Raw genomic sequence first — 115,343 nt, 5'->3', positions numbered from 1 at the left:
GCAATTCAATGCCGTAAAAATCATGATTTCCTCGCCTGAACGGATTCGAGAATGGTCCTACGGGGAGGTCAAAAAGCCGGAGACGATCAACTACAGAACGTTTAAACCAGAACGGGACGGGCTTTTCTGCGCCAGAATTTTTGGACCGATAAAGGACTACGAGTGTAATTGCGGCAAGTACAAGCGGATGAAGCATCGCGGCGTCGTATGTGAAAAGTGCGGAGTCGAAGTCATCCAATCCAAGGTCAGACGTGAACGAATGGGGCATATCGAGCTGGCCGCCCCTGTGGCGCATATTTGGTTTCTTAGAAGCTTACCCAGCAAAATCGGCAATCTTTTGGATCTCACCTTGAGAGAGCTGGAGAAGGTGCTCTATTTCGATTCGTATATCGTTCTCGATCCCGGGGAAACGCCCCTCAATCGAGGCGAACTGCTGACAGAGGAAAAATACCGCCAGACAGTTCAGGAATACGGCAGCGGGTTCATCGCGGGCATCGGCGCCGAGGCCATCAAGCAGCTGCTCATGAACCTCGACCTGGAAACGCTCGCCATGGAGCTTCGCGAAGATATGAGCAAGACCAATTCCATGGCCAAGCGAAAAAAGCTCGCCAAGCGCCTGAAGATCATCGATGCATTCCGGGAATCTGAAAACCGTCCGGAATGGATGATCATGGACGTGGTCCCCGTTTTACCGCCGGACCTGCGCCCTCTCGTCCCTTTGGATGGCGGCCGGTTTGCGACCAGTGACCTGAATGACCTCTACCGCAGAGTGATCAACCGGAACAATCGTCTCAAACGTCTCCAAGAGCTCAACGCGCCGGACATCATCATACGCAATGAAAAGCGCATGCTTCAGGAAGCGGTGGACGTTCTTTTCGACAATGGCCGCAGAGGCAAAACCATAACGGGCGCAAGCAAACGCCCCCTCAAATCTCTGAGTGATATGCTCAAGGGAAAACAGGGTCGCTTCCGTCAAAATCTTTTGGGTAAGCGTGTGGATTACTCCGGCCGTACTGTTATCGTCGTCGGACCCAACCTTCGGCTGCATCAGTGCGGTCTGCCCAAGAAGATGGCGTTGGAGCTCTTCAAGCCCTTCATCTACAACAAGCTGGAGGAGAAGGGCTACGTCACGACCATCAAGGCCGCCAAGAAAATGGTGGAAAGGGAAACACCGGAGGTGTGGGACACTTTGGACGAAGTCGTTCGCGAGTTCCCCATCATGCTCAACCGGGCCCCCACCCTCCACCGGCTCGGTATTCAGGCGTTTGAGCCCATCCTCATCGAGGGAAAGGCCATCCAGCTCCATCCGCTGGTCTGCACGGCATTCAACGCCGACTTCGACGGCGATCAAATGGCCGTCCATGTTCCTCTTTCCATCGAGGCGCAGGCGGAAGCGCGCATCTTGATGATGTCCACCAACAATATCCTCAGCCCGGCACATGGGGACCCTATCATTGTGCCTTCCCAGGATATTGTGCTCGGTATCTATTACATGACGCGCGAAAAGCCCTTTGCCAAAGGCGAAAATCGTATTTTTTCCAGCCGGGAAGAAGTGCGCTGCGCTTTCGACGCCGGAGAAGCCGACCTCCACGCGAGGGTTCATGTCCGCATAGGCAAGGAACGTGTGCAGACGACGGTAGGGCGCGTTATTCTCTCCGAAATACTGCCGGAGGGGATTCCCTTTTCCGCTGTCAACCGAGTCATGAACAAGAAGGTTCTCGCTCAGCTCATCGATATGTGCTATCGCACGGCGGGAGTCAAGGCCACGGTGATTCTGGCCGACCGGCTCAAGGACCTGGGGTATGCCTTTGCAACGCGCTCCGGCATATCCATTTCCATCAAGGATATGACCATTCCCGGTCGCAAATCCGAGATTCTGGACCAGGCCTTTGAACTGGTGAAAGAGATCGACCGGCAGTACAACGAAGGCCTTATCACCGAGGGTGAAAAATACAACAAGGCGGTCGATATCTGGGCAAAGGCCACGGAAGATGTTGCGGCCGAAATGATGAAGGAAATCGCCACCGAAGACGTCAAAGACACCGAGGGAAAGACAAAGCAGATCGAGGCCTTCAATTCCATCTACATGATGGCGGACTCGGGCGCTCGAGGAAGTAAGGACCAGATGAGGCAGCTGGCCGGAATGCGAGGTCTCATGGCCAAGCCTTCCGGTGAAATCATAGAAACCCCGATCACGGCCAATTTCCGGGAAGGCCTTACGGTGCTTCAATACTTCATTTCGACCCACGGAGCACGGAAGGGTCTCGCGGATACGGCCCTTAAGACGGCGAACTCGGGATACCTCACCCGCCGACTGGTGGATGTATCCCAGGATGTCATCGTGTCCGAACACGACTGCGGAACCATGGACGGCATCGAAGTGGAAGCGCTCCTGGAAGCGGGAGAGGTCATACAACGCCTTGGCGACCGTATTCTCGGCAGGGTGACGCAGGAAGATGTCGTCGACCCGGTTACGGGGGAGGTTTTGGTCGAGGCCGGCGTGGAAATCGACGAACGCAAAGTGCAGATCATCGAAGACGCCGGGGTGGAAAAGGTTCCCATCCGCTCAGCCCTTACCTGCAGAAGTGAACGCGGCATCTGCGCCATGTGCTACGGACGTGATCTCGCCCAGGGCAAACTTGCACAGATCGGCGAAGCAGTGGGCATCATTGCCGCTCAATCTATCGGCGAACCGGGAACGCAGCTCACCATGCGCACCTTCCACATCGGTGGGACGGCGAGCAAAAGCATTGAACGGACTTCCATCACCAATCGCTACCCCGGAACGGTTCGGTTTCTGAACCTCAATACCGTTCGCAACCGTGAAGGGGACCTCGTCGCCATGAACCGCAACGGTGAAATCGTCATTATGAGTGAGTCCGGTCGTGAGCGTGAACGCTACGTCATTAATTACGGCGCAAAGCTCAAGGTACAGGACGGCCAGACGACGGAAAGCGGCAGTCTTCTGGCCGAATGGGACCCGTTCACCACTCCCATTTTGACGGACGTTGCCGGAACGGTGAAGTTTGGCGACATTGTCGAAGGCCAGACCATGCAGGAAAAGCTCGACCCGGTTACCGGCAAATCGAGCAAAGTCGTTGTGGAATACAGGGATACGGACGTAAGACCCCGTATCTCCATCAAAGACGAGAAGGGCAAGACAGCCCGTGTGGGCGAAGGCGGGTATGCCCGTTATTTCATGCCACTCGGAGCCATTCTCATGGTCAACGAAGGCGATGAGATTTTCCCTGGAGACGTACTCGCTCGTATTCCACGGGAGACGACCAAGACCAAGGACATCACCGGTGGTCTTCCGCGCGTAGCGGAACTCTTCGAAGTACGAAAACCGAAAGAGAATGCGGTCATCACAGAAATCGACGGTGTCATCAGTTTCGGAAAAGACACCAAAGGCAAGCGGAAGGTCACCGTCACTCCGGACGTGGGCGATCCGAGAGATTACCTGATTCCCAAAGGGAAACACATCAGCGTCCACGAGGGCGATTATGTGCGGGCGGGTGAACCTCTCATGGACGGATCTCCCAATCCGCACGATATTCTGAGTGTTCTCGGTGAAAAGGAAGTTGCAAAATACCTGGTGGATGAAGTGCAGCAGGTATACCGACTTCAGGGTGTAAAGATCAACGACAAGCACATTGAAGTCATCGTCCGCCAGATGTTGAAACGGGTTCGCATTACGGATCGCGGTGATTCCGAATTCCTCGAAGGCGAACATGTCGAAAAGCAGCTCTTTGAGGAAGTCAACAGTGCACTCATTGCCGAGGAGAAACGTCCCGCAGCGGCCGAACCTCTTCTCCTGGGAATCACCAAGGCATCTTTAAGCACTCAAAGTTTCATTTCCGCGGCATCGTTTCAGGAAACGACCAAGGTATTGACGGATGCCGCAACGGCCGGCAAGGTGGACTATCTGCTCGGGCTCAAAGAAAATGTCATCATGGGACGCCTCATTCCGGCCGGCACGGGAATGAGAGCCTACCGCGAAGTGCGCAAGTAGTGCCTGCCCCAAGTTCCCGGACATTTTGCATGCATTCGGATCCGGGTGAGATTGCACTGTGAGAACATCCACCCCTGCCGCGAAACGAGTGAATCGTCGGCGGTTGGGGCGTAAAGGAATCTCATTTATGAAGATTGTCATGCAGGAATAGATGATCAGCCCACAAAAGGGCTTGACATAGAAGGTCCCCATTTTGTAAATAGAGGAGATTTGGAAGCCAAGAGTCTTGGCCTTTTACAAGAGATTTCCGAACAAAGCGGAGTAAAAGAGAAATGCCCACTATCAACCAGTTGGTGCGAAAAGGCAGAGAAGAGATCAAGAAGAAGTCCACTACACCGGCTCTTCAGAACTGTCCCCAGAAGCGTGGAGTATGTGTACGCGTTTACACCACTACTCCCAAAAAGCCGAATTCGGCATTGCGAAAAATCGCCCGTGTTCGATTGACAAACGGCATCGAGGTAACCTCATACATCCCCGGCATCGGGCATAATTTGCAGGAACACTCCGTTGTACTGATTCGAGGGGGTCGTGTGAAGGACTTGCCCGGTGTGCGTTATCATATTATTCGTGGCACCCTGGATGCTCTCGGAGTGGCGAATCGAAAGCAGGGACGTTCCAAGTACGGCGCCAAGAAACCAAAATAGTGAAGCATAGGTTATCTTTGGGGGCCATGACTCGTACACACCCGTCATGGCCTCTCTTTTCTCCTGATTAATTAGACGGTCGAGGAAGCGGATGCCAAGAAGAAGAGAAGTTCCAAAACGTTATGTCTTGCCGGACCCAAAATACAATAGCAAGCTGGCGGCAAAGTTTATCAACAATGTGATGCTCAAGGGCAAGAAGAGTGTTGCTGAAAACATTTTCTATGGAGCGCTCGATCTGATCGAGCAAAGGTCCAAGCAGGATCCTCTGGAGCTGTTCAACAAAGCCCTGGACAATGTCCGGCCCATTATCGAGGTCAAGTCCAGACGTGTGGGTGGCGCCACATACCAGGTTCCCGTGGAAGTGCGTCATGAAAGAAGAGACGCTTTGGCCATGCGCTGGATCATCAACTACGCCAATCAGCGCTCGGAAAAGACGATGGTCCAAAGGCTTGCCGGTGAATTGCAGGACGCAGCACAGGGTCGGGGTGGATCGGTCAAAAAACGGGAAGACACGCATCGCATGGCAGAAGCGAACAAGGCCTTTGCTCACTATAGGTGGTAACCTACCTGAAATCGGATCTGGCCACCTGCAGGAACGGTTCATTGCGAGTTCAGCGAAGCGGAAAGATATACTGGCTTCTTAGCTGTGCTCCGCACAATGACCTTGTGTGCAAGCACGAATAACGCAAGAGGCAACTGGGAAAGGTCAGCACCATATACAACTGGTTGAAATGCTGGATCTACGAAGCACGGTTTTGACAATATCGGCAAGGAGGAAGTACGATGGCGAAGAAGAAGTTTGAGCGGACCAAGCCGCACGTGAATGTGGGGACGATTGGACACATCGACCATGGCAAAACGACCTTGACGGCTGCGATCACCAAGCAGTTGGCCAAGCGCGGCAAGGCGGATTTCGTTCCGTTCGATCAGATCGACAAGGCGCCCGAGGAACGTGAACGCGGTATCACCATCGCTACCGCGCACGTGGAATATGAAACGGACAAACGGCACTACGCCCATGTGGACTGCCCGGGCCACGCGGACTATATCAAGAACATGATCACCGGAGCCGCTCAAATGGACGGCGCCATTCTCGTCGTGGCGGCAGATGACGGTCCCATGCCTCAGACACGGGAGCACATCTTGCTTTCCCGTCAGGTCGGCGTTCCCTACATCGTCGTCTTCCTGAACAAGGTGGATATGGTGGACGATCCCGAACTGATCGAACTCGTGGAACTCGAGCTCCGTGAACTCCTGAGCAAGTACGGGTTCCCGGGCGACGATATTCCCATCATCCCGGGTTCGGCCCTGAAGGCCCTGGAAGCCGAAAGCCCAGACGATCCCAATGCAAAGTGCATCTTCGACCTCATGGATGCCATCGACGCCTACATCCCCGACCCGGTGCGCGACGTGGACAAGCCTTTCCTCATGCCCATCGAAGACGTCTTCTCCATCAGCGGCCGCGGCACCGTTGTGACCGGCCGTGTGGAACGCGGGGTCATCAAGGTGGGTGAGGAAGTGGAAATCGTAGGATTCAAACCCACTTTCAAAACGGTGTGCACCGGCGTGGAAATGTTCCGCAAGACCCTCGACATGGGTCAGGCGGGTGACAATATCGGTGTGCTCATGCGCGGCACCAAGCGCGACGAAGTGGAGCGCGGCCAGGTAGTGGCCAAGCCCGGCAGCATCACGCCACACACCAAATTCAAAGCCGAGGTCTACGTACTCAAAAAGGAAGAAGGTGGGCGCCATACCCCCTTCTTCCCAGGCTACCGGCCTCAGTTCTATTTTCGCACCACTGACGTGACCGGCATCATGACCCTTCCCGAAGGCGTTGAAATGGTTATGCCCGGTGACAACATCAGCACGGAAGTCGCACTGATCACTCCCGTTGCCCTCGAAAAGGAACTCCGTTTCGCCATTCGCGAAGGCGGACGTACTGTGGGCGCTGGCGTCATCACTGAAATCATCGAGTAATTGTCCAACGTGGCATATCGGCCGGGGCGTCACTGAGCGCTCCGGTCGCTCAATTTACATAGGAACGACAAATTATGATGACGAATCAAAGAATTCGCATCCGCTTGAAGGCATACGATCACAAGTTACTTGACCAGTCAACGAATGAAATCGTCATGACGGCCAAGAAGACTGGCGCGCGGGTGGCGGGACCCATTCCCCTTCCAACGAAGATTCACAAGTACACGGTCCTGCGATCTCCACACGTGGACAAAAAGTCGCGTGAGCAATTCGAAATTCGCGTCCATAAACGACTCATCGACATCTTGGAACCGACACAGCAGACCGTAGATTCGCTCATGAAACTGGATCTTTCTGCGGGAGTCGACGTAGAGATCAAGCTCTAGTACTTCAAGCGGGCGGTTATACCGAAAGAGAGCAGGCCACCATGATCAAAGCTATAATTGGACGCAAATTGGAAATGACCCAGGTTTTCACCGAGGACGGCACGAACGTTCCCGTTACTCTGGTGCAGGTCGGTCCCTGCACCATCTCCCAGATCAAGACGGTGGAGAGGGACGGCTACTCAGCGCTGCAAATTGCGTTCGAAACCTGTAAACCCAAAAATATCAACAAGCCCTTGAAGGGACACCTTGATAAGGTCGGCAAAGGCTATTTCAAGGTCCTTCGTGAAGTCCGCATGGACGATGTGAGCCAATACGAATTGGGTCAAGACGTTACCGTTGAGAATTTTCAGATCGGTGAACGTATTGACGTGATCGGCACCAGCAAGGGCAAAGGTTATGCCGGGACCATCAAGCGCTGGGGTTTTCAAAGGGGTCCAGACGGCCATGGTTCCAAGAATGTTAGGGAGCCCGGTTCAACGGGTAACGCCACTTTCCCCGGTCGAGTCATCAAGGGGAAAAAGATGCCCGGCCAAAAGGGCAACAAGCGCGTTACCACCATGGGCCTTAAGATCATAGACGTACGCCCTGAAGACAATTTGCTTTTGGTTAAAGGGGCAATTCCGGGCGCCAGAAATGGAATCGTATTTATCCGGAAAACCAACCGGGTCTGATGCAACGACCACGTAAGGGACCCGGGAGAATTTGAGGATCACCATGCCAACTGTGGATGTTTACAATACCAATCGTGATGTAGTAGGACAGCTTGAGCTGGATGACACCGTTTTTGGCGTCACGGTGAAGCCCCATGTCATGCATGAGGTGGTGCTTTATCAACTTGCAAAGCGTCGCGCGGGAACAGCAAAAGTCAAAGGACGCAGTGAAGTGGCAGGGGGCGGCAAAAAGCCCTGGCGCCAGAAAGGCACCGGACGGGCGCGGGCGGGGACCAGCCGATCCCCGGTTTGGCGCGGCGGTGGAACCATTCACGGACCTCAACCGCGTTCCTATGACATGAAGGTTCCCAAAAAGGTGCGTAAGCTCGCCGTCAAGATGGCCCTTTCACAGAAGCTCATCGATCAGGAACTGACGGTACTCGACCAGCTCCAGCTGGAGCGTATCAAAACCAAGGATTTTGCTGCCATCCTCGACCGCTTCCAGCTTCGCAAGACGCTCGTGGTGATCGCTCAACCGGACGATACCGTTGAAAGATCAGCACGCAATATTCCCAATGTCAAGGTTTTGCGATCTGAAGGGTTGAATGTTTACGACTTGCTCAATTACCACAACGTTCTCCTTACCCAGGAAACAGTTGGGAGAATAGAGGAGTCCTTAGGATCATGAACCATAAATCATATCAGATTCTCAAACGGCCTCTGGTCACTGAGAAGAGTACCATTGAGAAAGAGGATCGCAACAAGCTTTATTTCGAAGTCGATCGCCGCGCCAATAAGATCGAAATCAAGGAAGCCGTTGAACAGATCTTCAAGGTGAATGTGCTGGATGTCACCACCATCACTATGAAAGGCAAAAAGAAGCGTGTAGGTCGCTTCTTCACCAAACGTCCTGACTGGAAGAAGGCCCTGGTCACCATCAAGGCTGGCCAACGCGTTGAATTCTTCGAAGGCGTCTAAGTTAGAGAGGGTTATCCATGGGCATTAGAAAAGTGAATCCGACCTCCCCTGGCCGTCGGTTTCAGACACATGCCACGTTTGATGAAATCACTTGCACCCAACCGGAAAAGAGCCTGTTGCAGCCCCTCAAGAAAAGTGGCGGCCGCAACAATACGGGTCGGGTTACGGCATGGCATCGGGGTGGTGGGCACAAGCGTCAATATCGAATCATCGACTTCAAACGGAACAAAGAAAATATTCCCGCTAAAGTCGCTAGCATAGAGTACGATCCCAACCGGTCCGCCAATATTGCGCTCCTTCACTATGCAGATGGTGAGAAACGCTATATTCTGGCACCCGTTGGGCTGACTGTGGGCGACACCGTACTTGCAGGTCCCGAAGCCGATATCAAGCCCGGCAACTGCTTGCGCCTTGCAAATATTCCGCTCGGCACTATCTTGCACAATATCGAGCTCAGACCCGGCAAGGGCGGACAGCTTGCACGTTCTGCAGGTTCCAGTACGCAGCTCATTGCCAAGGAGGGCAAGAACGCAATTTTGCGCCTCCCCTCCAGTGAGATGCGCATGGTGCCCCTGGAATGCAAAGCCTCGATCGGTCAGGTGGGGAACATCGACCATGAGAACCTCTCTCTTGGCAAAGCCGGTCGGAAGCGTTGGCAGGGCAAGAGGCCCCATGTCCGCGGCGTCGCCATGAACCCGGTGGACCATCCCATGGGTGGCGGTGAGGGAAGAAGCTCCGGTGGTCGACATCCCTGTACCCCTTGGGGTATTCCCACAAAGGGCTACCGTACAAGGAAATCCAAACACAGCGACAAACTCATTGTACATCGCCGTAAGTAGTCGGCAGTGGCTGATGGCTCATAGCTCATAGCTGATGGCTCACAAAAGGATACAACGAAGAGCACTTCGTAAACCGAACGCTATGACCCCTAAGCCGAAAAATCTGAACCATGCGCTATGAGCCATGAGCTTCTAAGGAGTAAAAGATGCCTCGCTCTTTAAAAAAGGGACCATTTGTTGATGGTCATTTGTTCGACAAAGTTTCTAAGGCCAAGGATACGGGTGATCGTAAGGTCATCAAGACTTGGTCGAGGAGATCCACCATCCTACCCGAGTTTGTCGGCATCACCCTTGCCGTCCACAACGGCAAGAAATTTATTCCTGTTTTCATTTCAGAAAATATGGTGGGTCACAAACTTGGAGAATTCGCTCCTACCAGGACCTTCTACGGCCATGCTGGTGACAAGAAGTCTAAAGTGAAAGGGAAGAAGTAATGGAAGTGAGAGCCGTTAGCAAATACCTGCGCATTTCTCCCCACAAAGCGCGCCTGGTGGCAAACTTGGTGCGCGGCAAAAAAGTGGGGGAAGCCTTGACGATTCTCAAGTACACGCCGAAAAAGAGTGGCCGTCTTATCAATAAGACTTTACGATCTGCAGTCGCCAATGCTGAAAACACTCAGACCATGGACATCGACAACCTTTTTGTGAAGAGCATTTATATTGATGAGGGGCCGCGTTTGAAGCGTTTCAGGCCTCGGGCCATGGGGCGTGCAACCAGGATCCTCAAAGGCAGCAGCCACATTACCGTGGTTTTGTCTGAAAAATAGGGTCGTTTGTCTGCACCAGTATCCGTTGCAGCATGAGAAATCTTAAACATACCAATAGATCAGGTGACTGGGCGCTTCCTTTTTTGCCGAATCGGGCTCAGGGAAGGTGCCTGCCGTAAGGTGCGGAGGTGAAGTTTGGGACAAAAGGTACATCCGACGGGATTTCGTCTGGGCGTTATTAAGACTTGGGATTCGAAATGGTTTGCGACCAAAGACTATGCCAAGCTAGTTTACGAAGATCGTAAGATCCGTGATTATATCAAGGGGCGTCTCTTCCACGCCGGCATCGCTAAGGTGGAAATCGAACGCGCAGCCAATAAGGTAAAGATCCGTATTTTTACGGCGCGCCCCGGCATCGTCATCGGGAAGAAAGGCTCCGAGATTGAAGCACTTCGCAAAGATCTCGAGAAAAAATTCAAAAGAGAGATCCTCATCGACATCCAGGAGGTCCGTCGGCCGGAACTGGACAGCACGCTGGTGGGGGAAAACATCGCTCTTCAACTTGTTCGCCGCGTCGCTTTTCGCCGGGCAATGAAGCGTGCAGTGACATCCGCTCTCAAGTTTGGAGCCAAGGGTGTCCGGGTTGCATCCTCCGGGAGGCTGGGTGGCGCCGAAATGGCTCGACGTGAATGGTACCGCGAAGGCAGGGTGCCTCTTCATACTCTCAGGGCAGATATCGACTATGGCACCGCCCTCGCCAAGACGACCTATGGCATTATTGGAGTCAAAGTTTGGATTTTTAAGGGCGAGGTTCTCCCCTGATCACGCCTCCCTAGGCGGGATAGCTCATAGCTCATAGCTTGTAGTTCATGAGGAATAGGCGTGAGCTACTCAGGAAGAAACCGGCGTCAGCGACTATCAGCCATGAGCCATGAGCTATCGGCCATGCGCTCTTTAGCTACAGCGTCCGAACGGTGAAGAACAGGAGTAATTCTGATGTTAGCACCTAAAAGAGTTAAATTTCGTAAACAACAAAAAGGCCGCATGAAAGGCACCGCCTTTCGCGGAAGCGATATCAGCTTCGGCGATTTTGGCCTCAAGGCGCTCGGCTGTGGTTATCTCACTTCGCGACAGATTGAGGCCGCACGTATCGCCATTACGCGCCACGTCAAGCGCGGTGGGAAAGTCTGGATTCGCATTTTTCCGGACAAACCCTTTACGAAGAAGCCTGCGGAAACACGTATGGGTAAAGGAAAAGGATCTCCGGAAGGTTGGGTGGCCGTTATCAAGCCGGGCCGCATCCTTTACGAAATCAAGGGAGTTCCTGAATCTGTCGCCCGGGAAGCTCTGAGCCTGGCGTCTCACAAGCTTCCTATTCCTCTGCGTTTCGTATCAAGACAGGATATCCTATGAAAGCCAGTTCTTTACGTGATATGACAAAAGACGAACTTCTTCAGAAGCTCGCCGAGCTTCGCGAAGCTCTTTTCAATCTTAAATTTCAGCATGTCACCGGACAGCTGGAAAACACCGCTCAACTCCCCAAGACACGAAGGAATATTGCTCAGATCCTGACGGTCTTGCGTGAGATGGAACATAAAACTGCGGCATGAGGGTACGACTTATGGAAGAGCAGAAGTCAGCGAGAAAGACACGCGTCGGCGTGGTGACAAGCAATAAAATGGACAAAACTGTTGTGGTATCAGTTGCCCGTCTTGTGCATCACCAAAAGTATCGTAAATTTATTCGCCGCCAAAACAAGTTCAAAGCCCATGATGCACTCAATGCATGTCAGATAGGCGATCGTGTTCTCATCGAGGAGAGCCGCCCGCTCAGCAAGGACAAGCGATGGGTGGTCGTCAAGGTCTTGGAAAAAGCGGCCATATAGCCCTGCGTTGCATCTTTGACCCCTATGAAAGCGGGGTTGTTCTGGACAGCAATGCAAAAACGGAGTAAACCATGATTCAGACGGAAACTCAGCTCAACGCCGCGGATAATTCCGGCGCTAAACGCCTTTACTGCATTAAGGTACTCGGCGGCACCCGGAAACGCTACGCTACAGTCGGCGACATTATCGTGGTTTCTGTGCAGGAAGCCATCCCCAATGCCAAGGTTAAGAAAGGCGATGTGCTCAAAGCGGTAGTCGTTCGCACCAAAAAAGAGGTGCGTCGCCCTGATGGCTCCTACATCAAGTTCGACGATAATTCCGCTGTTCTCATCAACCCAGCCAAGGAACCCATTGGAACACGCATCTTTGGACCCGTGGCTAGGGAATTGCGCGCCAAACAGTTCATGAAGATTATCTCGCTGGCTCCCGAAGTGCTTTAGTGAGTATAAGGAAACTGGACCCATGGAAGTTCAGAAAAAATTTCGTATAAAGAAAAACGATACGGTTATGGTGATTGCCGGCAAGGACAAGGGAAAAAGCGGGAAGGTTCTGCGGCTTATTCCCAAGAAGAACCGGGCAATTGTGGAAAAATTGAACATGGTCAAACGCCACATGCGCCCGGGTGCTCACAGCCGGCAAGGGGGAATTCTTGAAAGAGAAGCCCCTATTGAGATTTCTAACCTCATGTTGATTTGTTCCAAATGTACCGACCCGACCCGAGTGGGCTATAAAATTCTCGATGACAACCGGAAAGTTCGCTATTGCAAGAAGTGCAACGAAGTCATCGACTAGGGACGTCCATTACAAGGGCTACGGAGTGGAGGCAGTTCATGTCAAGAATGCTGGAAAAGTATCAGAGCGAGATTGCGCCCAAGCTTCAGGAGCAGTTTCGCTACAAGAGCCCAATGCAGATCCCCAAAATGACCAAGATCATACTCAATATGGGGCTGGGCGAGGCCATTCAGAACATAAAGATTCTGGATTCAGCCACACAGGAACTCTCGCAGATAGCGGGCCAGAAACCTGTCATTACCCGCGCACGGCAAAGCATCGCTGCCTTTAAACTGCGAAAAGGGATGCCTATCGGCTGTATGGTCACCTTGCGCGGTGACCGTATGTACGAATTTTTCGACAAGCTGGTCAATGTCGCGCTTCCTCGCGTTCGTGACTTCCGCGGAATTTCTCCCAAGGCGCTCGATGGACGGGGCAATTATACCCTCGGCATCAAAGAGCACATTATTTTCCCGGAAATCGACTATGACAAAATCGATAAAATCAAGGGCATGAACATCACCATCGTAACAACGGCTCAGACGGACGAAGAGGCGCGCACTCTTCTGGATCTGATGGGCATGCCGTTCAAGCGCTAACGGAAGACAAGGAGGCAACATTGGCTAAAAAGTCTCTGATTGCAAAGTCAAAACGCACCCCTAAGTTCAAGGTCAGGGCCTATAATCGCTGCCCCATTTGCGGGCGTCCGAGAGCATTCATTCGCCAGTTTGGAATCTGTCGGATCTGCTTTCGCACGATGTCCCTCAAGGGCGAGCTTCCTGGCGTAGTTAAATCCAGCTGGTAGGCCGGGAAATCTAAAGGAGCGAGTTTTATGGTCGTATCGGATACTATCGCCGATTTTTTAAATCGCATCAAAAATGGACAGAAAGCGCGGTTCGATAAGGTGGACATTCCTGCATCCCGCATGAAAGCCAGCCTTGCTCGTATCCTCAAGGACGAGGGTTACATCAAAAATTTTAAGCTCATTCGCGACGATTTGCAGGGCATTCTTCGAATCCAGCTCAAGTACGGTGAAACGCGTGAAGGGGTCATCACCGGTGTAAAACGCATCAGCAGGCCTGGACGCCGCGTCTATGTGGGGCATGGGGAAATTCCGAAGGTAATGAACGGGATGGGTATCAACATCCTCTCTACCTCCAAGGGCGTCATGACGGACCGGCAGGCCCGCAAAGAGCACATCGGTGGAGAACTGCTTTGCTCCGTTTGGTAGCAAGTTTCACCCTGCCCGCTTCTAAACGAAAGCGCATTGTAGGACAGTCAGTTGTATAAGGAGCACACTCATGTCACGTGTGGGAAAGTTGCCCATCAACATACCTAAGGGGGTCAGTGCCACCCTTGAGGGGCTCGTCTTGACGGTTAAGGGTCCCAAAGGCACTTTGGCCCGCCAGTTACCTGAAACCTTGGATGTAAAAATCGACACTGCGACGATTCAGATCCAGCGCAGGGATGATACCATCCAGTCCAGGTCGCTTCATGGCCTTGCCAGGGCATTGGTAAACAACATGGTTCTTGGAGTCAGCGAAGGCTTCAAGCGGTCTTTGGAGATCCAGGGGACGGGTTATCGGGCCGAAGCCCAAAAAGGTGTTTTGAACCTCAGCCTTGGCTTCTCTCACCCCGTACAGTTTCCACTCCCCGATGGAATTCAGGCTGCTGTAGAACGCCAGAACATTATCCACCTGGAGGGAATCGACAGGGAACTCCTTGGGCAAACCGCTGCTCGCATCAAGGCCCTTCGTCCTGTCGAACCTTATAAAGGCAAGGGTGTTCGCAATGTTGGCGAACATATCCATCGCAAGGCCGGCAAAACGGGTTCCAAGAAGTAAGGAATATGGGGAGAAGCACAGAGATGGCAAAGAAGACAAATCCTAGTGAGGTAGCACGCCTCAAACGTAAAAAGCGTATACGCAAAAATATCACTGGAACGCAGGAACGGCCCAGGTTATCGATTTTCCGCAGCGACAAACACATTTATGCCCAGATTATTGACGACATTCAAGGGGTTACGTTAGTTGCAGCCTCCACTCTATCGCCGGAATATAAAGGGATGGAATCGCCCGAAGGCAAGGTCGGAGCGGCAAAGCGTGTAGGTGAGATGATTGCGCGCAAGGCTCAAGAAAAGGGCATTTCCAAGGTAGTTTTCGACCGTAACGGGTTCATTTATCACGGCCGCGTTCAAGCCCTCGCTGATGCCGCTCGGCAGGCCGGCTTAGACTTTTAATAAATCCAGATCATATACAAATGGAGGCAAACAAATTGATAGCTGCGGAATCGAGCCAACTGCAATTGATTGATAAGGTGGTCCACATCAGCCGGGTGGCTAAGGTCGTCAAGGGTGGACGCCGGTTTTCTTTTAGCGCCATTGTGGTGGTTGGAGATGGCAATGGGCGGGTCGGCTTCAGCCTGGGCAAAGCCAACGAAGTTCCCGAAGCCATTCGAAAGGGCATGGAATCAGCCAAGAGAGGCATGTTCGACGTCCCTTTGGTAGAAGGTGGAACCATTCCTCATGAGGTTCTTGGATGTTTCGGCGCTGCGTCTGTTGTCCTGAAGCCGGCATCCCCCGGTACGGGTGTCATTGCAGGAGGCGCAGTCCGCGCCATCATGGAAGCGGCAGGTATTCACAACATTCTAACCAAGTGCATTGGCTCCCGGAATCCACACAACGTGGTCAAGGCGACCCTTGAAGGTTTGAAGTGTCTTCGAAGCCTTGAGACAGTAGCCAAGGTTCGTGGTATAGATGCACAGGAAATAAAAGCCTAGAGATATTTCCCGCTGTCTCGGGATCGCTGTTTTGATGGTTTGCCCCCTGTCCCCAATGAAACAGGGAGGCCGATCTTATGCGATCCATGGACAAGGGTTATCAGAGGAACGAGATATGGCAAAACCCATCCAAGTCAAACTGGTTCGAAGCCCGATAGGCCGGCCGGAAAAACACCGAAAAATTTTGCAGGCTTTAGGCCTCACCCGCCTCAACAAGACCGTGGAGCTTTACAGCACTCCCACTATAGTCGGCGCCATTCGCAAGGTGATTCACCTCGTCGAGGTCAGTGAGCGATAAGCCTTTTCCTTACTTTTGTCATTACACAACAGGTGTTCACATGAGACTTGAAGATTTGGCTCCTGCTCCGGGAGCGAAAAAAAGCAGAAAGCGTGTGGGCCGTGGGTCGGGTTCCGGCCTTGGCAAGACAGCGGCTCGCGGATCCAAGGGACAGAACGCACGATCCGGCGGAGGGACACCTCCTTGGTTTGAAGGTGGCCAGATGCCGCTCCAGCGTCGCATTCCCAAACGCGGATTCAAAAACCCTTTTAGAAAGCAGTTTGCCGTTGTGAATGTCGGCGATCTCCAGATTTTCGAAAGCGGAAGCGAAATCGGAGTCCAGCAATTCCTCGAAACCGGTCTCGTTAGAAGATTCTTTGAAGGCGTAAAGCTTCTTGCTGATGGCGATGTGTCGTCTCCTTTCACTGTACATGTTCACAAGGCCAGTGCATCCGCCATTCAAAAGATCGAAGCCGCGGGTGGTCGAGTAGAACTGATCCCTCCTCCCGAAAAAAAGGATTAAAGGGTGATTACAGGTTTTCAGAATATTGGTCGAATTCCTGAGCTTAAACGCCGGATTGGAATGACCCTTCTCCTTCTTGCGGTTTACCGCATCGGCGCCCACATTCCCACTCCGGGCATCAACAACGAGGCATTGGCTGCTTTTTTCCGCGCCGCTCAGGGGACCCTGCTCGGTCTCTTCGATATGTTTTCCGGTGGCGCTCTTAGCCAGCTTTCTGTGTTCGCTCTCGGGATCATGCCCTATATCAGCGCTTCTATCATCCTTCAGCTCCTTACGGTGGTGATTCCCCAACTGGAGCGTCTCAGCAAGGAGGGTGAATCGGGTCGCAAGAAAATCACGCAATACACCCGTTATGGGACGGTCGTCCTCAGTATCATCCAGGGCTTTGGCATAGCCTTTGGCCTGGAAGGTATGACGGGACCGGGGGGAGAGATGGTTGTTCTTTTTCCCGGCTGGGGCTTCAGAGTAACGACCGTCATCACTCTTACCGCCGGTACGGCCTTTATCATGTGGCTCGGAGAGCAGATCACCGAACACGGGATAGGCAACGGTATTTCATTGATCATTTATGCTGGAATCGTGGCCGGCCTTCCCAACGCTCTGATCAATACGATGCGCCTCACCAGGACGGGTGAAATGAGCATTTTCTTTGTGCTGTTGCTCCTTGTGCTCATGGTTGGCGTGGTGGGCACCATTATTTTCATGGAGCGCGGCCAGAGGCGTATCCCTGTTCAATACGCCAAGCGGGTTGTGGGAAGACGCGTTTATGGAGGGCAAAACACCCATATTCCCCTCAAGATCAATACCGCGGGGGTCATACCCCCCATCTTCGCATCGTCCATCATCATGTTTCCTGCGACGGTAGCCAATTTTATTCAGATCTCCTGGGTAAAGTCCGTCGCGCAGTCTCTGACTCCCGGGCATTGGCTCTATACCGTCATGTATGTTGCGTTCATCATTTTTTTCTGCTTCTTTTACACAGCTATTGTGTTCAATCCTGTCGATGTCGCGGACAACATGAAGAAGTATGGCGGCTTCATTCCAGGAATCCGGCCCGGAAGACCGACGGCAGATTACATCGATAAGGTCCTCAGCAGAATAACCCTTGGCGGAGCTGTCTATGTCTCTGCCGTTTGCGTTCTGCCGACCATTCTCATCCGCAAATTCAGCGTACCCTTCTACTTCGGCGGGACCGCCCTTCTCATCGTTATCGGTGTTGCTATGGATACATTGGGACAGATCGAAGCCCATATGCTCTCCAGACACTACGAGGGATTTCTCAAGCAGGGGCGCGTTCGTGGCCGCAGGTAGTTCGTGAAAGTAAAGGGGTATCACTATCACTCGGTTTTCATTTGGTTTGTAGTAGTCGTCAGTGAGCTTGGTGAAAGTTGATTATCAGTTCAACACAAGGGAGGAGAGAGAAAATGAACATTATTTTGTTAGGACCGCCGGGAGCCGGAAAGGGAACTCAAGCCGCACGTCTTATCGCAAAATACGGGATCCCTCAGATTTCCACTGGAGACATGCTGCGGGCTGCACTGAAAGAGGGTACGCCTTTGGGTCTTGAAGCAAAAACATATATGGACAAGGGCGCTCTGGTTCCCGACAGCGTCGTCATTGGGCTTGTCAAGGAACGCATTCAGAAGCCTGATTGCGCCAAAGGATACATGCTGGACGGTTTCCCCCGCAATGTCAGCCAGGCCGAAGCTCTGGATTCCATGCTTGCAGAGCTTTCCCAGAAGATCGATCATGTCGTTTGTGTAGAGGTTCCCAGTTCGGAACTGCTCGGTCGCTTGACGGGTCGCCGCACATGCCGTGCCTGTGGAGCGGGCTTTCACATTCGGTTCGATCCTCCAAAGAAAGAAGGCGTTTGCGATAAATGTGGTGGTGAGCTGTATCAAAGGGACGACGACAACGAGGCCACCGTTTCTTCTCGCTTGAAAGTATACGACGATCAAACCAAGCCTCTCATTGATTATTACGAAAAGCAAGGCAAGTTGCGCCGTGTCGACGGAGTAGGCAGCATGTCTGAAATTTTTGAACGCATTACGGCCATTTTGGGCTAGAGGATCTCTGCTGTTGATTACCCTTCGTTCTCAAAGGGAAATAGAAAAAATCCGCAAAGCCTGTTGTATTGTCGCCGAGGTTTTGCAGCACATCAAGGAGCACATCCAGCCTGGAGTTACCACGCTTGAGCTGAATGTGCTCAGTGAAGAACTCGCCAAGAAGCGGAAAGCCAAACCAGCCTTCAAGGGATACCAGGGGTACCCTTACTCCTTGTGTACATCCATAAACGAAGAGGTGGTCCACGGGATGCCCTCCAAGCACCGGCATCTCCACGAGGGCGATATCATCAGTATCGATTTCGGGGTGGTTATCGACGGCTACTACGGAGACTCCGCCATTACTGTAGCCGTTGGTAAAATCAGCGAGGATGCTGAGCAGCTGTGCAAGGTCACCGAACAATCCCTTTACGAGGGCATTCGCCAGGTCGTGGTGGGAAATCATCTTTCGGACATTTCGCATGCCATCCAGTCATATGTCGAGTCCCGTGGATATTCGGTAGTGAGGGAGTTCGTAGGCCATGGTATCGGTCAGCACCTCCATGAGAGTCCGCAGATCCCTAATTACGGTCCTCCCGGCCGCGGGGTTAAACTTAGGGCTGGAATGGTTTTCGCCATAGAACCCATGATAAATCTTGGCGGTCCCGAAGTAGAGATATTGAAAGACCAATGGACAGCAGTCACCGTTGATCGGAAAATATCCGCACACTTCGAGCATACGGTAGCTGTTACGGACAATGGTCCGGATATTTTAACGCGCCTTTAAAAATTTTGTTTACAATATTATTTTCTGGCGCTATAATTCTAAATTTTCAAACACTCAAAAGCGCATTGCAAGGAGATGAAAAAAGGCATGGCTAAAGAGGATTCCATAGAAGTGGAAGGTACGGTTGTAGAAACCCTTCCAAATGCCATGTTTCGCGTGGAGTTGCCGAACGGTCATCGGATTCTGGCTCATATATCCGGCAAGATGCGTATGCATTTTATCCGCATACTTCCAGGAGACAAGGTAACGGTAGAACTCTCTCCCTATGACCTGAACCGGGGCCGCATCACCTACCGATCGAAGTCCTAGCGCCTCTTTGCCAGTGTCTTGTAGAAGGGAGAAGATGGCATGAAAGTACGAGCGTCAGTCAAGCGTATTTGCCGCAAATGTAAGATCATACGCCGACATGGAGCAGTACGCGTTATTTGTGAAAACCCCAGGCATAAGCAACGACAAGGGTAATGGGAGGAACGGGCATTGGCACGAATTGCAGGCATTGACCTACCCAAGAACAAGCGAATCGAGATTGCCTTGACTTACATTTATGGTATCGGGCGGTCCACTTCTCAAAAGATTCTCGACCAGGCGAACATTTCTTGGGATACGAAAAGCGATGATTTGGATGACAACCAGATCAACACGATCCGGCAGATCATAGATTCCCAGTACAAGGTCGAAGGTGATCTTCGTACAGAGGTTTCCATGAACATCAAGCGCTTGATGGACCTTGGTTGCTATCGCGGTCTGAGGCATCGGCGCGGTCTTCCCGTTCATGGTCAGCGGACTCATACGAATGCACGTACCCGCAAGGGACCACGCCGATCCGTCATGGGCAAGCGCAAGAAATAATTCGGAGGAACTATGGCAAGGGAGAAAGGCGTCTCGCGCAAGAAAAAAGAGCGCAAGAACATACAAAATGGTGTCGCTCACATCCGTTCGACCTTCAACAACACGATTGTCACGATTACGGACATGAGCGGCAATGCAATTTCCTGGTCCAGTGCCGGGAGTCAGGGCTTCAAGGGATCTCGTAAGAGCACCCCTTTTGCCGCTCAGGTTGCAGCGGAAATTGCGGGTAAAAAGGCTATGGAGCATGGCCTTCAAAACCTGGAGGTCTATGTAAAGGGACCCGGGTCGGGTCGTGAAGCTGCGCTTCGCGCACTTCAAGCCTCTGGCTTCAACATCACAGTCATCAAAGATGTGACTCCCATTCCCCACAACGGCTGCCGTCCTCCCAAGCGACGCCGAGTCTGATGGAGTCCATCGGTTGTTACACTTTAGATAGGTTTATTAAAAACGAGAAGAGGAGGATTTAACCTTGGCTCGCTATACGGGTTCAGTCTGCCGGCTTTGCCGCCGAGAAACCATGAAGCTCTACTTGAAAGGCGACCGTTGTTATTCTGACAAATGCGCCGTGGAGCGCCGCAACTACCCCCCCGGACAACACGGGCAAAGCCGTGGCAAGTTTTCCGACTATGGCTTGCAGTTGCGCGAAAAGCAGAAGATCAAGCGCATGTACGGGCTTGTCGAGAAACAATTCAAAACCTACTTCAAACATGCAGACCGGCAAAAAGGTGTGACAGGAACCAACTTCCTCATCCTTCTCGAACGGCGCCTGGACAACGCGGTTTACCGATTCGGCTTTGCAGATTCTCGGTCACAAGCGCGTCAGGTTGTCCGACACAACCATGTACTGGTGAACGGAAAGAAGGTCAATGTTCCCTCTTACCTTCTTCGTCCGGGGGATACCGTAACCATTGCTGAAGGCAGTCGTCAAATTTCAATCATCAATGACGCTCTCGAGGCACTCCCTCGCCGTGGCCTTCCTTCCTGGCTGGAACTTGACAAAGCGAAGTATGAGGGGATTTTCAAGACCATTCCAACCAGAGAAGAGATGAATTTGCCGGTACAAGAACAGCTTGTGGTTGAATTCTATTCGAAATAGCGTGAGGAATTCCTCACGGCCATCCCTACCGGATATAGAGTTCTGTCAAACGGCCGACTCCATATCCGGTTTTTCCCTTTCCCTCACGGAAAGTTGGAAAGCCCCCTTGGCGACATCTCTTGATGAGGAAACATTATGCAAAGGAACTGGCGCGAACTGATCAAACCCAAGCGCTTGGAAATTGAAACAAACGAGCACCCTGATGTTTACGGGAAGTTCGTTTGTGAGCCTTTAGAACGGGGCTTCGGAATCACGCTGGGTAATGCCCTTAGAAGAGTGCTTTTATCCTCCCTACAAGGTTCGGCCATTACCAGCGTCAAAATTGACGGTGTTCTTCACGAATTTTCCACTATTCCCGGCGTACTGGAAGATGTCACTGATGTTATCTTGAATCTCAAGGAGGTGAGATTCAAGATGATGACAGAGGGTCCAGTCGTGCTCATTTTGGAAAAGGATGGCGAAGGAGAGGTAACATCTAAAGACATCCAAGGCACCGCGCAGGTTGAAGTGTTAAACCCTGATCAACATGTGTGCACTCTTGCCAAAGATGCCAAGCTGCGCATGGAGCTTACTGTCAAACAAGGTAAAGGTTATATGCCCGCAGATCGGAATGCGGACGAGAACCAGCCTATTGGCACGATTCCCATTGATGCTATTTTTTCTCCCATGCGCAAGGTGAGCTATACGGTAACGCAGGCTCGTGTAGGCCAGATTACCGACTACGACAAGTTGACCATGGAGATCTGGACGGATGGCAGCATCAAACCGGAGGATGCCCTCGCCTTCGCTGCGAAAATCCTCAAAGATCAGCTGACGATTTTCATCAATTTTGAAGAAGAAGTTGAGACGCATGAGGAAGAAATCCGTATTGAACCAGCGTTCAACGATAATCTTTTTCGCAGTGTGGATGAACTGGAGCTTTCCGTTCGATCGGCCAACTGTCTGAAAAATGCTGATATTCGATATATCGGGGAACTTGTTCAAAAGTCAGAAGCGGAAATGTTGAAAACGAAGAATTTCGGTCGTAAGTCTCTAAACGAAATCAAGGAAATCCTGAGCGAGATGGGGCTTTCCTTGGGTGTAAAACTCGAAAATTTCCCCAGTCGGGAGGAAATTGAAGAGCGAAGAAAGGAACAGGAATAGCCATGCGCCACGGAGTTTCTGGTAGAAAATTAAATCGTGTGACAAGTCACCGATTGGCCATGTTCCGAAACATGGTGACTTCCCTGCTGCGGCACGAGAGAATCTATACCACGGTACCCAAAGCCAAAGAGTTGCGGAGATGGACGGACTGGATGATCACCCTTGGCAAGCGGGGCGATCTTCACTCAAAACGTCAGGCGTTGTCGTTCATCCAGGAAAAGAGCACCGTGTATAAGCTCTTTGAGGATCTTGCGCCTCGATACCAAAGTCGCCCTGGAGGTTATACTCGTATCATTAAGGTAGGATTTCGCCGAGGCGATGCATCACCAATGTGCATCATCGAACTCGTCACGGATTCCGGTCGGCCTCCCAAGAAATCTAAAATCACAGAGGGACCTCAACAGAAAACGGTTCCTTCGGCAGAGCCCGCCGCAGCGGCATCCGAACCGGCAGGCCAATCGGCAAGCCAGGCAGAATAAGAACGGTCCTGAAAAAAAATAACCCGCCAATGCGGGTTATTTTTTTTCACTTCCGTCGGAAAGGCCATGCATATCCTACAATAAGCCGTCTTCCTCTTTTTGACAGTAGAAGCAACATTCCCTGCATGTAAAGCCGCTCCACATTGCCTTGGCGGCCTTGTCCAAACACGCATCGTAGTTTTGACAGGCGAAATTGCGAACGCCCTTCCCTTCCTTGCACATCACAGGCCCTAGCGACAACTTACCGATCTTCTCAGCTTGTCCCGCCTGCCCGCGATATACCTTTTCCTTTGCCATATTCTTTGTCTCCTGATGAAAACCTTGACCTTACAAATACCCGTTCCCTATTCGACTTTTCATGGACCGGCATCACCCCAAGTCAAACAATTCTTCATGTAGTCTCGCCTTATCACCCCGGAAACATCCGAACCAGAATACCAGGCTCATTTCATGATGAACGCAATTTCCCCTTTGCCCCAGCCTAACTTTCACAAAAGCTTTCACCATTGCACAAAACCGGCAGGGGAAACCCCTCCCAATATATGGAAACTCCAGGACAACAAAAAATCAACATCCTTTCCCCTGGGAAACAAAATCGGTTGGTTGCTTCAAAGTGTTAAGGCATTTTTGAGGAAATAATATTTTAGGTAATACTAAACACGTAAATCACGAAAATCAAATTTTGCATCGGAAAACCCTCAACAAGTCTTCAAGAAATCCAGCATGAACATCAGATCTTCTCCACCAATCGAGCCACATCGCTGCGAGCATCAAGCATCCGAAAGGCATCCCTCCGGGCCAAAAGTACTTTATTCATTACTTCTCACCATAGGGTGAACATTTTTTTAATTTTAACTTTAAGATTCATCGTTTCAAGCCACTTTTCAGTCTATATGCATTCTGTTATATTTTTAAAGTTTGTTTGTCCTTTGGAAATGCGAGGATCCAATAAAATCAGACCATCACAGTCCGCAGATTTTCTGCAGATTAAAAAAATTTTTTTATCTTGGGTAGGCAGGATTTTTATTTTGTCTATCCGCGGATCAATCTGGCCTGATTTCTGCCACACCAAGGGGAATCTACCCTTGATGTGTCGTCTTTATCTGCATTCTTGCCGGATCTTTTCCATTTCCTCAAATAAACGATCAAAAAGAAAATGAAATTTTATTTGAGGTAGAGCGGTTTACATAAATTTTAAAGTGTTCTGTTTTTCCGACTTTTTCTTTTCGGCCTGAGGTCCCTTTCCCCCATGGATCCCTCTGGGCAACATGATTTTTTCAATCTTCACAGAATGGACTCGATCTCATTGAATTTACCCATAATCCATCAAGGTGAATCTTTTGCGGCACTCGTCAGCCTGGGCTGTGCGAAAAATCTAGTCGACAGCGAAATCATGCTCCCGCAAATTTTGGCTCTTGGATATCGACTGGCAACAGATCCTGCCAAAGCCTCCCTTATCGTCGTCAATACGTGCGGGTTTCTCGAAAGTGCGGTGGAAGAGGCAATAGAAACCATTCTCGATTTATCGAGCCTCAAGACCACCGGCATGTGCACTCAGCTTGTCGTGGCAGGCTGCATGGTTCAGCGCTACGGCAAGAAGCTGCTGGATCTATTACCCGAAGTTGACATATTTCTGGGTACTTCCCACTACGGAAAGCTCAAAGAAATTCTCCTTGCGTCTCGCAATGGAAATCCCAGGAAGCTATGGATTTCTACACCACGCTGGTTGCACTCGTCACAAACGCCTCGCCTTCGTTCGACACTTCCTTTTTCGGCGTATGTCAAGATTGCCGATGGATGCAGCAATCACTGCACGTATTGCATGATCCCACATCTCCGTGGTCCTTACCGAAGCCGTAGTATTCAGGACATCGTCCGGGAAGCGACAATTCTTGTCTCCGAAGGAGTCAAGGAAATCAACCTCATTGCACAGGACACCACCGCTTTTGGCATGGACAGACAAAATGAAGGGGAACTCATCCCCCTTTTAGAACAGTTGGACGACATTCCGCATTTGGAATGGATTCGCATTCTCTATGTCTATCCCGATCGTGTCACGCCTCTCCTGCTTCAAACAATGGCACAATCCCGAAAAGTAGTGCCCTATCTCGACATCCCGCTTCAGCATTCTGTCCCGAGCATCTTGAATGCCATGAGGCGTAAAGGTTCCTTCGTCAATCCGGAGAAATTGATCGACCTCATCCGGAAGCACATTCCCGCAATGGTTCTTAGAACTTCTTTTATCGTCGGTTTTCCAGGGGAAACAGATCAGGATTTCCTCGATTTACTTGGATTTGTAGAAAGAATGAAGTTCCAGCACGTGGGCGTATTCGCCTTCTCTCCTGAAATTGGAACGCGTGCTGCCAAAATGGCCCATCAGGTACCGTTGGAAAAGAAGGAGCAGAGACGTCACACTTTGCTTGAAATGCAGAGAGAAATTTCACGACAGTGTCTTCAAAAGTACATCGGGCAAACCCTTCGAGTTCTCATTGAAGGCTTTCATCCGGAAACGGAACTCCTCCTTACAGGGCGTCTCGCTGTCCAGGCCCCGGAGGTTGACGGCAGCGTGATAATCACGGCGGGCGAGGCGCAAAGGGGAGACATTGTCCAAGCTGAGGTCACTTCTGCCCACGATTATGACCTGGAGGCTGAAATTGTGACATCCAGTTGAAAGAAGTGGGCATGGGAAGGGCATCCGCCCCGTCAAGGATTCAACCTCCTAAAACATTTTGACATATGGAGAAATATTCGTTATTAAATGACCTTTCTATGAGGATCATTGCTCATTTTAGAGGCATTCCGGACCGGTCATAACAGACACGATATTGAAAACGTTTATACTCTGAACGGATGAAACTGAGACACTTGGGAACGCGAGCATTTTGGCCGCCTTCTGTGGACGAGATACCCCGCGCTCCCGGAGGAATCCATGAAATAAAGTCTGATTTCAACCTTTCACAGTATAATCCATGGATCAAGCAGGCACATAAATAGTGGACTCTTTTGTTCTGCCCAGTTTCATCTCACCCAATTCAGAAGATATCAAACGGCGGATTTATGCTCGGATTCGTTCCGACCTCCACCGCATTGAGGCGGAGATCGACCGCAATATCAATTCGAGCATCCCACTGATATCCGTTGTGGCCCGCCATATTATGGGAAGCGGGGGCAAACGACTGAGACCCTTGCTGATGATCCTCTCCTCCCGTCTCTGCGGGTATACGGGAGATCGTGATGTTTCGCTTTCCGTAGTTTTCGAATTCATACACGCAGCATCCTTACTACACGACGATGTTGTGGATCACGCCGAATTTCGCCGCAATCAACCGGCAGCCAATACCATTTGGGGAAATCCGGGTGTAGTGCTGGTGGGCGATTTCCTCTATTCAAAATCCTTCCTGATGACCGTAGGATACAACAATATTCGCATATTGGAAGTGCTCTCCTCGGCTACGACAAAAATGGCCGAAGGGGAAGTTCTCCAGATGGTTCATTCCGACAACCTGGAAGTGGATGAAGAGGAATACCTGGAAGTCATTACGCGTAAAACGGCAGTCCTTATCAGCGCAGCATGCCAGGTAGGGGCCATCTTTGGCGGTGCATCCCCCGAAGAGGAAGAAGCTTTAAGGGCCTATGGCCATCATCTGGGAATAGCCTTCCAGCTCGTCGATGATACACTGGACTATACGGGAGACGTCAAGGAGTTGGGCAAACCCGTAGGAAATGATATTCGGGAGGGAAAGGCTACTTTACCGCTCATTTATACGATCAAAAAAGCCAAGCCGTCTGTTAAAAAACGCCTCGGCGAAATCTTCTGTGCGGAGGAAATTCTCCCGGAAAACTTTCTGGAAGTCCGGGAAATGGTGATGCGTTCCGGAGGCATAGAGTATACGCTTCATTCCGCCATTGAGCATGTACAAAAGGCCAAGGAGAGTTTAGACATTTTTCCTGCACATCCCACGAAAGAAACCCTTGTGGAAATAGCGGATTATGTGTTGTGCCGGAGAGTCTGAAATTCGGTGGCAGGCACAAAGAGAACGTTCATGTAAATTCTGGAACGGCTCAGCTATTTGTATGGCTTTCGAAGCAAGCGATAGCGCTCCGACACATATTCTTTGATGAAAGATCAGCTCAAGCATGCCGGATTACAGGAAAATCCGTTTTTTTCAATTCCTCTGCCCGCCATGACAAAGAACCCCCTCGCGGACGCCACATGAAATAAAGTAATCCACATCGGACAGAAAGCAGCAGAAGAGAATCTCCCCTCTCCTTGTTTCATGATTCTATTCGTGTTAAGTAAATGCACCCTTAGATCGGAATGGCCTAAAACGTTGTCCGCCTTTTGTTGGAAGAGTGTGACACATGGAAAAGGCAGCAGATAGCTTTATGGAAACCCGTTATTATCCCTTGTTCGTTTCCCTGGATGAGCGTCTGTGCCTGGTTGTGGGTGGTGGATCTGTGGGGGAGAGAAAAATCAGAACACTTCTCCGTTTTGGAGCAAAGGTTCTATTGGTGTCCACGGAATGCACTCCCTGGCTTAAAGCTCAGCATGAAGGAGGGAACATCCATCTGCTGGGGGATGTTTATGATAAAAATCTTCTCCACGGTGTGGATCTGGTTTTTGCCGCGACAAGCGACAAGGCACTGAACGAGAGAATTGCCAATGATGCCCACAGCCTCAGAGTCTGGTGCAATATGGCCACCGACCCTGAAAAGGGTTCCTTTATAGTACCCTCTGTTTTTGAACAGGGCCCGCTCACCATCGCCATCAGTACGGGGGGGCTAAGCCCTGCCGTAGCGCGGCAGATAAGAGAAAAGCTCGAGGATCAATTTGGCCGGGAGTGGGCCATAATGTTAAGCTTCATGGGCTTATTGAGAAAAGCCATCCAGTCCAAGGGACTGAAAAGTGATCAGAACCAGCTGATTTTCAGAGAAATGGCCCGGTTGCCGCTCATAGGATGGATACAAAACAATCAAAGGGATCAGGCCTTCCAGGCGATTTATGATATCTGTGGATCCTGGATCGGTTGGGATGAATTGACTCAACTTTGGAATGAAGCATGGAATCCGTATTCCTCATCATCGCTACCCTCTCTTACTGCATCGGAACCATCGGATATTTGATCTATCTTCTGCGAGATTGGAATCCGATCCACCGGGCATCCTGGGGGATTCTCCTGGTAGGAGCGCTCTTCCACGCCACTGCCATTCTGGTCCGTTCCATAGAAATACGACAACTGGCTGTAACATCAAGCCAGGAAGCTCTTTCCTTCTTCGCATGGATGCTTGTGGTCACTTATCTCGTCGTCCAGACGCGTTTGCAATTGCGCATCCTAGGTTCATTCGTGGCGCCGCTCGCTGTACTCTTTATGTTCATATCCAGCATTCTACCGGCGCACATCATTCCCCGAGGGGGAATTTTCCAGAGTGGATGGGTCATTTTTCATGTGACGACCCTGTTTTTCGCCAATGCCCTTTTTGCTCTCGCTTTCAGCGCCGGCATCATGTATCTCCTGCAGGAGCGGCAGATCAAGCGCAAGAGTTTCGGGTTTCTCTATGGCCGTCTGCCTTCACTTGAACGATTGGATAAGATCAACTATTATTGTTTGATCGTGGGCTTTCCACTAATGACCGCAGGTCTCATCACCGGCTTCGCTTACGCCAGTGTCGACTCTGTATGGCGATCCCCTTGGAACTGGGACCCTAAAGAGATTTTTGCCCTGATCACCTGGGTGATATATGCCATCTCTTTGCATGAGCGACTCACAGTGGGTTGGCGCGGACGCAAAGCCGCCTGGATGGCTATCTTTGGATTTCTGGCGGTTCTCATAACGTTTCTGGGGGTCAACCTGTTCATGAAGGGTCATCATACGACTTTTATCAGGTAAGATTTGCAATGTGTCATATCATCCTTTTGGGCATGAATCATAAAACAGCGCCAGTGGCAGTGCGGGAACAGCTTGCGGTTGCGTGCAAGCAACAGGTCAACCCTCTTCATCTTTTGCCGCATCTTGATCATGTCGATGAATTGCTTTTTCTTTCCACTTGTAACCGGGTGGAATTTTTATTCACCTGTTCAGATATCAATGGAGCGGTTCAGGAAGTAACCGCACTACTCAAAACACACCTGGGAAATCCCTCTACAGCCAAACTGGATTCCTATTTCTACATCTATCAGAATCTGGAAGCGGTGACACATCTTTTCAGAGTGGCCTCAAGTCTTGACTCCATGGTCGTGGGTGAACCTCAGATTCTTGGCCAGCTCAAAGCGGCTTATCGTGAAGCGACCGAGTGCCGGACCGTGAAAGTCATTCTCAATCGCCTTCTCCACAAGACTTTTTCAGTGGCCAAGAGGGTACGGTCCCAAACCTGCATAGGTTCCTGCGCCGTCTCCATCAGTTATGCAGCGGTGGAGTTGGCTCGGAAAATTTTCGGCGAACTGAAAGACAAAAGGGTTCTGCTGATAGGGGCCGGCGAAATGGCCGAGTTGGCGGCAGAACACCTCCTGGCCCAGGGAGTCCGCCATATGGTGGTAGCCAACCGCACCCTGGAAAGGGCTGTGGAACTGGCCCAACGCTTCAAGGCGGATACAATACGCTTTGACCATATCTACGATACACTCAAGGACATGGACATCGTGCTGACTTCCACCGGTTCCCCGGAACCCATCCTGAAGCATCAGGACGTCAAATCCAGAATGCGCCAGCGCCGGAACCGACCGCTTTTTTTCATTGATATTGCCGTTCCGCGGGATGTGGAACCCAAGGTGAATGAAATCGACAACGTCTATCTTTACGACATTGACGATCTTCAGGGAGTCATAGAGCTCAACCGAGAGGAGCGTAGGAAAGAGGCGGAGCGCGCAGAACACATCATTGCAGAGGAAACTTTGAAGTTTCAGGAATGGCTGGGAACGCTGGATGTGGTTCCGACCATCGTTGCACTGCGGGAAAAAGCCGAAATGATTCGTGTGAACGAACTCCAAAAGACATTCTCGCATCTGCCCGGCCTCAGCGAGAAGGATCAACTGGCCATCGAGATGCTGACTCAGTCCATAGTAAAGAAGCTGCTCCACGATCCGATCCTGTTTTTGAAGAAAAAAAGTGAAAGAAAGAGCAGACAGACATGCGTGGATTTTGCTCAACAAGTATTCAATTTGTCGGACCGGATGAATGAAGATGATATCGATTCATGTGCATTGACTCAAGGGGCCGCAAATGTTAAGAATGAAACCAACATCTTGAAAAGTATCAAAAAATAGATGGGGTTACATCATGGCTGAAATCATTGAATTTGGAAGAAGGGCTCAGGATTTAAAGTCGGTGAAGGACACAAGCCTTCGCCAACGAAAGATCGAGGCATTGAGAAAGATCTTTCAGTGCACCCGCTGCATGATGAAATGTGCCAAGTGCGGGGCTCAGATCGAGTCGGATTGGCAAGATCCCCAGAAATACGCCACACCCTATCCCTTTTGCAGAAATTGCCATGAGGAATACGAGGAATACAAAGAACGCGCCAGCGGTAGAGGGGGGGCTCCCAGGTACTACTGGCACAATGAAGCGTGGATGGAAGTATGGGGAAGCTGGCTGGAACATCAACAATGGCTGGACCAATACAGGCAATCCAAGGAATTCCTGCAACTCCTGGAGGAGGCAGATGAGCTATTGAAACAATAGCGGACAATCTTTTTCAACAAGGAGCATCTTTTATGATCGGTGGAATCGGCATGCCCGAATTGATAATTATCCTGGTGATCGTACTCATCATTTTCGGAGCAGGAAAATTGCCTGAAATCGGAGCGGGACTCGGAAAAGGCATTCGCAATTTCAAGAAGGCCACGACCGACACCGTAGAAGAATCGAACGAAAAAACGGAAAAAATTGAGGAGAACAAATAGGCTACGGATTCGGCTCGACATTGTTTTTGACTTCAATGCCCAAACCGGATGGGCATTCCCCTCTTTAAAGGGGCTACCTTCAGAAAAGGTCAGCCCCTTTTTATCTTTTTGCCTCTCGGTTCCATTTCTATCCGTCACCCACTGGGGCTATTGCTCTATCCGGGGTGTTCCCCAGCGTATTCCTCTCCACGGAGCAAGACTATTCATCCCTCCTACAAGCATTTCTCAACACGCAATACCGGCCATCAAAAAGGAATGTCTTCTTCCTGCACCCCTGCCGGCGGGGGGAGTTCTTCGCTGGAACTGCGATTGGAGAAGGAGGCCTCACCGCCGCTCTTGCCATAGTCCGGGCGGCCCTGGGCCTGGTAGTTCGCTTCATCCGCTCCGCCGCCCAGGAACTGGATTTCCCGCGCAACGATTTCCGTAGTATAACGCTTCACCCCCTGGGCATCCTCCCATTGTTGTGTGCGAAGGTTTCCTTCAACAAATACCTGCCTTCCTTTGCCAAGATAATTGCCGCATATTTCCGCAAGCTTCCCGAAAGCGACGACCCGATGCCATTCGGTTCGCTCCTTGGTTTCAGAGGAGGGATCATAATCATTTGTGGCAACATTGAACTTCGCTATGGCTGTTCCATTCGCACTATAACGAATGTCGGGATCGGCTCCCAACCTACCTATCAGGATAACTTTATTGACAGTGCCTTTTGCCATGTTTTTTTCCTTTACACATTGATCTATAATTTCAAATCTAGAAATGATTTTTACTAGTTATACACGTATAGCACATCGTGAGAATACGGGACAAGTCCTAAATCCGGCCAGGAAACGCCACCTCCCCGCCATCGGCCCCACAAAGAAGACATGGGTTGGGCAAATCCTTCTCCTGACCCACTGCAGTTCCAGGGGATTTCTCTCCGTCGGGCAACACTTCGTGCCCACTCTACAGCAGAAGTCTCGTTGCAGCAGTTGAGAATAACCGGAAGGCCAAAATGCCCAGTTGACTCAATATTGGAAACGGTTTACATTTCTACGGGAAACTTGAATTACAACTAATTGTTTTTTATAATCATTTCATTTCATATTCTGTTTTTGACAGGGTCTGTGAGTCAAAACACTTTTCTATGCACAGCTTCATACCAATAAGTGTCCATCACACACCGGATTTGTGGATTGGGTTTCGCGGCGCTTTCCACGGCTTTCAATGTTGTTTCCTTATTCCAGTGACTGCTGTGCATGAAGTAATCAAAAAAGGAAGATCATGAAGGCGCTTCGTTCACTCTTTTTCTATTTCACGGTTGTCTGGTCGACCATTCTTTTCGGACTGGCGGCTATTTTACTCTTCTATATCACGCGGAAAAACGAATGGCCCCATCTTTGCGGCAGACTCTGGGGCAAGGTCAATCTCTGGTCTGCCGGAGTGACGGTTCAAGTGAAGGGGTTGGAAAACATAGGGCATGAAAATCCTTACATCTATGCGGCCAATCACCAGAGCTGGTTTGATATTTTCGCCATTTTGGGAAAGCTTCCCGTTCAATTCCGTTGGCTGGCCAAAGAGGAACTTTTCAAGATCCCCGTACTTGGAACGGCAATGCTTGCCAACGGCTATATTCCCATTGACCGAAGTGACCGCAGGAAAGCCTTTGCAAGTTTAAACCAGGCGGCAGAGAAAGTCCGGAACGGAACCTCCATAGTCATTTTTCCCGAAGGGACTAGAAGCCTTGACGGGAAGCTGCAGGATTTCAGGATGGGGGGCTTTGTTCTTGCGCTCAAGTCACAACAACCCATTGTCCCCATCAGCATCAGCGGTTCTTATCGTGTTCTTCCCAAGAAGGGTGGATGGAAAGTGAATCCCGGCACCATTCAATTGACCATTGGGAAACCGATTCCCACTGCAGGACTCATGTCACAGGACAGAGAAAACCTGGTGAATACCGTGAGGCAAGCCATTCGCGAAAACCTGACCGAAAGCGAAGGGGGGATACTTCCCGACAGCAAATAGAACCGACATTGTTTCATGTGATCTATCAACGTAAAAGGATTCATATAGCAATCATGCCGAATAGTTCAAATACACAACCGTTTCTCAAAGTCATTCCACTGGGAGGACTCGGAGAGATCGGACTCAACATGATGGTGATGGAATACGATGAAACCTTGATTCTCATCGATTCCGGCCTGATGTTCCCCGAAGACGACATGTTGGGCATCGATATCGTGATACCGGATTTTTCATACATTCAAAAAAACAGGGATCGTGTACGGGCTCTCATCGTCACCCACGGGCACGAAGATCATATCGGGGCCATTCCTTTCCTCTTGAGAGAATTTCAAATTCCCATCTACGGCACACCTCTTTCTCTCGCCCTCATTCGGGAAAAGCTAAAGGAACATGGCTTGCTGGAGCGATCAGAGCTCAACCAGGTTCTTCCACGGGAACAAATTTCCATTGGACCTTTTCAAATAGAATTCCTGCAGGTATGCCATAGTATTCCCGACGGCGTCGGTTTGGCCATTCGGACTCCCGTTGGAATACTGATTCATTCCGGAGACTTTAAAATCGACAATACTCCCATCGATGGTCGAAGATTCGATATGGCCCGCTTCGGCGCTTACGGCGAAGAAGGGGTGCTTGCTCTTTTTTCTGACTCCACCAATGTGGAACGCCCCGGTTACACTCTGTCTGAAAGGGACGTCGGCAATACATTGCGAGAGATCTTCCAGGAATGTGCAGGGCGCATCATCGTTGCGGTTTTTGCCAGCAATTTGAACCGAATCCAACAGGTGATACGGCTTGCCCGAGAGTTCAACCGCAAGGTGCTTTTGAACGGGAGATCCATGGCAGTCAACGTCCGTATCGCAAGGGAACTCGGCTACCTGAACTTTCCTCCGGAGGAAGAGATCACGCTTCAGGAACTTGCGCGACTGCCCGACTCCGAGGTCCTGATGCTCACCACGGGCAGCCAGGGAGAGCCCATGAGCGCCCTCACACGCATGGCTTTTGACGATCATAAAAAACTCAAGGTGCAGCGGGGAGATACGATCATTCTTTCTTCCAAGTTCATTCCGGGGAATGAACGCACCATACAAAATATCATCAACCATCTCTACCGTCATGGCGCCGAGGTCATTCACGAACAGGTCCGGGATATTCACGTGTCGGGACACGCTTACAGACAAGAATTGAAAACAATGATCAGCCTGGTCAAACCTCGATTCTTTATCCCGGTTCACGGGGAATACAGGCATTTGGTGAAGCATCGGCAACTAGCCATCGATATGGGAATTCCAGAAGAAAATTGCCTTCTGGCGGAAGATGGAAGCACGATCCTCTGCGGCCCGGACCAAATCAGTATCGGAGAACGAGTTCCAACCGGTAGAGTACTCGTGGACGGCAAGGGAGTCGGTGATGTCGAGGGAGTTGTGTTGCGCGACCGCCGTCATCTTTCGGAAGACGGCCTTGTCATTGTTTCATTGGTCATCGATAAGGAGACCAGTGAAATCCTCAGCGGGCCGGATATCCTGAGCAAGGGATTCATTCAGGAAGAAACCCATTCAGAAATTCTCGACAGCGCAAAATGTGTCATTCTCGAAGTCCTCGATAACCTGCTCGAAAAGGATTACGAAGTGGACACCTCAGTGCTTCAAGCCGAAATCCACAGGGAACTGAAACGTTTTTTCAACCGGGTTCTGTATCGTCGCCCCGTGATTTATGCGATTGTTGTGGACATTTAATGCGACATTGCCACATTAACCATGGAGATACAGAGGACACAGAGAAAGACCTTCAAATGAAATCTCTGTGTTCTCCGTGTCTCCGTAGTTCGGATAAGATCCGGCAATGTCGAGTTAATTGAGATTTGGTCATAATTCATTCGAAGCGCATTCAAGGCCAAACATGCAAAGTGGAGACGATGGAAGGTAGAAGATGCTATGATTGTATCAAAAGATGAGCGTCTGGTGGAAAAACGAAAACCTTATCTTTGATGGAATCACGCTGGACATCTGTCCGGGAGGGCTTTTCATCGTCACGGGTCATCTGCTCCCTCTCAAATCCATCATCGATATTCTGTTTTGTCTGGCGAAAGGTGCCCCTTGTTTTTGTCAGGGTGAAGTGATCTGGGTGAATCGGGGCCAGATCACCCACTATCCACCAGGCTTTGGCGTTCAATTCCTCAAAATCGAGCCGGATATTCTGGAGCAGCTTATCGTCCTCTGCAGTGATTGGGAAGGCGAAGAGAGAGCCGGCCTATACAACTGGTGACTCTCCTTCCTGCGACACGCATTCAACACAGGGCATTTCCTATTTTCAATTCTGCAGATCGATCATGATCCTGTCAGAATCCACTTCCTTGATTCTCATTTCCACGAACAACCTCAACTTTTTCAAATCTTTTGCCAATTCCGGAGTAGAAAGGTCTTCACAGCGGTCCACAAGCCCCGATGCCCGCGCATAAATGTTTTTGTCGACATAGAGTCTTCCGCCATTCTTGGGCATTGCTTTGAGAGCGGGTAAAGCATCCAGGACCACGTCCATGGCATCCCATACCAGTTGCGGATTGTCCTGGATGATACGGGTGAATTCAGAGCTGTGCCGCTTATAAAGTTCATCCAGGAAACTCCTGGTCGGTTCAGAGACTTGAATGTCACCGAGAAGATTTCCTGGCAGCAATCCCTGCCCTTCATCCTCATCGCCGCTCATCCATTGAATCCGACCCATTCGCCCCTTCACGTCCTCTGCCGCAACCGCCACCGATTTCAATGGGATCGTCATGCAAAGATTCAAAATTATCAATGGAACAATCAAATTCGACATCATGAGGCGCCAATCTCTTTTGATCTTCATATCTTATCCTTCCATCCGCGAACATTTCCAAACCAACGCAACAAAGTTTAAAGGCAGCCAATGGGCCACAACCCCCGTGAATCCTTCTCCCTTATTTTCTTCCCTTAACAAAATGATTTTGCTATTTTTCCACTATTCTGTCGGGTAAGGAAAAGCCGAGCCCACCGATCAGGATATCGGTTCTCATACGAGGAGAAGACAAATTGGTTGTTGGCGTGACTCGCAAACGATTCTGGATTGCCGCAATTTTCGGGTTGTTCATCCTGAGCTACACCATAAAACAAGCCAATCTTGAAAAGCTTTTGCAAAATATTGGTGATATCAATATCCTCTGGGGAATCGCGGTGATACTGGCCAGTGCGGCCAGTTATATTTGCATCGCCGCAGTGCTCGAACGGCTTCTAAAGGGAACCGGTCATACACTGTCTTTCTCCTCGACTTTCAAGATTTCCCTTCTTTCCAGCACACTGAATTATGTCATGGCCATCGGTGGGCTGAGCGGTGTAGCTGCAAAAGTCTACCTCCTTGCCAGAGAAAAAATCCCTCCCAGCAATACTCTTTCCATTTCCATGGTGCACGGCTTTCTCACCAACACAGTTGCCGTCATTTTCATCTATTTGGGTTTCTTTTTTCTGTACAGCGAATACAAAATGAATACCCGTGAAATGGAGCTCGGAATATTCATTCTCATGATCGCATTCGTTCTCACTTGGGTGACTGTCCAGTCGATTGTTCACGAAAACTTCCGCAAACGTCTATGGCAGATCCTCATGCGCATCGGCCTTTTCCTATCTCATAAGCTGCACCATCCCCACTGGTTTCACCAGGAAAGGGCCGAGGCGTTTTTCGAAAATTTCAACGAAAGTATGAACCTGCTCGTAAGAAATGTCAGAAAGCTTTTGTCACCGGCAGCTTTTGCCCTGCTGGATTGGTTGTCTATGTTCTTGTGCTTGAAATTCGCATTCCTTACAGTCCATTATCCCATTGAAAACAGTACACTCCTGGTCGGCTTTTCAGTGGGGATCTTTTCCACGATCTTTTCTCTCACTCCCGCATCCATAGGCCTCATGGAAGGATCCATGGCGGGGTCGTTCTACTTGCTGGGTCTTGACTACGATCGCGCCTTGCTGGCGACATTGATCTATCGTTTTGGGTACTTTTTTCTCCCCATGTTGGGGAGTCTTTTTTTTTACAAACGTTTTTTTCCGCCCACAGTTGCAGATTCGATTCCTCAAAACGAAAAAAATGCACCCCCTTGACTTGCACCACATGGATTCGAGGTGCAGCCTCCCTCCCCGGCAATGCCAAGTCAGCTCGTTTTCTCGAAGATCCTCACCGGTAGGAACGTATCTGGAATCCCATGGCAAAAGGCCATAACAAGATGGGGCGCCAAAATGTCTTGATTTGGAGAAAATCTCCCTCGTAGAAGATATCCTTCAGGACGATATCGGGGTTATTCTGCCATTTCAACAGGGGGGGATCAACTGCGTGAGAGCGTGCAAAGAGAGGCAGCGAAATATTCCTGGGAAGAAGTTCACCTTTCCAGGTGAAACGATATTCCTCCACAACGGGTTCCTTGTGAACATAATCCACGTAGCAAATCTGAAACCGGCTCCACGGCATGATGATTCTCTCGAAAACGATAGTTCCCTGAGGCCAGGCTTCAAAACGCACAAAAGGCAAAGGCAAAATCAGCAGAAAAACAATAGAAAGAGTCACCCAACGGTCCCAATTTCTGGCTTTTTTCTCCAGCATTGCCACAGCAATATCCTGTGTTGCATACGGTGTATCCGGGTTCAATGAAAGCTCCCTTTTCAGAAAATCCTGGCGACATTCTTCCAATTCCAAAGCGGGTATAAGAATAGATGCGTTTCTCTTTCTCATTTCCAGGAACAGCATCTACACAATATAAAATACCAGCAGCATAGAGTGGAAACAACCCGCATTTTCTTCCGAGATCGATGCAAGTCCTCCGATAGGGTGCAATCCAAAGGGATTGGAAGAAGCAACCTACGTGCTAAGGGGCAATACGGTTCAGTGCGTAGGTTGCGTTGAATGAAATGAAACGCAATAAATAATAATGACATGTCGCGTTTCGAAACTCAACGCGACCTACGTGCTGGGATGCATATTGGGACTCCCAATTCCAACATGTAGCTTGAATCCAATCACTTTGGATAGCACCCTCTTCGATATGGCACATTGACCGAAAAGGCTCTTGACGATAAAATGCTTTTTTTCGAGAGCCTACACGAAATCATTTTACATTGTCGCAATAAAACAAGGAGAAAAGATGTCGATCTCCCATGATCCATTGGCCAGTGAAGCGGTATCCTGGTTACAAAAAGAAATTCAATCGACCATCAAATGCCGGCTTGACCAAAAAGGAGAAAAAAACTACTGGAGAGAAGCGCTGGTAGGTATAGCCAACGCGGATGATCCCCTTTTCCTCAAACTTCGTGAAGTCGTGGGACCGGAACATTCCATACCTCAGGATCTACTTCCTGAAGCTCGATCCGTCATTGTGTTTTTCTTGCCCTTCCAAAAAACTCTGGGGCGGGAAAACGATCAGTCCACACCCTTTGCAGCCCGCTCGTGGGCTGAATCCTACGTAACGACCAACCGACTCATCCAGGACATCAGCATGTATTTGAAATCCTTCCTGGAAAAAGAGGGGCATGAGACGGTCATTACGCCCGCGACTCATAACTTCGATACGGAGAAACTCATCAGTGGCTGGTCCCACAAACACATCGGCTATATTGCAGGCTTAGGGACCTTCGGATACCACAACCTGCTCATCACATCATCGGGATGCTGCGGGCGATTGGGAAGCTTGGTCACGAGCATGTCCCTCCCCTCAACAAAACGTCCCGACCGGGAATGGTGCCTCGTGAAGGCAGGCCGCAACTGTTTTGCCTGTGTCGCAAAGTGTAAATACGACGCCCTGCATAAGACTCATTATGATCGGCACGCATGTTACGAGCAGTGCCTGCGAAATGATGCCCACTACGATGATCTTCCCCTGGTGGATGTTTGCGGCAAGTGTGCCTGTGAGGTACCCTGCAGTTATCAAATTCCCACCAGGCTTTCCTGAAGACAAGCAGTTTCCAAGGGGTAGTACGGCCATGGGAAATCAACTCGATCCACCGGACTTGTAAACGCGAATCAAGACACCATCCGGCAGGCTTTTTTCGACAATCGCTTCTCCATCGTTCCTGGCGATTACCCTCTCGAACTTGCCCTTTTGTTCCAAAGTACAAAGGATCTGAAAGCTTTCCCCCGGCCTTAGAAATCTCAGACGTAAACTTACGTCCTGAAATCCGGATCAGCAGTCCGACCGATAATCCGTCCAAGGTTTTTTCTCACTTTCTTTTCCAGAAGACACATCCTCGCTCGTCATTGAACTACCTCCTTTTTCATGCTGTATAAACTTTTTAGCTCTTTAAAACTATTACAAATATTCCTCACCACTTTTGCAGGAACTGCACAGCAGTTCTCATTTCGACATGATGCCGTCACTTCCGACATTCTCCTCAATCCCCCTTTTCTATCAAAGGGAGACTTTACCCAGGCAAATTATCCCTTGAGGGAGCATGGGAGGTATTCACTTTTCAAAATGAGAACCGCTGGGAACCACAAAAGAGCACTTGCTAGAGATTTTCTTCTTCGATTATATTACGCGCTGGTTTATAAAAATAAATATGGAGGATATGTGTCCGGATCTCAAATTGAAAAATGGGTTATCAGATTAGTGTTCATCGCTGTCATTCTTACGGCATGTACTGCAGTTGCGTCTCTCAAGGTTTCTTCCTACCTCTTGAAAGTCCAGGATGAGACATCTTCGACGGCAAACAGGAAAGCTGACTTCTTCCTGAAAAGCATTCATGATCACAGCTTTCGGCTCCAGATGGAGGTTTTCGAACTGAACAAGCTCCTGGGAACAACCCACCCCGGTATTCAAAAATTTATTGAAGGCAAAGTCAAGGAATACGATGAGACGGTGGCGCATTATCAAAAGGAGAAGGAAAAAATAGAGGCGGAGAAACAAAGTATTCTCAAACATGTTGAGGAATCCCAAAAACACAACAAAAACTTCACTATAGCTATCATCCTCCTGCAAAGTGCCATTTTGATGGCGGCTGTCGGCGTGCTGCTCCAAAAAAGGATTCTGTGGATTTCGTGTCTTGGCATCAGCACATTTGGCCTCCTTTATATGATCAATGGCTTCTTCCTGTGGTTTTGAATAATTGATTGAATCCAGCGAGATGGTCTGGCCTTGCTATACTGTGCACAAGATCCATTTGATGCCTGGCCTTCTTGATATTCTTTGAAATTATGTTTAAATAATAATAACTTAGATCGACATTGCTAGATTTCATCTAAACCACAGGGACACGGAGAATATAGAGATCTCATTTGGAAGGTCTTTCTCCATACCCTCTACGTCTCCGTGGTTTATATGACAATGTCGCATTAGAAACCATCTCAAAACGGTTCGAATACCCTTGATCGTCATTCCGGTGAAAACCGGAAGCGGGGCATTCCCGAGAGGGCTGGACCCCTGGCTTCCGCCAGGGTGACGGTGTGAGCAAATTTCAAGATAATTTCTTAAGCCATCTGGCATGCTATGGGGAAAGACAGGATCTGCAGCGAACTTTTTGATTCGTTCGACATGCCCTTTGCAAGAACTTCCGATTCACGGCTCATGAATGATAGAGACAAGATCATGTGGAGCCCAACGCTATGCCGGAAGAAAGGAGCCCAGGATGAAAAGCAGAACGATTTTTCCGATCTTCTTTGTAGCTTTATTCTTTCATAGTTTGAGCTTTGCCGGCGCACCCATGCAAATCGCCGGCATTCGATTGGGTGCCCCTATCAATGAGTATAAGGATCTCATCAAGGAAGAAACGACACTTCCCATCCGGCATATGGAGTATATTTCAGAGGTCGAAATGAAGCCCCTTGAAGGCTACAAGAGCGGGTATATTTTTTATGGAAATTGCAGCAAGCCTGGCAAGATCGTCAAGGTCAAACTGAAATATTTGCGGGATGATAGAGAGTTTTTCAACGATCTTCTGGATATTTTCAAAAAGAAATTCGGAAAAGCCACCGAGTTTAAAGGAGATCCCTTCGGCGGTCTTATCGCCTGGAAATGGTCTTTCATCGACGAGGAGAAAAATAGAATCAGTCTCATCCTGCAACACAGCAGCGTCGACGAGGAAGAATACACCAGCGGAAATTCTATAAAAATGGCCATAACCAGCGCCATCGAAAAAGAACGTGAATGCTACAAAGCAAAACATCCGGAAGAAAAGACGGGCGAAAGGGTTGGCTCCAAAGATAAACTAAAAGATATAAAAGACTTAGATAAATTTATTCCTCAGTAATCAGTATAACCGTCACCCTTCCTTGAATACAGGCTCACAATCAGAAAACCTCTCCCCAAGGGGTATTTCTGTAGCAAAATTCTCTCGAAAGAGTGTTGAGCTGCATCATGGAACTGAGAACATTCTGTGAGGCCCCATGAAACAAGAATTGCTGAACAGCGGCCTACGTTCCTTGACATGATCTTTTGCGCCACTGTATAATCTGAATTTTTGAATCGCAAATGGAGACTGAATGAAAACGCTGCTTCTCAATCCCCCATCTTTTGAAAATTTCGACGGCGGTGCAGGTTCGCGCTGGCCCGCGCGACGTGAAATCGTTTCGTTCTGGTACCCTGTCTGGCTTGCATATCCTGCCGCTCTGATAGAAAATAGCAGGCTGCTGGATGCGCCCCCTCATGGCGTGACGCCAGAAGAAACCATTCAGATTTCAAAGGATTATGATTTTTTAGTTCTCTTTACCAGTACTCCCGGATTTGAAAATGACATTCGTCTGGCAGAAAGAATCAAGGACTCCAATCCGGGAATCAAAATTGCCTTTGTAGGTCCTCCTGTTTCCATCCAACCCGAGGAAACGCTTCGGAGGTCATCCGTAATCGACTTTGTGGCTCGCAAAGAATTTGACTACTCCGTGGCTGAATTTGCCTGGGGCAAGAACCTGGAAGATATTCAGGGCGTCAGTTACAGAAAGAACGGCCATATTGTCCATAATGATGACCGGCCTCCCCTCACTGACCTGGACTCCCTTCCTTTCGTTGTGGATATCTACAAGCGGGACCTGGACATTACCCGGTACAATATCCCCTTTTTACGCCATCCCTTCGTCGCCTTTTACACTTCTCGTGGTTGTCCGGCTCAATGTTCCTTCTGCCTCTGGCCTCAGACGTTTAGCGGGCACAAATGGCGTACACGAAGCAGTGAAAATGTTGTGGCTGAGCTCAAACATGCTTTCGATCTGTTTCCCAACGTCAAAGAATATTTTTTCGATGACGACACTTTCGCCTGGGGTAAGGAGAGAGTCCTCGAAATCTGCAAGCATTTGAAGCCCCTCAACTTTACGTGGTCCTGCAACTGCCGCGTTCATGCCGATTACGATATGCTCAAGGCCATGAAGGATGCGGGCTGCAGACTGCTCATCGTGGGCTTTGAATCGGGCGATCCAACGATCCTGAAAAATATCAAAAAAGGCGCCACAGTCGAGCAAGCCGTCACTTTCATGAAAAACTGCAAGAACCTGGGGCTGACCGTGCACGGAGATTTCATCATCGGACTCCCTGGAGAAACCCGTGAAACCATCAGGAAGACTATGAAATTTGCCGAGCAACTGGATCCCGAAACGATTCAAGTCTCCATTGCCCATGCGTTCCCCGGCACAGAATTTTATTCCTATGCCACTCGTGAAGGATATTTGACCGAGGATAAGATCACCGATGAAATGGGACATCAACTTCCCAACCTTCGGTATCCGGGACTGGATCGCCGGGAGATTGTCGAGGCTGTGGAAGACTTCTACGGCCGTTACTATTTCAGGCCGCGGATCGTATTTCGCATCGTGCGCCGGGCGCTTTTCGATAGAAATGAGCGGGCAAGGCTGTACGCCGAGGCACGGGAATACCTTCGTCTTCGGGCAAAACGGAAGAAATTCACCGGAGGCAAGGCATCGGCTTGACGGGATATCCCAGACTGATCGTCAATGGAGATGACTTCGGAATCTCCGAAGAGACAAACGAAGCCATCATCCGTGCATTCAGAGAGGGCGCACTGACCAGCTGCAGCCTGATGGTCAGTGGAAAGGCCTTTGAGCATGCTGTTCAGCTGGCCAGGGATAACGACCGCCTGTCTGTTGGCATCCATCTGGTCACAGTAATGGGCAAATCCGTCCTCCCACATGGCGAGATTCCGCATCTCGTGGATTCAGAGGGGAATTTTCCTTCCAATCCCACAGTTTGCGGACTCAAATATTATTTTTTACCCGTGGCGCGCCGGGAACTGAAGAAGGAACTGGAGGCGCAATTCGAGAAGTTTCGTTCCACCGGCTTGAAGGGGACTCACATCGACAGCCACCTGCATATGCATGTCCACCCTGTCATTTTTAAGGCGGCCGTGGAACTGGGAGAGCGCTTCGGTATACGCAAAATGAGGGTTCCCCGAGACGATCTCAGGCTCTCTCTTCAGGCAGACCCGGAAAATCGGTGGGAAAAAATCTTTGGCGCTCTGGTTTTTCGCCTCCTCACGAGGGCTATGCAAAAAAAACTTCGAGCAAAGGGGTTCTGTTTTGCCCACCGGGTGTACGGCCACCTGATGAGCGGTAAAATAAATCATCATTACGTTCGTTCTGTGTTGGAAGCTCTTCAAAGTGGGAAAACGAGCGAACTGTATTTTCATCCGTCTATCCATTCTGATGGATCAGACCTGAACTCTGAAGATCAGCGGTGCTTCGAAGAGTACAAACTCCTGGTCGGCAGGCAGTTCCTTGAATGGATGGAAGAACTGGAAATCACACGAATCAGTTACGGAGAAATGGACCGTTGGGATTGAAGACAGCAATTGTTTTGACTCTGGCTATTTTGGCCCAGGCCATTGGAAACACATGCCTCAGCAAGGGAATGAAGTTCATTGCATCCTTGAGCCCCGCAGAAGACGGTTTTTCCCTTATGATGCTCGTTCACGCCATGGAAAATCCATTGATTTGGCTGGGAACCATTCTCTTGATTCTTTTTTTTATCTTTTTCGCCGTGTCTCTTTCGTGGGCGGATTTGAGCTTTGTGCTTCCCGTTATCTCCTTTGGCTACATCGTAAACGTAGCCCTGGCTTACCAGTTTCTGGACGAACCCGTTTCACCCAAGCGATGGCTGGGAACCGCCTTCATATTTCTGGGCGTTGTTCTGGTATCGAAAACGGGAGCCGGAAGAACAGCCGTAAAAGAGGTCAACGCGCAATAACCCTTGCCGAAGAAGCTTATAGAGGAAACATCCATATGATTACCGCCGTCATGATCGCGATCATAGTGCTTTCCAATGCAGCAGGCGATGTCCTGATCACAAGGGGAATGAAAGGCATCGGGGAAATCACGACTTTCAACCCCAGGGAACTCCTTTCCATCGCTCGACAGGTCATAACAAACAGAGATTTCGTGCTCGGCATTGTCTCCCTTGCTGTCAGTTTTTTTTCTTTTCTCGCCATTCTCTCCTGGGCCGATATGAGCTTCGTTGTCCCTGCGACCTCGGTGTTTTACGTGGTGAGCATTCTCGGAGCCAAATTTGTTTTAAAAGAAGAAATCAGCAGGTTACGCTGGACAGGGACCCTTCTGGTCTGTGTCGGCGTGGCACTGGTCTGTCTTCCTTGAAGACCGGTTTTTCAGGAGCCTTATGTTCATTGGAATCATTCAATTCCTTTTGGCCGGTCTTACTCTCTGTTCTGTACTCTATTACCTTCTCTGCATCCTTTCGGCCCACAGGTTTTTTTCCCGTTCTTCCATCCCCTGTGAGAATTCACTTCCCCCGGCAACAATCATGATCCCACTTTGCGGGTCTGATTTTAAGGCCTACGAAAACTACACTTCCTTCTGCCGTCAAGACTATTCCACCTATCAGATTCTTTTCGGTGTCCAGGATCCCGAAGATTCGTCCATCCCGGTCATTCGAAAACTCATCTCCGATTTCCCTGAAAGAGATATTGAACTGGTCATCGACTCTGCGGTGACGGGTCAGAATCCCAAGGTAAACAATCTGCAGAACATGCTCTCCAGAGCAAAGTACGACGTGCTGGTCCTTGTCGACAGCGATATTCGCGTGAAGCCCGATTACCTGGCAACCCTTGTTTCTCCCCTCAAAGACGAACACGTAGGTCTCGTCACCGCTTTTTACCGCGCAGGGGAGGCTCCAAGCTTCGCAGCCAAACTGGAGGCTTTGGGGATTACAGGAGAATTTGCTCCAAGTGTTCTTGCAGCTCAACTCACAGAAGGGATATCCTTTGCTCTGGGGGCGACCATGGCTCTCACAAAGAGCAAGTTACAATCCATCGGGGGATTCAAGGCTATTGCGGATTATCTCGCCGATGATTTCATGCTGGGTAATCTCCTCTGGCAGGCCGGCTTTGAAATAAGGCTCCTGCCTTACGTAGTGGAGACCTTCTTGCCGCCAGCCGGCATCAAGAACATGATCCGTCATCAGGTTCGCTGGTCTAGGGGGATCAGGGCCTGTCGGCCTCTTGGGCATCTCGGTTCCATCATTACTCATGGCACGTCCCTGGCAATCCTGAACGCTCTGTTCCATACAGGATCCCCCCTGAGCCTTTTTTTATTGATCCTGACGGTCTCCGCACGTTTGGCCATGGCCTGGTTCGTTGGAATCCATAAGCTCGGCGACAAAATACTGGCTCAAAATATTTCCCTCATTCCCCTGAGAGACCTCCTGAGCTTTGTCGTCTGGTGTACAAGTCTTTTTGGAAAAGGTGTGGAATGGAGAGGCAGACTCTTCAGGATTGTCGACGATGGAAAAATCATTCCTACCGACGGGCTTTCAGCCATTCACCGCAGAAAACACAGCAAATGAAAAGAGGCTTCAAGTGATATGATGAAAATCAGGCTAAATCGATCCGCATTACGCAGACGGCACAGGCTAAAGTACTGGTCTTCGTAATTACGCAGCCGTTTACCCATACGTTTTCGTAGGAGCGGCATCCTGCCGCGACAAGGTGTGCGGTTGCCGGTTGCTGTCACGGCTGGAAGCCATTCCTACAAGGAAGTGGCCACGTATAAGCACGGCTCCACACGGATAAGGAAACAAAAGAGAGGAACCTGGAGGCAGAAGCAACAGCACGTAGGTCGCGTTGAGTTTCGAAACGCGACATTTCATGATTGTCCGTTGCGTTTCATTCCATCTAACGCAACCTACGCACCACAAAGATAAAAAGCTTCTCAATCTGCGCAAGCTGCGGATAAAAACAGGATGAACAAGACCACAGGTCTATTCAAAACCTACACACCGGCATTGTCTCCGATCGCTTTTTTCTGCACTCGCATTTTCTCGAGCAAGTCACCAAACGAACTGGTGGCGATCACCCGGCGGAAGGTGTTTTTGTAGTTGTCAACAATACTCACGCCGTCGATATCCACATCCCGAATGAACCACCGCCCTTCCTTCTGTATCAGGTGATAGTCCACGGGAATATGTTCATTGGTGCGCATGATGACGGTCCCGACCCGCATGCCTCCGGGTTCAGGAGATTCAGCGCTGTATTCGATATTTTCCTTTTTGAGGAAATTGAGGACCATGCGCGTATAGGAATCCTGAAACAACACCGTAAAGAGGCTTTGAAACTCGCTGCGTTGTGCTGCCGAGATTTTATCCCATTGGTCCTTTACGGATTCCCTTGCCATTTCTTGGGGAAGAAAGTTTTCAGAGATGATCTGTCGCACCAACCTAGCCCTTTCGGCACGATGGGCATCGCCCTCAAGGTCCGGCCGGGTCTGTATCTCCATGGCCTTATCCAGCACGGACTTCACTTGGGCCATGGCTCCGCCGTCGGCGGCACCGCATTCCCAGGCGAAGGCAAAACACCAAAAGAAAGCCAACAAGATCCCAAGCAAACGTAGCTTCATTTTAGATCTCCTTGCGAGAACTCATTTTCCGAGGTACCAGACCTGCCAGTAGAGCAGGTAAAATAATAATGGCCGCAATCAAAACACACAAGCTTCCTACACAGGCGACAAATCCCAGGCTGAAGATTCCCCGGTGGTGCGACAACATGAGCGTACCAAACCCGATCGTAGTGGTCAAGGCGGCCAGAATAACTCCCTTGGCAGTGCTCAAGGGGAGGTCTCCCGGACGCATCCCGCCTTCCTTCCACCGGTGAAGGATGACTACTCCGTATTCCACGCCGGCTCCTACAATGAGCGGCATAAAAATACTGTTGGCCAGATTGAAATCAACCCCGACCAGCCCCATGATCCCCACGGTCCATATGGTCCCGATCACGAGTGGGACCAGAGCCAATAGAGCAAGTCCCAATTTCCGGAACGAAAGAGCCAGCAACAGGGAAATGGCGACTATCGCATATAATGATGCCAGAAAACACGCCCGCTTGAAAGCGCTGGAAAAAACATACAGGGAAACCGGATCTCCCACGACTTGCGGATCCACACCCTGGAGGCTTTTTATGAAACGAGCCAGTGCGCCTTCTTCCCAAATGGATTCCCTGGGGAACACCTGAATCAAATATTCATTGCCCTGGTAAAATCGATCCCTCAAGTCCGCCGGGATATCCGCAATGGTCATTGGCGGTGCATCAGCTCCGCTGCGAACGAAATTCAGGGTATCCGCCAAGTCCTCCTGGAAGCGTTTCTGATACTCCGCCAGTCTTTTCAAAGCCTCCGGTGAGTCTTGAAGTTCCCGAACCACCTCACCCGTGAGGACCCTTACGCGGGCCATCTGTTCCAGAACGGGGGCATCGGCCCCCCACTGATCCGCTTGATCTTCCTGCATTTTAAAGCGAATTCTCTCGAGCACCTCTTTCAACCTCTCGATGTCCCGGATTCCCGTAACGGCGGGTACGGACTGCACTCTTGGAATTTCGGGCAAGAGGGACCTGAGGATGGCCAGTTTCTCATCCTGATTTTCCGGCAGGAGGGAGAAGACGCTCTCGACGTCCGACACCGTCGGCAGTTCTTTGAAGGCTTTGATTTTAGCCTTTGCCTCCTCGGGAGAAGAAGCGAATGAGGCACAAGACAACAAAGAACGTTGCGAATTTTCCATCAGCCGCTTTTCCCACACAACGGCTTCCGCATTTTCTGCCTGGAGCCTCAGGGGGTTGAGATCAAACTTCACTCGAGAGGCGCTGCCCAAACTCGCAAGACACAAGACGACCACACAGGCCAGCAGCAAGCGGGCACCCTTCGGATTGAGATGGATAAGTCTTTTTCCGTCATCGGAAACAGGTTTGAGTACAAAGGTTTTTCCGGGCTTGCCCGCCAGGAAAATGCTCAAGGCGGGCAGGATGGTAAAATCCGCAAGCAGATTGAGGATCGTGCCAAAGCCGGTAATGAGCCCCAACTCCATGAGGCCTCGAAAGCCGGTGAGCACAAAAGCCAGAAAAGTGAGGGAGGTACTCAATCCAGCAAGAAAAATTCCCGGCCCCGAGCATTCCATCACGCGCCGGATGATAGACCGGCGATCCTTGAAGCCCAGGCGCTCTTCTTCTTCAAACCGGCTGAACCAGTGGATCCCGTAGTCCACACCGAGTCCGATCAGTAAGGGAGCAAAGACGACGGAAAGCATATTGAGATGGCCGATGAAGAGAGTGGCCCAGCCGAAAGTCCAACAGAGGCCAATGCCAAGAGATACCATCTGTATGAGGGGACGCCGGGAACCTCCACGAAATACGACCATGAGTATCCAGACGCCGAGCAGAGAAATCCAGGTCGCCCTCTCCATATCTTCCAGGACCGTGCTCATCTCATCGTTATTGAGAGCCTCCTGGCCCGTTACTCCAGCCTGCACATCCGGATAGGATACCCGGGTCTCACGGATGAACCGACGCAAATGATCGAGAGCGTCCTGGGCTTTGGTGAGGGTTCCCTTGACCTTTTTGGGTATGACGGAGACAATGAGGAATCGTTTGTTCCCTTCCCAAAAATAGCCCTCCTGGCTCAAGTCCATCTTTTCTTTGGTAAAAAAGGAAGCCCAGGGAGACTTGTAATCTGACGTTCCCTTCAGGTACCCACTGAGGCCCTCCAGGGTTTGGAGCAGAAACTCCAAATCCATGGTCCCTCCGCTGTTATCCGAGCCCTCCTCCGATTTTTCTTCATCCAGAAAGCCTGTAAAGAGTTCTCCAACCATCCGCCTGGCCATTTCATCATTGACCAGTTTGAGAAAGTTGGGAACAGTCGCATCCGCGGCCAGGCCATGGATCATGGCGGAGTTTTCCTGAAGAGTGTGCTGCAGATAAAGCAGGTCCTGCTTGTCCAGATAGAGAAAAGCCCAATGCTTGAAAAGGTCCGGGTCCACGCGGTAAAAGACATTTTCAAAATGAAGGGTATCTTCCTTGATACGATGTACAAGGGCCAGTAGAAAAGAAATCCCGCGTTCGGGAGAAGGCGCCTCGATGACTACCGAGAGGCTTTGCTCCCCCCCCGGTTCAAAGGTGTCCAGTTTGTCGGAAAGGGTAATGAGAGGATGGTGGGTGGAAATGAGCTCCAGTTGGTCCGTTTCCACTTCCAGGTGCGTGACGGCATAACCGAATGAAAGCACGGCCGACACGACAGCGATCCCCAGAACAAGGCGTGGCCTGGGTAGAACCCAGGCCATCCATAGACGTATCAATCTTAATATAAAATCCATTGTCGATTTATCATCCTCAGCCCTCTCCGGCTTTCTCTCCAGGGCAGTCTCTCATGAGCACTGCCTGATTTCACGAATCCTGAATCGATAAAATTTCCACATTCAAGGCGTTCCGGAAGTGTATTCACCGATGGAATGACTCAGCCGGGCCAGAGCAACATGATAGTCATAAAGAGAACGCAGGTAATCCCCCTGATTCTTTCCATATCTCTCAATCGCTTCGAACATGTCCTTGGCGGTTCCCACGCCGATATCAAAATTTGAAAAGGCGGACACGATCCATTTCCGAGAAGCTTTCGCCGCTTTTTCATAGGCTTCGTAAGAACTCCTCGCTTCCAATACATCCTGGTAATTTTTGGCAACCTCGAGGGGGATATTCTGTTCGGCAAAATCCTTAGTGCAGAGCAATTTTTGATATTCAGCCGCGGCCTTGCGCACTTTTCCCTGGCCGATCCCCAGGTCGAAGTGCCATTGGCTTCCCAGCATCACTCCGCCGTAGGCGTGATTGAATTCATCGGAAAAATAGGAAATGGGCATGCGTTCACGCCCTGGGGCCCCCGCAAAGGAACCGACCGCCGCAAGGAAAAACGAGGGATAAAGATCCGCTTTGGCGGCATCCAACATAGCCTTCCTGGCAGCGAGGCCCTTTTCCAGCTGATCCAGTTCGGGCCGTTTTTCAAGGGCCTCACGTATGTAATCTTCCTGATCCCCCAGGGCCCGCGTATCTTTGGGGAGCTCTTTGGCATCCAGATTGAACTCTTTGTCCGGTGGATAGCCGATGGTTCTCTTCAAGGCCATGTAGGCCATCTTCGCCCCCGAATCCGCCTGTACCTTGAACCTCTGGATATCGGCTTCAAAGGCATCGAGACGATACAAGTCCGTCTCGTCGGCATTCGCCGATCCTACCGCGATCAACCGCTCGATGCGCTGCCGCGCGTCCCGGACGAAACCATCCGCATCTTTTGCGGCATCCTTGCCCTGCCCCGCCACAATCATTGCGAAATAAAGCTCTTTCACATTCAGGATGATATCGCCTTCCTTTTTGACCTTGGCGGATTTCTGAGCTTCCACTCCATAAGCGGCGGCGTCCTGGCGATGGGAAATCTTTCCGAAGGTGTACAAAGGTTGCACGATATTGAAATCGAGCCGCCCAAAGATTCCAATGCTGTCTTTGTCATTGTTTTGAATCTGCCCGCTGAACAATCCCCCTCCCAGGGACTTATCGACCAGAACGGTCGGCAGATCGGCATCTTCCGCCGGCCCTCCGACAGCCGTTATATCCAACTGAGCCCATCGCCCCGCTTTAGCCTGAGCCAAATCGCTTTGAGCTGCAACGACATCCTGTTCCGCCTCTTTGACTTCCGGACTCTTCTCCAAAGCCATCTGGATCAGTTTTTCCAGCCCCAGTACTTCAGGAGATTCCGCCGCCTGAAGAATGCTTCCCAAAATCATGAAAAAAACAAGCGGTACGGATACAATCCAGAATTTTTTCATTTTTCGGGGGGGTACTTTCATTTCGCACCTTTCTTTATGGGAATGTGGCAAACTTGAAATCGGGTTAAAATATCGCACTTTGACCTGAATGAAAAGCGAGAATGCGCCTTGCACAGGATACCCCTACCTTGACATGAAACAGCACATCTGTTAGCTATTCCACACTCGGAAGCCTGGGGTTTGCCTACAGGTATCGAGGTATGGCCAAATTTTTTATTATTTTATTCCGATATAGCCAAGAGCAAACAAGGCGCTCATGAAAGACGCGCAGGAGAATGAAAGATCACCGGATCTTTTCCCAAACCATGAAGCGCAAATTGATCATCAATGCCGACGACCTCGGCTACACGCAAGGGGTCAATCTCGCCGTACGTCACTGTCTGGACAAAGGAAGCCTGCGCAGTTCCACATTACTGGCCAATGGAGCGGCTTTTGAAGAGGCTGTCCTCCTCTGCAAGCAAAAGCCGGAGTTGGGTGTCGGCGTACATCTCACCCTCACGGAAATGCCTCCCCTCGCTCCAGTCGATAAGATCCCGGGCCTGTTGAATCCGGAGGGTTTATTACCCGCCACTCCGGGGAAGCTTCTGACTGCTCTAAAGCTTCGCAAGATCAAGCGGGACGAACTCTTCAAAGAGCTCGATCTTCAAGTGGCAAGAATAGTGGATGCAGGGCTTTCCCCCACTCATCTGGACAGTCACAAACATATCCATGCCATTCCCGAAGTTCTGGAGGTGGTGATTCAGGTTGCCCGCAGGCATTCGATCCATTGGATCCGGAATCCTTTCGAATCCTCCGCAGGTCTCCCATTGCTGCCCAATGTAGACAGAGATCAAAGGTCCGTCTTCATCAAGCAACACACGATGGCCAAATGGATTTCAATATACCGTGGCACCTTCCTCAGCAAAATAAGACACGCCGGATTGCGTACTCCCGATCATTTTTTTGGTGTTTCCCTGACGGGCATCTGGAACGAAGCCTCCATGGCTTACCTCATCGAACGTTTGCCGAACGGAATCAGCGAATGGATGTACCATCCCGGCAACTGCGACGACGCATTGCGTCGGCAGCGAACCCGCCTGCTCCTGCAGCGGGAAAAAGAAAGAGACCTCCTGTGCTCTCCCCTTTTAAGGGATCTTCTTTACAAACATCACATCCTCTTAGAACACTACGGAGAAGAAACAACGTGAAAACGTCATCTGAAGCGGCGTTGTCGGAAACACCATCGGAATCCAACTCGAAAGCACCTGGTATTTCCGTCGTGATTCCCTTGCATAATGAAGCCAAAACACTCGAGGAATTGTATCAACGAGTCAAGACTACCCTGGAAAAACAGGAAAAGCCCTGGGAGCTGGTTTTGGTCGATGATGGCAGTACCGACGGCACTTCCAAAATTCTGGATACTCTGTATGAAAGAGATCCACGGGTCTCCGTGGTTCACCTGCGTCGAAACTACGGTCAGACCCCGGCCCTCATGGCAGGATTCGATCATGCCAGGGGGGAATACGTCGTCGCCCTGGATGGCGACCTACAACATGCTCCCGAAGAAATCCCGAATTTCATTGAAAAAATAGAGGAAGGCTACGACCTTGTATCCGGCTGGAGAGTCTCACGTTCCGACGCCCTTTTGACCCGGACCATCCCCTCGCGCATCGCCAACTGGCTCATGGCCAAGGTATCCGGCGTCCAGCTTCACGATTTCGGCACCACATTCAAGGGATATCGTCGGGAAGTGCTCTCCGACATCCGTCTCTACGGGGAACTCCATCGTTTTGTTCCCGCCCTTTCTTCATTGAACGGCGCTCGCATCGTCGAAATCCCCATCAAGGATATGGGACGCAACGAAGGCAAGTCCCACTATGGACTCTCGAGAACATTCAGAGTCATGTTCGATCTCTTGACTGTGGGATTCCTTTTGCGTTACATGACCCGGCCGCTTCATTTTTTCGGCAAGCTTTTCCTTGCCTGCTCCGGCAGCTCCTCCCTCATAGGGTTGTTCCTGTTATTCCGCAAGGTCTTCTCAGGAGTCCATCTCTTCCAGGAACACGGCCCCCTGACGCTTCTTGCCGCCGTTCTGATGCTGGCCGGAGTTCAGTTCCTCGCCATCGGGCTTTTGGGAGAGATTCTGGCTCGCGTGTATTTCGAATCTCAGGACAAAAAGATCTACGCCGTCCGCAGGCTTCTCCGCCGGGAAGAATGAGAATGGTCTTGGCCTTTACGTGAAAAGATATGAGTCAAAGGCGAAACAATGTTTTTTTTTCGATCATCATACAAGTGCAACTGGCTGGCTCATTTCACATTCTTAATAATGATATCCATATTATATAATTGGATATATAATTATAACTTTATTAGTCTTTGGGGAAATGACAATATATTATTCATTTCAAGAAATGCAATCATTACATATATAATCACATATGCTTTCTATCAGACTATCGCAATAAACAGGCTGTTATTCTCCATAACAACTCCAATTATATTCCTTTTAAGTTCTTTAAGTTCGTATTTTATAAATCATTATAAAATGACGAATCTCAGTGCACAGTCCATTGCCTTTGCCGCGGAATCCAATCTGGAAGAGGCTTCCGCGTTTATAGGCCAAGACTTGATAACGAGAGTTTTAACAGGCCTGGTCATTTCAATAGTTATCATTTGTGTCTACAACCGCAGTCGCCTCCAGTGCAAAACCTGGACAAAGCTGAAATTGATTTTAATGTCGGCGATTGTCTCCGTTTCCCTGGCGCTCTATTACGAATTTCCAAGCCCTCTTCCCCTGCCATTCGGCATTTTCGAAGCCACTTTGACGTATGCAAAAGAACAGCAGCGTTTCAAGGAAATGTCCCAAGCAAAAACGGACATCTCCAATGCGGGGGACCTCGCACAAGAAGGAAACGAGGACATCACCGTTATCCTCATCATAGGGGAATCCGCACGATCCGATCATTTTCACATCAATGGGTATCCCAGAGGAACTTCTCCAAATATTGAAAAACTGGGGGTTCTTTCATTTAAGGATGTCACATCGTGTGGAGTCTCCACGAGAGAATCCGTGCCTTGTATGATGACCAGAGCCACCCCCGACGATCTCGATCCATCCATTGGCGAGAAATCTTTCATTTCCGTTTTCAAGCGACTGGGCTTCTACACGGCATGGATTTCAAATCAAAGAGTAATGGGCGACAATGACACCCCGATAACCTCTATCGCCAGGGAAGCCGAATATGTTTATTTTGGAAATAAAGGGAGTGAATTCATTTATACCAAGTTATTGGACGAAGACTTGTTGGAGACTCTCGACACCTGTCTCAACCAACCGGTCCCCAGAAAAATGATCGTCCTGCATACGGTAGGAAGTCATTGGTTTTACGAAAACCACTACACGGATGCATTCAGGCTATACACTCCCGTCTGCACGCAGAAGGAACCGGGCAATTGCACCCATGAGGAACTGATCAATTCTTATGACAACACCATTCTGTACACGGATCACTTTATCAAGGATGTCATCGATCGAGTGAGCAGCACCAACTCCATCGTCTTCTATCTATCCGACCACGGTGAATCGCTGGGAGAAGAAGGCCGTTTCGGCCATGGGCAGGCCGGGGGATTTTTGGAGCAGAAAAAAATCCCTTTTCTGGTTTGGCCTTCAAATCGCTACATGATTGAGAATGCAGAAAAATTAGAGTCTCTGAAAGCCCATCTCAACAGCCCTTTGACGCACGACAACCTTTTTCACAGCATCCTCGACTGTGCGGGGATCCACTCCTCCATCATCGATCCGGGGCTCAGCATCTGCAGATAAATAGGGAAAGCAGGAAACGCTCTTGAAAAGCGATATTATCATGAACCATGAGCTTTTTTTTCATATAAAAACCACGGAGACACGGAGGCCACAAAGAAAGACTTTTAAACGAAATCTCTGTGTTCTCGTATCTTCTGGTTCAGAGGAAGTCGTTTCCCTTCCTACCAGTTCACAAGGACTTTCTTCCCACCCTCTTCCGCCAGCACACGGAATTCCAGATCCGGATGTCTGGCGAGAAAAGCTTCCAAGGGCCCGCTTTCACTGAAAAGGAAAACTCTTTGGTCGGATTTCCAGATTTTCGGAAAGGACTCGTCATCATAAAAAATGGAAGGGGCATCGGGGAAAAAGGAACCATACCACAAGTTTCCAAAATGCCCATTGAGGATAGAGAGCTGAAGGTGCGTGTAGTAGTTGATGGAAGATCCTCTTTCGTAAACTCCGTTGACAAAAATCATATCCCCGGGCTGATGCTGCTCCTGAATGACTTCCGCCAGACCTTTGGATGAGAGCACCGGTTGAAATGCCACCATGCCTGAACTGTAGGAATGAAGCAGTCCGACCATCATCAAGGCCAGGCAGAGGGCCGACAGAGACCAGCGCTTACGGAGAGTGGCCAGCAAAGCCAGGAGAGGCCCCAAAAGGAGTATGAAGGCCGTCCGGTAAACGAGGCCGGACAAACGGCTGAAAGTTTCAGGAGTGAGGTCCAGCATATGTCCGAAAGAGAGCGCATACTGTTCCGGATTCACGGTCAAGGTGCTGCTCACATCTCCAGCAGCGGCTGCCCCTCCCTTACCCAACCATGCCAGTACAAACAATCCACTGCCCACAATAAGCCCCACTCCCGCCAGCACCGCCACAGCGAAAGAAGCCGTCCGCTGCTCCGATGCACCCTGGGGAGAATCGATCCGGGCAAGCACCTGCCCCAAGAGGAGAGCAAATGCCGGGAGCGTTGGAAACGTATAGTATTCCTGAGTCGTTGAAAAGGAAAAGAAGGTCAAGATGACCAGAATCCACAGCAAAAGGAACTGATTGATCTGTTCCGACGCTTCCTTGGGGCGCAAGGTAGAGGGAATGATCTGCCTTAATCCCAGGAAATAGGTGCTCCATGGAAAGAGCCATGCCAGGTGAAGGAGCCAGAACAGCCATAGGGGAACCGTGTCGTAATCTTTAGGATATCTCAATCCCAGGTAACGCAGGAAATGTTCATTTACGAAATAGAACCATAGGAACCCTTTGTTGGTGATGCCCGCTATCAGGTGCCAGGGAACAGCCACCAGCAGGAAGATCACCATACCCTGGAAGATCTGGATGCGTTTGAAGATTTCCCAGCGTCCGGTCAGAAGGATATGGGCAAAAATCACTGTTCCCACGAAAACCATCCCCACCAACCCCTTGGTGAGCACAGCCAGAGCAACTGAAGCGAAAAGCCCCACATTCCTCGGGTCCAAATGTCGTGCAATTTTTTTCGGGGAAACTGTATCGTAAACTATTCTGAGGTAGAAATAGAAGGCAAGCGCTATGAAGAAGGCGAGCATCACATCTGGAAGAAGTATTCGCGTGAAGGCATAAGGCCCTAGGCTGGTGACATAGACCAGGGCCGAATAAAATGCCGCGCGATTACCGAAAAATCTGTTTCCAAGGGTATAGAGAAGAAAAGTGAGAAAGAGGGCAAAAAGCGCCACGGGGAGGCGGACTACCCCGTCCGAAAGGCCCAGAAGCCTTACGGAAAGGGCGGACATCCAATACATGAAAGGGGCCTTTTCAAGGTAGCGGATTCCATTGTTGATCTTCAGCGTAATCCAGTCGCCGCTTGCGGCCATTTCACGGACCGCTTCGGCATGCACGGTATCGGCATCGTCAAAAAAAGCGGGACGGAACAGACCGCCCAAATAGATCGCCGCCCAAAGAACGAAAAGAAGTGCGCACTGGAAAGACTTCGTACGAAAAACCATGTAAAACCATCCCAAAAGTATCGGGGTTCAAATCATGCAGCCCGGAATCAGCGAAGAGATCCATGCATTTTTTCAAAGACAACAGTCGTTCATTCTTCGTCGGCGCTTTCGCGCTTTGCAAAGCGTTCCTTATAAATCAAACAAACATTTCTAATATAAATCAGCAACCCCCCCGCCTGTCCAACGATAAATACCGGATCCCGGCGCAGTATGGCATAGACAAGCAAGAGCCCTCCACCCGCCACGCTCAGGAACCAAAATGAGAGGGGAACCACACTTTTGCCCACCCGTTCACTGGCAATCCACTGCACCAGGAATCTTGCCGAAAAAAGCCCTTGGGCGATGAAGCCGAGAGCAAGCAAGCCTTTTTCCATAAAATGACCTCAATTCTATTGCGTACGCATGATCTTAGAGTGATTTTATTCCAGGGATCTAGAAAAATCGGCCAGGATTTGATCCTCTTCTCAATACCTACTTCTTGAAAAAGAGATAAGCAGCAAGCGCAACCAGTATGGCAGAGAATATTTTCTTGAAGCTGGCTGTAGATATATGTTCTACGAGACGCGCACCCACCTGAGCTCCTATAATGCCACCGATGCCGAGCAATATACCTGCCTTATAATCAACATTTGCCAATTTGTTGTGTGCGACAAGGGCTGAAACGGAAATCACCAAAATGGCGAGAAACGATGTCCCCACGGATTTTTGCGCCGAGTATCCCAGGAACAGCAAATAGGGGACCATCAGAAATCCTCCCCCCAAACCCGTAAAGGATGCCCCCACACCAACAAGGACCCCATAGACAACCATCATCACCAAGTTCCAGTCCATAATATCCCTTTATTGAGTAACCACTAAGTTATTTCGTAACCGCCCCACTTGCATATCCGCGGATTGCACCGATGCCGCAGAAAGACGAACCGTCTACATACACCTTCCCATGATAAGATCCAAGCCATTTTTCCTTTCAAAATGCGCATCACAGAGATTGGAACGGAGCCGCCATTGTCCTCCTGAAAATTCTTCATATATCATTGAAACTTCGGTTATAATTCCTAACTCGGCCTCGGGGCCATAAAGATTATCATGGATTCTGCCAGCAATGAGATGGAAATCACCAAGCCAGGCGGGTTTGACGATAAATCGGGAGATCGATGAAAATAAAATTTGGAATAACGATCAAATTTTTCTTGTTCTATTTTGTTCTGATTTCAATTTTTTACGGCACAATTGTCATTCTGTTCATCCACATTCAGCAAATCATGAGAATATCTGAAGATATTGTGAACAAAAACTACAAGATATCCTCCGCTTCCAAGAAAATGATCGAAAGCCTGCTATGGATGGCGGAAACGGAAAGCAAATACAATTTGCTGAAAAAAGAAGATTATAAAACATATTTCGCGTCAGCCCAGAAACAATTTGAAGAGAACTTGACAGAAGTCCTTTTTCTCGAAGGCACTACGGCAGACAATCAGAATCCCTGGAAAGAGCTTTTCAAGGATTACGTTGGCCAGCTCCCGAAAGGTTCTGAAAACTCGGAGGAAGTGGAATCGTCCAATATACTCTGGATCCCCGAGCAGGTCATCAACGACTGGATCCAACGGATCTCCAAGGCAAGAATGGAAAATGAACAACAGATCGAATCGGAAATGAGAACCCTCAATGACCGTGGGCAAATGGCCGTAAGGTGGGGGGTTGTGGGGTTGGCATTCTCCGCCTTACTCGGTTTACTAGGGATTATATTCCTGACCCGTTCCATGAGCCGGCCTCTGCGGGAACTTCTTCGAGGAATCCATTCCGTTTCACGCGATGGACTGAGGGAACCCATCCGCATACGTACGAAGGATGAATTTGGTGAAGTTGCAGGGGCATTCAATGACATGGCCAACCGTCTCAAAGATGAGGAACGCATGCGATCCGACTTCATTTCCATGCTGAGCCACGAAATCAGAACACCATTGACATCCATCCGTGAATCGGTAAACCTCATTGCGGAAGAAGTCATGGGCAAGATCAATGACCGGCAAAGGCGTTTTCTGGAGATTGCAAGTCGTGAAATCGAGCGCATTTGTGATTTGCTGAACCATCTCATGCAGGTATCCCGCCTGGAGGCGGGAGCGGTCCCCATACGACGTCAGCGATTCGATCCCGTGAGCCTCGTCTCGGGCAGCATCTATCGCATGACACCCGCTGCCGAAGCGAAGGACATCCGGATTGAGACGCAGATCCCCAACAACGTTCCACACGCTTTGGGAGATCCCGAAAATCTTCAACAGGTTCTGTTGAATCTTTTGGGAAATGCCATCAAGTTCTCTTCCCCTGGAAGCGATATTATTGTACGAATAGAACTCGATCAAGATGGGGATTCAAAATGGCTGAAGTTCTGTGTTTCTGACAAAGGCTCCGGAATCCCCGCAGAAGAACTCCCCATGGTTTTTCACAAGTATTACAGAGCTACAGGAATGCGGGACCAGGTGGACGGTGTCGGACTGGGTCTGAGCATTTCCAAGCATATCATTGAAGCGCATGGGGGAACCATCTGGGTGGAGAGTCAACTGGGGCAAGGCAGCACGTTTACTTTTACCCTTCCGATCGCATCGGAGGAAGAACCAGGGTGATGCAAAGGCAAATTCTTCAAATAAATTTATTATATTGTATCGGTTTATTCACTATTCTCGTTTTGGGAGCGGGGTGCAGTTCTTTGCCTCCGGTTCAAAAGGGTGAAGTAACAGTCATCAAAGAAACCTCTTCGGAAGATAAATTGCATTTGTCTAACTGGAAGGAAGGCATGGCAGCATTTCAAAATGGTGATTACAGAAAAGCTGCAGCTCTCTTTGAAGTGATGAGTGAAAACACCGAAAACGAGAAAATTCGCCACCGGGCCCTGTATGCTCTGGCTGTCACACGTCTTATTCTGGCCCAGAGCCCTGAAGAATTCAGCCAGGCCATGGGTGTCTGGGAGTGTTGGAGCGAGGAGAGCGTCACTGATCTCGAGGGGCAGGACCCCCGGATGATTACTCCCTTTCTGGAACGGCTTGTGCCGCCAGGCACTTCTGAAAGCGTTCCCTTGCCGTCAGCAAAGAAGCCTTCCAGGAATGCCGAACACAGCAATATCTACAATAGCTACCTGACATGCAAGGAGCTCCTTCGCGCCCGTGATAAGGAAATCGAACGCATCAAATCCAGGCTCGACATTAAAGAAAAAGAAGTAAAAAAGCTGAAAAAGCAGATCAATTCTCTTGAAGAAATTCACTTGAAATTTCAGGAAAAGAAACAAGAGATATCCTCACCATGAGAACCTCAAAATTGGAGCAAATCTTGAGTGTGAAACAAACCATCCTGATTGTGGATGATGATTCTCATATTCTGGAAGTCTTGGAAGCCCGCCTCACATCGGCTGATTTTCAGGTTCTCACGGCAACCTCCGGGACAGAAGCATTGGAGATCATTAAAGATCATCCAGTAAATCTGATGATCTCCGATGTCCGCATGCCGGGAATGGGGGGAATGGATCTTTTTAAAGAGGTACACGCTCTTTACCCTGAACTTCCCGTTATCTTTCTCACGGCTTACGGAACCATTCCGGATGCGGTCAGTGCCGTCAAGGCCGGTGCAGTGGATTACCTGACCAAACCGTTCAGCGGGCGTGATCTCCTGTCGAAGGTAAATGAAATCCTCAAGCGGCAAACCGTTATGGAGCCCCGAAAGGAGAAGGAGGCGGTTCCACCTAAGGAGGCGGTTCCACCTCTGGACCAAGTGCTCTATACGGGCAAGAGCCCTGCCATGCAGGAACTTTATGACCTGATAGAACGGATCGCTCCGAGCGACGTGAATGTGCTTCTGCTGGGAGAAAGCGGCGTGGGCAAGGAGCGCGTGGCCCACCTGATCCATGAAAGAGGCCCCCGCCGCGAACATCCTTTTGTTGTGGTGGATTGTGGTTCCACCCCTACGGGGCTTCTTGAAAGTGAACTTTTCGGACACGTGCGAGGCGCTTTCACTCATGCCATCCGGGACAAGAAGGGCTTGATCGAAGCGGCCGACCACGGAACTTTGTTTCTGGATGAAATCGGAAACATCTCCCCTGAAATGCAGGTCCGCCTCCTCAGGTTTCTGGAGGACCGGAAAATACGCAGGATTGGAGATCTGAAAGAAATCTCCGTCGATTGCCGCGTCATTTCCGCCACGAACGTAGACCTGCCCGAAGAAGTGGAAGCTGGCACTTTTCGTGAAGACCTCTATTACCGCCTCCGCGTCGTAACGCTCAAAATCCCGCCGCTGCGCGACAGAAAAGAGGATATCCCCATACTGGCTCAACACTTTATTCAGTCATTCTGCGAGAGCCATAAACTCCCTCCTATAAAGCTCCCCACCGAGACTGTGAAATGGCTCATGGAGTACCCATGGCCGGGAAATGTTCGGGAACTCAAGAACGCCTTGGAGGGGGGAGTGGTATTGTGCAGAAACGGGGTGCTGCATCCCAGTGACCTTCATCTCTCGGGGCTCCCGCACGCTCCGCATCGGGCCGCCGCTCCACCACCGCCTGAAAGCGATTCTTTATCCCTGGAAGACAGCGAGCGACACGCTATCATTCGTGCCCTTCAGCAGGCCGGGTGGGTGCAGAAGGATGCGGCGCAGCTCCTGGGAATCAGCCGGCGCGCGATCCACTACAAGATCAAGAAATATGGCATTGAACTTTCAAGCAAGCGCGCGGGAGGAGAAAATCCTCCTGCGGATTAGGAACTGTAATAGGGATTCCAGGGAAATACGCTTTGGTGAATCTCCCTGGCAACAGCACAAAGAGGAACATGCGTGACTGACAGGATGCAGCCCGGTGAGCAAAAAACCAGAAAATATCGAGCGGATTCCGTTTAACAAGGAAGAGATTGCCGTATTGAGGCAATCCATCTCCATTTCGGAAGAGCTCATCAGCGATTTTTACAAGATTTCCACATCGGAATGGAAGCGCTACCGCTATGACATTCAATCACTAAAAGATTTGCTGGAAGAAGAAATCGTCGATATCGCCTTCGCTCAGGTCCATCGATATGCGCAATCACCACATCAACGGCTCAGAGGGAGCGAGACCGGAGACTTTTTTAAGATCTGCCTGCAGGATCACATGATCAGGAAAGCCGTCCAGAGGGACCCGCATATCGAACTTCTTCCTCTCACAACGTATATCGTCACCCATGAACTGATTCATGTGATACGCTTTGCCAAATTCCTCCAAAGATTTTACAGTACCCCCAATGAACAGGAAGCCGAGGAAGGGCGTGTTCACGCCCTGACCTACCAGCTTCTGAAAAACTGCAAGATCAAAGGTCTTCCGGAAGTTTTGCTGGCATTCAAGGATTGTCGCACCATGGAAACCTTTTATGGTACCCGGGAGAAGGCTTCAAACGAATAAAAAGTGAGTTTGCGTATTCTCTCCAAACATCATTAAAAGCCTATCCGAAGACCGTCCCCGGCAGCGGCCCCCTTTCAATTCCCCCCTCGAGGGGAGGACTAAGGGGGGTGTTCCAAAGTCTACAGGAGCTTTCCGGATAGGTTCTAAGAAACAGTAAAGGATGGATCAACAAGATGAATGAAAAAATCACGCGGGAAGAGGTTCGCCACGTTGCGAAACTTGCGAGACTGGAGCTCTCCGATCAGGAAGAGACTCAAATGACGGAGCAAATGAATCAGGTGTTGACTTACATGGATAAACTCAATGAGTTGGATACTTCGAAGATTCCTCATACAACACACGCCATCCAGCTTCAAAACGTCTTCCGCCAGGATGAAGTACAGCCGTCTCTGGATCGCAAACTGGTGCTGGCAAACGCTCCACAAACCGATGGCGTGAGTTTTATCGTTCCCAAAGTGATTTGATGCAGAAGAACAAAACCATGTATTTCTTCCCCAGCATATTATGATCCGATAGAAAAGAGGTTATCAGCATGGATCTCCACTCCCTTACCATTCACGAACTCCGTGAACTACTCCTCCGCAAGGAGGTGAGTACCACCGAAGCGGTTACGGCATATTTCGAACGCATTGAAAGCATCGATCCTCTGCTGAGCTCCTTTTTGACCTTGATGAAAGACGAGGCGCTAAAAGAAGCACAGCTTTACGATGATGGCCGCAAAGACCTCGCCGCTTCCCCTCTGGCCGGTATCCCTCTCGGCATCAAAGACGTCATCTGTACCAAAGGATTCCGAACCACCTGCGGGTCCCGTATTCTGGAAAATTTCATTCCCCCCTACGATGGGACGGTTGCGGAACGCATCTATAAAGCCGGGGCCATTTTACTGGGGAAAAACAACATGGATGAATTCGCAATGGGCTCGTCTACGGAGAACTCCGGATTTACCCCCACACATAATCCCTGGGATACGGAGCGGGTTCCGGGCGGATCGAGCGGCGGATCGGCCGCTGCCGTTGCGGCGGATTTGTGCGCGGCTTCCTTGGGAACCGATACAGGCGGTTCCATTCGTCAACCCGCTTCTTTTTGCGGTGTCGTCGGCTTGAAACCCACCTACGGCCGGGTTTCCCGTTTCGGCCTGGTGGCTTTCGCGTCTTCCTTGGATCAAATCGGCCCCATCACGAAGGATGTGGAAGATGCAGCCCTTCTCCTGCAGGAGATTGCCGGTTACGACCCCAAAGACTCCACTTCCGTGAATCTGCCCGTCCCGGATTACCGCGGGGCACTCAGGCAGTCCATAAAGGGGCTTCGGCTGGGGATTCCCAAAGAATACTTCATCGATGGAATCGAACCCGATGTGGCTGCGTCAGTCCAGAAGGCGATCGAAACTCTCAAACAACTGGGCGCGGAAATCGTGGAGGTTTCCCTGCCTCACACCGACTATGGTGTGGCAGCCTATTACATCATAGCCCCAGCCGAAGCGAGTTCCAACCTGGCCCGCTACGATGGGGTCAAATACGGTCTTCGAGCCTCCAATTCCAAGGACCTTATGAGTATGTATCGCCAAAGTCGTTCCCAGGGATTCGGAGCAGAAGTCAAGCGGCGCATCATGCTGGGGACTTATGTTCTTTCTGCCGGCTATTATGACGCATACTATAAGAAGGCCTCTCAGGTGCGCACGCTCATTCGCCGGGATTTTCTGGATGCCTTTGAAAAGTGCGATGCGATATTGACTCCGGTCGCCCCGATCACTCCGTTCAAGATTGGCGAAAAGATCGATGATCCTCTTCAGATGTACTTGAGTGACGCATTCACCCTGCCGGCCAGTCTTGCGGGAATTCCGGGCATCTCGGTCCCCTGCGGCTTCTCATCAGGGAATCTGCCGATAGGCCTTCAGATTCTCGGTCCTCATTTTCGGGAAGACATCATTCTCAGAATTGCCCACCAATTCGAACAGGCAACCGAACATCATAAGATGAAACCGAAATTGGGATAACCCGGCACGACTCTATCCCTTTTTTATATATCCTGCGAACAGCCGAATTCCGGACCTCTTTCAGCCCTTTAGGAGCGGCTTCCAGCCACGATCAGCCTTCTCGTCGCGGCTGGAAGCCGCTCCTTATACATAAGGTTCGATTCTCATGTGTGCGGGGTTCATTCACTAGGATATCCCTTTGACTGCCAGGATCATGGAAGAATAAGGAGAAAGTGAGCCATGGATGAGCTCTATTCCATGCAGGAACCATTGATCTTCAAGCTGAAAAGCATTATTCGCTTCGCCGTTCGGCTTCTGGCAATACTGATGACGTTGGTCATCCTATGGGGAGTCATCGATGTGGCATGGGTATTATATTCCCATCTGATGGATCCCCCGTTCATGATGCTGACCATCAGTGATATTTTAGATACCTTTGGTGCGTTTATGGCCGTTTTGATTGCCATAGAGATATTCATCAACATAACGGTCTATCTTCAGGATGACGTGATCCACGTCAAGATAGTCATGGCTACTGCCCTTATGGCCATTGCGCGAAAGGTTATCATCCTGGATTTTTCCAAGATCAGCTCGGATTACATCTGGGCCACGGCAGCATTGGTTCTGGCTATGAGCCTTGGCTACTGGCTCATCTTGAAATGGTCGGAGCATGAGGAAACGAAGATCAAACGGCATCTGGCAAAGCAGACAATGGCCCACGCCGATGAGGCTGAAGACGGTGGACACCAGCAGGTGAGCCGGAAACAGTAAAAATAAGGTAAGATGTAACTTTTCAATCAATGTGGGTCTGAGTTGCCGCAGCAAGGTCGGATTTTTTGACTTGATTCATACCTTCCGAAAGTGACTTCGGCTCATTCAACTGTCCCGGCCTATCCCATCAAGTCCCGAAGCGGGTAGAATGGTAGCCTCCGGGACTGCTGAGTTGTCATCGGTTCGAAGCCACGATCCTTCTGACCAGCTTGTCAATTTCCACAACAATCACAACAGTGACCGAGATCAAAACGATCCGCAGCCATTCCATCGGCATGATGGGCTCCATGCGAAAGACCCACTGTAAAGCCGGGAGATAAATGGCAGCCAGATGGGCCAAAAAAGCGGCCATGGTTCCGAAAAAGAGGAAAGGGTTCCCCAAGGGATTCATGCGGAAAAGGGACTGCATCTCGGAACGGCTGTTAAAAGCCTGAAAGAATTGAAAGAAGACAGTGGTAGTCACTGCGATGGTCCTGGCTTTCTCCAGAGACATGCCCATGTTCAGGTCATGGATGAATTCATAGACCACTCCTGCTGAAATCAACAGGGCCACAATGATGGTGCGTTCCACAAGGAGGCGGTTGAAAATACCGGATCGAGGGGGTCTCGGAGGCCTTTTCAAAACGTCCTTCTCTCCCGGTTCAAACGCCAGGGCCACATCCTGGAGTCCGTTGGTGACGATGTTGATCCACAAGAGCTGCGCAGGCAGATAGGGAAGCGGCAATCCCAGCATCACGGTGGCCAAAATCGTGATGATGGCGGCAATACCGGTGGGAATAAGGAAAAAGATGACCTTACGGATATTGTCGAAGACGATCCGCCCTAGTTCCACGGCCTGATAGATGCTGGCGAAATTGTCGTCGGCGATGACCATGTCCGAGGCTTCCTTGGCCACATCGGTGCCGGTTTTGCCCATGGCCACGCCGATGTGAGCCGCCTTCAGGGCGGGAGCATCGTTCACGCCGTCTCCGGTCATCGCCACAATCTCGCCATGCTTGAGCAACTGCTGGGTGATGCGCAACTTGTGCTGGGGAGAAACACGCGCATAAACCGACACCTTTTGCACCAGGTGAAACAGGTCTGCATCGGTCATGGTCTCTATCTCTTTACCGGAAAGAACGTTGCGGACCGCTCCTTCCGGTCCGGCTCTTTTGACAAGGGTAGCGAGGAGGCCTTTAATCAATCCCAGGAATTCCGGATCGTTCATAGCCTGTACGTGCCTGCCGGTGAGGCTCTCAGGCTCGACCTGGCCCAGCCCGGAACGTACCGCCAGAGCCCTCACCACATCCTGGAGCAGGGACAGGATCTCGTCATCGGTCAGAGAATCTACCGGCTTCGCCGTCAGATCCTCCACCACCTCCTCTTCGGATGCGATGCCTAGTTTTTTGGCGATGGCCAGAGCGGTGACAGCATGGTCGCCAGTGATCATCACCACCCGGATGCCCGCCTCCTTGCAGCCCGCCACAGCATCGATAGCCTCCGGGCGGGGCGGGTCGATCATCCCTTGCAGTCCTGCGAAAACCAGCCCGGTTTGCAGGTCGTCCATGGAGATATCTTTCTGCTCGGCAGGAACTTCTTTGAAGGCCATGCCCAATACCCGCAGCCCCTCTCGGGCGAAATGCTCGGCCACCCTGGGAGTTTCTTTCCAGGCATCCATCCTACAGTCGACGCAAAGTTCCATGAGTTTCTCAGGCGCTCCCTTGACAAAAACCAGGTTGTGATCGCCGCCCCGATGAAGAGTGGCCATGTACCCCCGGTCCGACTCAAAGGGGATGATCGCGAGTTGCGGAAGCCTGTCCTTTTCCTTTTCAGGATCGAGACCGGCTTTCATAGCAGCGACAATGAGGGCGCCTTCCGTGGGGTCGCCGTCCACCCGATAGTCCTCCCCTTCTTTGAAAACCTCTGACTCGTTGCACAGCAGGCCGATCCGGAAGAGCAACGCAAGCTGTGAGTCGACTCCGGCATGGACAGGGCGGCCTTCTTCCAGAATTTCTCCCGTCGGGTCGTAGCCGCTGCCGGTCAGTTCGTACACTTTTTGCCCGTCATAAACCCGGTTTACCGTCATTTCGTTCTTGGTGAGGGTACCGGTCTTGTCCGAGCAAATCACCGTGGTACTGCCCAGGGTCTCGACGGCTGGCAGTTTCCGGATAATGGCGTCGCGCTGAGCCATGCGTGTCACCCCGATCGCCAGGGCGATGGTCACCACGATGGGCAGCCCTTCGGGGATGGTGGCTACCGTGGCCGCCACTGCGGTCATGAACATATCCTTGGCGTTTTCGCCCACCAGGACACCGACCAGAAAGAGCAATGTTGCAGCCACCAAAACGATGATTCCGATGGCTTGGGCAAAGCGGTCGATCTTTTCCTGGAGGGGTGACTTGGCCACTCCGACCTCCTGGACATCTTTGGCGATGCGCCCTAGGACCGTCCGGGATCCGGTGGCCACTACGATCCCCTTGCCCCGGCCGTTGACCACTACCGTACCCATGAAGGCCATGTTGAGCTGATCGCCCGGGGTGAGGTTTTCCTCGGAGATGACCTCACTCTTTTTTTCCGCCGGAACGGATTCCCCGGTGAGCATAGACTCATCGGCCTTGAATTCGATGGTCTTGATGAGCCGGACATCCGCCGGCACTCGGCCTCCCGAGGCCAGCAGGACTATGTCCCCGGGCACCACATCTTCCCCGTTGATCTCCACCTCTTTTCCATCCCTGACAACCCGGGCCCTGGCCACCACCATCTTTTTCAGAGCCTGAACCTGCTTCTCGGCCTTGTATTCCTGAATGAAACCGATGAGAGCGTTCAAGATCAGCACGGCGGCAATTACCCCGGTGTCTTTGTATTCCTCCAGGAAAAAGGTAACCACCCCGGCAATCACGAGAATGTAGATCAAGGGACTCATGAACTGGTGAAACAGAATTTTCAGCAAACCGATCTTTTCCACTTCCGCCAGCTTGTTTGGACCAAACTGCGTAAGGCGTTCCCTGGCCTCGGCCTCCGTCAGACCGTGATCTGAAGTGTTCAGGTCTGCAAGTATCTGATGCACATCGAGTCGATACCAGTTCATAGTCCCTCCTTAGGTTGCCGAAAGTACACACAGTTTCTTCGATTCCCCACAAATAAGAAATCCCCAGCCTTCGCACAAAAGCTGGGGATTTCTTATGCTGCGAAAGCGTCCGAATAAATTCAGCCTTCCTGACTAAAATATCTTTTGGGCACCACCACAATTCCTCGTGGAGTCACATGAAACTTTTTACGGTCTTCCTGGGGATCAATACCGATTTTCGTATTCGGTGGAATGACATTGTGTTTATCGATAATGGCTTTCTTGATCTTGCAATAGCGCCCTACCTCCACATTATCCATGATGACGGATTCATCCACTTCCGCCCAACTCCGTACCATAACTTTATAGGATAGAACAGAGCTTCTCACGATTCCCCCGCTGATGATGCAGCCTGGGGAAACAAGGGAATCCACCGCGGTTCCCACGCGGGGCGGTTTACCATCCGGTTGATTGAAGACGAATTTTGCGGGGGGATACTGCCGCTGGAAGGTCCGAATGGGCCAGAGGGATCCGTAAAGATTGAAAAAAGGATCGATACCCGTGAGATCCATATTGGCATTCCAGTAGGCATCCAGAGTCCCGACATCCCGCCAGTACTGAGAATCGCGAGTCCCATCCACCAGGCACAACCGCCGCCCCCCTTCCGAATCCACTACATGAATATAATCTTTTATCTTGTTCATACGACGGTAGGGATAGGCCAAAACCTTGTGACTTTCTATAAGCTTGGGAATGATATCACGCCCGAAATCGTCATCCTCGGATTTGGTGAGAAGGTCCAATAGCAGATCTGTCCGAAAAAGATAAATCCCCATGGATGCGAGAGATCGATCGGGATCATCAGGAATGGGTTTTGGGTCTTTCGGTTTTTCCTCCCATGCCCGAATCCTGAAATCATTGTCGACCTCGGCAATTCCGAATTCCGAAGCGTGGCTACGGTCCACTTCCAGCAGCCCCACAGTAACATCCGCATCGTTTTTTTCGTGATACTCGCGAAATGCCACATAATCCATTTTATAGACATGATCGCCCGAAAGTATAAGCACGAATTTTGGCTGCTCTCTTTCCACGAGGTAGAGGTTCTGGCGCACGCAATCCGCGGTTCCCCTGTACCACTGTTCTCCGAATCTTTGCTGAGGAGCTGCAATCCGCAGATAATGGCCCAAATCTCCCGAAAAGATATTCCATCCCTCCTCCAGGTGATCTACCATGGACTGGGACTTGTATTGCGGAAAAATCAGGATCTTATAGAGCTGCGAATTGATGCAGTTGCTCAAGGGAATATCGATGAGGCGGTATATGCCTCCAAAAGGCACCGCAGGTTTGGAACGATCCTGGGTAAGCGGCATGAGGCGCTGCCCCTTTCCTCCGGCCATGATGATGGTGAGCACATCTTTCATAATTCCCCTTTGAAGCCACTTCACGGAGACTGGCTTGTTATGGCAGGTACGGCTATTCCGATCACAGCGGGCTATTTCAAGTATTTCATAGGATTTTCCGGGAAATTGTTCCCACGGTAAACCTCGCTTCCTTCCTTGTCCACAATAATAAAAAGCGGGATTCCCTGAACCCCATAGCTTCGGGAAACCTTCCCCTGGGCATCGAAAAGAATGGGATAGGGAGCCGGATGGCCTTCTTGATAACGCTTGACCCGCTCCAAGGAGTCGCCGCCTCCCACGTTGACACCCAGGATTTCCATCTCTTTTGGATCAATTTCCTGACGCAACTTAGCGAGTTTTGGCTTGGCTTCTATACAGTAAGGACACCACGTCGCCCAGAAATAAAGCAGAACAGGCCGTTGCCCCTTGTAATCGCTGAGTTTGACAGAGGTTCCGTTTAGATCTTTCAATTCAAAATCCGGGGCTTTTGTTTTGGAATCAGTACCCAGTAAAGAAGCCAGAATCTGCTTTCCCTCTTCCGCAAAGACCTTCCCTGTAAAACTCGATGTGACAAACGAGACACCCAGAAAAAAAATGAATGCCAACTTCAAAAAAAACAAATTCTTTTTTAGGTTCATAACCAGAATTCTCCTGTTTTGATAAAAAAATACTCGGCTGCGATAATCATGACCAGGCCAAAAGCCCTCTGGACTCGTCGCATCCAAATTCCCGAGCGGGGAAAAGATGCAAGAAGACCGGTGAAAGTTCCCACCAGAATCACCAACCCTCCCATACCATAGGCGAAGGCAAAAAGCATTCCCACTCCCCATGCAAGATCATGTTTGGCAGCTACGATGGTCAAAAGCACACCCAGAATGGGAGTCGTACAACTGCTCACAACCAAAGCAGAGGCTCCTCCCAATAAAACACTGGTGAGAATATCATGCCCGCCAATTTCTTTCACTCTAACACGGTTCAAAAAAGCCGGGGGAGAAAGGGGAACTACCTCCAACATCGCGAGACCAAAGATAAGGCATACATTTCCCACAAAAAAGTACGTCCACCGATTGGTGGTCAGTGCTCCAAAAAGTTGACCCGTCAACGCCGCAAAAGCTCCAAGGGTCGAATAAACCAAAGCCAATCCAAAAACATAAAACACGGAAAGAATGAATCCCTTCCATCGGCTGCCGTGAGATCTGCCACCTATGTAGGCAACGGTAATGGGCATCATAGGATAGGTACATGGGGTAAAGCTCGCCAGAAGCCCGCCCGCGAAAGCCAGGAAAATGGCAAAGACGGGGCGCGCGCCTGCAATCTGCTCAAATTGAGTCATCCACTCCAACGTTGATTCCTTTCAATTTTGAATCCGCATGCGGATTGAACCTGTTCCAAGAGCTTCAAACTTTTCAGCTCTTTCCTGATAAGATCACGAATCCAATCCATCAAACCATAAAAAAGAGGAGCTTTTTTCTCCTGCAAAAAATGTAATCGCCAAATCTTATCCACGGTCAACGACCTGACCTGTTGAATCAGAATCAAAGTACCCGCATCCAACAAAAGGTGATCATCATTCAAAAATCGGTGTTTCTGGCAAGCCAGTGTTCCCTGTTTGAGACGCCAGGCCCACCTTGCGGACGTTCGAATAGGACATCGACATATGCTGCAGCTTTGGAGCTCGGGCAGGTAGCCCATCATGTCCATAAACCGGATAAGAAACAGCAGCATCACGTTCAGAGGATCTCTGCTCTCAGTCAATTGGCCCAGGGTGGCAGTCAGAAGATAAAAGAGCTCTTCCTGCTCATCCCCTTCAGGGGTCATCTCCAGCAAAATCTCAGAAACCAGGGCTGCATATCCCCACCTTTCGACCTCAGTCGTTAAGGCTAAATACGGTTCCAATAATTTGCAAGCTTCAACCCATAGGAGAGATTTTCGTTCACGATATGTCAAGAGCACCAGGCTGCATGGCTCAAATGCATGGACAAAACGTTTTCGACTCCGCCTCGCTCCTTTGGCAATTCCCCTGAGCTTTCCCGCCGCTTTGGAATAGAAAGTGATCAGCCGGTCAGATTCCCCGTAGTCCCTGGTATGCAGAACAATGGCCTCGGTTTCGCAAATTTTCATATTTTCCAGAAATTATAAAAGAACATTCCTTTGTCGAGGGTCGGAATTCCGGGAGGTAATACAGAAAGATGCAAGGGCAGGATAATCCCATCGCTCAGATCCTTCAGACGATAGTCCTCTACACATGCAGAATCGATTGCTCCCGACAAAATACTCAACGCGCACACCAGCGTGTTGAAAATCGGGCTAAATCGATCCGCAGATTACACGGATTTTCGAAGATTAATAATCTTTCGATCCTGGTTTGGTAAAATCTATCCAATCTGCATAATCCGCGGATAGAAACAGGATGAAAAAGTCCGATTGCCACCCTCCGATTTTCATCACTTCACACGAACACCCTTTTCAGAATCCGAGATTTTTCCTTATTCTTTAAGATATCGAGGATCGGGAAGTCGAAAACGTACCACACTTCCAGATTTTCCGGGAATGGCCACTGGTTTCCCATCCCATTTCAACTGGACTCCACCTGCATTTCCGATCACCAGGCTGACTTTTTCCGATGCTTCCCATTCTCGCGTGTCACCCGGCTTGAGGAGTACGCTCTGCGGCTTTCCTGCGTCGGCTTTGACCTGGACCCATGTTTCCTGGTTCGCTTCGAATGTAAGACGATGTTTCTGACCTACCTCTCTCGGCGGCATCTCGGGTTTCTCTTCCGCTGTCCCCTCCACTACAGGGCGGTCAGCAGCAGAAGGCTTTGGAGCGGCAAATTCAGCGGATGCAACTTCTTCGGGTTTCGAAGAAGAGGCTGGAGAAGGCGGCACAGAGGGGGGTTGAGTTTTCGGCTCCTCTTTCTTGACGCCAAGGGGATACTCCGGCTGGGATGGAACGGAAGCTCTTTCCTCCGTTTCCGGGATTTTCGGAGGAACGGCTCTTTCCGATAGATCTGAAGGCAGTTCCTGTTGCGGATAGCCGTCATTGTTGATCGACTGAGACACAGACAATTTGTCCTGACGGTTTGATATCCAGACGCCGCCGTAAAGAGCTCCCACCAATGCCATGCCAAGAATCAAGATGGCAAAAATCCGCGTTCCCTTTTTTTTCTCAAAGGATTTCGATAGAGTTCCATAGCGCTGAATCCCCTCTTCCTGCCAGTTGCGAGCTTGAATTTCGGCGCTATATTTCTCCAACAAGGGCCCTGGATCAATACTCAATGTTGAACAATATGATGAAACGAAGCTGCGGATCAGCAAGGGAGCCCCAATGCGACCGAACTCACCTGCTTCTAAAGCTTGCAATGCGTTGACACTTACCCTGGTTTGTTGAGAAATGCTCTCCAGTGTCATCCCCTGACGCAATCGCTCAGACTTTAAGTATTCCGACAATTCACTCATAATATTCGGCACCCTATAGGGAAACTTGGATGAAGGACCGAGCCTCCAGCTCTTTGATCCACTCTTCGAACTTGCGACTCATTTCTCTTTGAAATAAAGCCCTGCGGGCTTTATCGCGAGCACTGGAATCCCCGGAATCCAGCTTCTCTCTCTGTACGTCCACAACTTTTACAATGTAATAACCAGCCGGAGCTTTCACCACCTCGCTCACGTCATTTGCATTGAGCCCCCTTACGGCCGACGCGATATCCGGCGCAAGCTCCTCCGCCGCAATGTAGCCAATATCACCACCCTCTTCCGGCGCAGGGCCCTTGGAATACTCTTTTGCCAGTTTGGCAAAATCTCCCCCGCCTTTCAAACGCCGATGAATCTCTCTTGCCAGCTTCTCAACATCATCCGCATCCTTGCCCTGAGCCCCCTCCGAAGTCGGCAAAAAAATGATGGAAAGCCTAAGACGCTCCTTCGTATTCCCTTCGTCCGTTTTCGCATTCTTCAAGTAGGCATCAACCTGTTCATCGGTAATCACCGTCTTGGATTTGAGCACACGTTCCAGAAGTCGCGAACGTTCCAGCTCTTTCTTGATTCCACTCCGGAACTGCTCGATGGTCTGCCCTCCCTGTTGCACAACATATTCAAATTGAGCGTCTGTAAAATTATTCTCCCTTTTGAGCGAATCGACGGCGGCATCCACTTCACGGTCGCTCACGGCGATCTTCATGCGGCGTACTTCTTGTTCCGTCAGCCGTTCCTGGATGATCTGATTCAGGACCTGACGTTCGAATTGAGGTTGCAAAGTCGCATCGGCCGGCTTCGACTCAGGAGAAATTTTTTCCACCTGACGGACTTTTTCCTGAAGCTCACTATACAAGATAACGTCACCGTTCACAACCGCCACAATGCGGTCCAAAGTTTCTCCCCACGCTGCTCCCGCCCACAGCGTCAAAACAATCAGCAGAATGGAACACCATCTTTTTGTGGTCAACATGCAATCCCCTCATACAGGTGATGATAAAATTTTATCCACTGTTAAAAGAATTTATTTCCGCATGCCGGCCGTACCTTGGGGCTTTCTCCGGAACCCGTCGACACACGCACCTCGACCTTAATTTAAGTTACTGAATTAACTTAATATTACTAGCATTCTTCCCCAATTCCTGCAAGATTCTTTTGAAACGTGCCAACCGCTGAGGCAAATTACGCCCCCATATCTCCATCTTGAGCTTGCGATCCGCTTCCAGTTGACAGGTGCATTTCTGTTCCTCGAGAAAGAAAAAAACCCTCTGAAGGTCGGTATCCTTCGTAAAATGAAGTGTAAAAGTCTCTTCTCCCCCGTCCATTCTCACGATGCCAAACCGTTTCAAAAGCAATCGAATTTTCGCCAACAGGATCAAATTCCGGGCTGTATCGGGAAAAGGACCGTACCGGTCCCGCCATTCTCCGACCAACTCATCCACATCCTCTTCCGCGACGACCGTCGACAACCTTTTATACGCTAGAAGCCTTTGATCCGTATCTGGAATGAAGGTCACCGGCAGGAAAGCGGAAAGGGGGACATTGATTTCCGTATCGATGGGCTCGGATTCAGCTTTATCGCCCTTCATCGCTTTCACGGTTCTTTCCAGCAGTTCCAGGTAGAGCTCGTAGCCCACGGCGGCGATGTGTCCTGACTGAGAAGATCCTAAAATCGTTCCTCCTCCACGAATCTGCAAGTCATTGAGTGCGATTTTGAACCCTGCACCCAGTTCACTGAAATCCATCAAAGCCCTCAAACGTTTTTGAGCATCTCGACTGATCAGATCTTCACCTGGAACGAGAAGATAGGCATACGCCTGCTCGGTGGATCGACCCACGCGCCCGCGCAACTGGTAAATCTGAGCCAGTCCGAACTTATCGGCACGGTTGATGATGATGGTGTTGGCCGCAGGGATGTCCAGGCCCGATTCAATGATGGTAGTACAAACCAGGACATCCACTTTTTGAGCGATGAAGTCGAGCATTACCTTTTCAAGCTCCCGTTCCTTCATCTGGCCGTGTGCCACAGCAAGCCGGGCTTCAGGAACAAGCTGTTTCAGTACATTGGCCATCTGGTATATGCTCTGCACATGATTGTGGACGAAAAAAACCTGTCCCTTCCTTGCCAACTCCCGGTATATAGCCTCTTTGATCGTGAGGTCATCGTACTTGCACATGAAGGTCTCTATGGAGTGGCGGTCTTGAGGAGGGGTCTCAATGGTGCTGAGGTCTCGCATCCCAGAAAGGGACATTTGAAGAGTGCGTGGAATGGGAGTAGCCGTCAGCGTCAAAACGTCCACGGAGACCCGGAACTCTTTGAGTTTTTCTTTGTGCTTGACTCCAAAACGGTGTTCCTCATCGATGATGAGCAGACCCAGGTCCCGAAAAACGACGTCCTTCTGCAACAATCGATGTGTTCCGATAACCACATCGATCGTCCCTTTTTTCAACCCTTCCAGCACCTGCTTTTGCTGAGCCGTCGTCTTGAAGCGGCTCAAACTGGCCACTTCTACTGGAAAGCCCTCGAATCTCTCCTTGAAAGCCTGGTAATGCTGCTCGGCCAAAATCGTCGTGGGAACCAGCATGGCCACCTGTTTCCCATCCGACACCGCTTTGAAAGCCGCTCGAAGCGCCACTTCCGTTTTACCAAACCCCACATCCCCACAAATCAAGCGATCCATGGGGCGTGCAGATGCCATATCTTCCAGTACGTCGTCAATAGCCTTCAACTGGTCCGGAGTTTCTTCGTAGCCGAACGTCGTCTCAAACTCCTGGAAAAGGCTGTCGGGAGGTGAAAATCGAAACCCTTCTTTGACCTCGCGCGAAGCATAGAGATTCAAAAGCTCTTCAGCAATCCGCTCAGCAGATTCAGCCGCCTTCTTTTTGGCCGCATCCCAGGACTTCCCTCCCAGTTTGTCCAATCGCGGCTCCTGCCCTTCCACTCCAAGATACTTCTGGACCTTTTGCAGCTTATCCACCGGCACGTACAGGCGGTCCGCATCCTGGTAATGAATGAGCAGGAAATCACTTTCAATGCCCCGCACATTCAAATGTACCAACTCTTTGTAAAGGCCTATTCCATGGTCCACGTGCACAACATAGTCATCGACATGAAGATCCTGAAAAGAATTCAGGAAAATACCCGAAAGAGACTTCCTCGACCTTCTATGTGACCGCCTTCCAAAGATCTCTTCTTCAGCAATCACGGCCAGCCTTTCCGCTGGCCAGAAAAAGCCCCTTTCAAGCCCCCCCTCAATCACTTTGACCGCCGGCGCACCGTACGACTCCTCACCGAAGGGAAAAGGACTGTACAAGGCGTCCACACCATAACCCGTGAGCAACTCTGTCATGCGCTTGGCCTGCCCTTTCTGGTGGCAGACAAGAAAAACGATGATTCCCTCCCGCTGCCATTTTTGAAACTGCAGGGCAAGCGGCTCCAGCAGACGTTCCTTGTTGGGGTGAGATTTGACGGTGAGGACCAAATCTTCGTGCCCTCCAGCCCCCAAATCGAATCGTTTCACTTCGGCAGCCTGGTCCTCGATGGAATTCACTCGGATATGCCGGAACGCATCTGCCGCTGCGAGCAAACGTTCCGGAACTTCAAAGAGCTCTTCGGGCGGTCTTTTCCATTCATCACCGGCACGGTTTCCTTCCCAATCCCGCGCCATTTTCCAGTAATGTTCGTTCATTTCCTTCCGCACGAGAATGTCATCGGACCAAACCATGAGCGTTTCGGAGGGCAGATAATCCAGAAGTGTCCCCAATTTCTCATAAAAAATGGAGATAACCGATTCAAAGGCTCCGAATTGGTGACCCTCCTGAAACTTCTCCAGCCAGACGTTCCCTGCCGAAGGAGTCAGATTTTCCTTATTCACATCTTCATAAACAGCATCTCGAGCCCGTTCCTTTGCAGCATCGTTCAGAATAATCTCACTGACAGGCAACAGGATGAAGTCTTCCAGGGTTCCCATGGAACGCTGTGAACTGGGATGAAACAGCCGAATGGATTCCAATTCGTCTCCAAAGAATTCCAAACGTATCGGCCACGGATAAAGTGGCGCATACACATCCAGAACTCCTCCCCTCCGGCTGAAATCCCCGTATTCCTCCACCAGGGAAACCCCGTAATAGCCACAGTCGACCAGTTTTCTGGAAAAAGATTCCAGGTCCATCTCCTCTCCCACGACCTTGTACTCCGCATGCTTCATGAGATCTTCCGGCAGGGGAAGACGCTCCATAAGAGCCAGGGCCGAAGTTACAACCAAAATGGGAGAGGATGCGTTCCTCAGGGCATAAAGAGTCTCCAGCCTGCGGGCCGTGGTCTCCATCTTGCCGAGAGACTGTATCTTTCGGCCGGTTCGGGAAGGAAAATACCAGATACGCTGCGCAAGAGGAGTATCCGCCCGGGAACTCTCTTTTCCCCAAAAAAAACGAATAACCTCCATATATTTTTCTGCCTCCCGGTCCGTGGGGGCAATCAACAGGAAATTCCTTTTGAGAGACTTTATTCCTTTGGCCAGCAGATAGGATAGAGCCGTCGGATGTGTTCCACGCAAGGAAAACGATTCTTTCGAGTGATTCAAAAAAGATAAGATCTTCTCGACATTGTCTTTCCAGGCCCCTCCGTCCACCTTTCCTCCGTCGGGAGAGATTTCTTCATCCTGAAAAACCAAAGTTTCCATGCGTTCCTATTGTCCTTTCGTTTCTGAAGCAAAAAAGATTTCATTCGATTCAAAGCTTGAAATATAACCAAGATGTGTTTGGAAAGAAAGTTTTCATATGATTTATGATCATGTTAAAGAAAGATTCACAACAGCGCAGGGCGGGCAATATCTTTTCCTTGTCTGCCTCCATTAAAGCAACACCTCTTCCCGGTGGGCAACACTCCTCTTTTGCTCATTCTACAAGAGGGTTGCATTTTGCCAATAGTCTTAGCTCGACACTGTCAGAATGCATCTAGACCACAGAGACACGGAGAACAGAGAGATTTCATTTGAAAGGTCTTTCTCCATGCCTTCTGTGTCTCCGTGGTTAATGTGACAATGTCGCATTAGGAAGGATGAATACATAATGGCTAGAATGTCAGTCCAGGATTTGCTTCGCAAGCTTCCCGGTGTGGATGCCTTGCTCCAAATGGAACCGCTGCAGGAGGCGCTCACCCGACACCCGCGTAAACTCCTTCTTGAAAGTATACGCCACGTTTTGGAGGCCAAAAGAAAGAGCATTCTTGGTCAAGAAGAATCACTTCATGAGGCCGACCTCGAACCACCACGCCTCGTGCAACTCATTCTCGATCGTCTCCGGCAGATCAGTGGCCACACCCTGCGTCCCGTAGTCAATGCAAGCGGCATTGTGATTCACACCAATCTGGGGCGATCCCTTCTCCCTGAAGAAGCCGTCGAACGTTTGAAAATACTTTGCTGCAGCTACAACAACCTCGAATACGACCTGGAAAAAGGTCGGAGAGGTTCACGCTACGTGCATGCCGAGGCCATACTGTGCGAACTGACCGGAGCGGAAGCCGCTTTGGTGGTCAACAACAACGCAGGCGCAGTCTTCCTCGTGTTGAACACTCTGGCCGCAGGGAAAGAGGTCATTGTCTCCCGTGGACAACTTGTGGAAATCGGAGGATCCTTCCGGATTCCTGATGTAATGCGCAGCAGCGGAGCCATCCTGCGTGAAGTGGGTTGCACCAATCGTACTCATCCGAGAGATTACGAGTCGGCCATCAACGAAGCGACGGCGCTGCTCATGAAAGTTCACACCAGCAATTACCGCATCATTGGGTTTTCCTCGGAAGTCCCGCTGGAAGAAATGGTCGCCCTGGGGAGAAAGCATGGATTGCTGGTGGTGGAGGATTTGGGAAGCGGTTCTTTCCTGAACTTCGCCCCCTTCGGTTTACAGGGTGAGCCCACTGTTCAGGAAACTGTCCGCGGGGGCGCCGATATCGTTACTTTCAGTGGAGACAAACTGCTGGGCGGGCCACAGGCGGGAGTCATACTGGGAAAGAAAGAATTGATCGGGCGCTGCAAGAAAAACCCAATGACGCGTGCACTTCGCGTAGATAAAATGACCTTGGCCGCTCTTGAAGCAACTCTTCGCCTCTACCGGGATGAAAGGCTGGCAATGGAGCGGATACCGACACTTCGAATGATCACGACCCCTCTGCCGGTGCTGGAAGAACGGGCACATCGCCTGGCATCCCTCATTGGGGAAGCGGATACCCGCAAAGCCCTTCAGATAAAAGTGCAGTCCAGTTCCTCGCAGGTAGGTGGCGGGTCTCTGCCGGCACAAAACCTCCCGACCTATGTGGTTGCGGTCCGGTCACACCGAATGAGCACCCGGAAAATTGAGCTTTTCCTCAGAAACAACACTCCCCCTATCATCGGACGCATCGAATCCGACCTTTTTCTCATGGATGTCCGGACCCTTCAGCCCAACGAACTCCCGATCCTTCAGCAAGCTTTCAAAGATATCCTTTCAAAGTTCAAAGAAGATTGAGCAAGGCGATGGCTTCATTCTTACATGACACGCAACTGAATATATAAGTCTCCCCGGTGATGCATGCTGTTGGCAAAGGCCCGTCCCATTTCCTTTAGCCGCAATTTGGTGCCCGACTTCACGCCGGGTGGAATGCGCACGGAGATCCGCTTACCTTCCCCCATATGCGGAAGCTCCACTTTCACTACGGTACCGGTGACGGCATCCTGAGGAGAAATCATCAACTCGTAAGTGACATCCGGAGTGTTATGCCCAACAGCCTCTTTATCATTGGCTACGGGAGAACCGGCTGCCAATCCCAGTGCCTTCTTGAGGATGTAGCCACCAATTTTCTTGCCCGCCTTGCCCAACAGGGAAATCCCTTGTTCCAAAAGACCCTTGGGCTCCGAAGGTTGAGGAGGGACATTTCTGCGAATGTGCGCCGAATGTCCTCCCGCCCTCTGTCCAGTACTGCCATTGTAGCGGAAGACCCGCGACCCGCCGGGGCCGCCCCAAAAAATCCCCTGAAAAAATATGGTCTTATCTCCAAAAAAAAGACGATTCAAAAACGTATCGTCGAAACGGAACCCCATGCGCTGGAATTCCCGCTGCATCTCGGAGAAGGCATCTTGAGCATAACGGCTGTTGAAAAAATCCCGGAATATTTCTTCCTGAGAATACCCAAAGCCCGCCCCTGCAGCACCATTCTGACGCTGCTGGAACCCTAAGTTGCGATACTGATCATATTGAGCACGTTTTTGCGGGTCAATGAGGACCCCATAAGCTTCACTGATTTTCTTGAAGCGTTCTTCCGCCCCCCGATCGTTGGGATTTCGGTCAGGGTGCGTTTCCAAAGCCAGCTTTCGGTAATTTTTCTTGATCTCGTCTACCGAAGCTTCAGGCGAAACACCCAGGATTTGATAATAATCTTGCTGAGACATCTTGTTTCAGTTCTCCTTAAATTCTCCCCGCAGGGAGAAAACGACTCCCGTCCGGACTCTTTCTACTCTCCATAGATTTTGTATAAATTAGCAACTAAATATAAAATCTTAAATATGCAAGATCAAGATGCCGTTCCCCTTCCGGTCACTATGGAGAACACACACCGCATCTTCGGCAATTTTTCTCCAACCGACATGGAGGGCTGCTGATTCCTTTGAGAGCCCTCTCGTATTCCTCCCACAGGTAAGCCCTCTTCACTCCGTGATCGATGATCTCCCAAGGAAAAACTTCATCTTTATTTCGCTCCCGCATGACCCAGAAATCGGGATTGAACGGGACATTGCGCAGGGCCTGCGTCCAGGAGCCTCCTTCCACCCCCACTCTTTCAAGAAATCCACTCACCCGCCGATCGCCCCGTGAAAGCAGTGCCTGTATATAAGCCCATTTGGGCATATCGAAGTGAACTCGAACATTGGGAACCTTTTGGAGCGCTTTCTGAATCCACTTTGCCCGTTCTTTCAATTCGCGGACCCCGGCAAAGGATACCCACTGGAACGGGGTAAAGGCTTTGGGAACAAAGCCATGAATGCTGAGTGTGATGGTTCCGAGCTGTTTGCGTCCCCGGCTGATCCTGAGAACGTGGTGCTTCACACCTTTGGCCAGATCGACAATGGCCTCGAGATCCTCGATCATTTCCGTGGGCAAGCCGATCATGAAATAAAGTTTGAGATGGAGGATCCCCTTTTGTGTGAGCAGGTTTACGGCGGAATAGATCTGTTCCTCGGAGAGGTTCTTGTTGATGACGCGCCGCATACGCTCGGACCCGGCCTCGGGAGCGATGGCTACCGATTGATGTTGACTCGACTGCAGGGCGGAAACGATCTCCGGGTTGAGGGTATCCGCCCGCAGTGATGAAAAAGAAAGCGCCCCCCCTTCGTCCAAAAGAGAGCGGCAGAGAAAAGAGATCTCCGGATGATCGGAAACGGCTGCACTCACCAGTCCGATCCTCGGAACATCTGAAATCAAAGGCTCCGCCGTTTCCAACAGCTTACCGGCCCCATGATACCTCATAGGGCGATATACATAGCCTGCAGCACAAAAACGACACCCACGGCCGCACCCTCGCCCTATCTCCAGGAGCATGACATTGCTGAATTCTGTTTGGGGCGTGAAAACGACGGTTCTACACGGCATGCTTTTGGAGAGGTCCGCGCGCCGGTAAGGAATCTTCTCGGGGATTCGATACCCTCTCCGAGGCGTCATGGACTTGATGGTGCCGTCGGAACGATAGGAGACCTCATAGAGGGAAGGGACATAAATCCCAGGCACTTCTTCTGCAAGAACTCTCAAAAACTCCGTTCTGCTCAGATTGTTTCGATGCAGATCCTCCAGCAAGCCATGAAAATCTGGAAGAATGGCTTCAGACTCCCCAACAAAAATGAAATCCATAAAAGGAGCGAGGGGTTCGGGATTGAGAAACACGGCCACCCCACCTGCAGCCACAAGAGGATGGACGGCAGTGCGTCCTTCGGTCTTAGAAGGTATACCCGCCCACTTGAGCATTTCAAGGACATTGGTGTAGTCGTTTTCAAAGGGAATAGAAAAGGCAATGAGATGAAAGTCTTGAAGGGGACGCTGGGATTCGACTGTGAGTAGATTGCCCGTATTCTGACTCAGAATCGCCAGGTCTTCAGGTTCCGGATAAAAAACCCTTTCGCAAACTACTTCTTCCAACTGGTTCAGGGCCGCATAAACCGTCTGAAAACCCAAATTGGACATTCCCACGGCATAACGGTTCGGGAAGGCCAGGGCGACACGGATCCTCCCCCCCCAATCCTTAAGGATCGTTCCTTTTTCTTCAGCCAGCCATTGCTGCTGGCGTTTTTTCAGTTTCCAAAGCATAGTCGGATTGCTGTCAGAGGGCCACGGACCATGGCCAAAAGAGATGTAAATATAAAGAGGGACCCGGTAGTCCGGGAAGCGGAGCCCTCCACCTGCCGTTCATACCTTTTGGAAGAGGACTCCAGCCTGCAACTCGCAGCTAGTCCGCCTGACGGCGAATGAAGGTAGGAATACTCAGATCTTCCTCATCCCTGGAAGCTCCCGTCAGCTTCTGAAGGAATGTCCGTCTCCTGGGCTGCTGTTCCTCAACCGCCGCCTCTTCCCTGGCCGGGCGGTGCCGTACCACTGTAGGTATTTGAAGATAATCATAATTCAACTCGGGAACAATTCCTTCCGAGGGAAGACGCTTGGCGCGCGTCGGAGCTTCCTGTTTCAACGGCTTTTCCATTTTTCCGATTCCAGTGGCTATTACGGTTACCCGAACTTCTTCTCCAATCGCCGGGTCCAGAGCCATGCCGAGGAAGATATTGGCATCCTCGTCCATTTCCTTGTGAATGAGAGAAGCCACTTCTTCAAACTCATGCATTCCCAAATCCTGGCCGGTCGAAATGTTGATGAGAGCGGCACGCGCTCCATGAATGGAAATATCTTCGAGAAGAGGACTCGAGATCGCCTGTTGCGCAGCCTGTGAAGCCCGGTTTTCACCCACACCCACACCGGTCCCCATAAGGGCCAGCCCCTTCTCACTCATGACGGTCCTCAAGTCGGCGAAATCCACATTGATATAGCCGGGATGCGTAATGAGATCCGAAATTCCCTTCACGGCGTACAACAATACATCATCTGCTCGCTTGAACATTTCCAGGAATGTGGCTCTGCGGTCCGCCAGGCACAGCAGACGGTTGTTTGGAATGGTAATGAGTGTATCCACTACCTCCTGAAGAGACTTGAGACCTTCCTCGGCATTGCGATGCCTCACCTTTCCCTCAAAGGCAAAAGGCTTGGTCACAACGGCCACCGTCAAGGCTCCCATTTCCTTGCAGACCTGCGCAACGACGGGAGCACCTCCAGTGCCGGTCCCACCTCCCAAACCGGCGGTGATGAAGACCATGTCACTGCCATCCACAGCTTCACGAATCTTTTCTATGTCTTCCTGGGCAGACTTGCTCCCTATCTCGGGATTCCCACCCGCTCCCAACCCCTTCGTCAGATTCACTCCCAGCTGAATCTTGGTGGGAGCCAGATTCTGATCCAATACCTGAAAGTCCGTGTTTGCGGCAATGAACTCGACACCATCCAAACCACCGTTGATCATGTTGTTGATAGCGTTTCCACCTCCGCCCCCGATCCCCAAAACCTTGATTTTCGCTCTACTGTTGTTCGTTATGATTACATTTTCAGATTTTTTTTCCATGTCCGTGCCCTTCCCAGTGCTTGAACGTTTCATGTCAAAAAATTACATTCAAGATTGCGCTCATATATGCCATAGACTCGAAATGACTTTCGAAAGACTCCGTTCCCCCTCATGCATCCTCATCCCACACGGGCCTTCTCTCACCAGAATTCTCTGAACCAACGCTTCATCATTGTCAGGACTTTGCTCACCAGGTTGGAATCTTCATCAATGGGTCCACGACTTTTTCCATGCTTTCTGCCATAAGCCAGCAAGCCCGTAGCTGTGGCATACATGGGATTTTTGACCACATCGCCCAACCCTCCGAAATGAAAGGGGACACCAATTCGAACCGGCATATCGAAGATCCTTTCCGCCACTTCCCGAATACCCGGTAAAAGCGATACGCCACCCGTCAGCACCATACCGGCATGAAGCGATTCCATGAATCCAGACCGAACCAACTCCCACTCAATGATTTTGATAATCTCCTCAACCCTGGCTTCGATGATTTGCGTAAGAATGGATTGTGCCAATTGACGGGGTTTCTGACCTCCTACGGAACCGACTTCTATCATCTCCTGCTGGTTGATCCGATCTACCAGGGCACAGCCATATTTCTTTTTGATCTTTTCCGCCTCTTCCATCGAGGTCCGCAATCCAACGGAAATATCCGATGTGATATGGCTCCCCCCCAGCCCAACTACACATGAGTACCGGATGGCATGGTCCAGAAAGACAGCTACGTCACTGGTGCCTCCGCCAATATCCACGAGAGCGACCCCCAGATGTTTCTCGTCGGTATCAAGGACCGATTCACTGGAAGCCAACGACTCCAACACTACGTCCTGCACCTGCAAACCAGCCCGCTCACAGCATTTGATAATATTTTGAACTGCACTGACCGCCCCTGTGATGATGTGAACCTTGGCCTCGAGACGCACCCCCGCCATTCCCGTAGGGTTCTGAATGCCCTCCTGGTCATCCACCAGGAACTGTTGAGGCAAAACATGGAGTATTTGACGATCATAGGGGAGAGCAATGGTCTTGGCGGCATCCAAAACCCGGTCGATATCGGCCTGAGTCACCTCGCGGCTCTTGACCGCGATCACACCGTGGCTGTTGAGGCTTTGAACATGAGTCCCCGCCACCCCGGCATAGACGGAAGAAATCTCGCAGCCGGCCATGAGTTCGGCTTCTTCCACTGCTTTCCTGATGGATTGTACCGTCTGATCGATGTTGACGACCACTCCTCCCCTCAATCCAATGGAAGGATAGGTCCCTACGCCAACGATATCGATCCCTTCGGAGGTGACCTCCCCGACAACGGCACAAATCTTGGTCGTCCCAAGGTCAAGGCCGACTATCAATTCCTCTCTTCTACCCATTGCTTCCTCTCCCCCCCCCTTCAACTCTTGAGAGATGGCGCACAAATCCTATGGTTGATGGCTCCCGGAGCTGACGACGCTGCGCCATGCCGGACCGCAAGCCATTCTACTACATTCAACGATACCACTTGTTAGAGAAAATCAAGTATCCTTCTGCGGTGGAAAATGCCTCTCAACATATGCCCGGTTTGGATAATCGAGATCGATGCGTGTCACAGAATCCAGCCACTGATTCTCCCGCAGCATGGCAAAAATGCCTTTCAAACGAACCAGCTTTTCTTCAAAGCCTTCTGATCCCATCTGGATCGCGATGGTTCTCTGAGGGGTATACAAAGTGAATCCCGCCTCCCCAAGCCAGCGGCATTCAGAGATGAGACTCGTCGGCAGCCAGTCTTTGAATTTTGCCAGGGCGGTACACATTTCTTTCAATTCTTCCAGAGGTTCATCGGGAAGCGTGGTTCCCACTTGCAATTCCATCGCCTGGAATCCCGTCACAAAAAGAAGATCCGGATGTTTTTCTCTCGCCGTTCTCGAAAAGAGTATTCCTTTTCTATCCACCAACAACAGATCATCCGCCTGAATGATTGCCAGGGGTTCTCGCTCCTGGACTTCAACCACGATACGTCCAGGCGGTTCGATTCTCACCACGGAGGACTCCAGCCACGGAATGGACTCAAGCCGCCGGGAAAGCTCCGCTGTTTTGAGGGTCAGCAGATTGGCATATCTGGGAACTCTGAGCGCATCCAGAATATGCTTGCGCTCCGCATGTTTCAGCCCTGTAATCTGCAGATCTTCCACTCTAAGCCAGGGCGCTTCCAGCAAAGCATAATATGCGTGGGCAAGGGCCGCGCTCATGCAGACCACGAAGGATATCAAAAAGGCAAAACCCAGAATGCTTTTGAGCAGCATCCTGAGCACCTTGCGGCGCTTGACCCTGTCGGGACGATATCGATTCTCTCTTTTCCTCATGGCATCCAAATCAAGCAAGAGGGGCCCTGCCCCTTATTCGCTCCCTTTGTCTCTCGTCCCAGCCGTTCTCCGGCCTCCCCCGGGCCAGCCAAGTCATCGCTTCTTGCAACCATTCATTACGCGCCGCTTTCCAGTCTCTTGAGAAGTGCTTCGCCCACCTGCCAAATGTTGCCCGCTCCCAGGGTCATTACCACGTCATTGGGCTTTACAATGGAACAGAGTCGCTCCAGCATTTCGTCCATATTGGCGCAAAAATGGAGGTCGTTATGGCCATGGGCTGCAATCTGTTCCATGAGCAAGGAGCCGGTGACCCCGGCAATGGGCTTTTCACTGGCCGCATAGATCTCTGAAAGGAGGAGAACATCCGAATGATAGAAGCATCGCGAAAACTGGTCCATCAGGGCATGAGTACGGGAATACCGGTGCGGCTGAAAGGCAATGATGCGCCGCCGGTCCGGAAAGCAATTTGCAAGAGTCTCCAGAACAGCCCGAATTTCCGTGGGATGATGCCCATAATCGTCCAACACCAGGACCCCCTTCGCCTCACCTTTGATCTGAAAGCGGCGCTGCACCCCCGTCATATCCCGCAGCCCCGCCTGGACATGGGGCCACTCCAATTCGAGCTCCCGCGCCACAGCCACGGCCGCAAGAGAATTCAACACATTGTGCCGCCCGGGAATAGGAATCTCTATCTCTCCAAGCTCCTCTCCCTGGTAAAAGGCACGATACGTTGTCGAGAGTCCGTTGGTCTTGACATCGCGGGCCTGGAAATCGGCCTGTGAGGAAAAGCCGTATGTCACAAAGCGTTTTTCGATCTGAGGAAGAATCGACTGAATGTTTTCGTCTTCCAGGCACAGCACCGCCTGCCCGTAAAAGGGGATCTTATTGATGAATTTCAAAAAAGTCTGCTGAATGTGTTCAATATCTCGGTAGTAGTCCAGATGTTCCAGATCAATATTTGTCACTACCGCTATGGTGGGGGAAAGCATCAAAAAGGTCCCGTCACTTTCATCCGCTTCAGCCACCAGGAAGTCTCCATGCCCCAATTTCGCGTTCGTTCCCCATGCATTCAGCCTTCCGCCGATCACGACCGTGGGATCCACGCCTCCACGCGCCAGAACCGTCGAAACCATGGAAGTGGTGGTGGTCTTGCCATGAGCGCCAGCCACCAGAACCGAATATTTCAGGCGCATGAGTTCCGCCAGCATCTCGGCGCGGCGAATCACGGGCACCTTGGGTAGAGCCCGCGCCGCCTGAACTTCCGGGTTATCCTCAGAAATGGCCGAAGAGAGAACCACAACGTCGGCTCCGCGTACATGCGCCGCCTGATGGCCGATCCATACCTCCGCACCCAGTCCCGCCAGCCGCCGCGTGATATCCGAATCTTTCACGTCGGACCCACTCACCCGATACCCCAGGTTCAGCAGGAGCTCGGCGATGCCACTCATACCGATTCCGCCGATACCTATAAAATGAATGTGCTGATAACGTTTGAACATCCTAATCCATTCGCCTTTCGATACTCCGGGCAATATTCATGAGAATTCCAATGGCCGCACAATTCGCTGTGAAAGCACTTCCTCCATAGGAGATAAAAGGGAGAGGCAACCCTTTGGTGGGAACCAACCCCAAAACGACCGCCATGTTGAGCAGGGCCTGCAGAGAAAACAGCATCGTCAGCCCCAAAGCCATGAGGGTCCCCATAAGATCCGGTGCCCGCCGAGAGATCACGAGGCCCGTCCGGAAAAGAAAAAAGAAGAGTACGCAGACGGCCAAAATCCCCAAAAAACCCAGCTCCTCGCCAATCACCGCCAAAATAAAATCCGTATAGGATTCAGGAAGGTAAAACATCTTTTGCTGCCCGGCTCCAAGCCCTTTTCCAAGCAATCCCCCAGATCCTACGGCTATCCAGGCTTGAATGAGCTGGTACCCGGAATCGAGTGGATCCGTCCACGGATTCATGAAGGCTGTTACACGCTCCCAACGGTAGGGAACATGATAAACGAATTTGTAGATTCCCAGGGCCGCAATAGGCGCCAGAATAAATAAATGACGGCAGAGGACTCCTCCAGCCGCCAACATTATGACAGTCAGACCCCCAATAATAAAGGTCGTTCCAAAATCGGGCTCTTTGAGAAGTAATCCGCTAAAAATACCGCACAATACGATGTGAGGCAAGAAACCAATCTTAAACTGCCTGATTTTCTCCTGCTTTTTCACCAGAGAAACACTCAGGTAGAGGACCCAGACCACTTTGGCATATTCTGCAGGCTGCAATAGAAAAAATTTCAATTGAAACCAACGCCTTGCGTTGTTGATTTCCGCACCGATTCCCGGCATCAGCACAAGAAACAATGCAGCGATTGTCCCCAGGACCATCCAGCCTATATGATCTTTATAGCGCTTGTAAGGGATACGGCTTGCCAAAATCATGACAACTATCCCAAGAGCTATGCAAAAAAATTGCCGTTTTAAATAATGAGACGGATCCGAAAATTTTTTGAGGGCCAAAATCGAACTGGCGCTGTATATCATGATCAACCCGAACATGATGAGCAGTGACACCTCGATCCACAACTGATTTTCGAGGGAAAGCACATTCCATGAGGCGCCCTTCGTATCTTTCATCCTGGGTTCGTTTTTAAACGAAGGCGCCTCTCCAATGGATCTGACTGCCTGATTCATGGCTCAACGATCTCGGTCAATGGTCCCTCCTTCGCATCCAATGATCCGCCCCCCTCCGACCGTTTTTCATGTCACCGTTATGACACACGGGCCATGTCAGGTAGCTGTCGAACAAGGCGTTTGAAGTGATCTCCCCGCTGAGCATAGCTCGAATATTGATCAAAAGAGGAACACGCCGGCGATAAAAGCACCACATCGCCCGATTCCGCAGAGGCAATGGCATCTTTGAAGGCTGCCTCCAAATCCGGATAAGATTGCGTCGGCACCCATTTTTCCAAGGCTTTCTGGATGCGCGGCCCGGCTTCTCCAAAGGCAAACGCCTTCTTCCCCTTCTCCTTGAGAGCCTCGGCCAAGGGGCCATAGGATCCCAGTTTATCCCGTCCGCCCAAAAGCAAGAGAACCGGGCTTACGAAATTCTCCAGTGCTTTTACAACAGCCCCCACATTGGTGCCTTTGGAATCATCGTAAAAATCTATGCCATTCCAGGAACGTACCCATTCTACACGGTGAGGCAGCCCACGATACCCGTCTATCACCCTTTGCAGGATGGGGGGTGGCACATCTAAAACGGAAGCAGCCAAAACGGCTGCAAGGATGTTTTCCTCATTATGAATCCCCTGGAGCTGGCAGTTTTGCAGGCTCAATTCAAAAGCCTCTTTCCAGGGGACATGGACCAGCACCCGGTGGTCCTCGATCCTGGCGTGCGCCTGTGGATCTTTGCGGCTGCAGAAGAGAAGACGGCCGGGTATTTTCGATGCTTTTTCACGGCAGAGGGCATCATCGCCATTGACCACAGCCACCTGAGAATCATTCTGACGGGCAAAAAGGGAAACCTTGGAATCGGCATAGGCATCGAAGCTATCATAGCGATCCAGATGATCCTCGGTGATGTTCAACAAGACCCCCACGTCCGGGGCAAATCGGGATGCCGTATCCAGCTGGAAGCTGCTGACTTCGAGTACCAGAAGATCGGCAGCTTCACCGTCCAGGATCCAACGGCTCAGGGGCGTTCCAATATTTCCTCCCACGAACACCCGCCTGCCCGCGGCCTTGAACATTTCCCCTATCAAAGAAGTAGTCGTCGTCTTGCCATTGGTTCCCGTTACAGCCACCACTGGAAGATTTGTCTGGCGCCAGGCCCACTCCAGTTCCCCAACGATTTCTATCCCCCTGTCTCTCGCCTTGCAAAGCGGTTCCAGATCCAGAGGAATACCCGGACTCACAATGATCTGATCCGCTTCCAAAAAGTCTTTCAAATCATGATTGCCCAACCGCAGCACGCAGCCTTTTTCTTCCAGGGCATCCAAGGCGCCCTTGAACTGATCGCGCCCCCTGAGGTCATTGGCAATGACTTGACCCCCCTGCCTTAAAAGCAGTTCGCAAACCGATTGTCCCGATATACCCATTCCCACCACAAGGGCTTTTTGAGGTTTTGAATCTCCCTCGGTCTTCATTCCGCTAAAATTCCTTCCACAACACGTTCCATAGCCATAGCGCGGGAGCCCTTGACCAGGACCCATTCGTTCGCGACTCGGTTCGCCTTCAAAAAATCCAGTATTTCTTCGTGATCCTGAGCGTGATGGCATGCAGCCGCAGGCATTCCTCCCTCCTCGGCACCACGAACGATCTCTTTTCCCATTTCACCCAGAGTGATCAAGCGGGCCACACCCAATGCTGCGATTTTTTGCCCCAATTCCCAATGCAACCTGGCACTTTCGGGTCCGAGTTCCCGCATCTCCCCTAAAACCACGACCAAGGGTTTGCCCGCGCTTGCCGTACACGCCGCCTGAACAGCTGCAAAAGTTGAACCGGGATTGGCATTGTAACTGTCATCAATCACCACCCGGCCATCCCTCAGATGATGCATCTGCATACGTTGCTTTACCGGCTGATAACTCGACAACCCCCGAGCGACCGTTTCAGGGGATTCTCCCATTCCCCAGGCCACTGCTGCGGCCGCGATGGCATTTTGCACCTGATGGAGTCCCAGCACCGGAAGGCGAACAGAAATCCGTTCCGTTCCGAGCAACAAGGGAAAAGTTGTCCATCCTTCCCGCATTTCCACCTCCCCGGCCAGTTTCACCCGAGCGGAAGGATCTTGAAGAGAATAGGTGATCGTGCGAGCCTTTAGAGTTCCGGCCACTCGTACGAGACGTTCATCATCCCTGTTTACCACGGCCAGAGCACCTTCTTTCAACGCCATCCATAATTTGCTTTTTTCCTGAAGGATCTGCTCCATTGAGTGGAGTCCTTCCAAATGGGCCGGATAGATATTGGTGATCAAACCCACTGTAGGATCGCTCATTTCCACCAGCCTTGCCATCTCCCCAGGAACGTTGATTCCCATTTCCACGACAGCCACTTCATGATGCGGTTGGAGAGAAAGGAGTGTCAGGGGAACGCCGATCAGATTGTTGAAATTTCCTTCGTTTTTCAATACACGATGTCTGACCGAAAGTATGGCGCCAACCATTTCCTTGGTGCTCGTCTTGCCGTTGCTTCCCGTGATTCCCACTACCGGGATCAAGTGTTGCCTGCGCCAGTAACCCGCCAGTTTTCCCAATGCATAAAGGGTATCCTGCACTTCGATGACAGAAACTTTGTCCGGAGCGGGAAGACAGCCTTCGGGCCTCGCGCTGGAAATGATGAAGGCTGTCGCATTGCGGGCCAAGGCATCCATTATGAAGCGGTGTCCATCATACCGCTCCCCCGGAAGAGCAACGAAGCAACTGCCCGGCTGCATGAGACGTGTATCCGTGGATATCCCGGTCACGGGCAGATCGGGATTTCCCTGCAGAAGACGGCCACCGGTGGCTTCAACGAGTTTTGCGACTGTCCAGTCCATTCTCTCGAGCTTTCCTATCCTCGGGAGGGTCTTCCCCCCTGGTTTTGAAATAATTGTGCACCACCGAACGATCATCGAAGGCATGCACTTTGCCACCGATGATCTGATAGGTCTCGTGGCCTTTTCCACCTATAAAAATCACATCCCCCGGTTCCGCCCGGGACAAAGCCAGTTCAATGGCCGCTTTCCGGTCGGGCTCTATCATGTACCCCTTTTCAGCCCTTGCGAAGTCGCGACCCGTCAGGCAAGGCAATCCCACAGAACGCACACCCGGTTCGATCTGTTCGATGATGCTTTCCGGGACTTCGCTTCGAGGATTGTCACTGGTGATCACCACCAGATCGCCCACTTGAGCTGCCACTTCCCCCATCAAAGGGCGTTTCGTCCGATCCCTGTCTCCGCCACAGCCAAAAACCACCCACAGACGTCCCCGCGTCATCTCTCTCAGGCAATTCAGGCTCTTTTCCATGGCATCCGGGGTATGAGCGTAGTCCACAACCACCTCATAACCCCGTTCGCGAGGAACTGGCACTCTTTGAAGGCGGCCGTCGACATGTGAAACAGCTTCCAAACCATCCGCGACCGCTTCTTTGGAATACCCCAAAGCCAGAGCGGTCGTCGCAGCGCAAAGTAGATTGTAGAGATTCAACCGACCGATGAGATGAGAGCGGATTCTGAAATTTCCCAATGGCGTAGAAAGTTCCGCATGGATGCCGGCAGGCGAAAGCGTCACATCCTTAACCCATACGCGGGCATCCTTATGAAGGGCGGAATAGGACCAAAGACCGTTTTGTGGAGGATTTTCAAGGAACCGCACCCCAAAAGGGTCGTCGCCATTGATGACGGCAACGAAGTTTTCACCGCATGAAAGCGAAGGATCCCTGAAAAGAATTGCCTTGGCTGCAAAATAATCTTCCATCGTGGAATGAAAGTCGAGGTGGTCCTGAGAGAGATTGGTGAAAACTCCGGCACGAAACACGCAACCGTCAACCCGCCCCAGCGCCAAAGCATGAGACGAAACCTCCATGACGACATGCGAGACCCCATCCTGCCGCATTTCGTAAAAAAACCGCTGCAGGTCCAAGGACTCGGGTGTGGTCATGGGAGCATCCTTTCTCTTACTCCCCCATCGATAACCGAGCGTTCCCAAAACCCCTACCGACGCTCCCCCCTTTTGCAGGATGCTCTCGATCAAAAGCGTGGTCGTCGTTTTTCCGTTGGTACCCGTCACTCCGATGAGCTGAATATCGCGGGACGGATGTTCGTAATAATTGGCAGCCATGCGCGCCAGCGCATTGCGGCAGTCTGGAACTTTGACAAAGGTAGCACAGCCTGAATCTTCCGGCAGGCTCTCTACCACTACTACTCGAGCCCCCCGCCTGACAGCGTCACCCACAAACTGATTTCCATCCTGCCGTGTTCCGCGGATTGCCACGAATAAATCCCCATCGCCGATTTGGCGGCTGTCATATGCGAGACCATTCACCTGCGTCTGCAGATCTCCACGGATTTCTAAGACATCCAAACCCTGGAGCAATATTTCTAGATTTTTTGCCATGCTTTTATTTCTCACCAACCTGTTGAACTCCATTCATCACGATTCTCAGTCGATTCCCTTGGCATCCCGCTTCTCGGCTTTAAGAGTGTAAAGACTCTCCGGAACGGGACGGCTGATTTTGGATTTCGCAGCGCCGGTATTCAATCCTTCTTTCGAATTTTTGCCGGGAACCGTTTCCCTGGGAACGGAGACATTCCGACTTTTTGTAACTTCCTTGAATTCCTTTGTTTTTTGAACCGATGCCGGAGCTTTGGGAGACTGGTCGCTGTTCACTTTTACGGAACGTACTCCAGGCACTGGGGCTGCCCCTTTAGACGAAGGCAGCACCCCCAGATGCGGCAAAGCCTTGGCTGCAAAGTTCCTGAAAACGGGCGCAGCCACCACTCCTCCGTAAATAGCGCCATGAGGTTCGTGAATGACTACCGTTATGACCAGGCGAGGACGTTCTACTGGGACAAAACCGGTGAAAAGCGAAGTGTACTTGTGGCTCGCATAACGGCGCGTCTCCGGGTCCATTACCTGCGCTGTTCCCGTCTTTCCGGCCACATCATACCCTTCCGGAACCGCATTGACACCGGTCCCCCCCTCTTCGGTTACCTTGCGCATCATGTTGGTGATCTTCCTGGCAGTCGCTTTCTGAATCACTCTGCGCCTGGGCCTGGGCTCCAAATACTTCACCGGCTGCCCCTGCGAATCCACGATTCCCTTGATGATAGTGGGCTGAATATATTCCCCGCCATTGGCAATGCTCGCTATGGCGGCAGTGAGTTGAAGAGCCGTCACACCAATGCTCTGGCCAAAACCGGTCGTCGCAAGGTCAATGGGGCGCCATCTTTTTCCCGGTCTGACCAGTCCCTTCACTTCACCGGGCAGTTCGATTCCCGTGAGCGATCCAAACCCAAATTTCTTGATATACTTGTAATAGCGATCATTGCCCAACTGAAGGGCCAGCTTGCTGGCTCCAATGTTGCTGGAATATTTGATCACCTCGGGCATGGTGAGCCACCCGTAAGGGTGCGTATCATTGATCATATGCCCGGCAATTTTAGCTTTTCCATTTTCACAGAATAGGCGGTCGCTTTCCCTGACGATCCCTTCCTCCAAAGCTGCACTCATCAGGAAAACCTTGAATGTAGAACCGGGTTCGAAGGCATCCGTGACGACGCGGTTTCGCCATGCGTCCGCATTTTTTTTGAATGCGAAGTTGGGATCAAAAGAGGGCCAGTTGGCCATGGCCAGGACCTCGGAAGTCTGAGCATCGAGGACAACCACTTCCCCCGCCCTGGCCTGATATTGATCGACGATCTTCTCCAATTCATATTCACAGACATACTGGAGGAAAGCGTCTAGCGTGAGACGCACTCCGTAGCTTTCCAAGGGTTCAGGGGGCGGGGCATCTTCGAGCCAGAGGCACTTTCGCACTCCATCCCGAACCTGTTCCACCTTCAATGGGTTTTCGCGCAGCACGCCATCGAAATGCTTTTCAATTCCCTCAAGCCCCTTTCCGTCCAACCCCACAAATCCCAAAACCTGCCCGGCCAGCTGGCGGTAGGGGTAAAACCTCTTGTAGTCATCGACGAGTTGAATCCCCTGCCCCTTCAAATCCTCCACCGCCAGAGCCTGCTGGTCGGTGAGATGGCGTTTCAACCAAACAAAACGGCGTTTGGATTCAAACTTTCTCTTGATGGTATTTTGAGGTTCTCCCAGGACGGCTGCCAGTTGACCGGATAGCAGCCTCGAGTTTTCAGCCATCTTCGGATCCGCACAAAGGGATCGTTGCGGCACGGAAAACGACAAAAGCCGACCCTGCCGATCATAAATAGACCCGCGATAGGCCGGCACGTGCAGTTTGGATTCAGTTTGAGCCCTTCCTCTCTCTACCCATACGGAATGTTCCAGCACTTGCAGTTGAAAAGCTTTACCCAAAATGAGGCAAAATCCTGAAAGGACCAAAACATTGAAAAGGACATAGCACGACCAATAGCGTACATTTAAAAATTTTCCGGAATTGCGCCTCTCCACCAGTAGCCCCTTGTGAAATTCTGAAAGTTCAGCGCATGATCATCTTCTGTTCTGTTTTGGGTGGCGCCAACCCAAACTGATTGCGCCCCATTTCCTCCAACTGGTAAGGGTCCTCGAATCGACACCATTCCAGACGCAGTTTTCGTTGAGTTGCAAGCAATTGCTCATGTTCCTGATAGAGCTTTGCCAAATGGTATCCATTCTGAACCTGTTGATCATAGAGCCACACATAGAAGATGGCGCAGACAATAAACATCCCTCCCAGAGCAGCGGCCAGGACGGTCCAGTTGCGGAAAGACCCCCTCAAGGGATTCTTTTCTGAAAAATCAAGCTCCATAACGGATTTCAATTTCTTCCCCATGCCTCCCACCCTGCTGCATCGCGGCGAAAATCATGATCAACATTTTTCCAAAGCCCGGAGCCGGGCGCTTCGAGCTCTCGGATTCGTTTCCATCTCCTCCAATCCGGGGCGCTGCACCTTCCTTGTCAAAATCTTCACCAAAGGACGCCCCTCACATCGACAGGGCACCACATTCAGGGGACACCTACAGGATTTGGCCCATTCCCGAAAATATTCTTTGACGATTCGATCTTCCAAAGAATGGAAAGAAACCACACAAACACGGCCTCCCGGTTTTACCACATCCAGCACATTGGAAAGAAAACGCCGCAGCGTTTCCAGTTCCCGGTTCACAGCCAATCGCAAAGCCTGAAAGGTGCGTGTCGCCGGATGGATCCGCCCGGTGTCTTTTGATTTGGGAACGACCGCCGCCACCAGTTGAGCCAATTCCCCAGTGGAAGCGAATCGACTTTCTTTTCGACGCATCACTATGGCACGGGCGATGCGCCGGGACCATCTTTCTTCTCCAAAGTGGAAAATCAGGTCAGCCAATTCCGATTCGGACAACTCATTCACCAAGTCTGCAGCAGTCCTGGGCAAATTCCGATCCATGCGCATATCCAGTGGACCGTTTTGCTGAAAACTGAACCCCCTTGCCGGATCATCCAGTTGAAAGCTGGAGACCCCGAGATCGACCACGACTCCATCGACAGGCCCAAACCCCAGTCTCCGCAGAACGTCGGGCAGGTCTGCGAAGCTCGCTTTTTCCAGGATCAAGCGGTTCCCGTAGGAGGCAAGCCTTCCGCGCACCCGGTCAATGGCATCGGAATCCCAATCCAAAGCCAGCAGAATTCCATCCGGCGCACTGGCTTCGAGAATGGCTCGAGCATATCCACCACCGCCGACAGTTCCATCCACATATACGCCTCCGGCACGACAATTCAGAACGTCCATGACTTCTTTGAGCATGACAGGAACATGCCCGTGTGAGGAGGCAAAATGCATAACCTATTAAAATCCTTCGGAGGCTATACCTTCCATGATTTCCTTGTAGTGACTTCTATTCCATTCATCATGACTTTCCCATGCTGCGGTGTCCCAGATTTCGAAACCCTTCAACACTCCAACCAGGAGCACCTCTGAGTTTAGCCCCGCCTTGCTTCTCTGGAAAGGGGAGAGCAAAATCCTGCCCTTATTGTCGAACTCACACTCCTCGGCGGCCGATATAAATAACCGCATAAAAGCCCTGTGCTTGGGATCGACATCAGAAAGACTTTCCGTTTTATCCTCTATTTTTTCCCAGACCTCGGGAGGATAGGCAACCAAACACCCCTCCAACAGAGTGATTACCAGAGCGTCAGTATAGTGATTTTGCAGAACTTCTCGATACTTAGAAGGAATGCGAAGTCTTCCTTTTGCATCCAGGCGGTGGATGGAGCGTCCTCTGAAGTAAGGTTTCCTCAAAATCCCCAATCGTCACCTCGTATTCCCACTTTTTCCCACTTCTATGTATTTATCACCCCCCTATAAACAATGTCAAATTTAAATCATGACAAGGAACAGATGTTCATTTTAAATGCTATTTGTCTTCATCCCTTTTGCTCAGCAAGAATGGCAAATGTATTTAAGTCAACGAATTTTAATGGCTTCTTGGAAATAAACATGGAGACATTCATCCCATTTCCATTGCAGCCCAAATGGAATGTATGTTAAAAGGAAATCCGGGTACCGGGATGCCTTCAGGGGTATTTCATTTCACCCAAAAAGCCTCTGCGAACGTTTAAAGTAAAGGCCTTCCCAAAGACCAGCAGAGGCTTTTTTCATGACTAAACCTCGAGAGGATTTGATATGCAGCCGGACGATGAAAAAATTCTCAGGATATCCAAAGAGATCATTATTAAATTCATTGAGTTGGGAAGGGTTTCTCCGGGAAACTTTGAGGAAAATTTTAAGAGCGTCTTTTGGACTTTGAAGCGGACCGTGGTGGACGCACAATTGCCCCGGTTGGATACGGAAGAATTCGGGAAAACCGAACCGGAAGAGACGTAGCTCCTGATCCGAAGCTTGGAAGGGATATTCTATGCTCGGAATGAGCCCCAAAAGGCAGGGCAAGGCTTTTTAATGAAACCCGAAAGATGGAGGCTCCAAGCCGATCAACCCCCATCTTTCCCACGCTATGTGTCCATGCTATTTATTTTTTTCAAGATAGTCGTAAATATCTTTAACAGTTCGGATTTTCTCGGCATCTTCATCTGGAATTTCCAGATCGAACGCTTCTTCCAAAGCCATGACCAGTTCCACTACGTCCAGGGAATCGGCTCCAAGATCGTCCACAACATTGGCTTCCGGAGTAATGATTTCCTTGTCTACACCCAATTGATTCGCAATGATATCAGCTACCTTGCTTTGCATGTCGCCCATGATTTTCCTCCTGGTTCAGTTTTGACTTTCAACAAACTTTGAAGTATTCACAAATCCATAAAAGAGAACTTCCACAACACCCGGTAATTCTTCCACAAGGGAATAAGAGCAGTCGCGAGCCAACCATTTCTGAATGACTCCATGCATGAACCCCATCACACCATAGAAAACCGTATGAAAATCAACATCCTTGAGAAGCCCCTGTTGACGGGCTCCGTATATCTTCCGTTTCAGGAGAGGGATCCGACGCATGACTTTCTTGAAATAGAGGTCCTGGACCTGGTCTCCTACATCCAGTCCCTCCTGGACAATGAGGCGGTAAAGACGCTGATTTTGATCGAAAAATTCGAAATAAACCCGCAGATACTTGGTGATCATGGTGAGCACATCATCCTCCCCATCCAAAATCGCCATGGCGCTCTTCTCGAGTTCATCCAAACGCAACTGCACCAACTCATTGAATAAAGTTTCCTTATTTGCAAAGTACCGATAAAGCGTCCCTTTACCCACGCCTGCACGTTCTGCGATTTCATCCACCGTAGCGAGATGAAACCCTTTTTCGGAAAAAACATCCAGGGCAGCATCCAGTATTTTGTCTTTCGTAGAAGGCTTGGGCGCACCCCGCAACACTTCTTCCGATTCCAAAACCATTTTCTCGAGGACCCCCGAGAAAAAGCGGTCCGCACCGATATTCTTGTCTTCCGCAATGCGGCAAAAGACAGGGATAAATTCGGAGAGAGAAAAGCGGGACGGCAATGCGCCCTGTTTGGATAAATCCCGGACAGCAAGAAACCATTGGGCCATTTCTTCCAATATCTCTTCTTCGGACCCATCCAAACGAATGGAGCGCATCACGAAACTTTTCAGCCCCCCCTCCTCTCTTTTTACCTGGGAGAGCTTCTTCAACATGGATCGTACTGCCTGCTGTTTATTCTCGTGATTCACTCTTTACTGCACCTCCTGACGGACTGGTCAGTCATAAAACACAGAGAAAATTTAAAGTCAAGGAAGATATGGAAAACGGTTGCAGAAAAAAAATGAGGATAGAAAAGACAGAAGCATGCAAACATTATAGGTTGGCGTCATAGATGGGGAATCGAACTCCGTGCGCCTGGGAGAAAGCGCGTCGAACCACCTGTTCGGTTCCCTCGGTGAGGTTATATTCGGGCAAGGCATTCAAGCTGACGAAAGCACAATCCATTACGTCACTTGCAGGCACCGGTTCTCCCTCAGAACTGACGCACAGAAAGTCCAACAATACATAATGATATTCAATTTTTTCTTCATTATCCAGAATCACTCGATCCAGCACTACGACGAGATCTTCCACATTCACATCCAACCCCACCTCTTCCAAGACCTCCCGTCTGACAGCATCCTCCAGGCTCTCTCCCAATTCCACCAGTCCACCGGGCACAGTCCATTTTCCGAAAGAGGGTTCTTTGCCCCTTTGCACAAGGAGAACGCGATCGTCCCGAAAAATAACAGCACCCACTCCCACCAAGGGATATTCAGGATAACGTCGATTCATCGGCAGGCTCCAATAGACTTACAATTTTAGATGGGATTCAGACCAAAAGAGTGAGTGAATTTCAGCACTCCCCGGCTGGTAGCGCCGCCTTCTATGGCGGCGCTTCTTATATCTGAACAGAAATTTCTTAACATTTTCAAACCGTCATACCAGCTAAAAACATGCCGGAATGACATAGCTTGCAACTACCAGGAATGTTAAGCAACTTCCTGGTCAGGTACTGGCACTTCCAGTGCGTTTAATGCGTATCCTCGCCTCATAACAACATGCGTCGCTTTGAATCCCGCTCAGACATCAGCAGCCGTTGCCAGATTCTCCACAGTCCCCGCCGGGGCAGAGCTTTGCGAAGACCAGTTGCGGAAGGCTTTCCCCATTTGCCTCAGAGCCTGACGAATGCGGTGCTCATTTTCTACCAGAGCCAGGCGCAGATATCCCTCTCCCTCTTCGCCGAAACCGATTCCTGGAGCCACTGCCACGTTGGCTTCATCCATCAACTTGAGGGCAAATTCCATAGAACCCATTTTCGCAAAAGGCTCTGGAATCTTCGCCCACACAAACATCCCGGCCTTGGGCTTCGTTACGGCCCAACCCAAACGCTCCAATCCCTGGCAGAGCACATCTCGACGTTGCTGATAAATTTGAGCCTGATGCTCCACCTCCGCTGCACAGTCTCTCAAGGCAACGATACCGGCAATCTGAATCGCGGAAAAAATCCCGTAGTCGTAGTAGCCCTTGATCTTTGCCAGCCCCTCGATGATTTCCCGGTTTCCAACACAATAGCCCATCCTCCAACCCGCCATGTTATAGGACTTGGAGAAAGAACCGAACTCCACACCCACCTCTCTTGCCCCTGGAACCTCCAGAAAACTGGGAGCCACATAGCCGTCGAAGGTAACCTTGGAATAAGCGAAATCGTGGATTACCATGAATTTGTACTTTCGGGCAAGTTTTACGACTTCACGATACAGGTCTTCATTGGCGACTATGGAAGTCGGATTATGAGGATAATTCAAAATCAAAACCTTGGGAGTCGGGTAGAGCGATTCGCACATTGTTGAAATCCGAGAGAGGAATAATTCTTCGGGAGCCAGTGGAATACGGATCACATTGCCACCGGCAATGATGGCGGCATAAATATGAACCGGGAAGGCCGGTGCAGGAACGAGCACCGTATCTCCAGGCCCTATCAGAGCCAGACAGAGATGCGAAATTCCCTCCTTGGAACCAATCGTGCAGATCACTTCCGACTCACTGTCCAGTCCCACGCCATATTCGCGTTCATAGTAAAAGGCAATTTCTCTTTTGAGGTTCTTCAGCCCGGCCGCCACGGGATAGCGGTGACTTTTGGGGTCCTGAACCACTTCACAGAGCTTTCGTGTCACCACCTCCGGCGTAGGATCAGTAGGATTCCCCATGCCGAGGTCAATGACATCGTGGCCCGCCGCGCGCTTGGTCATCCTCATTTTATTTATCATTCCAAAGAGGTAGGGCGGCAATTGATTCATTCTTTGAGCAAAACGAATTATGGACTCTTCCGACATGATACTCTCCTGTGATGAAATTGACTGTCCCGGCAAAAAAAAACCCTGGCCAATCGGCTCAGGGATTAAAAAAAACGCCATGAACCGATTCAGCAGCCCATGGCGTCTAAAAGGAAATCCAACGTTATTTTTACGTCACATCTCCGACCTTCGCCCAGGCTGTCTCCCGTGCGGCGGCCGCAGCTGCGATAAACGAAAGTGACATTCTCATCGCTCCAATCTCTTAAATAGCCGAATACCTGCGTATTTGAATTGAATACTCTATCTTCTGATGTAAGTCAATAAGGGCATTATCCGATTTGAACATTCCAAAGCGGATGGGATTTCTGAACATAATGGATCGATTTCCATGACCGAAGCGGTCGTAATGAAAAATGGAAAAAGGACAATGGGATGCAAGGCAATAGGGAAAACGGGAAACGCTCTTGAAAAGCGATGTTATCATGAGCCATCAGCTATGAACCATGAGCCTTTTTTCATATGAAGATCTTTCCTTTACTGGATAAAATCGCTTGACGAACCAAGGTGGCATGATATTCTTTTTAAGATTAAGATCAAATGATAGTGTTGGTCCTCGGATAAACCACTCCAAAACCAGCCTCTTGGCGCTATCATCTTTGTCTTTTTGTACCCTTTCTCGTTTCGACTCTAACCGGAGGATGATTTCTAATGGCTGTTCATTCCAGGTTTTTTTTACTCTTCATACTCCTGGCTTGTATAAACCTTCTTTTCTCACCTCACGTTTCCGGTCAAGACGTCCAGAGTCCTCAGGATCAGGCAACGCCTTCCCCTCAACCGTCTCAAAAACTGGTGCTGAGCCAGGCGACAATGTGTGAAAAAGTTGAAAATCTCACCCCCATAAGGCCTGCGGTGGTATTTTCCGTATCTGCAGGTCAGGTGTGCTGTTTCACCTCGTTTGATCCCGTCCCGCAACCCACCCAGATTTATCATCGATGGTTTCACCGGGATGAACTCAGCACTCAAACCCGGCTCAGGCTCTACCCCCCTAGATGGACCACCTACAGTGTGATACAGTTGAGAGAAACAGATAAAGGTCCCTGGCGCGTGGAAGTCAGTGATCAGAATGGCCATGTGTTCAATGTATTTCGTTTCAGCATAACCGACTGATACAGCCAGACTCGCTATGACACGATTTTTCGCCTTTCTCGCAACCATCCGGTGGCAAGACCTTGTAGACATCATCATCAACAGCTACATCTTGTACAGGGTATATGTCCTTTTTCAGGGAACCAATGCCTTTCGCGTTCTGGTTGGCATCACTTCCCTCTGGATCCTCCAGGAGGTTGCCGCATCCCTCGGATTGATATTGACCAGCTGGGCCATCAGGGGCATCACTACGGCTGCGGCCATTATCATCATTGTGGTTTTTCGAAATGAAATCCGCACTGCGCTTCAAGTGAGGAATCTCAAAACGTTTCTTTGGGGATCTCCCAACAGAGAACAAGCCACATCTGTTGAAGTCATTGCAGAAAGCGCCTACCAAATGGGAAAAAAGCGCATCGGCGCTTTGATCGTATTTCCCGGCAAGGAAGATCTTTCGGAAGTGATCCACGGGGGAATTCCCTGGGAGGGCATCGTTTCCCAGGAAATGTTGGTGAGTATCTTCTGGCCCAAGAACCCCGTTCATGATGGAGCCGTCATCATTCGCGGCAATCATGTCGCGGAAGTGGGGGTACTCCTCCCCCTTTCCCAGCGCCAGGACCTACCCACCTTTTATGGAACGCGACATCGAGCTGCTGCAGGTTTGGCGGAGCGTACCGATGCTCTCGTGGTTGTGGTATCTGAAGAACGTGGTCGTGTGACCGTCGCCAAGGACAACTGGATCAAGCCCATTGCTCAACCGGAAGAATTGACACAACTTCTGCGCAAGCATCTCAACCTTTCGGATGGAGTATCCGTCGATCAACAAAAACGCGAACGCCTGAAACTCACCCTGGCGGGGGTACTCTCCCTCCTTGTCATGACCGGCATCTGGTTCGGATTCACGCGGAGCGACGACACCATCATCGCCCTCAACGTTCCCGTGGAGTACGTCAATCGTCCTCCCAATTTCGAAATTCTCGAAACATCCATGGACGAAGCCCGGCTGCAACTCTACGGCTCCAGTGCATTGATCAAGTCCCTGCGGACGGGGCAGGTGCAGGTGCGTGTGGACCTCAGTAAGGCTACGGAAGGACGCAATGTCTTCCCCATCACACAGGACAATATCGTCCTTCCACCGGGCGTCTTCCTGAACAAAGTCTATCCGCCCACCATTGAGGTGACCCTGGACGTCCCCATCACCAAGGAATTGCCTATTCAAGTGGACTGGGTGGGGCGCCTGCCTGAAAACCTCCTCCTGATCAAAGCAAAGGTCATTCCCGAAGTGGTCAAAGTCATTGGAGGCAGCAAGATCCTGGAAAAGGTCAATACGCTCTACACAGCTCCCGTGAAGTTGGACAACTTGAGCAAATCGGGTTCCCTTTCCACCTCTCTTGTACTGACTCCCCCTTCTCTCAAGCTGACATCGGGGTCGACAGACAAAGTGACAGTCAATTACCAGATTGAAGAAAGGTCTGCCGACGAAAGAAAATAAGGAAGGATTTCATCTAAACCACAGAGAAACGCGGAGAACACACAGAGATTCCATTTAAAAGTCTTTCTCTGGTGTCTTTGTGGTGGGTAAGAACAATGCCACACCAAACAGGGCCGGTGAAGAATGTCACCAATCCTGGGAGGTGCTCCCATTTTTCAATGAAAAAATGATTCGATTGGCACGCTCTTCCACTTCGGGAATGATCTCAGCAAGGGCCTTGAGCGAGGTCAGGATTTTCTTTGTCTGTTGCTTATGAGGGATGGCCAACTGGGGATTATCCAGGAATTTTATGATATCTTTAAGAATGAGCAATTTATCGCGGGTAAAATCGACATAAGCGAGTTTGGACCATTCTTTCTTCAGCTCATCCGGAAGGTGAGTCATCTTCATCGCCAAACTCTCGTCCAATCCCACCCAAATCCCCTTTTCCAGACGATCCAGAAGCCCTATGATTTCGTCTTTTTCTTCGTCCCAGGCATGGCTTTCCAACAGAAGTCTTTCCCATTTGGGGCGAATCTTGTTGTCCAGCCATTTTTTAGCCAACTGAGGAAGCAGGGGCTGGTTGGACAGCTCCTCTTGTTCAGCCATGAGGTCTTTGCCCACCTGAGCCATATTGCCCGTTCCATTGAGGCTTTGCAGTCGGAGCTGAATCAATTCGTTGAGACGGGATAGGATGGAACTCTTATGCTCCACATTGGGAAAAGCTTCTCTCAGCTGTGCTTCCCACTGTTCCCGGAGGAAACTGATTTCCGCATTGATGGCGGGAAAGATAAAACCAAGCTTAATGAGAGTGTTTCTCAACTCATGAGCCAATACATTGCAGCTCTGCAAGCGCTGCCGGGCGAGCTCCTTCTGCGCTTCGGAAAGGGTTTCGCGCACGTGCAGGGAAAGCAATTCCGTGCCCAGAGTCCGTGACAATTTCTTGATGATCTTGGTGGAACGATCTCCGCGTTTGATTTGATAAGGTTTGAAATGAATTTTGATGACTGCCACCACAACATATTCACAGTCTGTCCAAATGGGCTTTCCTTCATAGTCCAAAGGATATTCCAAGCCTACCACCCGGTCTCCGTACAAATAAGACTTTCGAACCAAAACCGGTTCCATGTGATGGAAGTCTTCTATTTCTCCACTGAGCTGCTTTCTTACACTGCGGCGGTCTTCGTAGGGATCATCTGCGGTCCAGCTCTTCTGCATCTCCACACACCATCCCATCGCCTCCATCACGTGTCCGGGGCTGTCTCGATATTGTTCCCAGGTCTTTCCGGGATAATTATAATCGGAAGCCTCGGGCAGCCCCCATTTGATCTGGTCGGATCCTTGCACACGAACCCCTGAAGTCACACGCACCGCCCGCAACTCCGGCATAGGGGAAATAAGATAAATCGTCCCCTTGGTAGCATCCTCCAGGCAAAACAAAATAGTCTCGATCATATCCTTGCAGGTTTTTTCAAGGATATCCTTATTGATGATCATTCGATTTAATCCCTTCGGCGATAATCCTCCAGGAGAGTTTCTCCCGCAAGAAAGCTTTTATCCCGAAATTCACAAAGGGTCAACCCGCTTTTAAAGTACAAAAAATCCTGCTTTCCTTAAGACCTCTTCTGGAAAGCATAATGCATAATATATTGAAAATTATAAATATTCTTTACTGAACCCATTATTGATTCACTCGAAACCGCACGAAACTCGGCCCCTCCCCCAGCAAAGCCCCACCGAGTATCTTTCCAGTTCTCTCCCTCTTCAAGGGGAAGTTTTTCGGGCTCGGACCCTAAATCCTGCCATAAAGGGAGCTCATCTCCCCGAGTTTTTCTGCCAGAGCAGGGGTCATCTGCTCACGAACAAGCCTCCACTCCCAATTTCCATAAGTTACAGACGGCAGATTCATCCTCGCTTCCTCTCCCAAACCCAAAACATCCTGCATGGGGGCGATGGCCGTAAGTGCAACGGACCTCATTGCCAACCGCAACACTTCCCAATGAATCTCCTCTTCATCGACCACTCGACCAATGTAGCTGAAAAGCCGGTTCTTCTCGTCTTCCCCGGCCTCCGTTCGAAACCAACCTCGGGTTGTATTATTGTCATGAGTTCCGGTATAGACGAAACAATTCGGGGTATGGTTGTGGGGCGCATAGGGATTGACGGCCACATCGTCCCCGAAGGCAAACTGAAGCACTTTCATACCGTGCAGGTCATAACCGGTCATGACCTCCCTCACGTCCGGAGTAATGATTCCGAGGTCTTCCGCAATAATGGGCAGATGGGCAAAACGCCTCAAAAGACTGTCGAAAAAGTCCTTGACGGGAACGGGAACCCATTTTCCATTGACAGCGGTCTTTTCCTTGGCCGGAATTTCCCAGTATTCCACGAACCCCCTGAAATGATCAAAGCGGATCAGATCAAACAGTTTGATATTATGCTGAATGCGATCCACCCACCAGTCATAACGAGTATCCCGAAGTCTGTCCCAATCATAGACCGGATTCCCCCAAAGCTGTCCCGTGGAACTGAAATAATCGGGAGGAACCCCGGCTACGAAACGCGGCCTCTTTTCTTCATCAAGCTTGAAAAGTCCTGGGTGCAACCAGACATCCGCACTGTCATAGCTCGTATAGATGGGCATATCCCCAACGATCTGGATGCGCTTCTCATTGCAATATCTTTTCAAAGCGAACCATTGTTTGAAAAATAGATACTGGTAGAACTTTTCCTGAAATATCTTGTCTGCAAGCCTCTGCCGCCATTCCGCAAGAGACCGTTCTTCCCTCTCCCGAACTTCTCTTGGCCATTCGCTCCAGGCCACCCCTCCGAACTCCTCCTTGAGGGAGACGAAAAGAGCATAGTCTTCCAACCAGCGCTCATTTTCAACGCAGAATTTGTCGAATTCACAACGCATCAAAAAATTATCGCTTTTGAATTTTTCAAAGGCGAGCCCCAGGAGCCGGTATTTATGCTCTGCGGCAGGCTGATATTCGACTTGCCTGTCGAGGAAAGCGGGAAGATTGTCCAGATACTCATGCGCAATCAATCCCTCCTCAACCAGGAGTTCGGGACTTATCAGGAGCGGGTTTCCCGCAAACACCGAACAACTGCTGTATGGCGAATTCCCATAAATCATGGAAGAAGGATTGAGGGGAAGAACCTGCCAGATGCTCTGCCCGGATTCATGGAGAAAGTCGGCAAAGAGATAAGCCCCCTTCCCCAGATCCCCTATTCCATAAGGGGAGGGAAGGGAGGTGATGTGAAGCAGTATTCCGCTTCTCCGTGTTTTCATATTGGCTCCTCTGACTTTTATTCCATTGGTTCCGAAAGTCGACAGCGCACTCTCCAAAAAGCTCGAAGGCGGTGCGAATGAGCCATCGTCTCGCAAAATGGGATGCGAAAAAGGTAAAGTCGGCGCTATCTTGCACCTTCACTTTTGAGGAAGACGACCCCGAGAGGTGGAAGAACGAGCGAAACGGATTGATATCTTCCATGGCAAGGGACCTGAGACGCTTCGGCACCACCGAGATTGCCGAATCCGCTTCCACCGTAGACTTCAGCATCGCTGTTCAGCATTTCTTTCCACACTCCCCCCCGGGGGACTCCCACCCGGTAACCGACCCTCGGCACAGGTGTAAAGTTTGCGACCACCAGAATGATGTCACCAGAAGTCTTCCCTTTTCGAATAAAGCTGATCACGCTGGAGTCCGCATCATGGAAATCGATCCATTCAAAACCTTCGTTGCTGAAATCCACCTCGTGCAGCGCCGGCTCGGATCTATAAAGATGATTCATGTCCTGGACCCATTTCCTCACTCCTTGATGAGGGGGCCGCTCCAGCAAGTCCCAATCCAGACTCTTCTCATGATACCATTCATTCCACTGGCCGAACTCTCCCCCCATAAAGAGGAGCTTCTTTCCAGGATGCCCATACATATACCCAAAAAGAAGCCTCAGATTTGCGAATCTTTGCCAGTCGTCTCCAGGCATTTTTTGCAGGAGGGATCCCTTGCCGTAGACGACCTCGTCATGAGAAAGGGGAAGTACAAAGTTTTCGAAAAATGCGTACCATATGCTGAAGGTCAGCTGGTTCTGATGGTACTTTCTGAAGATGGGGTTCGCGGAAAAATAGTCCAGGGTATCGTGCATCCATCCCATGTTCCATTTCATGCCGAAGCCGAGCCCCCCAACATAAGCGGGCCGGGAAACCATGGGCCATGCAGTGGATTCTTCCGCGATCGTCTGGACATCCGGATGATGCTCATAAACCACTTCGTTCAGTCTTCTAATGAAAGAAATGGCATCCAGATTTTCTTTCCCACCGTAAATATTGGGAATCCAATCCCCCTCGTTTCTGGCATAATCCAGGTAGAGCATGGATGCGACGGCATCGACTCTCAGCCCGTCAACCCTGTATTTATCGAGCCAAAAGAGAGCGCTACTGATGAGAAAAGACCGAACCTCATAACGCCCGTGGTTAAAAATGTAGCTTTTCCATTCGGGCTGAAACCCTTTCTTTGGATCCGCATGTTCGTAAAGGTATGTTCCGTCAAAGTAGGCCAGCCCATGCTCGTCGCTGGGAAAATGGGAAGGCACCCAGTCCAGAATGACTCCTATGCTGTTTTGATGCAATTGATCAATGAGATACATCAAGTCCTGCGGTGTTCCATACCTGGAAGTGGGCGCAAAATAACCCACCGTCTGATAGCCCCAGGAACCATAGAAAGGATGTTCCATGATGGGAAGGAATTCCACGTGGGTAAAACCCATTTCCTTCACATAACCCACCAGATGATCGGCCATTTCGCGGTACGAAAGAGAACGGTCCTCCTGCTCCGGAACTCTCCTCCAAGACCCCAGGTGGACCTCGTAGATGGAATAGGGAGCATCCAGAGCATTGGCGGTATGGCGCTTTTGCATCCAATCTCCGTTTCCCCACTCATAATTGATATCCCAGACGATGGATGCAGTCTTGGGAGGGGTTTCCCAATGAAAGGCGAACGGATCCCCCTTGTCCACCTGGTAGCCGTTTTCGCGAGAAACGATATGATATTTATAGATGGTGCCATTTCCCAGCCCCTTGATGAAACCTTCCCAAATGCCGGAACTGTCTTCTCTCACCTTCAAAGGGTGAGACTCCTTGTTCCATCCATTGAAATCGCCCATAACGGAAACCGCCCTGGCATTGGGAGCCCAAACGGCAAAGTGTGTTCCACGGACTCCGTCCACCGTCGTTACATGGGAGCCCATCTTTTCGAAGAGCTTGAAATGATTTCCTTCCTTAAACAAATAGATATCGTGCTCGGTTAAAAGACTTCCCTTGTATAGGACATTCGTTTGACCCATCATGATTCTCCATTCCGTTAGTTCGCATGTCTCGTTCCTGTTCCGTTTCAGGGAGACCTTCTGCATATACAGCCAATGGTTCCATTCGATTTACAAGCAATGCCCCTGAAAACAAAAAAAGAAGCCGTTCTGCATCGTATCGAATCCCCCTCCGAGAGGTGCGATCAAAAAAGTTCCCATCCCAAAATTGACGTACATCATAGCAGGTCCCGGAAAGTTTGGCAGGAATTTAAGAAAAGAGAAACAGGGAACATCAACAAACCGGATATCTGCCTTCCGCAAGATCCATGCAGAATTTCCGAATATCCTCCAACTCCCTTTCAATGACCTCCTGGACCCGCGGCGCAACATCTCGGATCTTTATTCCCGGCTTGAGGGACAACTGAGCGTTGGCTACAGCCGGCTCGTTGACAGGCATCCCTATCCTGCTCAACAACAATACATAGACCTCTTCTATTCCCTCAATGGATTCGTAGATTTCCCTCGCCACTTTGTGAGCGAACACATTGTAGATTTTACCGACATGACTCACCGGATTCTTTCCGGCAGCCGCCTCGGTACCCAAAGGCCGGTTCAGGGATATCAGACCATTCACCCTATTGCCTCGCCCAACCTGCCCAGAATCAGCATCTTCCGCCGAAGTACCCAATTCGCTCAGGTACACTCCTCCCAACCCCCTGCCCTCCTGGTCCAGGTTATTGTAATAAACTTGGTCGGTTTTCAAGTTCAACCCTTTCAAATCGTCCAGGAAAGACGTCATGCCCCGAAGTACCCTGGCCTTTTTTTCAAAATATTCTCGCTCCGAAAGCACATATCGAGACAAAAGGGGCATGGCGACAGTGAGTTGGACATCCCTGCCTTTCCTCAACCCCATGACTTTCACATCTTCCCCGGTTTCAGGAAATTCCTCCTTGAACGTCTCTGAATTGAGATGCCGCTCCAGTTTCAGAACGAGCAATTCCAATCTCGAAAGCGGATAGTACCCCACTGCGGCAGAAGTGTCGTTGGCCCCCTTGAATTCTCCCGGCCTTGAAAAAATGTCCATCAATTCCTCCGACCCCTGTTCGAGCAACACTTTGTATTTTACATTTTTTTCAGGGTCCACAAAACGCAGGTTATCCCGGAACCATTGCTTTGCCGCATCCACGGCTATTTCTTTCACCGGGATAATCTTTTTACCGACTTTGGAGGTCGCCCTGTCTCCGATGTACAGCTCCATGGGCCGGACCACTCTCCCACCGCCAAATCGCCTCGTCACTTTTCCGGCGGCAAGGAGCCCTTTATCGATATTATGATGCAGAATGTCGCCGAATTCCTTTCTGTACTCTCTGGAAAGAGCAATGGATATGGCTTCCATGATCGAGTCGCAGATGGTGTCAGGATGACCTTTCCCCTTCCGCTCCACGACCTCAACGGTATGGTCTGCGACAGATTTGCCTTTAAGAGCCTCAACGACAATCATGCTCATATTTCTCCGTTTCGTTTATCCGAGTAGCCGATAAGATTTACTCGTCAAGGAAAGGTTAACTCCAATGACCGGGGCAGTCACAACGAAGGATGCAATTCTTATCCCGTAGCTGATTTTATATAACTCAAGTAATGAAGAATATTTGGGAAAAAATGTAATCTTTCCAAAGATCGATGTCAATCAGGCCAGGTTTTGCCGCAAATCCGAAGGGGGAACGGCCTTTTTACCGCAACTCTCGAATCTACATCTCCTGGTGAAAAATGATAGATTAGCTGAAGCCTTTGGGCGAAAAATTTCAAAGAAGAAAGGAAATCATGCCTGCATCTTCCGAGCAGAAAAAAATCATATCCTGGGCTCTCTACGACTGGGCAAACTCCGCTTTTGCCACCACGGTGATGGCGGGATTTTTCCCGATTTTTTTCAAACAATACTGGAGTGTCGGCACTTCGGCCTCCGTCAGCACCTTCCAGCTTGGAGCCGGCAATTCACTGGCAAGCATCGTTGTGGCGGCAATGGCGCCCATCCTTGGCGCCATTGCGGACCGGGGCAGCACCCGCAAAAAGTTTCTCTTCTATTTTGCAATGATGGGAATTGTCATGACGGGCTCCCTCTATTTTGTTGCCAGAGGGAACTGGCAGGTCGCGCTCGCTCTATACATCTTGGCCACCATAGGTTTTTCCGGGGGCAACATTTTTTATGACTCCCTGCTTGTAAATGTGGCTGGCAAAGAAAAAATGGATTCCGTTTCCGCCCTCGGATTTGCCCTGGGCTACCTTGGCGGTGGCTTGCTTTTTGCCCTGAACGTTCTCATGACCCTCACTCCACAAACCTTCGGCCTGGTGGATGCAGGGGAAGCGGTGCGTATCTCCTTTGTCTGTGTGGCCGTCTGGTGGGGCGTATTCTCCATTCCGGTTTTCTTTTTTGTCGACGAACCCAAAACCGATGCCGCAACGACTCAAAAAAACGCGGTAATCGCCGGGTTCCAACAGTTGGCCTCTACATTTCGGAAAATCCGCAATCTGCGAGTCGTTTTTCTATTTCTTCTCGGTTACTGGCTCTATATCGACGGAGTGGATACTATCGTGCGCATGGCCGTCGACTATGGAATGTCCCTCGGTTTTGCTCCCAAGAGCCTCATCACGGCGCTGCTCCTCACTCAGTTTGTCGGATTCCCCGCCTCCATTGCATTCGGAAGAATCGGCCAGCGATTGGGAGCCAAAAAGGGCATCTACATCGGCGTGAGCGTCTACCTTGGGGTGACCGTCTGGGGGTTTTTCATGCGGCGGGAACTGGAATTCTATCTGCTCGCCATCGTCATCGGGCTGGTACAGGGGGGAGTGCAGTCTCTGAGCCGTTCCTTTTACACGCGCATCATCCCCAAAAATCAGGCCGCGGAGTTTTTCGGATTCTATAACCTCCTGGGAAAGTTTGCAGCCGTCATCGGGCCGTTTCTCATGGGGTGGGTTGGAATCATCATGGGAAACACGCGATATTCCATCCTTTCCATCAGCCTGCTTTTCTTGTGCGGGGGCGCTCTTCTCTATTTTGTAAACGAAGAGGAGGGGCAACGATTGGCACAGCAGATGGAAAAGATGTAAGCACCTGATCAGAAGTTATTTAACATTCTCGAGCCTTATTGATTATGTCATTCCGGCATGCTTTTAGCCGGAATCCAGCCCCACGGCAAATTCTCTGGATACCGGCTTACGCCGGTATGACGGTATGAAAATGTCAAAACATTACACTTTCTCATTCACTAAACCCATGTTTCGGGTTATGTAAAGACCGCTCTTTTATGGATTCACGGGGAAAATGATTCGAAAAAGGTATCTACAATAAAACGGCAAAAAAGGAGAAAAAAACACGCTGCAGGAAACTTCTCCTGGCCTCATTCATGCTGATTTCAATGATCACGTTGCTATTCAGGCTTCTCGGAACAACTGCTGAATTCTATCGGACTACCCTTTGGATATCCTTCGCACAGTTGGATTGAAAGCTCGAAGAGAGAAGAAAAAGATGGATATGAATCTGATTCGCTTGTCGTTACTGGTGATGGGTTTGGGTCTTTTCTTTTATTTGGAAGAAAATATCAGTGAAAAGCCAAATATTTTGAGGGCCGCTATTTTTGTATCCGCCATCGTTGAAGGATGCCTCTGCATGGCCTTCCGTTTATCATGATGCCCCGATTTTGGGGTTCTCCTCCCGCGCCGGGCCGGTGAACAAGGAAGACAATTTCTTTAACAACAAAAAAGGGCTTAGAAATTATCTCAAAATTCGCTCCTACCGTCACCCTGGCGGAAGCCAGGGTTCAGCTCTATCGGGAATGCCTGGATTCCGTTTTTCACCGGAATGACGATCAAGGGTATTCAGACCGTTTCTCGAGCATGTTTGCCAGCTGAACACGTCCGCCAAAGAGGTTTTACTCCCTCCAACATGAGCAAATCACCTCGCAGTTTGTCGAGAAGCATGGTCGGATCACTCACAAGGAAATGCTTAAGCTTTGCTGTTGAACGAATACCAAGAAGCTGTCTATTGACTGAAACGGTTCGGCAACAGAAGATCACTTCCCTGTAAGTTTGCGAATCCGCGACATTATGGCGCCTGGATGTCTTTGAAGTGCTTCAGCTAAAGCCGCAGTGTTCTGCTTTCTCCCGTATGAACTCACAAGCCACTCATCTTCCTCATCGCTCCAGGGCTCATAAGCCCTGCGGTATTTCTTCCTGAGCTCAAGGAGTCTTTTGTCGGTGATGGAGTGGTCCGGCCTCTTGAGCGGTCTGTTGATGATCAACTCCTTCAAACGGACCAGAGAAAGTTCATCCTCATGGAAGCAGCCAAGGGGATCATCCGAACGATTAGTTCCTGTAGTATCTGGGAGGACAGGGTCGGCATCCCGGTTGATCCCCCTTTCTCCATCGGCCCCGTAAGTTCCCATGGTCAGATGGGCTTTGTACGCCCACACAGTCGGCGGGGACACCCCGACACGTTCGGCGATCTCACCGGAATTCAGCTTCCCCTCTTTGAGGAGACGAATCACCTCGGCTTTCTGCTCCTTTGTGCTCAAATGGGTAGAGGTAGAACTCACTTCATATTTACCCCGACTACGCTCATCACTCTCTGGAGAGTCGAATCTAACCTCTTCCTCCGGCAAAGGGTTTCCTTCCAGGTAGCTTCGGATGGCTGCAAGAAACTGATCTCCATAGAACTTGAGCTTCCTCTCACCAACACCTGAAATCTTTCGCATCTCCTCAGGAGTGCAGGGGAGATATCTGACCATCTCCTTCAATGTGGAGTCGTGAAAGACCATGAAAGGTGCAATTGACTGCTCTCTGGCGATCTTGAGGCGCAACACGCGAAGCTTCTCCCAGAGTCCTCCGGAAGTGGTATCCGATGCAACACTTGCCCTCTCCAGTTCCCGTATCGAGGACCTCCTCTTCTTTGCCGGTACCGGGTCCTTCCGAAGCTCAAACCTCTGCTCTCCTCTCAAGACGGGCCGACTGGATGGTGCAAGGCTGAATCCCCCCTTTCCCTCGATATCGACACTGAGGAGACCGGCGGCAACAAGTTGGCGGAAAACAGATTTCCACTCGCTCTCGGATAATTCCTTTCCAACCCCAAAAGTTGAGATTCTGTCGTGACCGTAGCGAAGAATCCGCTCGTCTTCTTTTCCAAGAAGAACATCCGTGAGATAAGCTGCCCCAAACCGTTGACCGGTGCGGTAAATACATGAAAGTGCCTTCTGAGCGACAACAGTCCCATCCCAGGTTTCCATCTTCCCATTGCAGGTGTCACAGAAGCCGCAGGACTTGGACAGATCCTCGCCAAAATAGCCGAGCAGGACCTGCCTTCGGCATCTGGCAGTCTCACAGAAGCCGAGCATGGCTTGCATCTTTTGTTGCTGAATCCTTTTGAACTGCTCATTGCCCTCGGAGACATCGAGTATTTGCCTCAGGGCGACCACATCTGCAAGGCTGTAGACCATCCAGGCATCGGCCCTCTCTCCGTCACGGCCGGCACGACCGGTCTCCTGGTAGTAACTCTCGAGGGTCTTGGGCAGATCCAGGTGAGCCACAAAGCGCACATCCGGCTTGTCTATGCCCATTCCGAAAGCAATGGTGGCAACCATGATCACACGCTCTTCCTGCAGGAATCGACGCTGATGCATCAGACGCAGGCCCTGCTCCATTCCTGCATGGTAGGGGAGAGCAGTTAGCCCCTTCTCCGAGAGCCACTTTGCGGTTGCCTCGACTCTTTTTCGGCTGAGGCAATAAACGATGCCGGAATCCCCCGGGTGTTCAGTTTGAATGAATTCAAGGAGCTGGGCTTTTTCGTTATCCTTCAATTCGACTCGGTAGTAGATATTCGGCCTATCAAAGCTCGAGATGAACTGCCTGGCATCCTCCAGCTTGAGCTTTTCGATGATTTCCCTGCGTGTCGCGAGGTCTGCCGTGGCGGTGAGAGCAATGCGGGGAATGTGCGGGAAGCGGTCCGAGAGAATGGAAAGCTGAAGGTATTCTGGGCGGAAATCGTGTCCCCACTGGGAGACGCAGTGAGCTTCATCTATCGCGAAAAGCGCCAGTTGCGTTTTCTTTAGAAGCTGCTGAAAGTCTGTGGTCAGGAGTCGCTCGGGGGCCACATACATCAGATCGATCTCGCCAGAGACCATTTTGAGTTCGACAGTGCGGGCTTCCCTTGGACTCAAGGTTGAATTAAGGAATTCAGCCCGGATACCAAGCTGGCGGACGGCGTCCACCTGGTCTTGCATAAGCGCAATCAGGGGAGATATGACTATTCCCACTCCATTCCGAATCACCGCAGGTATCTGGTAGCAGATAGACTTACCGCCGCCTGTCGGCATCAAAACCAAAGCGTCCCCGCCAGTCATGAGATGCTGTATGATCTCTTCCTGATGCCCACGGAATGAGTCGTATCCGAAATAGGTGCGGAGTACGGCCAAGGGAGAAATCTGAGTATGGGATCGCATGTTCATTCTTAAGGATCGTCTCCCTCTATGAATCCTTTTCCGCCAAGTCTCTAAGAACAGGAAGCATGTCTTCCGTTCCTTCGTAGTGCAAATATTGATCGAATCCTTCAATGATCCTCTGTGTCTGCGCTACCTTAGAGTGATACCTGGGAAAGAAATCCTGGGCACGTGCCATGCTCTTCTTTGCTTCTTCAAACACAGAGATACTTGAAGAACTATTGGGGTCGAAACATGATGGATCGCTGATGCGGAAACGAAGGAGATAAAGCAACAGCCGGATCATTTGAAAATAAAGCATCCTGAAATTGTGCTTTTGTTCTTCTTTCAATATTCTCTGTAAAGCGCGATCAGCGAAGAGCCGAGCCATCTCGCGGTCAAGCCCTTTTTCACTTTCCTTTCTGAGCATCAA

Annotated in this window: 112 protein-coding genes and 1 pseudogene (2 of these 113 running past the window's edge); 70 read left to right on the top strand and 43 right to left on the bottom strand. The window is 50.6% G+C overall.

Annotated elements, in window-relative coordinates:
* The 35 genes from rpoC to rplQ all read left to right on the top strand — a co-directional run.
* Positions 1–4,012: the 3' portion of a DNA-directed RNA polymerase subunit beta' gene (rpoC, locus tag QMG16_RS17400; RefSeq protein WP_281796269.1), read on the top strand. It extends 44 nt beyond the left edge of the window; 4,012 of the gene's 4,056 nt are visible here — the last part of the coding sequence; the start codon falls outside the window, past its left edge; its stop codon occupies positions 4,010–4,012.
* Positions 4,013–4,284: 272 nt separating this feature from the next.
* The gene (rpsL, locus tag QMG16_RS17395) at positions 4,285–4,656 is read left to right on the top strand and encodes a 30S ribosomal protein S12 (protein ID WP_244083680.1); all 372 of its coding nucleotides are present in this window, start codon (positions 4,285–4,287) and stop codon (positions 4,654–4,656) included.
* A gap of 91 nt (positions 4,657–4,747) precedes the next feature.
* Complete coding sequence (gene rpsG, locus QMG16_RS17390; RefSeq protein ID WP_281796266.1) at positions 4,748–5,218, top strand: 30S ribosomal protein S7; 471 nt, start codon at positions 4,748–4,750, stop codon at positions 5,216–5,218.
* 221 nt (positions 5,219–5,439) lie between these two features.
* A complete protein-coding gene (gene tuf / locus QMG16_RS17385; RefSeq protein WP_281796264.1) occupies positions 5,440–6,633 on the top strand; it encodes an elongation factor Tu in 1,194 nt (397 codons plus the stop codon).
* Between the two features lie 77 nt (positions 6,634–6,710).
* Positions 6,711–7,019, top strand: a complete 309-nt coding sequence (gene rpsJ / locus QMG16_RS17380) for a 30S ribosomal protein S10 (RefSeq protein WP_244083700.1) — start codon at positions 6,711–6,713, stop codon at positions 7,017–7,019.
* Positions 7,020–7,060: 41 nt separating this feature from the next.
* Complete coding sequence (gene rplC, locus QMG16_RS17375) at positions 7,061–7,690, top strand: 50S ribosomal protein L3 (protein ID WP_281796262.1); 630 nt, start codon at positions 7,061–7,063, stop codon at positions 7,688–7,690.
* Between the two features lie 43 nt (positions 7,691–7,733).
* Positions 7,734–8,357 (top strand): 50S ribosomal protein L4, encoded by a 624-nt coding sequence (gene rplD, locus QMG16_RS17370; protein WP_281796260.1) that lies wholly within the window; start codon positions 7,734–7,736, stop codon positions 8,355–8,357.
* Positions 8,354–8,647, top strand: a complete 294-nt coding sequence (locus tag QMG16_RS17365) for a 50S ribosomal protein L23 (RefSeq protein ID WP_281796259.1) — start codon at positions 8,354–8,356, stop codon at positions 8,645–8,647. The genes rplD and QMG16_RS17365 overlap by 4 nt, the downstream gene beginning before the upstream one ends.
* 17 nt (positions 8,648–8,664) lie before the next feature.
* Complete coding sequence (gene rplB, locus QMG16_RS17360; RefSeq protein WP_281796257.1) at positions 8,665–9,486, top strand: 50S ribosomal protein L2; 822 nt, start codon at positions 8,665–8,667, stop codon at positions 9,484–9,486.
* A 146-nt stretch (positions 9,487–9,632) separates the two neighbouring features.
* Complete coding sequence (gene rpsS / locus QMG16_RS17355; RefSeq protein ID WP_281796255.1) at positions 9,633–9,920, top strand: 30S ribosomal protein S19; 288 nt, start codon at positions 9,633–9,635, stop codon at positions 9,918–9,920.
* On the top strand, positions 9,920–10,252 hold the full coding sequence (rplV, locus tag QMG16_RS17350) for a 50S ribosomal protein L22 (RefSeq protein WP_281796253.1): 333 nt from the start codon (positions 9,920–9,922) through the stop codon (positions 10,250–10,252). Before rpsS ends, rplV begins: the two co-directional genes overlap by 1 nt.
* A gap of 135 nt (positions 10,253–10,387) precedes the next feature.
* Entirely contained in the window at positions 10,388–11,014 is a 627-nt protein-coding gene (rpsC, locus tag QMG16_RS17345; protein ID WP_281796251.1) for a 30S ribosomal protein S3, read from the top strand.
* A gap of 174 nt (positions 11,015–11,188) precedes the next feature.
* A complete protein-coding gene (gene rplP, locus QMG16_RS17340) occupies positions 11,189–11,605 on the top strand; it encodes a 50S ribosomal protein L16 (RefSeq protein ID WP_281796250.1) in 417 nt (138 codons plus the stop codon).
* Positions 11,602–11,802, top strand: coding sequence for a 50S ribosomal protein L29 (gene rpmC / locus QMG16_RS17335; protein ID WP_281796248.1), 201 nt, complete (start codon positions 11,602–11,604; stop codon positions 11,800–11,802). The genes rplP and rpmC overlap by 4 nt, the downstream gene beginning before the upstream one ends.
* A gap of 11 nt (positions 11,803–11,813) precedes the next feature.
* Positions 11,814–12,077, top strand: coding sequence for a 30S ribosomal protein S17 (gene rpsQ / locus QMG16_RS17330; protein ID WP_281796246.1), 264 nt, complete (start codon positions 11,814–11,816; stop codon positions 12,075–12,077).
* Between the two features lie 71 nt (positions 12,078–12,148).
* The gene (rplN, locus tag QMG16_RS17325) at positions 12,149–12,517 is read left to right on the top strand and encodes a 50S ribosomal protein L14 (protein ID WP_281796244.1); all 369 of its coding nucleotides are present in this window, start codon (positions 12,149–12,151) and stop codon (positions 12,515–12,517) included.
* Between the two features lie 22 nt (positions 12,518–12,539).
* A complete protein-coding gene (rplX, locus tag QMG16_RS17320) occupies positions 12,540–12,869 on the top strand; it encodes a 50S ribosomal protein L24 (RefSeq protein ID WP_281796242.1) in 330 nt (109 codons plus the stop codon).
* A 38-nt stretch (positions 12,870–12,907) separates the two neighbouring features.
* Positions 12,908–13,447, top strand: a complete 540-nt coding sequence (gene rplE / locus QMG16_RS17315) for a 50S ribosomal protein L5 (protein ID WP_281796240.1) — start codon at positions 12,908–12,910, stop codon at positions 13,445–13,447.
* Positions 13,448–13,467: 20 nt separating this feature from the next.
* Positions 13,468–13,653: a type Z 30S ribosomal protein S14 gene (locus QMG16_RS17310; RefSeq protein ID WP_281796239.1), complete on the top strand. Its 186-nt coding sequence runs from the start codon at positions 13,468–13,470 to the stop codon at positions 13,651–13,653.
* A gap of 27 nt (positions 13,654–13,680) precedes the next feature.
* Positions 13,681–14,079: a 30S ribosomal protein S8 gene (gene rpsH, locus QMG16_RS17305; protein ID WP_281796237.1), complete on the top strand. Its 399-nt coding sequence runs from the start codon at positions 13,681–13,683 to the stop codon at positions 14,077–14,079.
* Between the two features lie 70 nt (positions 14,080–14,149).
* Complete coding sequence (rplF, locus tag QMG16_RS17300; protein WP_281796235.1) at positions 14,150–14,692, top strand: 50S ribosomal protein L6; 543 nt, start codon at positions 14,150–14,152, stop codon at positions 14,690–14,692.
* Positions 14,693–14,715: 23 nt separating this feature from the next.
* Positions 14,716–15,087, top strand: coding sequence for a 50S ribosomal protein L18 (gene rplR / locus QMG16_RS17295; protein ID WP_281796234.1), 372 nt, complete (start codon positions 14,716–14,718; stop codon positions 15,085–15,087).
* A gap of 35 nt (positions 15,088–15,122) precedes the next feature.
* Positions 15,123–15,626 (top strand): 30S ribosomal protein S5, encoded by a 504-nt coding sequence (gene rpsE, locus QMG16_RS17290; protein WP_281796232.1) that lies wholly within the window; start codon positions 15,123–15,125, stop codon positions 15,624–15,626.
* A gap of 115 nt (positions 15,627–15,741) precedes the next feature.
* Complete coding sequence (rpmD, locus tag QMG16_RS17285; protein ID WP_281796231.1) at positions 15,742–15,924, top strand: 50S ribosomal protein L30; 183 nt, start codon at positions 15,742–15,744, stop codon at positions 15,922–15,924.
* A 40-nt stretch (positions 15,925–15,964) separates the two neighbouring features.
* Positions 15,965–16,426 (top strand): 50S ribosomal protein L15, encoded by a 462-nt coding sequence (gene rplO, locus QMG16_RS17280; RefSeq protein ID WP_281796230.1) that lies wholly within the window; start codon positions 15,965–15,967, stop codon positions 16,424–16,426.
* 3 nt (positions 16,427–16,429) lie between these two features.
* Entirely contained in the window at positions 16,430–17,737 is a 1,308-nt protein-coding gene (gene secY / locus QMG16_RS17275; RefSeq protein WP_281796229.1) for a preprotein translocase subunit SecY, read from the top strand.
* Between the two features lie 113 nt (positions 17,738–17,850).
* Positions 17,851–18,492 carry an adenylate kinase gene (locus QMG16_RS17270; RefSeq protein WP_281796228.1) on the top strand — a complete coding sequence of 214 codons (642 nt, stop codon included), beginning with the start codon at positions 17,851–17,853 and terminating at the stop codon, positions 18,490–18,492.
* Between the two features lie 13 nt (positions 18,493–18,505).
* Positions 18,506–19,255: a type I methionyl aminopeptidase gene (map, locus tag QMG16_RS17265; RefSeq protein ID WP_281796227.1), complete on the top strand. Its 750-nt coding sequence runs from the start codon at positions 18,506–18,508 to the stop codon at positions 19,253–19,255.
* Positions 19,256–19,342: 87 nt separating this feature from the next.
* Positions 19,343–19,564: a translation initiation factor IF-1 gene (infA, locus tag QMG16_RS17260; RefSeq protein ID WP_244083656.1), complete on the top strand. Its 222-nt coding sequence runs from the start codon at positions 19,343–19,345 to the stop codon at positions 19,562–19,564.
* Between the two features lie 39 nt (positions 19,565–19,603).
* Entirely contained in the window at positions 19,604–19,717 is a 114-nt protein-coding gene (rpmJ, locus tag QMG16_RS17255; RefSeq protein ID WP_281796225.1) for a 50S ribosomal protein L36, read from the top strand.
* A gap of 15 nt (positions 19,718–19,732) precedes the next feature.
* A complete protein-coding gene (rpsM, locus tag QMG16_RS17250) occupies positions 19,733–20,104 on the top strand; it encodes a 30S ribosomal protein S13 (protein WP_281796224.1) in 372 nt (123 codons plus the stop codon).
* A 12-nt stretch (positions 20,105–20,116) separates the two neighbouring features.
* A complete protein-coding gene (gene rpsK, locus QMG16_RS17245; RefSeq protein WP_281796223.1) occupies positions 20,117–20,509 on the top strand; it encodes a 30S ribosomal protein S11 in 393 nt (130 codons plus the stop codon).
* A 64-nt stretch (positions 20,510–20,573) separates the two neighbouring features.
* Positions 20,574–21,200, top strand: coding sequence for a 30S ribosomal protein S4 (gene rpsD / locus QMG16_RS17240; RefSeq protein ID WP_281796221.1), 627 nt, complete (start codon positions 20,574–20,576; stop codon positions 21,198–21,200).
* A gap of 135 nt (positions 21,201–21,335) precedes the next feature.
* The gene (locus QMG16_RS17235) at positions 21,336–22,343 is read left to right on the top strand and encodes a DNA-directed RNA polymerase subunit alpha (protein ID WP_281796218.1); all 1,008 of its coding nucleotides are present in this window, start codon (positions 21,336–21,338) and stop codon (positions 22,341–22,343) included.
* A gap of 2 nt (positions 22,344–22,345) precedes the next feature.
* Positions 22,346–22,822: a 50S ribosomal protein L17 gene (gene rplQ / locus QMG16_RS17230; protein WP_281796217.1), complete on the top strand. Its 477-nt coding sequence runs from the start codon at positions 22,346–22,348 to the stop codon at positions 22,820–22,822.
* 75 nt (positions 22,823–22,897) lie between these two features.
* Here the strand turns inward: rplQ and QMG16_RS17225 are convergent, their stop codons facing one another.
* Positions 22,898–23,119: a hypothetical protein gene (locus QMG16_RS17225; protein WP_281796215.1), complete on the bottom strand. Its 222-nt coding sequence runs from the start codon at positions 23,117–23,119 to the stop codon at positions 22,898–22,900.
* Positions 23,120–24,128: 1,009 nt separating this feature from the next.
* Here QMG16_RS17225 and rimO point away from each other — a divergent pair.
* The 7 genes from rimO to tatA all read left to right on the top strand — a co-directional run bounded on the left by rimO (position 24,129) and on the right by tatA (position 30,719).
* Entirely contained in the window at positions 24,129–25,493 is a 1,365-nt protein-coding gene (rimO, locus tag QMG16_RS17220) for a 30S ribosomal protein S12 methylthiotransferase RimO (RefSeq protein ID WP_281796214.1), read from the top strand.
* 322 nt (positions 25,494–25,815) lie between these two features.
* Positions 25,816–26,835 carry a polyprenyl synthetase family protein gene (locus QMG16_RS17215; protein WP_281796213.1) on the top strand — a complete coding sequence of 340 codons (1,020 nt, stop codon included), beginning with the start codon at positions 25,816–25,818 and terminating at the stop codon, positions 26,833–26,835.
* A gap of 349 nt (positions 26,836–27,184) precedes the next feature.
* On the top strand, positions 27,185–27,946 hold the full coding sequence (locus QMG16_RS17210; RefSeq protein ID WP_281796211.1) for a precorrin-2 dehydrogenase/sirohydrochlorin ferrochelatase family protein: 762 nt from the start codon (positions 27,185–27,187) through the stop codon (positions 27,944–27,946).
* The gene (gene ccsB / locus QMG16_RS17205; protein WP_281796210.1) at positions 27,883–28,710 is read left to right on the top strand and encodes a c-type cytochrome biogenesis protein CcsB; all 828 of its coding nucleotides are present in this window, start codon (positions 27,883–27,885) and stop codon (positions 28,708–28,710) included. The genes QMG16_RS17210 and ccsB overlap by 64 nt, the downstream gene beginning before the upstream one ends.
* Positions 28,711–28,718: 8 nt before the next feature.
* Positions 28,719–30,083, top strand: a complete 1,365-nt coding sequence (hemA, locus tag QMG16_RS17200) for a glutamyl-tRNA reductase (RefSeq protein ID WP_281796208.1) — start codon at positions 28,719–28,721, stop codon at positions 30,081–30,083.
* 13 nt (positions 30,084–30,096) lie between these two features.
* Positions 30,097–30,498, top strand: coding sequence for a hypothetical protein (locus QMG16_RS17195; RefSeq protein ID WP_281796207.1), 402 nt, complete (start codon positions 30,097–30,099; stop codon positions 30,496–30,498).
* 32 nt (positions 30,499–30,530) lie between these two features.
* Positions 30,531–30,719, top strand: a complete 189-nt coding sequence (tatA, locus tag QMG16_RS17190; protein ID WP_281796206.1) for a twin-arginine translocase TatA/TatE family subunit — start codon at positions 30,531–30,533, stop codon at positions 30,717–30,719.
* Between the two features lie 245 nt (positions 30,720–30,964).
* Here tatA and QMG16_RS17185 read toward each other — a convergent pair whose 3' ends face one another.
* Complete coding sequence (locus tag QMG16_RS17185; protein ID WP_281796204.1) at positions 30,965–31,432, bottom strand: single-stranded DNA-binding protein; 468 nt, start codon at positions 31,430–31,432, stop codon at positions 30,965–30,967.
* Between the two features lie 547 nt (positions 31,433–31,979).
* On the opposite strand from QMG16_RS17185, the gene QMG16_RS17180 reads away from it, so the two are divergent.
* From QMG16_RS17180 to QMG16_RS17170, 3 genes are all read left to right on the top strand, one after another.
* Positions 31,980–32,720, top strand: a complete 741-nt coding sequence (locus tag QMG16_RS17180) for a lysophospholipid acyltransferase family protein (protein WP_281796203.1) — start codon at positions 31,980–31,982, stop codon at positions 32,718–32,720.
* Positions 32,721–32,773: 53 nt separating this feature from the next.
* The gene (locus tag QMG16_RS17175) at positions 32,774–34,453 is read left to right on the top strand and encodes a ribonuclease J (RefSeq protein ID WP_281796202.1); all 1,680 of its coding nucleotides are present in this window, start codon (positions 32,774–32,776) and stop codon (positions 34,451–34,453) included.
* Between the two features lie 202 nt (positions 34,454–34,655).
* A complete protein-coding gene (locus tag QMG16_RS17170; RefSeq protein WP_281796200.1) occupies positions 34,656–34,982 on the top strand; it encodes a PilZ domain-containing protein in 327 nt (108 codons plus the stop codon).
* A gap of 45 nt (positions 34,983–35,027) precedes the next feature.
* Here QMG16_RS17170 and QMG16_RS17165 read toward each other — a convergent pair whose 3' ends face one another.
* On the bottom strand, positions 35,028–35,564 hold the full coding sequence (locus QMG16_RS17165; RefSeq protein ID WP_281796199.1) for a hypothetical protein: 537 nt from the start codon (positions 35,562–35,564) through the stop codon (positions 35,028–35,030).
* A 203-nt stretch (positions 35,565–35,767) separates the two neighbouring features.
* On the opposite strand from QMG16_RS17165, the gene QMG16_RS17160 reads away from it, so the two are divergent.
* The gene (locus QMG16_RS17160; RefSeq protein ID WP_281796198.1) at positions 35,768–36,823 is read left to right on the top strand and encodes a lysylphosphatidylglycerol synthase transmembrane domain-containing protein; all 1,056 of its coding nucleotides are present in this window, start codon (positions 35,768–35,770) and stop codon (positions 36,821–36,823) included.
* Positions 36,824–36,896: 73 nt separating this feature from the next.
* On the opposite strand, the gene QMG16_RS17155 is transcribed toward QMG16_RS17160, so the two are convergent.
* Complete coding sequence (locus QMG16_RS17155) at positions 36,897–37,448, bottom strand: hypothetical protein (RefSeq protein ID WP_281796197.1); 552 nt, start codon at positions 37,446–37,448, stop codon at positions 36,897–36,899.
* Positions 37,449–37,857: 409 nt separating this feature from the next.
* Between QMG16_RS17155 and QMG16_RS17150 the strand changes: the two genes are divergently transcribed.
* From QMG16_RS17150 to hpnI, 8 genes are all read left to right on the top strand, one after another.
* Positions 37,858–38,661 (top strand): epoxyqueuosine reductase, encoded by an 804-nt coding sequence (locus QMG16_RS17150; protein ID WP_281796196.1) that lies wholly within the window; start codon positions 37,858–37,860, stop codon positions 38,659–38,661.
* 618 nt (positions 38,662–39,279) lie between these two features.
* Positions 39,280–39,810 (top strand): DUF4337 family protein, encoded by a 531-nt coding sequence (locus QMG16_RS17145; RefSeq protein WP_281796195.1) that lies wholly within the window; start codon positions 39,280–39,282, stop codon positions 39,808–39,810.
* 523 nt (positions 39,811–40,333) lie between these two features.
* A complete protein-coding gene (locus tag QMG16_RS17140) occupies positions 40,334–40,954 on the top strand; it encodes a hypothetical protein (RefSeq protein WP_281796194.1) in 621 nt (206 codons plus the stop codon).
* A 232-nt stretch (positions 40,955–41,186) separates the two neighbouring features.
* Complete coding sequence (gene hpnJ, locus QMG16_RS17135; protein ID WP_281796192.1) at positions 41,187–42,620, top strand: hopanoid biosynthesis associated radical SAM protein HpnJ; 1,434 nt, start codon at positions 41,187–41,189, stop codon at positions 42,618–42,620.
* Entirely contained in the window at positions 42,617–43,489 is an 873-nt protein-coding gene (gene hpnK / locus QMG16_RS17130) for a hopanoid biosynthesis-associated protein HpnK (RefSeq protein WP_281796191.1), read from the top strand. Before hpnJ ends, hpnK begins: the two co-directional genes overlap by 4 nt.
* Positions 43,486–43,893 (top strand): EamA family transporter, encoded by a 408-nt coding sequence (locus tag QMG16_RS17125; protein ID WP_281796189.1) that lies wholly within the window; start codon positions 43,486–43,488, stop codon positions 43,891–43,893. Before hpnK ends, QMG16_RS17125 begins: the two co-directional genes overlap by 4 nt.
* A 35-nt stretch (positions 43,894–43,928) precedes the next feature.
* Positions 43,929–44,297, top strand: coding sequence for an EamA family transporter (locus QMG16_RS17120; protein ID WP_281796188.1), 369 nt, complete (start codon positions 43,929–43,931; stop codon positions 44,295–44,297).
* 22 nt (positions 44,298–44,319) lie between these two features.
* Positions 44,320–45,504: a bacteriohopanetetrol glucosamine biosynthesis glycosyltransferase HpnI gene (gene hpnI / locus QMG16_RS17115; protein WP_281796186.1), complete on the top strand. Its 1,185-nt coding sequence runs from the start codon at positions 44,320–44,322 to the stop codon at positions 45,502–45,504.
* Positions 45,505–45,929: 425 nt separating this feature from the next.
* Here hpnI and QMG16_RS17110 read toward each other — a convergent pair whose 3' ends face one another.
* The 3 genes from QMG16_RS17110 to QMG16_RS17100 all read right to left on the bottom strand — a co-directional run bounded on the left by QMG16_RS17110 (position 45,930) and on the right by QMG16_RS17100 (position 50,805).
* On the bottom strand, positions 45,930–46,553 hold the full coding sequence (locus QMG16_RS17110; RefSeq protein WP_281796184.1) for an MlaC/ttg2D family ABC transporter substrate-binding protein: 624 nt from the start codon (positions 46,551–46,553) through the stop codon (positions 45,930–45,932).
* Between the two features lies 1 nt (position 46,554).
* Entirely contained in the window at positions 46,555–49,290 is a 2,736-nt protein-coding gene (locus QMG16_RS17105; protein WP_281796182.1) for an MMPL family transporter, read from the bottom strand.
* A 102-nt stretch (positions 49,291–49,392) separates the two neighbouring features.
* A complete protein-coding gene (locus QMG16_RS17100; RefSeq protein WP_281796180.1) occupies positions 49,393–50,805 on the bottom strand; it encodes a TolC family protein in 1,413 nt (470 codons plus the stop codon).
* Between the two features lie 254 nt (positions 50,806–51,059).
* Here QMG16_RS17100 and QMG16_RS17095 point away from each other — a divergent pair, with 254 nt between their 5' ends.
* Genes QMG16_RS17095 through QMG16_RS17085 form a run of 3 tightly spaced genes read left to right on the top strand, consistent with a single transcriptional unit; the run spans position 51,060 to position 54,586 of the window.
* On the top strand, positions 51,060–51,971 hold the full coding sequence (locus QMG16_RS17095; protein WP_281796178.1) for a carbohydrate deacetylase: 912 nt from the start codon (positions 51,060–51,062) through the stop codon (positions 51,969–51,971).
* Positions 51,968–52,981: a glycosyltransferase family 2 protein gene (locus QMG16_RS17090; protein WP_281796176.1), complete on the top strand. Its 1,014-nt coding sequence runs from the start codon at positions 51,968–51,970 to the stop codon at positions 52,979–52,981. The genes QMG16_RS17095 and QMG16_RS17090 overlap by 4 nt, the downstream gene beginning before the upstream one ends.
* A 48-nt stretch (positions 52,982–53,029) precedes the next feature.
* A complete protein-coding gene (locus QMG16_RS17085) occupies positions 53,030–54,586 on the top strand; it encodes a phosphoethanolamine transferase (RefSeq protein WP_309298890.1) in 1,557 nt (518 codons plus the stop codon).
* A 161-nt stretch (positions 54,587–54,747) separates the two neighbouring features.
* On the opposite strand, the gene QMG16_RS17080 is transcribed toward QMG16_RS17085, so the two are convergent.
* From QMG16_RS17080 to QMG16_RS17070, 3 genes are all read right to left on the bottom strand, one after another.
* Positions 54,748–56,538, bottom strand: a complete 1,791-nt coding sequence (locus QMG16_RS17080) for an ArnT family glycosyltransferase (RefSeq protein WP_281796174.1) — start codon at positions 56,536–56,538, stop codon at positions 54,748–54,750.
* A gap of 89 nt (positions 56,539–56,627) precedes the next feature.
* Complete coding sequence (locus tag QMG16_RS17075; protein ID WP_281796173.1) at positions 56,628–56,912, bottom strand: lipid-A-disaccharide synthase N-terminal domain-containing protein; 285 nt, start codon at positions 56,910–56,912, stop codon at positions 56,628–56,630.
* A 97-nt stretch (positions 56,913–57,009) separates the two neighbouring features.
* Positions 57,010–57,369, bottom strand: coding sequence for a sulfite exporter TauE/SafE family protein (locus QMG16_RS17070; protein ID WP_281796172.1), 360 nt, complete (start codon positions 57,367–57,369; stop codon positions 57,010–57,012).
* Between the two features lie 323 nt (positions 57,370–57,692).
* Here QMG16_RS17070 and QMG16_RS17065 point away from each other — a divergent pair, with 323 nt between their 5' ends.
* The 7 genes from QMG16_RS17065 to QMG16_RS17035 all read left to right on the top strand — a co-directional run bounded on the left by QMG16_RS17065 (position 57,693) and on the right by QMG16_RS17035 (position 64,691).
* Positions 57,693–59,159: a HAMP domain-containing sensor histidine kinase gene (locus QMG16_RS17065; protein WP_281796171.1), complete on the top strand. Its 1,467-nt coding sequence runs from the start codon at positions 57,693–57,695 to the stop codon at positions 59,157–59,159.
* A gap of 170 nt (positions 59,160–59,329) precedes the next feature.
* Positions 59,330–59,836 (top strand): hypothetical protein, encoded by a 507-nt coding sequence (locus QMG16_RS17060; protein ID WP_281796170.1) that lies wholly within the window; start codon positions 59,330–59,332, stop codon positions 59,834–59,836.
* Positions 59,833–61,278 (top strand): sigma-54-dependent transcriptional regulator, encoded by a 1,446-nt coding sequence (locus QMG16_RS17055; RefSeq protein ID WP_373878688.1) that lies wholly within the window; start codon positions 59,833–59,835, stop codon positions 61,276–61,278. The genes QMG16_RS17060 and QMG16_RS17055 overlap by 4 nt, the downstream gene beginning before the upstream one ends.
* 94 nt (positions 61,279–61,372) lie before the next feature.
* Entirely contained in the window at positions 61,373–61,948 is a 576-nt protein-coding gene (locus QMG16_RS17050) for a hypothetical protein (RefSeq protein WP_281796169.1), read from the top strand.
* A 173-nt stretch (positions 61,949–62,121) separates the two neighbouring features.
* The gene (gatC, locus tag QMG16_RS17045) at positions 62,122–62,412 is read left to right on the top strand and encodes an Asp-tRNA(Asn)/Glu-tRNA(Gln) amidotransferase subunit GatC (protein ID WP_281796168.1); all 291 of its coding nucleotides are present in this window, start codon (positions 62,122–62,124) and stop codon (positions 62,410–62,412) included.
* A gap of 68 nt (positions 62,413–62,480) precedes the next feature.
* Positions 62,481–63,941 (top strand): Asp-tRNA(Asn)/Glu-tRNA(Gln) amidotransferase subunit GatA, encoded by a 1,461-nt coding sequence (gene gatA, locus QMG16_RS17040; RefSeq protein ID WP_281796167.1) that lies wholly within the window; start codon positions 62,481–62,483, stop codon positions 63,939–63,941.
* 219 nt (positions 63,942–64,160) lie between these two features.
* A complete protein-coding gene (locus QMG16_RS17035) occupies positions 64,161–64,691 on the top strand; it encodes a phosphate-starvation-inducible PsiE family protein (protein WP_281796165.1) in 531 nt (176 codons plus the stop codon).
* 175 nt (positions 64,692–64,866) lie between these two features.
* Here QMG16_RS17035 and QMG16_RS17030 read toward each other — a convergent pair whose 3' ends face one another.
* From QMG16_RS17030 to mfd, 9 genes and pseudogenes are all read right to left on the bottom strand, one after another.
* Positions 64,867–67,758, bottom strand: coding sequence for a cation-translocating P-type ATPase (locus QMG16_RS17030; RefSeq protein WP_281796164.1), 2,892 nt, complete (start codon positions 67,756–67,758; stop codon positions 64,867–64,869).
* Positions 67,759–67,877: 119 nt separating this feature from the next.
* Positions 67,878–69,182 carry a glucose-1-phosphate adenylyltransferase gene (glgC, locus tag QMG16_RS17025; RefSeq protein ID WP_281796162.1) on the bottom strand — a complete coding sequence of 435 codons (1,305 nt, stop codon included), beginning with the start codon at positions 69,180–69,182 and terminating at the stop codon, positions 67,878–67,880.
* Positions 69,183–69,229: 47 nt separating this feature from the next.
* Positions 69,230–69,775, bottom strand: coding sequence for a peroxiredoxin family protein (locus tag QMG16_RS17020; RefSeq protein WP_281796160.1), 546 nt, complete (start codon positions 69,773–69,775; stop codon positions 69,230–69,232).
* On the bottom strand, positions 69,772–70,470 hold the full coding sequence (locus tag QMG16_RS17015) for a cytochrome c biogenesis protein CcdA (RefSeq protein ID WP_281796158.1): 699 nt from the start codon (positions 70,468–70,470) through the stop codon (positions 69,772–69,774). Before QMG16_RS17015 ends, QMG16_RS17020 begins: the two co-directional genes overlap by 4 nt.
* Positions 70,467–71,258 carry a DNA repair protein RecO gene (recO, locus tag QMG16_RS17010; protein ID WP_281796156.1) on the bottom strand — a complete coding sequence of 264 codons (792 nt, stop codon included), beginning with the start codon at positions 71,256–71,258 and terminating at the stop codon, positions 70,467–70,469. The genes QMG16_RS17015 and recO overlap by 4 nt, the downstream gene beginning before the upstream one ends.
* Before the next feature lie 365 nt (positions 71,259–71,623).
* Entirely contained in the window at positions 71,624–72,391 is a 768-nt protein-coding gene (locus QMG16_RS17005; protein WP_281796154.1) for a DUF4115 domain-containing protein, read from the bottom strand.
* Positions 72,392–72,403: 12 nt separating this feature from the next.
* Positions 72,404–72,592: pseudogene (locus QMG16_RS19705) on the bottom strand (helix-turn-helix domain-containing protein); the annotation flags it as partial.
* A 13-nt stretch (positions 72,593–72,605) separates the two neighbouring features.
* A complete protein-coding gene (locus QMG16_RS17000) occupies positions 72,606–73,577 on the bottom strand; it encodes a peptidylprolyl isomerase (RefSeq protein WP_281796152.1) in 972 nt (323 codons plus the stop codon).
* Positions 73,578–73,704: 127 nt separating this feature from the next.
* On the bottom strand, positions 73,705–77,286 hold the full coding sequence (gene mfd / locus QMG16_RS16995; RefSeq protein WP_281796151.1) for a transcription-repair coupling factor: 3,582 nt from the start codon (positions 77,284–77,286) through the stop codon (positions 73,705–73,707).
* Positions 77,287–77,674: 388 nt separating this feature from the next.
* On the opposite strand from mfd, the gene selA reads away from it, so the two are divergent.
* Positions 77,675–79,105, top strand: a complete 1,431-nt coding sequence (selA, locus tag QMG16_RS16990) for an L-seryl-tRNA(Sec) selenium transferase (protein ID WP_281796149.1) — start codon at positions 77,675–77,677, stop codon at positions 79,103–79,105.
* Positions 79,106–79,125: 20 nt separating this feature from the next.
* On the opposite strand, the gene QMG16_RS16985 is transcribed toward selA, so the two are convergent.
* The 14 genes from QMG16_RS16985 to mraZ form a co-directional block, all read right to left on the bottom strand.
* The gene (locus QMG16_RS16985; protein WP_281796148.1) at positions 79,126–80,025 is read right to left on the bottom strand and encodes a DnaJ domain-containing protein; all 900 of its coding nucleotides are present in this window, start codon (positions 80,023–80,025) and stop codon (positions 79,126–79,128) included.
* Positions 80,026–80,173: 148 nt separating this feature from the next.
* A complete protein-coding gene (locus QMG16_RS16980; RefSeq protein ID WP_281796147.1) occupies positions 80,174–81,928 on the bottom strand; it encodes a TIGR03960 family B12-binding radical SAM protein in 1,755 nt (584 codons plus the stop codon).
* A gap of 139 nt (positions 81,929–82,067) precedes the next feature.
* Entirely contained in the window at positions 82,068–83,282 is a 1,215-nt protein-coding gene (ftsZ, locus tag QMG16_RS16975; protein WP_281796145.1) for a cell division protein FtsZ, read from the bottom strand.
* A 140-nt stretch (positions 83,283–83,422) separates the two neighbouring features.
* Complete coding sequence (ftsA, locus tag QMG16_RS16970) at positions 83,423–84,649, bottom strand: cell division protein FtsA (RefSeq protein ID WP_281796144.1); 1,227 nt, start codon at positions 84,647–84,649, stop codon at positions 83,423–83,425.
* A 141-nt stretch (positions 84,650–84,790) separates the two neighbouring features.
* Positions 84,791–85,636 (bottom strand): cell division protein FtsQ/DivIB, encoded by an 846-nt coding sequence (locus QMG16_RS16965; protein WP_281796142.1) that lies wholly within the window; start codon positions 85,634–85,636, stop codon positions 84,791–84,793.
* A gap of 98 nt (positions 85,637–85,734) precedes the next feature.
* Positions 85,735–87,117, bottom strand: coding sequence for a UDP-N-acetylmuramate--L-alanine ligase (murC, locus tag QMG16_RS16960; RefSeq protein WP_281796141.1), 1,383 nt, complete (start codon positions 87,115–87,117; stop codon positions 85,735–85,737).
* 1 nt (position 87,118) lies between these two features.
* Positions 87,119–88,246, bottom strand: coding sequence for a putative lipid II flippase FtsW (gene ftsW, locus QMG16_RS16955; protein ID WP_281796139.1), 1,128 nt, complete (start codon positions 88,244–88,246; stop codon positions 87,119–87,121).
* A gap of 134 nt (positions 88,247–88,380) precedes the next feature.
* Positions 88,381–89,757 carry a UDP-N-acetylmuramoyl-L-alanine--D-glutamate ligase gene (gene murD, locus QMG16_RS16950; protein WP_281796138.1) on the bottom strand — a complete coding sequence of 459 codons (1,377 nt, stop codon included), beginning with the start codon at positions 89,755–89,757 and terminating at the stop codon, positions 88,381–88,383.
* On the bottom strand, positions 89,754–91,148 hold the full coding sequence (locus QMG16_RS16945) for a UDP-N-acetylmuramoyl-tripeptide--D-alanyl-D-alanine ligase (RefSeq protein WP_281796136.1): 1,395 nt from the start codon (positions 91,146–91,148) through the stop codon (positions 89,754–89,756). Before QMG16_RS16945 ends, murD begins: the two co-directional genes overlap by 4 nt.
* Positions 91,120–92,706, bottom strand: a complete 1,587-nt coding sequence (locus tag QMG16_RS16940) for a UDP-N-acetylmuramoyl-L-alanyl-D-glutamate--2,6-diaminopimelate ligase (protein ID WP_281796135.1) — start codon at positions 92,704–92,706, stop codon at positions 91,120–91,122. The genes QMG16_RS16945 and QMG16_RS16940 overlap by 29 nt, the downstream gene beginning before the upstream one ends.
* A gap of 45 nt (positions 92,707–92,751) precedes the next feature.
* The gene (locus tag QMG16_RS16935; protein ID WP_281797104.1) at positions 92,752–94,548 is read right to left on the bottom strand and encodes a peptidoglycan D,D-transpeptidase FtsI family protein; all 1,797 of its coding nucleotides are present in this window, start codon (positions 94,546–94,548) and stop codon (positions 92,752–92,754) included.
* A gap of 208 nt (positions 94,549–94,756) precedes the next feature.
* The gene (locus QMG16_RS16930; RefSeq protein WP_281796133.1) at positions 94,757–95,089 is read right to left on the bottom strand and encodes a hypothetical protein; all 333 of its coding nucleotides are present in this window, start codon (positions 95,087–95,089) and stop codon (positions 94,757–94,759) included.
* A 36-nt stretch (positions 95,090–95,125) separates the two neighbouring features.
* On the bottom strand, positions 95,126–96,073 hold the full coding sequence (gene rsmH, locus QMG16_RS16925) for a 16S rRNA (cytosine(1402)-N(4))-methyltransferase RsmH (protein WP_281796131.1): 948 nt from the start codon (positions 96,071–96,073) through the stop codon (positions 95,126–95,128).
* Positions 96,074–96,079: 6 nt separating this feature from the next.
* Complete coding sequence (gene mraZ, locus QMG16_RS16920) at positions 96,080–96,532, bottom strand: division/cell wall cluster transcriptional repressor MraZ (RefSeq protein WP_281796130.1); 453 nt, start codon at positions 96,530–96,532, stop codon at positions 96,080–96,082.
* A 384-nt stretch (positions 96,533–96,916) separates the two neighbouring features.
* Between mraZ and QMG16_RS16915 the strand changes: the two genes are divergently transcribed.
* Positions 96,917–97,117, top strand: a complete 201-nt coding sequence (locus QMG16_RS16915; protein ID WP_281796129.1) for a hypothetical protein — start codon at positions 96,917–96,919, stop codon at positions 97,115–97,117.
* Between the two features lie 138 nt (positions 97,118–97,255).
* On the opposite strand, the gene acpP is transcribed toward QMG16_RS16915, so the two are convergent.
* The 4 genes from acpP to QMG16_RS16895 all read right to left on the bottom strand — a co-directional run bounded on the left by acpP (position 97,256) and on the right by QMG16_RS16895 (position 100,561).
* Complete coding sequence (acpP, locus tag QMG16_RS16910; protein ID WP_281796128.1) at positions 97,256–97,489, bottom strand: acyl carrier protein; 234 nt, start codon at positions 97,487–97,489, stop codon at positions 97,256–97,258.
* Positions 97,490–97,504: 15 nt separating this feature from the next.
* The gene (locus QMG16_RS16905; protein ID WP_281796126.1) at positions 97,505–98,434 is read right to left on the bottom strand and encodes a TetR/AcrR family transcriptional regulator; all 930 of its coding nucleotides are present in this window, start codon (positions 98,432–98,434) and stop codon (positions 97,505–97,507) included.
* A gap of 124 nt (positions 98,435–98,558) precedes the next feature.
* Positions 98,559–99,020, bottom strand: a complete 462-nt coding sequence (locus QMG16_RS16900) for an NUDIX hydrolase (RefSeq protein ID WP_281796125.1) — start codon at positions 99,018–99,020, stop codon at positions 98,559–98,561.
* A gap of 287 nt (positions 99,021–99,307) precedes the next feature.
* The gene (locus QMG16_RS16895; protein WP_281796123.1) at positions 99,308–100,561 is read right to left on the bottom strand and encodes an aminotransferase class I/II-fold pyridoxal phosphate-dependent enzyme; all 1,254 of its coding nucleotides are present in this window, start codon (positions 100,559–100,561) and stop codon (positions 99,308–99,310) included.
* 669 nt (positions 100,562–101,230) lie between these two features.
* Between QMG16_RS16895 and QMG16_RS16890 the strand changes: the two genes are divergently transcribed.
* Complete coding sequence (locus tag QMG16_RS16890) at positions 101,231–101,689, top strand: DUF2914 domain-containing protein (protein WP_309298889.1); 459 nt, start codon at positions 101,231–101,233, stop codon at positions 101,687–101,689.
* A 16-nt stretch (positions 101,690–101,705) separates the two neighbouring features.
* Positions 101,706–103,157, top strand: a complete 1,452-nt coding sequence (locus QMG16_RS16885) for a diadenylate cyclase (protein ID WP_281796122.1) — start codon at positions 101,706–101,708, stop codon at positions 103,155–103,157.
* 126 nt (positions 103,158–103,283) lie between these two features.
* Here the strand turns inward: QMG16_RS16885 and QMG16_RS16880 are convergent, their stop codons facing one another.
* The 4 genes from QMG16_RS16880 to QMG16_RS16865 form a co-directional block, all read right to left on the bottom strand.
* The gene (locus QMG16_RS16880) at positions 103,284–104,633 is read right to left on the bottom strand and encodes a hypothetical protein (protein ID WP_281796121.1); all 1,350 of its coding nucleotides are present in this window, start codon (positions 104,631–104,633) and stop codon (positions 103,284–103,286) included.
* A gap of 295 nt (positions 104,634–104,928) precedes the next feature.
* Positions 104,929–106,431, bottom strand: a complete 1,503-nt coding sequence (malQ, locus tag QMG16_RS16875; RefSeq protein WP_281796120.1) for a 4-alpha-glucanotransferase — start codon at positions 106,429–106,431, stop codon at positions 104,929–104,931.
* A 125-nt stretch (positions 106,432–106,556) separates the two neighbouring features.
* Positions 106,557–108,488, bottom strand: a complete 1,932-nt coding sequence (glgB, locus tag QMG16_RS16870; protein WP_281796118.1) for a 1,4-alpha-glucan branching protein GlgB — start codon at positions 108,486–108,488, stop codon at positions 106,557–106,559.
* Positions 108,489–108,738: 250 nt separating this feature from the next.
* Positions 108,739–109,947, bottom strand: coding sequence for a methionine adenosyltransferase (locus QMG16_RS16865; RefSeq protein WP_281796116.1), 1,209 nt, complete (start codon positions 109,945–109,947; stop codon positions 108,739–108,741).
* A 320-nt stretch (positions 109,948–110,267) separates the two neighbouring features.
* Here QMG16_RS16865 and QMG16_RS16860 point away from each other — a divergent pair, with 320 nt between their 5' ends.
* Both QMG16_RS16860 and QMG16_RS16855 read left to right on the top strand, forming a co-directional pair.
* On the top strand, positions 110,268–111,551 hold the full coding sequence (locus tag QMG16_RS16860; protein WP_281796115.1) for an MFS transporter: 1,284 nt from the start codon (positions 110,268–110,270) through the stop codon (positions 111,549–111,551).
* Between the two features lie 418 nt (positions 111,552–111,969).
* Positions 111,970–112,131, top strand: a complete 162-nt coding sequence (locus QMG16_RS16855) for a hypothetical protein (protein ID WP_281796114.1) — start codon at positions 111,970–111,972, stop codon at positions 112,129–112,131.
* Positions 112,132–112,513: 382 nt separating this feature from the next.
* On the opposite strand, the gene recQ is transcribed toward QMG16_RS16855, so the two are convergent.
* Both recQ and QMG16_RS16845 read right to left on the bottom strand, forming a co-directional pair.
* Complete coding sequence (gene recQ, locus QMG16_RS16850) at positions 112,514–114,940, bottom strand: DNA helicase RecQ (RefSeq protein WP_281796112.1); 2,427 nt, start codon at positions 114,938–114,940, stop codon at positions 112,514–112,516.
* 19 nt (positions 114,941–114,959) lie between these two features.
* Positions 114,960–115,343, bottom strand: partial view of a hypothetical protein gene (locus QMG16_RS16845; RefSeq protein WP_281796111.1) — the 3' end only. The gene runs 2,511 nt beyond the window's last position; the window shows 384 of its 2,895 coding nt (coding positions 2,512–2,895); its start codon lies beyond the right edge, outside the window — the gene reads right to left on this strand; the stop codon is at positions 114,960–114,962.

This window comes from Desulforhabdus amnigena, assembly GCF_027925305.1.
GTDB classification, from domain to species: domain Bacteria; phylum Desulfobacterota; class Syntrophobacteria; order Syntrophobacterales; family Syntrophobacteraceae; genus Desulforhabdus; species Desulforhabdus amnigena.
This window is presented reverse-complemented; position numbering and strand designations above follow the sequence as displayed.

Bases quoted from the DNA above. Each gene is read 5' to 3' on its own strand.
- rplX (WP_281796242.1), top strand. From the start codon at position 12,540: ATGGAAGTTCAGAAAAAATTTCGTATAAAGAAAAACGATACGGTTATG.
- QMG16_RS17195 (WP_281796207.1), top strand. From the start codon at position 30,097: ATGGCTGAAATCATTGAATTTGGAAGAAGGGCTCAGGATTTAAAGTCG.
- rpsK (WP_281796223.1), top strand. From the start codon at position 20,117: ATGGCAAGGGAGAAAGGCGTCTCGCGCAAGAAAAAAGAGCGCAAGAAC.
- QMG16_RS16985 (WP_281796148.1), bottom strand. From the start codon at position 80,025: ATGTCTCAGCAAGATTATTATCAAATCCTGGGTGTTTCGCCTGAAGCT.
- rplE (WP_281796240.1), top strand. From the start codon at position 12,908: ATGTCAAGAATGCTGGAAAAGTATCAGAGCGAGATTGCGCCCAAGCTT.
- QMG16_RS17270 (WP_281796228.1), top strand. From the start codon at position 17,851: ATGAACATTATTTTGTTAGGACCGCCGGGAGCCGGAAAGGGAACTCAA.
- QMG16_RS16980 (WP_281796147.1), bottom strand. From the start codon at position 81,928: ATGCTTTGGAAACTGAAAAAACGCCAGCAGCAATGGCTGGCTGAAGAA.
- QMG16_RS17095 (WP_281796178.1), top strand. From the start codon at position 51,060: ATGAAAGATCACCGGATCTTTTCCCAAACCATGAAGCGCAAATTGATC.
- rpsS (WP_281796255.1), top strand. From the start codon at position 9,633: ATGCCTCGCTCTTTAAAAAAGGGACCATTTGTTGATGGTCATTTGTTC.
- gatC (WP_281796168.1), top strand. From the start codon at position 62,122: ATGAATGAAAAAATCACGCGGGAAGAGGTTCGCCACGTTGCGAAACTT.
- QMG16_RS16855 (WP_281796114.1), top strand. From the start codon at position 111,970: ATGGATATGAATCTGATTCGCTTGTCGTTACTGGTGATGGGTTTGGGT.
- QMG16_RS17000 (WP_281796152.1), bottom strand. From the start codon at position 73,577: ATGTTGACCACAAAAAGATGGTGTTCCATTCTGCTGATTGTTTTGACG.
- rsmH (WP_281796131.1), bottom strand. From the start codon at position 96,073: ATGCATTTTGCCTCCTCACACGGGCATGTTCCTGTCATGCTCAAAGAA.
- QMG16_RS17105 (WP_281796182.1), bottom strand. From the start codon at position 49,290: ATGGATTTTATATTAAGATTGATACGTCTATGGATGGCCTGGGTTCTA.
- selA (WP_281796149.1), top strand. From the start codon at position 77,675: ATGGCTAGAATGTCAGTCCAGGATTTGCTTCGCAAGCTTCCCGGTGTG.
- QMG16_RS17150 (WP_281796196.1), top strand. From the start codon at position 37,858: ATGTCGATCTCCCATGATCCATTGGCCAGTGAAGCGGTATCCTGGTTA.
- QMG16_RS17020 (WP_281796160.1), bottom strand. From the start codon at position 69,775: ATGAACCTAAAAAAGAATTTGTTTTTTTTGAAGTTGGCATTCATTTTT.
- QMG16_RS16930 (WP_281796133.1), bottom strand. From the start codon at position 95,089: ATGGGGAAGAAATTGAAATCCGTTATGGAGCTTGATTTTTCAGAAAAG.
- QMG16_RS17225 (WP_281796215.1), bottom strand. From the start codon at position 23,119: ATGGCAAAGGAAAAGGTATATCGCGGGCAGGCGGGACAAGCTGAGAAG.
- QMG16_RS17015 (WP_281796158.1), bottom strand. From the start codon at position 70,470: ATGACTCAATTTGAGCAGATTGCAGGCGCGCGCCCCGTCTTTGCCATT.
- rplP (WP_281796250.1), top strand. From the start codon at position 11,189: ATGTTAGCACCTAAAAGAGTTAAATTTCGTAAACAACAAAAAGGCCGC.
- ftsW (WP_281796139.1), bottom strand. From the start codon at position 88,246: ATGAAAGATACGAAGGGCGCCTCATGGAATGTGCTTTCCCTCGAAAAT.
- recQ (WP_281796112.1), bottom strand. From the start codon at position 114,940: ATGAACATGCGATCCCATACTCAGATTTCTCCCTTGGCCGTACTCCGC.
- QMG16_RS17175 (WP_281796202.1), top strand. From the start codon at position 32,774: ATGCCGAATAGTTCAAATACACAACCGTTTCTCAAAGTCATTCCACTG.
- ccsB (WP_281796210.1), top strand. From the start codon at position 27,883: ATGGAATCCGTATTCCTCATCATCGCTACCCTCTCTTACTGCATCGGA.
- infA (WP_244083656.1), top strand. From the start codon at position 19,343: ATGGCTAAAGAGGATTCCATAGAAGTGGAAGGTACGGTTGTAGAAACC.
- QMG16_RS17110 (WP_281796184.1), bottom strand. From the start codon at position 46,553: ATGAAGCTACGTTTGCTTGGGATCTTGTTGGCTTTCTTTTGGTGTTTT.
- QMG16_RS16860 (WP_281796115.1), top strand. From the start codon at position 110,268: ATGCCTGCATCTTCCGAGCAGAAAAAAATCATATCCTGGGCTCTCTAC.
- QMG16_RS17070 (WP_281796172.1), bottom strand. From the start codon at position 57,369: ATGGACTGGAACTTGGTGATGATGGTTGTCTATGGGGTCCTTGTTGGT.
- QMG16_RS16900 (WP_281796125.1), bottom strand. From the start codon at position 99,020: ATGAATCGACGTTATCCTGAATATCCCTTGGTGGGAGTGGGTGCTGTT.
- hpnJ (WP_281796192.1), top strand. From the start codon at position 41,187: ATGAAAACGCTGCTTCTCAATCCCCCATCTTTTGAAAATTTCGACGGC.
- QMG16_RS16915 (WP_281796129.1), top strand. From the start codon at position 96,917: ATGCAGCCGGACGATGAAAAAATTCTCAGGATATCCAAAGAGATCATT.
- acpP (WP_281796128.1), bottom strand. From the start codon at position 97,489: ATGGGCGACATGCAAAGCAAGGTAGCTGATATCATTGCGAATCAATTG.
- rpsQ (WP_281796246.1), top strand. From the start codon at position 11,814: ATGGAAGAGCAGAAGTCAGCGAGAAAGACACGCGTCGGCGTGGTGACA.
- QMG16_RS17075 (WP_281796173.1), bottom strand. From the start codon at position 56,912: ATGGAAAAAGGCTTGCTTGCTCTCGGCTTCATCGCCCAAGGGCTTTTT.
- QMG16_RS17060 (WP_281796170.1), top strand. From the start codon at position 59,330: ATGGCAGCATTTCAAAATGGTGATTACAGAAAAGCTGCAGCTCTCTTT.
- QMG16_RS17155 (WP_281796197.1), bottom strand. From the start codon at position 37,448: ATGAGAAAGAGAAACGCATCTATTCTTATACCCGCTTTGGAATTGGAA.
- mfd (WP_281796151.1), bottom strand. From the start codon at position 77,286: ATGGAAACTTTGGTTTTTCAGGATGAAGAAATCTCTCCCGACGGAGGA.
- QMG16_RS16940 (WP_281796135.1), bottom strand. From the start codon at position 92,706: ATGGCAAAAAATCTAGAAATATTGCTCCAGGGTTTGGATGTCTTAGAA.
- glgB (WP_281796118.1), bottom strand. From the start codon at position 108,488: ATGATGGGTCAAACGAATGTCCTATACAAGGGAAGTCTTTTAACCGAG.
- gatA (WP_281796167.1), top strand. From the start codon at position 62,481: ATGGATCTCCACTCCCTTACCATTCACGAACTCCGTGAACTACTCCTC.
- QMG16_RS16885 (WP_281796122.1), top strand. From the start codon at position 101,706: ATGACACGATTTTTCGCCTTTCTCGCAACCATCCGGTGGCAAGACCTT.
- rplB (WP_281796257.1), top strand. From the start codon at position 8,665: ATGGGCATTAGAAAAGTGAATCCGACCTCCCCTGGCCGTCGGTTTCAG.
- QMG16_RS17185 (WP_281796204.1), bottom strand. From the start codon at position 31,432: ATGGCAAAAGGCACTGTCAATAAAGTTATCCTGATAGGTAGGTTGGGA.
- QMG16_RS17100 (WP_281796180.1), bottom strand. From the start codon at position 50,805: ATGAAAGTACCCCCCCGAAAAATGAAAAAATTCTGGATTGTATCCGTA.
- tatA (WP_281796206.1), top strand. From the start codon at position 30,531: ATGATCGGTGGAATCGGCATGCCCGAATTGATAATTATCCTGGTGATC.
- ftsZ (WP_281796145.1), bottom strand. From the start codon at position 83,282: ATGGAAAAAAAATCTGAAAATGTAATCATAACGAACAACAGTAGAGCG.
- QMG16_RS17140 (WP_281796194.1), top strand. From the start codon at position 40,334: ATGAAAAGCAGAACGATTTTTCCGATCTTCTTTGTAGCTTTATTCTTT.
- rplR (WP_281796234.1), top strand. From the start codon at position 14,716: ATGGCAAAGAAGACAAATCCTAGTGAGGTAGCACGCCTCAAACGTAAA.
- QMG16_RS17210 (WP_281796211.1), top strand. From the start codon at position 27,185: ATGGAAAAGGCAGCAGATAGCTTTATGGAAACCCGTTATTATCCCTTG.
- hemA (WP_281796208.1), top strand. From the start codon at position 28,719: ATGTGTCATATCATCCTTTTGGGCATGAATCATAAAACAGCGCCAGTG.
- QMG16_RS16895 (WP_281796123.1), bottom strand. From the start codon at position 100,561: ATGTCGGAAGAGTCCATAATTCGTTTTGCTCAAAGAATGAATCAATTG.
- QMG16_RS17080 (WP_281796174.1), bottom strand. From the start codon at position 56,538: ATGGTTTTTCGTACGAAGTCTTTCCAGTGCGCACTTCTTTTCGTTCTT.
- rplN (WP_281796244.1), top strand. From the start codon at position 12,149: ATGATTCAGACGGAAACTCAGCTCAACGCCGCGGATAATTCCGGCGCT.
- malQ (WP_281796120.1), bottom strand. From the start codon at position 106,431: ATGAAAACACGGAGAAGCGGAATACTGCTTCACATCACCTCCCTTCCC.
- rplQ (WP_281796217.1), top strand. From the start codon at position 22,346: ATGCGCCACGGAGTTTCTGGTAGAAAATTAAATCGTGTGACAAGTCAC.
- ftsA (WP_281796144.1), bottom strand. From the start codon at position 84,649: ATGGGTAGAAGAGAGGAATTGATAGTCGGCCTTGACCTTGGGACGACC.
- QMG16_RS17120 (WP_281796188.1), top strand. From the start codon at position 43,929: ATGATTACCGCCGTCATGATCGCGATCATAGTGCTTTCCAATGCAGCA.
- rpmJ (WP_281796225.1), top strand. From the start codon at position 19,604: ATGAAAGTACGAGCGTCAGTCAAGCGTATTTGCCGCAAATGTAAGATC.
- rplC (WP_281796262.1), top strand. From the start codon at position 7,061: ATGATCAAAGCTATAATTGGACGCAAATTGGAAATGACCCAGGTTTTC.
- rplV (WP_281796253.1), top strand. From the start codon at position 9,920: ATGGAAGTGAGAGCCGTTAGCAAATACCTGCGCATTTCTCCCCACAAA.
- QMG16_RS16945 (WP_281796136.1), bottom strand. From the start codon at position 91,148: ATGGACTGGACAGTCGCAAAACTCGTTGAAGCCACCGGTGGCCGTCTT.
- QMG16_RS17055 (WP_373878688.1), top strand. From the start codon at position 59,833: ATGAGAACCTCAAAATTGGAGCAAATCTTGAGTGTGAAACAAACCATC.
- QMG16_RS17165 (WP_281796199.1), bottom strand. From the start codon at position 35,564: ATGAAGATCAAAAGAGATTGGCGCCTCATGATGTCGAATTTGATTGTT.
- QMG16_RS17085 (WP_309298890.1), top strand. From the start codon at position 53,030: ATGTTTTTTTTTCGATCATCATACAAGTGCAACTGGCTGGCTCATTTC.
- rpsL (WP_244083680.1), top strand. From the start codon at position 4,285: ATGCCCACTATCAACCAGTTGGTGCGAAAAGGCAGAGAAGAGATCAAG.
- rplF (WP_281796235.1), top strand. From the start codon at position 14,150: ATGTCACGTGTGGGAAAGTTGCCCATCAACATACCTAAGGGGGTCAGT.
- QMG16_RS16865 (WP_281796116.1), bottom strand. From the start codon at position 109,947: ATGATTGTCGTTGAGGCTCTTAAAGGCAAATCTGTCGCAGACCATACC.
- rpsJ (WP_244083700.1), top strand. From the start codon at position 6,711: ATGACGAATCAAAGAATTCGCATCCGCTTGAAGGCATACGATCACAAG.
- QMG16_RS17180 (WP_281796203.1), top strand. From the start codon at position 31,980: ATGAAGGCGCTTCGTTCACTCTTTTTCTATTTCACGGTTGTCTGGTCG.
- QMG16_RS17035 (WP_281796165.1), top strand. From the start codon at position 64,161: ATGGATGAGCTCTATTCCATGCAGGAACCATTGATCTTCAAGCTGAAA.
- QMG16_RS17365 (WP_281796259.1), top strand. From the start codon at position 8,354: ATGAACCATAAATCATATCAGATTCTCAAACGGCCTCTGGTCACTGAG.
- rplD (WP_281796260.1), top strand. From the start codon at position 7,734: ATGCCAACTGTGGATGTTTACAATACCAATCGTGATGTAGTAGGACAG.
- hpnI (WP_281796186.1), top strand. From the start codon at position 44,320: ATGTTCATTGGAATCATTCAATTCCTTTTGGCCGGTCTTACTCTCTGT.
- QMG16_RS16890 (WP_309298889.1), top strand. From the start codon at position 101,231: ATGGCTGTTCATTCCAGGTTTTTTTTACTCTTCATACTCCTGGCTTGT.
- murC (WP_281796141.1), bottom strand. From the start codon at position 87,117: ATGTTCAAACGTTATCAGCACATTCATTTTATAGGTATCGGCGGAATC.
- recO (WP_281796156.1), bottom strand. From the start codon at position 71,258: ATGAAAATTTGCGAAACCGAGGCCATTGTTCTGCATACCAGGGACTAC.
- QMG16_RS17065 (WP_281796171.1), top strand. From the start codon at position 57,693: ATGAAAATAAAATTTGGAATAACGATCAAATTTTTCTTGTTCTATTTT.
- rpsH (WP_281796237.1), top strand. From the start codon at position 13,681: ATGGTCGTATCGGATACTATCGCCGATTTTTTAAATCGCATCAAAAAT.
- murD (WP_281796138.1), bottom strand. From the start codon at position 89,757: ATGAAGACCGAGGGAGATTCAAAACCTCAAAAAGCCCTTGTGGTGGGA.
- tuf (WP_281796264.1), top strand. From the start codon at position 5,440: ATGGCGAAGAAGAAGTTTGAGCGGACCAAGCCGCACGTGAATGTGGGG.
- rpmD (WP_281796231.1), top strand. From the start codon at position 15,742: ATGGCAAAACCCATCCAAGTCAAACTGGTTCGAAGCCCGATAGGCCGG.
- QMG16_RS17030 (WP_281796164.1), bottom strand. From the start codon at position 67,758: ATGAACTGGTATCGACTCGATGTGCATCAGATACTTGCAGACCTGAAC.
- rpsG (WP_281796266.1), top strand. From the start codon at position 4,748: ATGCCAAGAAGAAGAGAAGTTCCAAAACGTTATGTCTTGCCGGACCCA.
- QMG16_RS16880 (WP_281796121.1), bottom strand. From the start codon at position 104,633: ATGATCATCAATAAGGATATCCTTGAAAAAACCTGCAAGGATATGATC.
- QMG16_RS17235 (WP_281796218.1), top strand. From the start codon at position 21,336: ATGCAAAGGAACTGGCGCGAACTGATCAAACCCAAGCGCTTGGAAATT.
- rplO (WP_281796230.1), top strand. From the start codon at position 15,965: ATGAGACTTGAAGATTTGGCTCCTGCTCCGGGAGCGAAAAAAAGCAGA.
- rpmC (WP_281796248.1), top strand. From the start codon at position 11,602: ATGAAAGCCAGTTCTTTACGTGATATGACAAAAGACGAACTTCTTCAG.